The organism is Streptomyces sp. CB02261 (assembly GCF_001905665.1).
Taxonomy (GTDB): Bacteria; Actinomycetota; Actinomycetes; order Streptomycetales; family Streptomycetaceae; genus Streptomyces.
On the sequence record NZ_LIVX01000004.1, the window covers coordinates 624,213 to 738,021 of the forward strand.

A 113,809-nucleotide genomic window follows, 5' to 3' on the forward strand; every position below is an offset into this window, starting at 1 on the left:
TGACGAGGCCGTCGACGTCGTCTTCCTCGACATCCACATGCCCGGCCTCACCGGCCTCGACGTGGCCCGGCTGCTCGCCGGCTTCGCCCGGCCGCCCCTCGTCGTCTTCGTCACCGCCCACGAGGGCTTCGCGCTCCAGGCCTTCGACCTCAAGGCCGTCGACTACGTCCTCAAGCCCGTCCGCCGCGAGCGCCTCGCCGAGGCCGTCCGCCGCGTCCACGACCTGGTGCACGCCACCGCCGTCCCCGCCGCCCCCGCCGCGCCCGAGCAGATCCCGGTGGAGCTGGGCGGGGTCACCCGGTTCGTCTCCGTCGACGACATCGCCTATGTGGAGGCGCACGGCGACTACGCCCGCCTCCACACCGACCACGGTAGCCACCTGGTACGCATCCCCCTCTCCACCCTCGAGGAACGGTGGGCGGCCCGTGGCTTCGTCCGCATCCACCGCAGCCATCTCGTGGCCCTCGCCCGGATCGACGAGCTCCGGCTCGACGGCGGTGCCACCTCCGTGCGGATCGGCGACACCGACCTGGCGGTCAGCCGTCGGCACGCCCGTGACCTGCGGGACCTGCTGATGAGGCGTGCCGGCGGCTGAACCTCCGCACGTCTGTCGCGGGCGGGGAGCGCTGCGTAGACTCCACGCGTCCCGGGCCCACCGCCCGGACGAGCCGCCGCACGTCACCGAGAGAGGCCGGGGAGGACCCCGATGTCCGAGCACCACCCACCCCCGGCCCCCGGCCGTGCCGACCCCCCGCGCAGATCCCGCCGCGAGACCGTCACGTACGCCTCCGCCCACGGCGCCGGGGCCGTGTCGGGTCCCGCCCGGCGGCGGCCCGTCCACCCCCCGGCCCGATCCGAGATCGACGAGCAGACGACTCTCGGCCACACCTACGTCCGGTCCCTGATGCGCAGCCAGCTGCGGGCCGCCGTCACCGCGCTCGGGGCCCTCGCCCTGCTCGTCGGCCCGCTGCCGCTGCTGCTCGCGCTGCCCGCGCCCGAGGCCTTCGTCTGGATCGCCCTCGGCGTCGGGGTGTACCCCGTCGTCTGGGGGATCGCCCACTGGTACGTGCGCCGCGCCGAACGCAACGAGCGCGACTTCACCGGCCTCGTCGAACGGTGAAGCACCCCGCGTGAACCAGACCTACGCCGTGGCGGCCGTCACCGCCGTCGTCCTCGCCACCGTCCTCATCGGCGCCCTCGGCCTGCGCATCTCCCGCACCACCTCCGACTTCTACGTCGCCTCGCGCACGGTACGGCCGGGCCTCAACGCCGCCGCGATCAGCGGCGAGTACCTCTCCGCCGCCTCCTTCCTCGGCATCGCGGGTCTCGTCCTCGTCCAGGGCCCCGCCATGCTCTGGTACCCCGTCGGCTACACCGCCGGATACCTGGTCCTGCTCGTCCTCGTCGCCGCCCCGCTGCGCCGCTCCGGGGCGTACACCCTCTCCGACTTCGCCGAGGCCCGCCTCGAATCGCCGCAGGCCCGCCGGCTCGCCAGCCTCTTCGTCGTCGGCATCGGCTGGCTCTACCTGCTGCCGCAGCTCCAGGGCGCCGGACTCACCCTGGAGATCCTCACCGGTGCCCCCGACTGGGTCGGCGGGCTGCTCGTCGCGCTCGTCGTCACGGGGACGGTCGCCGCGGGCGGGATGCGCAGCATCACCTTCGTCCAGGCCTTCCAGTACTGGCTGAAGCTCACCGCCCTGCTCGTGCCCGTCCTCTTCCTGCTCGCCGCCTGGTACGGCGACGGGGCGCCCAGGGCACGCTTCGACGCCCCCGCCCTGCTGCGCGACCACACCGTCGTGAAGGTCGCCGACACCGTACGCGTCGACCTCGACGCCCCGCTCACCCTCACCGTCACCGGACGCGTCGACTCCGTCCCGTACGAGCACCAGACCGTGACCCTCGCCCCGGGCACCCACCACGTCCTCGGCGGCACCACGCTCGCCTTCGAGCCCGGCGCCAGCCTGCCCGAGCGAAGCCAGTTGGGGGTCCCCCCGGCCGACGACCGGGGGACGGCCGCCGGTGGCTCCGACCCCCTCGGCTGGTCCCAGCCCCTGGCCGGCGGACGCGACGGACACCAGCTGTACGCCACGTACGGACTGATCCTCGCCACCTTCCTCGGCACCATGGGGCTGCCGCACGTCGCCGTCCGCTTCTACACCAGCCCGCACGGCCGGGCCGCCCGCCGCACCACCCTCGTCGTCCTCGGTCTCGTCGGCGCCTTCTATCTGCTGCCGCCGCTGTACGGCGCTCTCGGCCGGATCTACGCCCCCGAACTCGCCCTCACGGGCTCCGCCGACGCCGCCGTCCTCGTCCTGCCCGACCGGATCCTCGGCGGTCTCCTCGGCGACCTCCTCGGGGCGCTCCTGGCGGGCGGCGCCTTCGCGGCCTTCCTCTCCACCGCCTCCGGGCTCACCATGTCCGTCGCCGGCGTCCTCACCCAGGACGTGCTGCCGTCCCGTGGTGTCCGGCACTTCCGCCTCGCGACCCTGCTCGCCACCGCCGTCCCGCTCGCCGTCGGCGTGGTCGCCTCGAAGGTGCCGGTCGCGGATGCCGTCGGCCTCGCCTTCGCCGTGTCCGCCTCCTCCTTCTGCCCCCTGCTGGTCCTCGGCATCTGGTGGCGGCGGCTCACCCCGCCCGGCGCGATGGCCGGACTGCTGCTCGGCGGCGGCTCCGCCCTCGCTGCCGTGATGGCGACCCGCGCCGGACTCGCCCCCGACGGCTGGCCGCACACCCTGATGGCCTGGCCGGCCGTCTGGTCGGTGCCCCTCGGCTTCCTCAGCATGGTCGCCGTCTCGCTCGCCACGCCCCGCCGCATCCCACCCGGCACCCCGGGCATCCTCGCGCGGCTCCACCTGCCGGAGGAGTTCACCGGCACGCTCCCCGCCCAGGAGGCCCGCCGATGAGCGGCATCGTCCTTTCCCGGGAGGCCCGCCGATGAGCGGTTTCGCCCTCGCCGCCGCGGCCACCGCCGGGGCCGTGCTGCTCGCGGCGGGTGTCGTCCTGGGGCGGATCACCGCCCGGCGCGGCGGCCCCGCCGCCGACCCCCATCTCGGCACGCCCGTCGAGCGGGCCACCTTCCACACCCTGCACACCGCCTCGCTCGCCGCCCCGCCACTGCGCGCCGGCCTCACCGAGGAGACCGCTCGCAGAGCGGCCGGCACCCTCCGCTCGCTGCTCGGTACGGAGGCCCTCTGCCTCACCGACCGGGGCGCCGTCCTCGCCTGGGACGGGCCCGGCGAGGAGCACCACCGCGCGCACGTCCCGGCGCAGGCCGCCGACACCCTGGAGACCGGACGCAGCCGGTCCGCGCACACCGGCTGCGCCGACCCGGCCTGTCCGCTGCGCTGGGCGGTGATCGCCCCGCTCACCGGGGAGGACGGGGTGCTCGGCGCACTCGTGGCCTACGGCTCGCGGGAGTCGGCCGTCCTGGTGCGGGCCGCGACCGAGGTGGCCCGATGGGCGTCCGTCCAGCTGGAGCTGGCCGAACTCGACCGCTCGCGGACCCGGATCGTGGAGGCCGAGATCCGGGCCCTGCGTGCCCAGATCTCCCCGCACTTCATCTTCAACTCCCTGGCGGCCATCGCCTCGTTCGTCCGCACCGACCCGGAACGGGCCCGGGAACTCCTGCTCGAGTTCGCCGACTTCACCCGCTACTCCTTCCGCAAGCACGGTGAGTTCGCCCAGCTCGCCGACGAACTGCGCTCCATCGAGCAGTACTTGGCGCTCGCCGGGGCGCGGTTCGGGAACCGGCTCAAGGTCACCCTGCAGATCGCCCCCGAGGTGCTGCCGGTGACCCTGCCCTTCCTCTGTCTCCAGCCGCTCGTGGAGAACGCGGTGAAGCACGGCCTCCAGGACCGGGAGCGGGGCTGCCGGGTCACCATCGCCGCCCGCGACGCGGGGGCGGAGGCGGTGGTCACCGTCGAGGACGACGGCATCGGCATGGACCCGGAGTTGCTGCGCGCGGTCCTGCGCGGAGAGCACCCGGACGGCTCCGGCATCGGTCTGTCGAACGTGGACGAGCGCCTGCGCCAGGTGTACGGGACGGAGTACGGGCTCGTCATCGAGACCGGCGTCGGCGCGGGGATGAAGGTGACGGTACGCATCCCCAAGTACCGTCCGGGAGTGCATCGTTCGGCACTCTGACGCCGTCCGGCCGCGCCGGTCAGCGCAGGTGCAGCGAGAGGTGGGCCAGGGGCAGGCCCAGCTTCCAGGCCGGCAGCCAGATCTGCTCGGCCTCGTCGACCGCGTACTCCGGGGCGTCGCCCGTGCGGCCGTCGAGGTCGGCGGCGCGCACCCAGGTGTCCCGGAGGCGCCGCCAGGCGGACTCGGCGAGCGCCAGGTCGGGGCCGTCGCCGCCGGCGGTGCGGCGCGCGGCCAGCCGCTCCTCGACCCAGGGCGGCCAGGGCCGGTCGTACGCGGTGTGGCGCAGCCAGGCGTCGGTCCGGTCGGCGTCCCACGCGCCCGCGGGCCCGTCCGGCTCCTGCGAGAGGAGGACGGTGAGGGCGAGCGCCTGGAGGCCCGCCCGGTACTCCAGTGAGCCGGGTGCCACGAGGGCGGCGGCCCGCAGCACTTCGTCGGCCAGGTACTCGGCGCACAGCCAGGCCATCGGGACGGCGAGGCCGCCGCCACTCGTGCCACCGGCGCCGTTCGTGCTCTCGGGCAGCAACGCTCCCACCTTCTCCCGGACATGGAGGACCCGGATGTGCGGGCCCGGGGGAGAGCTTCCTCCGCGAAGGGCGCCCGCGGGTCCCGCTTTGCTCAACTCGCCCGTGTGCTTTCGGATACGTTTTCCGGCCGGATAGGTACCCGTGGGATTTCTGATGTCTCCGGAGGTGTACGGGACGGGGGAGGTACCGGGGGGCGAGCGGAGCCGGGGTGGCGGTCGGCGGAGCCGGGGTGCCGACCGGGCGCCGGGGCGCTTCAGCCGAGGAGCGCGTACACCGCGGTCGCGTGGGCCGCGGTCTCGTCCGTGCCCTCGGCCGTCATGGTGATGTCGGCGAAGGCCATCCGCTTCCCCGCCTTGGTGAGCCGGGCCCGCACCAGGACGTCGGAGCCGACGACCGCCCGCTGGAAGCTGATGGACTGCTGGACGGTGGTCATCGGCACGAAGCCGCCCCGGGCCGAGGCGACGGCGATCACCGTCGCCGTGTCGGCCGCGGCCATCAGGGCCTGGCCGCAGAGACCGCCGCCCTCCCGGGCGAGCCGGTCGGACCACGGGAGCCGGAGGACGGCTCCGTCGGTCACGGATTCGACGGTGAGTCCCAGATCGAGCACCCAGGGGGCGAAGTTGTCGGCGAGGACCTTTTCGGCGGCGGCGAGTGTCAGCGTCACGGCGTCATTGTGGGGCTCCGGCGCGGGAGCGGGCAACGGCCGTGCGGCGCGGCCCGTAGTCGGGCAGGGAGCGGCCGAGCTGCCGCAGCGCGTAGTGGGAGCGCGATTTGACGGTCCCGGCGGGGATGCCGAGGTCCACGGCGGCCTCGTTGACGGTGTACCCGTGGAAGTAGATCCGGACGAGCACCGCGCGGTGCTCGGGGCTCAGTTCGCGGACGGCGGCCCGCACGTCGAGGGCGGCCTCGGCCGAGGTGGTGGGGTCGGCGGGGTCGGGCGTCACCGCGAGGACGCCGTCGCCGATCTCGGCAGGCCGGGCGAGGCGTGAGCGCCGGGCGTCGATGGCGAGGCGGCGGGCCACGGTGAAGAGCCAGGGGCGCATCGACCCGTAGGGGCCGTCGAAGGCCTCGGGGTGCTGCCATGCCCGTACCAGGGTCTCCTGGACGAGGTCCTCGGCCCGCTGGCGGTCTCCGTAGGTGAGGCCGAGCAGGAAGGAGAGCAGCGCGGGGCCGTGGTCCCGCTGCAGTTCCTCGAGGGTTCGTTCGTCGGTGGTCGCCGTCGTCATGCTGCCCGCCTCTCCGCGGCTCGTCGTCCGGCCGTATACGAGCGCATCCGGACGGCGAGGGACAGGGAACGGACACCGGCGTGCGACGAACGGTCGCACCGAGCGGCGAATGGTACGGCGAACGGTCGGACGGCGGTCCACCGGAGGCTCTACGTCCGTTTCAGCGGGGTTCCTGCCCCGATGCGGCCTTGACCCTTGACTGCGGCTTTCCCGCGAGATCAATTCGTCAGAACAGATGTTCATCACACGAATTGGGTGGAGTGCCGTCATGACCTCACGCACCAGACCCGCGGGGGTGGCGCTCGCCGCCGCCCTCCTCGCGGCCGCGACCGGTTGCGCCGACGGGAGCGGCCCGGCCGGCGGCGCCCCCACTCCCGAGGCGTCGGCCGGACGGCAGGGGAACGTGAAGCCCGCCCTTCCGTCCGCCGCGCCGGGCGGCGCCTCCGCCCCGGCCGGCTTCACCCTCGTCGCCTCCGGTGACGTCCTCCCGCACGACTCGATCATCCGCCGGGCCGCCCAGGACGCGGGCGGCGGCGGTTACGACTTCGCGCCCATGCTCTCCGGGGTGAAGTCCGTCGTCTCCAAGGCCGACCTGGCCATCTGCCACATGGAGACCGTGTACGGGAAGGACGGCGGGCCCTACACGGGCTACCCCGCCTTCAAGTCGCCGCCCGAGGTCGCCGCCGCGCTGAAGGCCACCGGGTACGACTCGTGCTCCACCGCCTCCAACCACACCCTCGACGACGGCGCGGCGGGCCTCGGCCGCACCCTCGACGTCCTGGACGCGGCGGGTGTCCGGCACGCCGGATCGGCCCGTACCGCGAAGGAGGCGGCCCGGCCCACCCTGCTGAAGGCGGGCGGCGCCACCGTCGCCCAGCTCGCCTACACCTACGACACCAACGGCTATCCCCTGCCCGAGGGACAGCCCTGGGCGGTCAACCTGCTGGACGAGGAGAAGGTGATCGCGGACGCCCGCGCCGCCCGAGCGGCCGGCGCCGACGTCGTCGTGGTCAGCGTCCACTGGGGCACCGAGTGGCAGACCGCGCCCGACGAGCGGCAGCTCTCCCTCGGTCGCGCGCTCACCGCCTCGCGGACCGGCGGCCGCCCCGACATCGACCTGATCATCGGAACACATGCCCATGTGCCCCAGGCGTACGAGAAGGTCAACGGCACCTGGATCGTCTACGGGATGGGCGACCAGGTCGCCGGGGACATGATCAACCACCAGGGGGCCTACGATCCGCGCGGCAACCAGGGGAGCATCGGCCGGTTCACCTTCGTCCCGCCCCGGACCCCGGGCGGCCGCTGGGAGGTGTCCAGGGCCGAGTTCGTCCCGCAGTGGTTCGACACCGGGCGCGGCCGGGTGGTCAACCTCGGCGCCGCCGACGGATCCGACGCGCATCGCGCCGGCATCCGCGACACCATCCGGCAGGTGGTGCTCAGCCGCGGCGCCGACAAGGACGGCCTGGTGATGGGGAGGTAGTCCCGCCGGCGCACGGCCGGGAGGTGGCCCCGCCGGCCCACGGCCGGGAGGCAGCCCCGCAGGCCCACCCCGCCCCCACCCGTCGGGCCTATCGGCTCATCGGGTGTTTTCGGGCGGGCGGCCGGTGTCGATGAGCCGCACGGAGTCTCATCCGTATGAACCATTAGTCATGAAAAAGGATCAGATGCTCCCCGGGCGTCGAGCGGTGCTGCGGCTCGCCGCCGCCCTCGGGGCCACCGCCACCCTCGGGGTTCTCGCGGCGGACCGGCTGGCCCCGCCCGAGCGGACCACCCGGGGCGCGCCCCCGCCCGGGGGCCGGGCCGGCCGGGCAGGCCCCGGAGCGGGACCCGTCGCGGGCCCGCAGGCCCAGGCCGCCCGGCTGCGCCCCAGCGCGTACCGGCTCCAGCCGATGACCTCGTACGCGCCCCCGTCCTTGCGGCGCGCGGCGCCGCCGGTACGGCAGCGGCCCTTCCTCAGCATGTCCGGGGTGGGCCGCTCGATGGTGCTGAGCTTCGACGACGGACCGGACCCCCGCTACACCCCCGGGATCCTGCGGACCCTGCGCCGGTACGACTGCCGGGCGATGTTCTTCGTGTGCGGCGAGATGGCCGTCGAGAACCAGGACCTGCTGCGGGAGATGGCCGAGGACGGACACGTCATCGGCAACCACTCCTGGTCCCATCCCCTCATCCCCACCCTGCGGCCCTCCCGTATCCGCGACGAGCTCGGCTCCACGAGCGAGGTCGTGGAGCGGACCCTCGGCACGGCCCCGCTCTGGTACCGCGCCCCCTACGGGGCATGGAACCGGCACTCCTTCGAGATCGGCGCCGAACTCGGCATGGAGCCGCTCGCCTGGACCGTCGACACCCTGGACTGGAAGGAGCCCGGCACCGACACCGTCGTCCGCCGGGTCCTCGACGGCGCCGCCCCCGGCGCGGTCGTGCTCTCCCACGACGCCGGCGGCGACCGGTCCCAGAGCGTGGCCGCGCTCCGCCGCTATCTGCCCGAACTCCTCGACGCGGGCTACCACATCACCGTCCCCCGGCGCTGACCGGCGCGGCACGCGGAAGGGCCCCGGCGCCCCCAGGCGCCGGGGCCCTTCCGTACGCGCTAGCGGGAGCTCACCATGCGGGCGTACACCACGACGTTCCCGTCGTAGCCACGCGCGCGCGTGTAGCCGCCGCCGCAGGTGATGACCCGCAGTTCGGGCGCACCGGTGTCGGCGTAGACCTGCACGCCGGGGAAGTCGTCCTTGGAGTAGACCTCGACCCCGTAGATCTCGAAGACCGCCACCCGGCCGTCGTACCGCTCGACCTCGACGTGCTGGCCCTTCTCCAGCGAGCCCAGGCCGTAGAAGACCGCCGGGCCCTGCGCGTTGTCGACGTGGCCGACGACGACCGCGGTGCCCCGCTGGCCGGGGGAGATGCCGTTCTGGTACCAGCCGGCGAGGTTGGCGTCCTCGGGCGGCGGGGCCGCGACCCAGCCGTTCGGCTCCAGGCCCACGTCCATGATCGGAGCCGCCACCCGGATCGCCGGGATCTTGATCCGGGAGGCCGGGGCGAAGGGCAGCGGCTCCAGACCCTCGATCGTCCCGGACGGCGGCACGACGGGGCGTGCCACCGGCCGGGCCGCGGCGGCGGGTTGCGGGGGTCCGAGCGCGACGTCCACGCCGTTGCGCATCATCGCGATCCCGGACAGCATGGCGAGGGCCAGGACGCCCCAGGGTTGGCGTCTCCTGCGCTCGAAGACGCGGAAGTCCTTCGGGGGCATGGTTCTCCCTTCGTGGCGTCGTCAGAACGGTAAGGGCGGTCGGGCGGGCCGTCGCGCCGGACGGTGCGAACGGGTGGCGGCCGCTGCCGGACGGGTGCCGGAGCGGCGGCGACCGTGTGCCGGGGACGCCCTCGGAGGCGGGCGTCGCGGAGCACCCTGCCGCCGGTCCGCGGAGGATCGGCTGACGACAGGCGGGTGACAGGGGACTGACCCATCCGAGTAATCGTCAGATAAGCACCCCGGCCTGCTCTGACCTGCGGTTCTGTCGACTCCACGGGGCCGATTCCCGGCGTGTCGCCTCACCGGGGTGGACCAGTGCCGAAATGCGTGGTTCGCCATGACTTGTGATGGTTCGTCATGGAAGGCGTACTCGTCGAAACTCCCGGAGCACCGCTTTGGGGCGTCTTCCACTGGAGGTTCAACCATGCGTGCTGCACGCACTCTGGCGGTGACCGCCACCGCAATCGCTGCGGTCGGGCTCGGGGCCCCCCTCGCCGTCGCCACCAACGGGCCGAGCAATGTCCAGGTCAACCCCTACGACGTCCACGCGGGGTCGACGATCACGATCACCGCCAAGGGCTGCGGGCACGGTGGCACCGTCACGTCCAACGCCTTCCCCACGACCAACCTGTCGGTGAACTCCAACGGGCTGTCCAGCGCCATCGCCCGCGTCAACAACAACGCCACTCCCGGCAACTACAACCTCGCCGTCAGGTGCAGCGACAGCACCCGTGTGGTCACGCACCCGTTCCGCGTCCTCGCGGGCCGCGGCGCGGCGGGCGGCATCGGCGGTTCGCTCGCGCCCAGCTCCACCGAGATGGCCGTCGGCGGCAGCCTGGTCGCCGCGGCCGCGCTCGGCGGCGGACTGTTCATCGCGCGCCGCCGCCGTATGACCGGCGCGGGGGTCTGACCGGCCGAACCTCCCGGTCGGCCCGCCACGCCCGTCGCCCCCGAGTCCCTGCCGGGACCCGGGGGCGACGGGCGTCCGGGGACGCCGGGCACCGCTCCGGTCCACGACGCCCGCTCAGTGGCGACGGGCCGCGGCGCGGCGACGGATCACGTAGACGCCACCCGCGGTCGCGGCCAGGACGAGCGCCGCACCCGCGGCCACCTCGATCGGTTCGAGCCCGCCGACCGAGCCGCCGACGCCGCCCTGCACCCCGCGAGGGGGAGTGAGCACGGTGGACCGGATCGTCGGAGTGGCGGAGGGGATGCCGCTGATCGTCAGATCGACGGTGTCCTGCACTCCGCCGGTGCAGTTGAACGACACCGTGTACACGGCGCCGCGCCGGGCGTCCCAGTCCACCGTGGCCGTCGCGGCCGAGTTCGGCGCGATGGTCACGGTGTCGAAGATGCCGGCCGAGGCCGTCGCCGTGCTGGCGCAGCCGGGAGCGCTCAGCGTCACCCGGCCGCCAGGGGCGACCAGCGAGGGCGACACGACGAAGTCGCCCGGCGCCTTGGCCCGCTGGGCCCGTGGGTCGCTCGCGGGGGCACCGTCCGCCGCGAGGGCGGTGGGGACGGCCAGGGCGAGGGCGGCCGCCCCCAGCAAGGCAGTGGACGCGGCACGTATCGCGCGCATGGTGAATCCTCCGGGTCCCGAGGAGCAGCCGCGGAAGGGGGTTTCCGCCGAAGTCCTTGCGTGCACCTCGATGTCCGAAACGCTAGAAGCGCACTACCACAACCGCGATCCCAGGCGGGCGAATGGGGCACGCGTGTCCCCCGTGCGGCCCATTCGGCCCCCCCGCCTCACCCTGTGAGCTGCGGGAACAGATCGGTGAACGGCGCGGCCGTGGCCGAGATGCCCCGGCCGAACGGCGCGTCGAAGTCCCAGATCAGGAACAGCAGGAAGGCGATGAGCACACTGAAGAGTCCGGCGAGCAGCACCTCCCGGCCGGTCCTGCGGATCTGCAGCGTGAAGATGAGGCCGACCGTCACCAGGGCTCCGATGATCAGGCCGAACCACACCACCCCGGGCATGGTCGCCCCCGCGCTCTGCCCCCTGGCCCCCCGGGCGTCGTCGGCCACCGCCACCTGGTCCACCAGGGGCTGGTAGGCCTGGCCCTCGAAGTCGTTGGCCGGCTGGTAGTCGGTGACGCTCCGCCGGACCCGCTCCAGGAGCTCGGTGCCCTTCTCGCTCAGCGCGCCCTCCTCGGCCATGTAGGTCCACTCCTCGTCGACCACGTAGCGGACGTACGTGTCGACGTCGGCCCGGATGCGGGCCCGGACGTCCTCCGGGTACACCTGGGCGCGGGCCGAGATCTCGTGCAGCGCCTGTGCCTCCTGGCGCACCGTCTCCTGGGCGGCCCCGCGGGCCTCCCAGACGCCGGCGATGGCCAGACCGAGCACGATCGCGTAGATCACGCCGATCATCATCGTCATGTACTCGATGACGTCCGGGGTCTCGCTGGGATCGTCGTCCTCGGGGATCCGACGGTGGTTGATGACGACGATCGTGAGCACGACGGCGCACGCGGCGGCCATCGCAAGGGTGAGAACAAGCCATTCAGACATGGATTCCTCCGGCGGGGATCAGCGGGAGCGGGGGCGCAGGATGGCGGTCGCGAGGACCGCGGGGGCGATGATCACCAGCGTCATGGTGACGACGGACGTGCTGCCCTTCGGCTGGGGCCGTGACGTGCGGCGGTAGTGGGGGAGTGCGACGGGCCCGGCCGCCGGCGGCCGTGGCCGCACGGTGGGCGGGGGCGCCGGCGCGGGGGGCGGCGGGGCGGACGCCGGAGCACGCTCGGGCTGCTCCGTGGCGGGCGGGGTGGGTGGGGTGGGGGACGCAGGCCGGGGCAGCGGTGCCGTGGTGGTGGCGGCCGGGGGAGGAGCCGGCGTCGTCGTCCGTACGGGAGGCGGGGGTGGCGCCGTGACCGGCGGGGGTGGAGGCTCGGGCGTCGGCCGGGGCGCGGGCGTGGTGGGCCGCGGCGAGGGCGGCGGTGGCGGGGTGGGCTTGGGTGAACAGGCGCCCGGCCCGACGACCGCCACCGAGGTGTTCGACCCCTCGGGGCCGGTGGTGGCGTAGGCGCAGGAGTCGGCGGCGGCGGGCACGGGTGCGGCGAGGAGCCACACGAGTGCCAGGGCCGCCAGCGGCCGCGCGAGGAGTGATCCGTACAGAGACACGCCGTCGAGCTTGATCACTGACACGGCGTGTCGGGGCGGAATCCGGCGGGATTCGCCGGATGGTGGGCATCTCCCGAGGCGCCGGTTTGACGTTTCGCCACCCGGGGGGCGGATACGGCGCGATGCTCGGCTTTCCGCGCGCGCCGTGATTCCGGAAGACGGCCGAGCCCACGTGTTCCGGCCTCCGGAGCGATATCTGTCCGGTTGTCGCCCTGTCGCGAGGGATGATGGACGAGGCATCCTGCACCGTCGGTCGGCCGCGAGGACGACAACGACCGAGGTACGGACGGGACCTGAGGGCCCACCGGAGGGAGCCACCACCGCCCGAAGAGCGGACGCACACTCAGATGCACGTGAACATGCACGGTCTGAAGGCGCGAACTCTTCGTTTCGGGAGCACGTGCCAATGGCGTGTGACCAAGAACGGACCGCGAATTTCCGTTTCTACTCGCTCTCCCGGCGGGCGATCAGTAGCCTCACCTCGAACACCGGCCGCGAACACATGGCCGCATCCCCCATGGCGACTTGTTGGAGACATTGATGGAGCGTCCCGCCTGGGCTCCGCCGGGTATCGACATTTCGGTGCCGAGCGTGTCCCGTATGTACGACTTCTATCTGGGCGGCTCGCACAATTTCGAAGTGGACCGGGAAGCGGCGCGCAAGGCCATGGAGTTCATGCCGGGCCTGCCCAAGATCATGCAGGCGAACCGTGCCTTCATGCGGCGCGCCGTCCGCCACGCCGTTGACAACGACGTCACCCAGTTCCTCGACATCGGATCCGGCATACCCACCTTCGGAAACGTCCACGAGGTCGCCAGGGCCGCCGACCCCGCCGCGCGCGTGGTCTACGTCGACCACGACCCGGTCGCCGTGGCCCACAGCCGCGCCGTCCTGGGGGACGACGAGGGCGCCGCGGTCGTCGCCGCCGACCTCCGCAAGCCGGCCGACATCCTGCACAGCCCCGAGGTGACCCGGCTCCTCGACCTGGACCGGCCGGTGGCGCTGCTCCTCGTCGCCGTCCTCCACTTCCTGGAGGACGAGGACAAGCCGCACGAGGCCGTCACCGAACTGCTCGGCGCCCTCGCGCCCGGCAGCCTCCTCGTCCTCACCCACGCCTCGTACGAGGGCATCCCGCTCTCCGAGGAGCAGGCCGGCGGCACCGTCGGGGTCTACCGGAACATCCGCAGCCCCCTGGTGATGCGCTCGCGCGACGAGGTCAGCCGCTTCTTCGAGGGCACCGAGCTGCTCGATCCCGGCCTCGTCCCGATGCCCCACTGGCGACCGGAGAGTCCGGTCGAGGAGGAGGATCCGTACGCCTTCTCCGGGTTCGCAGGGGTGGGGCGCACGGCGTGAAGGTCCCGTCGCAGCCGTCAGGCGCAGCCGAAGCCGACGGCCCGGAGGACAGACTCAGGCGGTTCGTCACCATCTGGAGCCGCGCGATCTTCCCGGTGACCGCCACCTCCCTGACCCGCGCCGAGTTCGAGGTGCATCTGCTGCCGCTGGCCCGCACCCTGTGCGACGCGCTGCACGCCCGGCCCTTCGACACGGCCCCGGCCCATCGAGCCGGCGCCGCCCTCGTCGCCGCCCACTGCACCGACCCGGACGCGCTCGGCCGCAGCCTCGGCGTGGTCGACTCGTACCTGGTGCTCTACTGCGGTGAGGAGGGAGACCTCCCGGCGGAGGAGCTCCGGGCCCGCTGCTCCCGCCTCCAGCACGCCATGGCCACCGGCTACGCGGCGGCCCTGCGCGAGCGGACCCGCTCCGAGCAGGAGGCCATCGCCCGCTCCGCGCTCGCCGCCCGCAGCGCCGCCGAGATCGCCCTGCACGCCACCGAGAGCCGCTTCCGCGCGGTCTTCGACGGGGCGGCCATAGGGATCGGCATCGCCGACCTCGACGGCAACGTCCTGGAGGTCAACGAGACCCTCACCCGCATGTTCGGCGGGATGGAGGGCCAGGTGCGCAGCCGGAACGTCAGCGAGTGGGTCCACCCCGAGGACGGCCCGCACGTCTGGAAGCTGTACGACGAGCTGGTCCGCGGCGACCGGGAGCACTACCGCGTCGAGAAGCCGTACTACCGAGGTGACGGAACGGTTCTGTGGACCAATCTCACCGTCTCCCTCCTCCGTGACGCCGAGGGCAACCCCCAGTACCAGCTGGCCCTCATGGAGGACACCACCGAGCGGCGCCTGCTCCATCTGCGCCTGCGGTACGAGGCCACCCACGACGCGCTCACGGGGCTGCCCAACCGGACCCTGTTCTTCGAACGCCTGGAGAAGGCGCTCGCGCCCGGCGAGAACGCCCGCTTCGGCCTCTGCTACCTGGACCTCGACGGCTTCAAGGTCATCAACGACAGCCTCGGCCACTCCACCGGCGACCGGCTCCTCGTCGAGGTCGCCGACCGGCTCCAGAGCTGCGTCACCGGCTCCGGCGAGATGGTGGCGCGGCTCGGCGGGGACGAGTTCGTCGCCCTCACCACCGGCGCCGTCGGCGAACAGGACGTCACCGAACTGGCCGACCGCATCCTCACCGCCCTCTCCACCCCCCTCCGCATCGACGGCCGCGAACTGACCGTCCGGGGCAGCCTCGGCGTCGTCGAGGGCCCGGCCGGCGAGCGCACCCCCGCCGAGGTGCTGCGGAGCGCCGACATCACCATGTACCGGGCCAAGTCGGCGGGCGGCAACCGCTTCGAGCTGGCCGACCCGGAGGCCGACGCCCGTGCCATCACCCGGCACGGCCTCACCACGGCCCTGCCGACCGCCCTGGAGCGCGGCGAGTTCTTCATCGAGTACCAGCCGCTCGTCCACCTCGGCGACGGCAGCGTCCACGGCGCCGAAGCGCTCGTCCGATGGTGCCACCCGCAGCACGGGGTGCTCGGCCCCGACCGCTTCATCCCGCTCGCCGAGGACACCGGCCTCATCGTGCCGCTCGGCCGCTGGGTGCTTCAGGAGGCCGTCCGGCAGGCCCGCTTCTGGCAGACCCGGCACGCCGACGGCGGCCCGCTGCGGATCAACGTCAACCTCTCTCCGACCCAGCTGCACCACCCGCGCCTGGTCGCCGACACCGTCGACGTCCTGGAACGGTCGGGGCTCGACCCGGGCGCGCTCTGCCTGGAGGTGACCGAGTCGGCGCTCATCGGCGCCGACGAGGACCTGCTCAAACCGCTGCGGCAGCTCGCCGAGATGGGCGTGGACATCGCGCTCGACGACTTCGGCACCGGCTACTCGAACCTGGCCAACCTGCGCCGGCTGCCCGTGAGCGTGCTCAAGCTCGACCGCTCCTTCACCCGGGGCATGCAGCAGCACCCGGTGGACCCGGTCGACATCAAGATCGTCGAGGGGATCGTCTCCCTGGCGCACAGCCTGGAACTCGCCGTCACCGTCGAGGGCGTGGAGACCGGGGCCCAGGCCCGCCAGCTCCGCGACCTCGGCTGCGACACGGCCCAGGGCTGGTACTACGCCCGCCCCGGCGCCCCCGACCGCATCCACTCGCTGCTCCTGGCGGACGCGGTCTGAGCCCGCACCCCGGGCCCGTACGACACCGGCCTCCCCGCCGAAGCGGGGAGGCCGGGACGAAGCGGACGGGGCGAGGGAAGCGGAGAGGCTACAGACCGTAAAAGGGTTTCGATGTAGAAGGAAGCCCCTCCATGGCCTCACCCCGCGACGACCGTAACGCTCAGGCGGGGATCAGGTCGCGCGGTTTCTCGGGGGTGACCGCGCGGGAGCCGGGAGCCAGGCCGACCGGGCGCTCCAGAGCGATGTACGTGACCGGGCCCTCCGGCACCGTACGCCCGTCCCACAGGGTGGTCCGCCCCCCCGACTCCTCCATCAGCGCCACCAGATGACCGACCGTCAGCGGAGACCGGCCGAGCAGACCGCGCAGCAGGACCGCGATCGACACCCGGTGCTCCTCCACCCGGTTCGCCGCCGGCTGCCCCCGCAGGTACACGTGCAGCCAGTGCGCGTACCAGCGGCCTTCCTCGTCCCGCCGGAAGGCGAGCGGCAGCGCGACCCGGCCGGCCCCGCGCAGGTCCGACTTCATCCGCACCGTCCGCGGCTCGAAGGGCCGGCCCCGCTGCTCCGGCTCGCGCAGCATGAAGCCGAAGAAGCACTCGGCGGCCTCGTCGAAACCCTCCCCCGCGAACGCGTGCACCTGCGGGACGACGAAGCATCCCCGCACCGCCCCGAGCCGCATGTCGATGAACTCCGACGCCCCGTCCGGCGCTTCGGTGATGTCACCGGAGTGGGTGCCCTCGACGTCGCTCAGAGCCGTGTACGACAGCCAGGTGACGGGTGCGTGATCCGCGTCCATGACGAGCGCCGGCAGAGGCTCCAGGAGCTCGCCCGAGAGCTTGAACCCCGCCGTCATCAGGGCCGCGTCGAACCGGCGCGCGGCGGCGGCCCCGTCCCCCGCCGGGCCGGTCGGGGCGGGGAGACGGCGGGTGTGGCGGAGGACCAGGTGTTCGAGAGCGTGGGCCATGCGGGCATGCTCGCAGCCGCCCCGCGCCTGCCGCCCGCGGATGTCCACCCGGCCGGATCGGTCCGGTCTGGTCGGTGGGGTGCGCTGGTCGGAGCGTGGCCCGGTCTGGTCGGTCGGGTTTCCCGGTCGTAGCGCGGCCCGGCCGGGTCGGCCGGAGTTCCCCCGTCGGAGCGGTCCGGCCCGGTCAGGCGGGTTCCCCGGCCCGGCCGCGGCGCGAGGCGAGCAGCATCCGCTGGAGTTCCCGTGCCGCCCTCGGGGGAGCCACGTCGCTGCGGTGGGCCAGGGCGATCGTCCGCCGCAGGCCGGGCCGGGCGAGGGCGGTCACCCGCAGGTCCCGGCCCGCGCGCGCCGCCACCATCGCCGGGACGACCGCGAGCCCGAGCCCGGCCCGTACGAAACCGAGGACCGCGTCCAGCTCGCCGCCCTCGACCGTGAACGTCGGCTCGAACCCCTCCGCCCGGCAGGCGCCCACGGTCAGCTCCCGCAGGTCGTAGCCGTGCCGGAACATCACGAGCGGCTGGTCCCTGAGGTCCGCGATGCGCACCGGACGGCGCGGCGCCGGCGCCGACGCGGACGAGACCACCACCAGGTCCTCCCGCAGCAGCTCGACCGTGGTCAGCGCCGGCGACGGGGTCGGCAGCGGCAGCACCACGAGCGCCAGGTCGAGAGCCCCGCGCGCCAGCTCCCGTACGAGATCGTGCGAGCCGCTCTCCTCGATCAGGAGCTCGATCCCCGGGTGCAGATCGTGGAAGGCCCGCAGGACGTCCGGCAGCAGTCCGGTGCACAGGCTCGGGGTCGCGCCGAGCCGCACCCGGCCCCGCTTGAGCTGGGCCAGCTCCTGCACCTCGATCCGCGCCGTCTCGGTGTCGGCGAGGATGCGACGGGCGAGCGGCAGCAGCGCCTCGCCCGCGTCGGTGAGCGTGATGTTCCCCCGGGCGCGGCTGAAGAGCTCGGCGCCCAGCTCCTGCTCCAGGGCCTTGATCTGCTGCGAGAGCGAGGGCTGGGAGACGTGGACCCGCTCCGCGGCCCGGGTGAAGTGCCGGGTCTCGGCCACGGCGACGAAGTAGAGGAGCTGCTGGAACTGCATGAGCCCAGCGTAGGCGATGTGCATAGGTGGTACCTATCGAGATCAGCCGGACCATGTCTTGGACCTCTCGGGTCCTTGGGCCCTAGCGTCGTAGGCATGGCTCTGGCACCCACGAGGGACAAGGCGACGGGCCGCCCGCCGTCCCCCACACCGTCACGCGGATTCCTGTCATCGACCCTCGGCAAGAAGACGGTCATGGCCGTCAGCGGGCTGCTCATGCTCGGCTACCTCGTCGCGCACGTCGCCGGCAACCTCAAGGTCTTCTTCGGCCCCGAGGAGTTCAACGCCTACGGCCACTGGCTGCGGGTCATGGGCGCTCCGGTGCTGCACCACGGGTGGGCCCTCTGGCTCGTCCGGATCGTGCTCCTCGCCGCCGTCGTGGCCCATGCCGTCTGCGCGTACCAGCTCAGCCGCCGCGACCTGAGGGCCCGCCCCACCGCGTACGTCCACCGCCGCCGGCGCGCCTCCTACGCCACCCGCACCATGCGCTGGGGCGGCGTCATCCTCGCCCTCTTCATCGTCTGGCACGTCCTCGACCTGACCACCGGCACCGTCCACCCCGGCGGCTTCGAGGAGGGCAGGCCCTACCAGAACGTCGTCGACACCTTCTCCACCTGGTACGGCAACGTCATCTACATCGTCGCCATGCTCGCCGTCGGCCTCCACGTCCGCCACGGGTTCTGGAGCGCCGCCCAGACCCTCGGCGTGGGCAGCGCCCGCCGCGAGCGGCTCCTCCGCGGCCTCGCGAACGGCCTCGCGCTCGTCCTGACCGTGGGCTTCATCTCCGTACCCGTAGCCGTCATGACCGGAGTGGTGGGCTGACATGAGCTTCCTCGACTACACGACCGGTGAGCCGGTCGTCGACCACAAGGCCCCCGCGGGACCCGTCGCCGAACGCTGGGACACCCGCCGCTTCCAGGCGAAGCTGGTCAACCCCGCCAACCGCCGCAAGCACCGGATCATCGTCGTCGGCACCGGCCTCGCCGGCGGCTCCGCCGGCGCCACCCTCGCCGAACAGGGCTACCACGTCGTCCAGTTCTGCTTCCAGGACTCCCCGCGCCGCGCCCACTCCATCGCCGCCCAGGGCGGCATCAACGCCGCCAAGAACTACCGCAACGACGGCGACTCCATCCACCGGCTCTTCTACGACACCGTCAAGGGCGGCGACTTCCGCGCCCGCGAGTCCAACGTCCACCGCCTCGCCCAGATCTCCGTCGAGATCATCGACCAGTGCGTCGCCCAGGGCGTCCCCTTCGCCCGCGAGTACGGCGGCCTCCTCGACACCCGCTCCTTCGGCGGCGTCCAGGTCTCCCGCACCTTCTACGCCCGCGGCCAGACCGGCCAGCAGCTCCTCCTCGGCGCCTACCAGGCCCTGTCCCGGCAGATCGCCGCCGGAAACGTCGAGATGCACGCCCGTACGGAGATGCTCGACCTCGTCGTCGTCGACGGGCGGGCCCGCGGCATCGTCGCCCGCGACCTGATCACGGGCGAGATCTCCACCCACTACGCGGACGCGGTGGTCCTCGCCAGCGGCGGCTACGGCAACGTCTTCTACCTGTCGACGAACGCGATGAACTCCAACGCCACCGCCGTCTGGCGGGCGCACCGGCGCGGCGCGTACTTCGCCAACCCCTGCTTCACCCAGATCCACCCCACCTGCATCCCGCGCACCGGAGACCACCAGTCCAAGCTCACCCTGATGAGCGAGTCCCTCCGCAACGACGGCCGGATCTGGGTCCCCAAGGCCAAGGGCGACACCCGCCCCGCCGCCGACATCCCCGAGGACGAACGCGACTACTACCTGGAGCGGATCTACCCCTCCTTCGGCAACCTCGTCCCCCGCGACATCGCCTCCCGCGCCGCGAAGAACGTCTGCGACGAGGGCCGCGGCGTCGGCCCCGGCGGCCAGGGCGTCTACCTCGACTTCGCCGACGCTATCCGCCGCATGGGCCGGGCGGCGGTGGAGGAGAGGTACGGCAACCTCTTCGACATGTACGAGCGGATCACCGCCGAGAACCCGTACGAGGTCCCCATGCGGATCTACCCGGCCGTCCACTACACGATGGGCGGACTCTGGGTCGACTACGACCTCCAGACCACCGTCCCCGGCCTCTTCGCGATCGGCGAGGCCAACTTCTCCGACCACGGGGCCAACCGGCTCGGCGCCTCCGCCCTCATGCAGGGCCTGGCCGACGGATACTTCGTCCTCCCCGCCACCATCAACGACTACCTCGCCCGCCACCCCCGCACGGAACCCGTCACCGACGACCACCCGGCGGTACGGGAGGTGCTCGCCGAGACGGAGGACCGGCTCCACCTCCTGCTCTCCGTGGACGGCGACCGCACCCCCGACTCCTTCCACCGCGAACTCGGCGAACTCATGTGGGAGTACTGCGGGATGGCCCGCACGGAGGCCGGACTGCGCACCGCCCTCGCCCGGATCCCCGAGATCCGCGAGGAGTTCTGGAGCCGCGTCAAGGTCCCCGGCACGGGCGCCGAGTTCAACCAGTCCCTGGAGAAGGCCAACCGCATCGTCGACTACTTGGAACTCGCCGAGCTCATGTGCCTCGACGCGCTCCACCGCGCCGAGTCCTGCGGCGGCCACTTCCGCGAGGAGTCCCAGACCCCGGACGGCGAGGCCGCCCGCCGCGACGACGCGTTCGCGTACGCCGCCGCCTGGGAGTTCCGCGGAACCGGCGACGCGCCGGTCCTCCACAAGGAGGACCTCACCTTCGAGTACGTCCACCCCACCCAGCGGAGCTACGCATGAAGCTCACCCTGCGCGTCTGGCGCCAGCGCGACGCCGACGCCCCCGGCGCCATGTCCACCTACGAGGTGGACGGCATCTCCGCCGACATGTCGTTCCTGGAGATGCTCGACACCCTCAACGAGGACCTCATCCTGCGCGGTGAGGACCCGGTGGCCTTCGACCACGACTGCCGCGAGGGCATCTGCGGCGCGTGCAGCCTCGTCATCAACGGCGACGCGCACGGGCCGGAGCGCACGACCACCTGCCAGCTCCACATGCGCTCCTTCCGCGACGGCGACACCATCGACGTCGAGCCCTGGCGCGCCTCCGCCTTCCCCGTCGTCAAGGACCTGGTCGTCGACCGGTCCGCCTTCGACCGCGTCATCCAGGCCGGCGGCTACATCACGGCACCCACCGGCGCGGCCCCCGAGGCCCACGCCACCCCCGTCCCCAAGGCGGACGCGGACTCCGCCTTCGAGCACGCGGAATGCATCGGCTGCGGGGCGTGCGTCGCGGCCTGCCCCAACGGCTCGGCGATGCTCTTCACCTCGGCCAAGATCAACCATCTCAACGTGCTGCCCCAGGGCTCCCCCGAACGCGAGTCCCGCGTCCTCGACATGGTCGGTCAGATGGACGCCGAGGGCTTCGGCGGCTGCACCCTGACGGGGGAGTGCGCGACGGCCTGCCCGAAGGGGATCCCGCTGCCGTCGATCACGGCGATGAACCGGGAGTGGCTGCGGGCGCGGCGCAAGGCCGGTCGCGGCTGAGACCGGATCCGGACAGTCTGAAGGCGTGGGCCCCGCCACACCCCGCACCCCGGGACGAAAGATCCTTCACGGAAAGATCACTTTCTCCGTAAGATCTTCGCTCCGGGGTGCTCCTGTCCTGTGCGACAGCAAGATCAACTCCGTTCAACTCTGTACATTTCATGGCATGTTGTCCACTTCGCGGCCAACCACTTCCCGGAGATTTCCGCCGCGCCGACACTCCCGGGTACTGATGGAAACGGCCGGGGGCATATGACCAAACCCCCGGTCGTACCGACCATCTGGGGGTTTCATGTCCAGCATCACCCGCCGCCGGGCCCTCGGCGTCGCGGCAGGCGCCGCGGGCGCCGCCGCCGGCCTCGCCCTGACCCACTCCGCCGTCGCCGCCGTGCCCCGGGCCGCCACCGCTCCCGCGGCAGGCCCGGCCCCGGCCGCCTTCGACGAGGTCTACCAGGGCCGCCGCATCAGGGGAGGGGCCTCGCACGGGGGCGGTCATCACGGGGGACACCACGGAGGGGGCTACTCCGTCACGATCGACGGTGAGGAACTGCACGTCATGCGGAACGCCGACGGCACCTGGATCAGCGTGATCAACCACTACGAGCCGGTCGCCACGCCGAAGGCACTGGCCCGCGCGGCCGTCCGAGAACTCCAGGGCGCCCCGCTCGTACCCCTCACCCTCACCTGACCGATCCAGGAGCGGCACCCGTCATGACCGTACGCAAGAACCAGGCCACCCTCACCGCCGACGAGAAGCGGCGCTTCGTCAACGCCCTCCTGGAGCTCAAGCGCTCCGGCCGGTACGACACCTTCGTCACCACGCACAACGCCTTCATCATGAGCGACACCGACAGCGGCGACCGCGTCGGCCACCGTTCGCCCTCGTTCCTCCCCTGGCACCGGCGCTTCCTCATCGAGTTCGAGCAGGCGCTGCAGTCCGTCGACCCGACCGTCAACCTCCCCTACTGGGACTGGACGGCCGACCGCACCTCCCGCTCCTCGCTCTGGGCGCCCGACTTCCTCGGCGGCACCGGACGCGCCCGCGACGGCCAGGTCACCGACGGCCCCTTCGCCCGCGTCGGCAACCGCTGGACGATCACCGTCCGCGTCGACGGGCGCGACTACCTCCGGCGCGACCTCGGGGCGGGCGGACGCCAGCTCCCCACCCGCGCCGAGGTGGACTCCGTCCTCGCCATGGAGACCTACGACACCGCCCCCTGGAACAGCTCGTCGGACGGCTTCCGCAACCACCTGGAGGGATGGCGCGGGGTGAACCTCCACAACCGCGTCCACGTCTGGGTGGGCGGTCAGATGGGCACCGGGGTCTCGCCCAACGACCCGGTGTTCTGGCTGCACCACGCCTTCATCGACAAGCTGTGGGCCGACTGGCAGGCCCGCCACCCCCGGTCGACGTACCTGCCGGCCGCGGGCACCGCGAACGTCGTCGACCTCGGCGACACCATGCGCCCGTGGAACGACGTGACCCCGGCGGACATGCTGGACCACACCCGCCACTACACCTTCGACACGGCGGCCTGATCCGCCGGGCGGCCTCAGGGCCGCCCGGCGAGCCCGGTGGACCGGGCCAGATACAGCGCGGTGCGGCTGCCCGCCGCCCGCGCCACCCGGTCCGGAGGCCCCGCCGCAACGATCCGGCCGCCCTCGTCGCCGCCGCCCGGCCCCAGGTCCACGACCCAGTCGGCGGTGGCGACGACGTCCATGTCGTGCTCGACGACGACCACCGAATGCCCCGCGTCCACGAGGCCGTGGAGCTGGCGCATCAGGACCTCGACGTCCGCCGGGTGCAGCCCGGTCGTCGGCTCGTCCAGCACGTACAGGGTGGGGGAGCGGTGCGGCCGCTGGAGCTCGGAGGCGAGCTTGATGCGCTGGGCCTCGCCGCCGGACAGCTCGGTGGCCGGCTGCCCGAGCCGCAGGTACCCGAGGCCCACGTCGAGCAGGGCACGCAGGCTCCGGGCGGCGGCGGGGGTGTCGTCGAAGAAGGCGGCGGCGGCCTCGACGGTCAGGTCGAGGACCTCGGCGATGGTCAGTCCCCGCAGCCGCACCTCGAGGGTCTCCGGGTTGTAGCGGGCGCCATGACAGTCGGGGCAGGGGGCGTACGTGCTCGGCAGGAAGAGCAGCTCCACCGAGACGAAGCCCTCGCCCTGGCAGGTCTCGCAGCGGCCGCCGGTCACGTTGAAGGAGAAGCGGCCCGCCTTGTAGCCGCGCGCCCGTGCCTCCTCGGTCTCCGTGAACAGCTTCCGCACGACGTCGAACAGACCGGTGTAGGTGGCCAGGTTGGAGCGCGGAGTCCGGCCGATGGGACGCTGATCGACCGTCACGAGACGTTCCACCCCGGCGACTTCCTCGGTCAGCGCGCCGACGAGCGTGGACTTCCCGGAGCCGGACACACCCGTGACCGCGGTCAGGACACCGACGGGGAAGGCCGCGTCGACCGCCCGCAGGTTGTGCCGCGTGACCGGCCCCGTCCGCAGCCACCCGGCCGGCTCCCGCACCTCCCGGCCGGGTGCGGGCGCGCGGTCGAAGAGGAAACGCCGGGTTGCGGACGCCTCGACCTCCGCGAGGCCGTCCGGCGGGCCGCTGTGCAGCACCCGCCCGCCGTGGACCCCGGCGTGCGGACCTACGTCCACCAGCCAGTCGGCGTGCCGGATGACATCGAGGTGGTGCTCGACGACGAAGACGGAGTTCCCGGCCGCCTTGAGCCGGTCCAGCACCACGAGCAGGGCCTCCGTGTCGGCCGGGTGCAGTCCCGCGGACGGCTCGTCGAGGACGTACACGACACCGAAGAGCCCCGAGCGCAGCTGGGTGGCGAGGCGCAGCCGCTGGAGCTCGCCGTTGGACAGGGTGGGGGTGGCGCGGTCCAGGCTGAGATAGCCCAGGCCGAGTTCGGTCACCGTCACGATCCGCGCGACCAGATCCGCGGTGAGGACCCGTGCCGTCTCCGTACCCTCCGCACCCGCCTCCGCGAGGAGTCCGGACAGGGTCGTCAACGGCAGCCCGGCCAGCTCGGCGATGGTCCGGCCCGCGAAGGTCACCGCGAGCGCCTCGGGCCGCAGCCGCGCGCCGCCGCAGACCGGGCAGGGGGCGCTGGTGAGGAAACGCTCCGCCTTGGTGCGCAGGGTCGGGCTCTTCGAGTCGGAGAAGGTCCGCAGGACGTACCGCCGTGCGCTCATGTACGTGCCCTGGTAGGGGCGCTGGATGCGGTCGGCGTCCCTGACCGGGTGGACGGTGACGACCGGCTGCTCCTCCGTGAAGAGGATCCACTCCCGGTCCTTCGCGTCGAGTTCGCGCCACGGCCGGTCGACGTCGTACCCGAGGGTGTCGAGAACGTCCCGCAGGTTCTTGCCCTGCCAGGCGCCGGGCCAGGCGGCGATCGCACCCTGACGGATCGACAGCTCCGGGTCCGGCACGAGCAGCTCCTCGCTCGTGTCGTGGACCCGCCCGAGGCCGTGGCACGAAGGGCAGGCGCCGACGGCCGTGTTGGGGGAGAAGGAGTCGGAGTCGAGCCGCTCGGCGCCCTCCGGATAGCGGCCCGCCCGGGAGAACAGCATGCGCAGCGAGTTGGAGAGCGTGGTCACGGTGCCGACGGAGGACCGGGCGTTCGGCGAGGACCTGCGCTGTTCGAGGGAGACCGCCGGCGGCAGCCCGGTGATCTCGCCCACCGCCGGCGCCCCCACCTGGTGGATGAGCCGCCGTGCGTACGGGGCCACCGACTCGAAGTAGCGCCGCTGCGCCTCCGCGTAGATCGTGCCGAACGCCAGGGACGACTTGCCGGAGCCGGAGACCCCGGTGAAGGCGACGAGCGCGTCGCGGGGGATGTCGACGTCCACCCCGGCGAGGTTGTGCTCACGGGCGCCGCGGACACGGACGTACGGGTCGTGGAGTCTCTCCTGCATGGGGCGATTTTATCCACTGGGCCTCGTTTGCCCTGTTCGGGGGCCGTGCGAGGGCGGGGCGCCGGCCCGTGGCCGTGGGTCCGGCGTCGGGCGGCTCGGGGCGCGCCGGCCTTCAGACCTGTGGCCACGGCTCTGGCGTCGGGGGCGCGCCGGCTCTCCCGGGCCCGGGGTCCGGTGTCGGACGACCCGGGGCGCCGGCTCACCGTCGCGGCTCCGGCGTCGGCCCCGGGGCGCCCGTCCCCTTCCGGCCCGGAGCCGGAAGGCGTCGACCCGGGAGTGCCCGTCCCCCTCCGGCCCCAGGGCCGTACGTCAGGCGGTCCGCGGCGTCAGCCCCACGGCACGGGCCAGTCTCCGGTACGACTCGCTCAGTGCCGCCCGGTCGTAGGTGCTCGTCGTGACGAGGACCTCCTGGGCCCCGGTCTCCTCGACCGCCCGCCCCAGCGCCTCCGCCACCTGGTCCTCCGTGCCGTGCACATGGCCGCTCAGCCCCGACTCGTAGAAGCCGCGCTGCTTCTCCGTCATCGCCAGCCCCTCGATCCGCTCGGGCGCTTCGAGCGGCGGGAAGACGCCCTGGGTGCGCGAGTACGCGAGGGACCAGGCCTCCGGGATCAGCAGCTGCCGGGCCTCCGCCTCCGTCGCGGCCACCGCGACCGTCCCGGCGACGACCACGTACGGCTCGTCGGCCCACGGGGACGGGCGGAAACCGGAGCGGTACGCGTCGACGGCGGCCAGCAGCCGGTCGCGCCCGCGCAGATCGCCGACGACCAGCGGCAGACCGGCGGCCGCTGCGATCGTCGCGCCCTCGCCGGTGGCCAGGACGAAGGGCGGGACCCGCAGGCCCTCCGCGGGCCTGGCGTGCACCTGCGGGTGCGCGGTCTGCCTTCCCGTGAACCAGCCGAGGAGCTCGGTGAGCTGCTCCGCGAAACGGTCGGCGTCGTCCTTGTCGCGCCCGAGGGCCCGGCGGATGCCGTCGGTGAAGCCGACCGAGCGGCCGACGCCCATGTCGACGCGGCCGGGGAAGAGGGACTCCAGGACGCCGAACTGCTCGGCCACCACGAGGGGCTGGTGGTTGGGGAGCATCACCCCTCCCGTACCGACGCGGACGCGGGAGGTGGCGGCGGCCACGGCGGCGGCGAGGACCGTCGGCGCGGAGCCGGCGACCCCGGGCACGCCGTGGTGCTCCGACACCCAGAAGCGGTGGTAGCCGAGGGCCTCGATCTCCCGCGCGAGGCGCACGGTGTCGCGCAGCGCCTGGGGGGCGTCCTCGCCCACCCGGGTGCGGGAGCGGTCGAGGACGGAGAAGCGGATGCCGTCGGGAAAGGTGCTCACAAGGGGTTCAACGCCGGGTGAGGGGAGGGATTCCCGCAGGGGCGTCCGGCACGTGGGGGACCGGCCCCCGACGCGCGGCTCCCGGGCGGACCCGTGACCCGGCGTCCGGCACGCGGGCGCCGGGCCGCGGCACATGGCTCCTAGGCTGGGCCCGTGACAGCCGACAACCGGCCCCTGGCCGTCTTCGACCTCGACAACACGCTCGCCGCGACCGCCCACCGCCAGCACTTCCTGGAGCGGCGCCCCAAGGACTGGGACGCCTTCTTCGCCGCGGCGCCCGACGACCCGCCGCTCGACGAGGGCGTCGCGCTGTGCCGCGAGGCGGCGGTGGAGTGCGACATCGTCTACCTGACCGGGCGGCCGGAGCGCTGTCGCCGGGACACCCTCGCCTGGCTGGCCGCGTACGGACTCCCGGAGGGGCCGCTGCACATGCGCCGTCAGCGCGACTTCCGGCCGGCCCGGGTGACCAAGCTGGAGATCCTGCGCCGGCTCGGAGCGGACCGCCCGGTCAGGATGCTCGTCGACGACGACCAGCTGGTCTGCGACGCGGCGAGGGCGGCCGGCTTCCGGGTCGTGCGCGCCCTGTGGGCGACCCCCTCGCAGGAACTGAGGGACGCCCAGGAGAAGGAGGGCCGCACCTGACCGGCGCGCGCGGCTTCGGGGCCCCGGGCTCAGGCGACCTCGTCCTCCAGACGGAATCCCACCTTCAGGCCGACCTGGTAGTGCTCGATGGAGCCGTCGACGATGTGGCCGCGGACCTGCGTCACCTCGAACCAGTCGAGGCCCCGCAGGGTCTGGGAGGCGCGGTTGATGCCGTTGCGGATGGCCTCGTCGACGCCCTCGGTGGACGTGCCGACGATCTCCGTGACGCGGTAGGTGTGGTTCGACATGGGGGAGGGGCTCCTCTCGGTGCGTTCCCTCCACCGTGCCCCAGGGCGCGGCGGCGCGCGACACGGCGGGGGCCGGGCGCCGGACGGGTCAGTCGACGACCGGCGGACGACTGTTCCGTACCGTCGGTAAGGGCACAGAGGGGCCGACGGGGGTGCGGAACGGGATGGTCAAGGACTTGACCATCCCGTTGGTCCAGACCAGAATCCAGGCCACATACCCGCGCGAACACCCCGTTCGGTCCCCCCATGTCGGGTCAGCCCCCCATGCCGCACGACCCTGTGCTGAACCGCAGAAGGTGACCCACGTTGAAGAACCGCTTTCTCGCCTGCCCACTGGCAGCCGCCACCGCGCTCGCCCTCGCCGGCTGCGGAATGCTGCCGGGCGGCGGCGGCCAGACGAAGACCGTCGACATCTGGCTCATGCGGGACAGCGTCAGCGAGGACTTCCTCACCCGCTTCACCGAGGCGTACGAGGAGGAGCACGACGGCGTCGACCTCAAGGTCACCATCCAGGAGTGGACCGGCATCGGGAAGAAGGTCACCGAGGCCATCCAGGGCGGCGGCGGCCCCGACGTCATCGAGGTCGGCAACACCCAGGTCGCCCAGTACGCCGACACCGAGAAGCTGTTCGACCTGACCCTGGAGTCGGTCCGCGACCTCGGCAGCGAGGACTGGCTGCCCGGCCTCGCCGAGCCCGGCAGGATCGGCGGATCCCAGTACGGCATCCCCTGGTACGCGGCGAACCGCATCGTGATCTACAACAAGAGCCTCTTCAAGGAAGCCGGGATCAGCGAGCCGCCGGCCGACCGCGCCGAGTGGCTCGCCGACACCGAGAAGCTCGACCGCGGCGCCTCCCAGGGCATCTACCTCGCCGGCCAGGACTGGTACACCCTCTCCGGCTTCATCTGGGAGGAGGGCGGCGAACTCGCCGTCGACAAGGGCGGCGAATGGGCCGGAGCCCTCGCCAGCCCCGCGGCCCGGCGCGGCATGGCCTTCTACAAGGAGCTCCAGTCCCTCGGCGAGGGCCCCAAGAACGCCGACGAACAGAACCCGCCGCAGGCCGAGGTCTTCGCCCGCGGCGACGTGGCCCAGCTCATCGCCACGCCCAGCGCCGTCGCCGCGATCCTCAAGGCCAACCCCGCGCTCGACGGCAAGCTCGGCTTCTTCCCGATCCCGGGCAAGAAGGCCGGCCGGCCCTGCGCCGTCTTCACCGGCGGCTCCGACCTCATCATCCCGGAGAACGCGCCCGAGCGCGGCGCCGCCATCGACGTCGTCAAGGCGCTCGCCGGCGAGAAGTGGCAGACCGAACTCGCCCGCAGCATGGGCTACGTGCCCAACAAGAAGGGGCTCGCCTCCGTCGTCGCGGGCCAGGAGGCCACCGCCGTCATGGCCGAGGGCGCCGCGCGCGGCCGGGCCACCCCCAACTCCCCGCAGTGGGCGAACGTCGAGGCCGACAACCCCATCAAGCCGTACATGACGGCCGTCCTCCAGGGTGAGGACCCGCTGCGGGCGGCGCAGCGGGCCTCGGTCGCCATCACGGACACCCTCGCCGAATAGCATTCAGCCCGTCCACACCCGCGATCCCCCGGACGGTCACGTCGAATCCAGCCGGTCACGGAAGAAGTAAGGAGCCGGGCCACCGCTCGCGGCCCGGCCCGCCCCTTCCCCTTCCGTACGCCGGAGGAGCCCGACATGTCCGCACCGACCCCCACGCTCGCCGTCCCCGGCCGGCCGCAGGCCGCCGCCCCGCTCCACGTCCCCACCCAGCCGCAGGTCCCCGGCCGGCCCGAGGCCGTCGCCGAGCGGTCCGCCCCCGCCGAGGAGCCCACGCCCCGCTACGTCGTCGAGATCGCCACGCGCCAGGAGGACGTGCGCGCCGCCCAGCGGCTGCGCCACCAGGTGTTCGCCGGCGAACTCGGAGCCCAGCTCGACGGCCCCGAGCCCGGCCTCGACAGCGACGCCTTCGACGCGTACTGCGACCACCTCCTCGTACGGGAGGAGAGCACCGGAGAGGTCGTCGGCACCTACCGGATCCTGCCGCCCGACCGGGCCGCCGTCGCCGGACGCCTCTACTCCGAGAGCGAGTTCGACCTCACCCGGCTCGCCCCCGTCCGCCACGACCTGGTGGAGGTCGGCCGCTCGTGCGTCCACCCCGCCCACCGCAACGGCGCCGTCATCGCCCTCATCTGGGCCGGCCTCGCCCGCTACATGACCAGCACCGGCCACAACTGGCTCGCGGGCTGCTGCTCCCTCCCGCTCGCCGACGGCGGCACCCTCGCCGCCGCCACCTGGGACACCGTCAAGGCCAAGCACCTCGCCCCCGAGGAGTACTGGGTCACCCCGCACAAGCTCTGGAACGCCGACGGCATCGCCCGCCCCGAGGGCCGCACCCAGCTCCCGCCGCTGCTGCGCGGCTACCTCCGGCTCGGCGCCTGGGTCTGCGGCGCCCCCGCCCACGACCCCGCCTTCGGCGTCGCCGACCTCTACGTCCTGCTCTCGCTGCGCCGGACCGACCCCCGGTACCTCAAGCACTTCCTCTCGCTCGCCCCGGCACGGTGAACGGGACCACGGCCCTCTCGCCGTGGCTCCCCACGGCGCCCTGCACCCCGGGCCACTGCGCCGCCCACCCGGAGACCGTGCACCGCGCCGGAGCGGCCGCGGCCGGAGCCGTCCGAGCCTCGGTGCGGCTGACCGCCGGTCTCCTCACCGTCCTCGTCGGCGTCCTGCTCGCTCCCGCCTCCGGCCTCCTCCCGGCCGCCACCCGGCTCGCCCTCGTCCGGCACTGGCTGCGGGCGGTGGTGCGCGCCTTCGGGGTACGCGTCCGGTACGAGGGAGCCCCCGACGCCACCGGCCCCCTCCTCGTCGTCGCCAACCACGTCTCCTGGCTCGACATCCCGCTGATCGCCGCCGTGCTCCCCGGCCGGATGGTCGCCAAGGCCGAGGTGCGCCGCTGGCCCGTCCTCGGCACGCTCGCAGCGCTCGGCGGCACCCTGTTCATCGACCGGGACGGCCTCAGAGCCCTTCCCGGCACCGTCCGCGCCATGACCGCGGTGCTGGCCGGCGGCGGCCGGGTGATCGTCTTCCCCGAGGGCTCCACCTGGTGCGGGCGGGCCGTCGGACGCTTCCGGCCGGCCGCGTTCCAGGCCGCCCTGGACGCCGGCTGCGCCGTGCAGCCGGTACGGATCGACTACCGGCCCACCGACGCCGCCGCGTACGTCGGGGACGACCCGCTCGCCGCCTCACTCTGGCGGGTCGTCACCACCCGGCGTCTCACCGCCGTGGTCCGGGTACCGGAGCCCCTTCCGGGGGTCCGGTACCCGGACCGCCGCGCCCTCGCGGCCGCGGCGGAGCGGGCAGTCGCTCAGCGGGCCGTGGCTCAGCGGGCCGTCGCCAGCGACAGCGCGAACCTGCCCTCGCTGTCGGTCCACCAGCGCTCCAGGTCGAGGCCCGCCTCCGCCAGCTCGTCCCGTACACCCGCCTGACGGAACTTCGCGGACACCTCCGTCCGCATCTCCTCGCCCGCCGCGAAGGGCACCACGAGGTCCAGTTCGGGGATCTTCACGGTGAGCGCGCGGCGGGCCCGCAGCCGCATCTCGATCCACTCCCGCTCGCCGTCCCAGACCGCCACGTGCTCGAACGCGTCCGGGTCGAAGTCCGCCCCCAGCTCACGGTCGATCACCGACAACACGTTCTTGTTGAAGGCGGCCGTCACCCCGGACCGGTCGTCATAGGCGGCCACGAGCGTCGCCTCGTCCTTCACCAGGTCCGTGCCGAGCAGCAGCGCGTCGCCCGGCGTGAGCATCGCCCGCACCGAGCGCAGGAACGTCCGCCGTTCACCCGGCAGCAGATTGCCGATCGTGCCGCCGAGGAAGGCCACCAGGCGCGGCCCCGGCGACCCGGGCAGCGCGAGACCGCGGGTGAAGTCCGCGACCAGCGCGTGCACCCGCAGCTCCGGCCGCTCGGCCAGCAGCGACTCGGCCGCCCCGGTCAGCGCCGACTCGCTCACGTCCACGGGCACATAGCTCTCCAGCCCCGGCAGCAGCGCGTCGATCAGGAACCGCGTCTTCTCGGAGGAGCCGGAACCCAGTTCCACCAGCGTCCTGGCCCCGGTCGCGGCGGCGATCTCCGCCGCACGCGCCTTCAGGATCTCCCGCTCGGCCCGCGTCGGGTAGTACTCGGGCAGCCGGGTGATCTCCTCGAAGAGGTCGCTGCCCCGGGCGTCGTAGAACCACTTCGGCGGCAACTCCTTGGCGGAACGGGTCAGGCCCTGGAGGACGTCGGCGCGCAGATCGGCGCCGGCGGCGTCGGGGGCGAGGGTACGGGTCAGCTGGAACGGACTCACGCGGACGGCTCCTTGAGCGGGGTGAGGGTGACATCGGCGCGGGTGGCGGTCACGAGCGTGTGCTCCGGGACCTCGCGCCAGCGTGGATCGTCGTCGTACGGTTCGGAGGCCACGACCACCCGGTCGGGACCCCGCAGGTACCAGAGGCCGTTCCCCCAGGTGGTCGCCGCGATCCGGACCCCGTCGGTGACCAGCAGGTTCAGCCGGGAACCCGGGGCCGCGGCGGCCGCCTCCCGCACCGTGTCGGCCAGGGCCGGGCCCGGCGCGTCACCGGCCCGCAGCCGGTGCAGCACGAGCGCCCACAGCAGCGCCGAGTCCGTGCGCGCCTCGACCCGGAGCAGCTCCCCGGGCGACAGCGACCCGGCGAGCGGCGCCAGGGAGTCGGGCCAGCCCTCGACTGCGCCGTTGTGGCTGAACAGCCAGGGCCCGGCGGCGAACGGCGCCGCCGCGGCCTCCCCGTCGGCCCCCGGCAGCGTGGCCCCCCTGACCGCCCCGAGCAGCGCCCCGGAGTGCACCACCCGGGCGAGGTCCGCGAACGACAGGTCGCCCCAGATCGGGGCGGCCCGCCGGTACCGGGCGGGCACCGGATCACCCTCGGCGTACCAGCCCACCCCGAAGCCGTCCGCGTTCACCACGCCGCTGCTCTGGGTGCGGGGCTCCCAGGACTGGCGCAGCAAGGCGTGCTCCGGCCGTACGAGCAGCTCACCGAGCGCCACCGGCTCGCCCACGTAGGCGATATGACGGCACATCAGTCGAGCTCCGCACTGCGCGCCGTACGGAATCCGGAGAAGATCTGGCGCCGCACCGGCAGGTCCCAGTTCCGGAAGGTGCCCCGGCAGGCGACCGCGTCCACGGCGAACGACCCACCGCGCAGCACCTTGTGCTCCGGCCCGAAGAAGACCTCCGAGTACTCCTTGTACGGGAAGGCCGTGAAGCCCGGGTACGGCTGGAAGTCGCTCGCCGTCCACTCCCACACGTCACCGATCAGCTGCCGCACACCGAGCGGCGAGGCACCCTCCGGATAGCTGCCGGCGGCCGCGGGCCGCAGATGCCGCTGCCCGAGGTTGGCGTGCTCCGGGCCCGGGTCGGCGTCCCCCCACGGATAGCGGCGCGAACGGCCGGAGACCGGGTCCCAGCGGGCGGCCTTCTCCCACTCGGCCTCCGTCGGCAGCCGCCGTCCCGCCCAGCGCGCGTAGGCGTCCGCCTCGTACCAGCTCACGTGCAGGACGGGCTCGTCCTCGGGCACCGGCTCCGTCACCCCGAACCGGCGGCGCAGCCACTGCCCGCCGTCCTGGCGCCAGAACAGCGGCGCCGTGATGCCGTGCTCCCTGATCTGCGCCCAGCCCTCGTCCCGCCACCAGCGCCGGTCCGTGTACCCGCCGTCCGCCATGAACGCCAGGTAGGCGCCGATGGTGACCGGCGTGGTGTCGATGTGGAAGGCGGCCACGGACCGGGGGTGCGCCGGACGCTCGTTGTCCAGGGCCCACGGCTCCTCCGACGTGCCCATGGTGAACGGCCCGCCAGGAACGAGGACCTCGGAGGGCAGCGGGCCCGCGGTCCGGACCGGCGGCGGGGGAGCGGACAGGACCGCGGGGCCCTTCCGCAGCTGATGGGTGATCAGCATCGTCTCGTCGTGCTGCTGTTCGTGCTGGGCGATCATGCCGAACGCGAACGCCGCGTCGAGCAGGGGCCGCCCCTCGAACGGAGTGCTCCCGAGGACGTCGAGGACACGCAGCCGCACGTCCGCCGCGTACGCGCGCGCCTCGCCCGGAGAGAGCAGCGGCAGCGACGGCCGGGTGGCGCGCGGATGCTCGAAGGCGTCGTACAGCGAGTCGATCTCGGGCCGCAGTGCCTCGCCCCCCGCCACCGCCCGCCACAGCCACTGCTCCTCCTGGTTGCCGATGTGCGCCAGGTCCCAGACCAGCGGAGACATCAGCGGGGAGTGCTGCGCGGTCAGATCGCCGTCCTCGACGCACGAGGTGAGCAGCGCCGTACGGGCCCGCGCGGCCGTCAGCACGTCCAGGGCCCGCCGCCGCAGGGCCTCCGGATCGAGCCCCGTCCCTGTGACCGTCATGACGCCACCACCTCGAAGTCGTCGGCCGGGCAGCTCCCCGGGATCACGTACCGCTCGTGGAAGGCCGCGACCGCCTGCCGCAGCTCCTCGCCCGCACCGATCCGGGGCAGCGCCTCCAGGGCGGCGGAGAACACCGCGCGGGCGGCGGCGTGCAGCTCGGGATCGGCGAGACCGTCGCGGGCCGCCGCCAGCCAGAGCGGGTTACGGGGGGCGGGACCGGCACCGGCCCGCTCCGCGAGCGGCTTCACCGCCCGGTACACCCGCTCCGCCGCCTCCGGGTCGTCGAACACCGCCGTCGTGACGGCCACCGGCACCATCCAGCCGTCCCGGCCGGGCTGCGCGTCGACCATCCGCAGCTCCAGGTGCCCGCGCGGCCGCACCGGCGGGAAGAGCGTCGTCATGTGGTAGCGCAGATCCTCGGCGTCGGCCGGCCGGGGCAGGCCCGTCCTCAGCCAGTCCCGGAAGGTCAGCCCCTCCGGCACCTCCCACGGCCCCTCGTCGGCCCGTACGCACATCACCGGGGTGTCCAGCACGTGCGCGGCCCACTCCGCGCGCGGCTCCCCGTCCGGCGACGGCGCCAGCGTCCGCAGGGGATCGAGGTTCGTCCACAGGGCCTGCCGCGTCGAGCGCCACCCGGTGCGACGGCCGCCGTGCAGCGGCGAGTTGGCGAACGCGGCCACCAGCACCGCGCCCACCAGATGGGCCAGCTGCCATCTCCGGTGGTAGCCCAGCGGCCCCGGCTCCTCGACACCGGCGTCCAGACAGATCTGCACCGACGCCGACTCGCACATCATCGCCCGCCCGGCCGGACCCGTGCGGTCGAGCGCGGCCTCCATGGCGTCGTACCGGGGCTCGTGGAGCATCCGGCCGCGCGGCGAGTGCCACGGGTCCACCCCGTACCCACTGAGGGTCAGACCGTGCGACCCGAGCACCGACCGCACCGCCCGCAGGTCCGCGGCGAGGGCGTCGAGACATTCCGTGAGCGACCCCGCAGGGAGCGAGCTGAGCTCCAGCTGCCCGCCGGGTTCGAACGTGAGCGACGACACCAGCGGCACGGACCGCACGTCGTCGAGCGCCGCCGCGAGCCTCGGCGGCGGTACGGGAACCCGGGGATCCCGCAGCTCGTGCACGAGCCACTCCAGCTCCACCCCCACCGTGCGGGGCGGGCCGGTCTTGAAGCAGATACATCGCAGCAGGTCCTCCGCCTCCCGCTCGGTGAGAGGGGGCCCGCCACGCGGTATGCCGCTCGACGACATCCGTACACCTCCTGGTCATCGGGACTGATCCCGGAGAGTCGCTGTCTCCACCTAAAGCCACTGCCGAGCGGCGTGCAAGAGCGCCCCTCGGCGCCCGGGCGCGCCCCCTGTGCCCCCACTCGTCCGGAACCGCCCGCCCCCACGTCCCGCCGCGCGGGCCCCGGGGCCGCCCGGAGGCACCCGCCGGACCCCGGAAATCCCGTTGTGCCGAACGGGACGAAACGATCAAGCTGGGCGGCATGAGTGCACGACTGCGCGCGATCGCGCGGCAGACCGAGGAGATCGTGGCCGAGGGGCACTACCGGGCTCCCGACGGCCGGACCGTCTCCCTCACCCGCGACCTGACCGCCGCCCTGGCCGGAACCCGCCTCCACGGCCCCGGCCCCGTCGAGGTCACCCCCGACACCGACCGCACGCCCGCGATCGAGGTCACCGGCGAGAGCAGCCTGGCGGCCGCTCGCAGGATGACCGGCGCCGACGCCACCCGCCCCGTCGCCGTCCTGAACTTCGCCTCCGCCCGCAACCCCGGCGGCGGCTACCTCAACGGCGCCCAGGCCCAGGAGGAGGCCCTCTGCCGCTCCTCCGCCCTCCACGCCACACTGCTGCGCGCCCCGGACTACTACGCCCACCACCGCGACGACCGGGACGTCTTCTACACCGACCGGGTCATCCACTCGCCCCGGGTGCCGGTTTTCCGCGACGACCGGGGAGCCCTCCTCGCCGAACCCTTCACCGTCGGCTTCCTCACCTCGCCCGCCCCCAACGCGGGCGTCGTCCGGCGCCGCACCCCCGAGCTCGCCGACCGTCTGCCCGCCGCCCTCGCGTCCCGCACCGAGCGCGTCCTGGAGACGGCGGCCGCGGGCGGCTACCGGCGACTCGTGCTCGGCGCCTGGGGCTGCGGAGTCTTCCGGAACGATCCGGAGCAGGTCGCGGGCGCCTTCCGCGCTCTGCTCACCGGCGACGGCCGCTTCGCCGGTCACTTCGAGGAGGTCGTCTTCGCCGTACTGGACCGGGCGCCCGGCACGCCGACGCTCGCCGCCTTCGCCCGCGTCCTGGGGCGCCCGCTCTGACATGCGGCTTTCCAGCCCGCGTGCCACGCTGAGGGGATACGGACCGCAGTCCGAAACCCGTCACGGGAGGCACGATCGTGGGCAAGAAACAGACCCGGACGAATCGGGGAGCCCGTACCGGCGGCCACGAACACCGCACCGACGCGGCCGCGAAGGAGAAGGCGACGGCGTCCCCCACGAGAGAGACGTCGATGCCGCTCGTCGAGCACGCGTCCCACCGCAAGGAACGCAAGTTCGGCCACAACTAGGGCGCCCTCCGGGCGAACGACGATACTTCCGAAACACGCCCTGGTCCGCGCGAGCGAGACGCGGAACCGACCGGAGCACGCGCAGGGCCCGGCGCACGTGGTGGCGCCGGGCCCGCTGCCGTGGCGTTGTCGGGGCCGTGGTCGCGCCGGGCCCGCCGGCGTGGCGTTGGCGGCTTGGTCGCGCCGGGCCCGTCCGCCACGCGGTTGTCGGCCGTGATCCCGCCGGGCCCGTCCGCCGTGGGGTGGTCGTCCGCAATCGCGCCTGGCCGGTCCGCCGTGGGGGCGTCGGCCGGCGGCCGCGACCGGGATACGCGCGGGGCCCGGCGCCGCACATGGCGTCGGGCCCCGGCCCTTCCCGCGGTCAGCCTCCCGTCGTCACTCCCCGTCGCCGACCGTGATCTCCACACTCTCCTCCGACGAGCGCGGCGACGGCACCGCCCCCAGCCGCTCGGGAGCCCCCGGGTTCATCGTGGAGAGCAGCTGCCGGGCCAGACCGAGACCCGTGCCGCCCATGGTCAGCGCCTTGGCGAACACGTCCGCCATCCCGTCGGCGCCGTTGAGCAGCACCATCTGGTCCACGTTCCCGAACGCCGACGCACCCGCGGAGACGATCTCCGGCCACTTCTCGGCCAACTGCTGGGCGACGACGGCCTCCTGGTTCTCCGCGAGCGCCGCCGCACGCGCCTTGATCGCCTCGGCCTCCGCCAGACCCTTCGCACGCGTGGCCTCGGCGACCGCGAGACCCTTCGCGTGCTGTGCCGCCGCCTCCGCCTCACCAGTGAGCCGGGTCGCCGTGGCCTTGGCCGCGCTCGCCAGCTCCGTCTCCTTCGCCTCCGCCTCGGCCGCCGAGATCCGGGCGTCACGCTCGGCCGCGGCCAGCGTCCGGGTCTCGTACGCCATCGCGTCGGCCGGCTTGCGGACCTCCGCCTGGAGCTGCTGCTCCTTGCGGTGCCCCTCCAGCTCGGCGACCCGCGTCTCCTGGACGACGACCTCCTGGCGCGAGGCCGCCTCCGCCAGCGGACCGGCCTGCCGGGCCCGCGCGGACGCCTGGTCCCGCTCGGCCTGGTAACCCGCCTGGAGGATCTCGCTGTCGCGGGTCGCCTCCGACATGCGTGCCGCGGCCTGCTGCTCCGCCTCGGTCGCCCGCCGGTTCGCCTCGGCCTGCGCGATCCGCGCGTCCCGCTGGACGGCGGCCGCGTGCGGGGCGGCCAGGTTCTTGATGTACCCGGTCGGGTCCTCGATCTCGTGGATCTGCAGCGAGTCGACGATCAGACCGAGTTTCTCCATCTCCGTGCCACAGGCCGAACGGGCCTGCCCGGTCAGCTTCTCCCGGTCACGGATCATGTCCTCCACGGTCAACCCGCCGACGATGGCGCGGAGATGACCGGCGAAGACGATGTGGACCCGCTCCGACATCAGCTTCTGCTGATCGAGGAAGCGGCGGGCGGCGTTGGCGATCGACACGAAGTCGTCACCGACCTTGAAGATCACCACACCGCGGACCTTGAGCGGAATGCCCTGGTGGGTGACGCATTCGACGGACAGCTGGGTCTCGTTGAGGTCGAGCGAGAGCTTGCGCACCGCCTGCACCCCGGGCAGCACGAGCGTGCCGCGCCCGGTGACGATGCGGAACCCCATACCCGCGCCGAGGCCCTCGTTCTTGTGGTTGGAACCGGAGATGATCAGCGCCTCGTTGGGTTCAGCGACGCGCCACATCATTTTGAACACACCGATGAGAACGGCGAAGGCGCCGACGACGACGCCCGCCAGAATGCCGATGCCCATGGACTGGGTCCCCCTTCACCGGAGCCGACACGGATCCGGTGAAAGGAGTGTGCGCCTGTGACGGGCGCCACTCAACGGTTCCGTCAACTGTCGTACGCGGCTGTGACATAGACGGTGCGCGGAGGGAGATGTTCCATGACCATCACGACCGTTCCGACATCGATCCGCTCCTTGGGGGCCGCCGGATGGGCGAGGAAGTGCTCGGCTCCTCCCCGGATCCGGACGATCACCTCACCGACGAGACCCGGCCCGATCGTGCCGGTCACCCGGCCGAGCAGTCCCACCATCGAGGGGTCCATCGACGCGTCGTCCATGCCTGAACGGTACGTCAGATCCAGCTGTCGAGCGCGGACATGAATCCCTCGAAGTCGTCCCGGTGGATGGTGTGGCCCGCCTTCTCCACCGTGCGGACGGTGAACCCGCGGCCCTCCAGCATCCGGGCCGAGACGGGGGAGACGAGCGTGCTCGGGTCGGCCAGCGTGACGAGCGAGGGGACCTCGGCGCGGGCGGGCCACAGGTCGGCCCCCACGGAGCCGGTCAGACCGAACGCCGACCGCTCGTCCCAGTCCCGTACCGACGCCATCTCGGTGTCGACGTCCTCGTCCGACCAGTGCGGGTTGAACCCCCGGATCTGCTCCCTGGTCAACGACTTCCCCCGGACGAAGAGTTCGGCGCGGTAGCCGGCGGGGCCCGCCCCGAGGTGCCACGCGGGGTCGGAGTAGACCGCGCGCGCCGGCGCGAGACGCCCCAGGGCGCGGGCCAGGACCAGCCCGCCGAGCGAGTGCCCGACGGCCAACTCGGCACCGGCCGGGAGGGTCTCGACGAGGTCGTCGGCGTGGTCCTCCGGGCGGTACTCCTCCGGCCCCGAGGCCCGCCCGCTCCTCCCGTGGCCCCGGAGGTCCACCGCGATCACCCGGTAGCCGCGCTCCGCGAGCGCGGGCCCGACCCGCCGCCAGGTGCGGTGGTCGGCCATCATGCCGTGGACGAGCAGGGCGATCCGGTCCCCGGAACCCCAGGAGGTCGTGTGCAGACGCACGGTGCGGCCTTTCTGACGGTGCTTCCACGCACGCCGGAGGGGTCAGCGCACGCTGCGGATGGGGCGCACGGCGAGCGCGCCGAGTACCGACAGTACGGCCGCGATCAGGAACAGCGCGGTGTACCCGCCGCTCAGCGAGACGACGAGCGAGGCCACGAAGGGGGCGACGATCTGCGGGCCCGCGTTGGCGACGTTGAGGACACCCATGTCACGGGCCGCGTCCTCGGCCTTCGGGAGCACCATGGTCACCAGGGCGGTGTCGACGGCCATGTAGCAGCCGAAGCCCAGGCCGTTGACGACGGAGAAGACCAGCATCGCCGTCCAGCTCGCCGAGACGGCCGGGACGAGCAGAGCCACGGCGGCGAGCGCGGCGGAGGCGCCCACGAAGAGCTTGCGGCGGTCGTACCGGTCCGAGAGCCAGCCGCCGAGCACGGTGGAGACCACCATGGCGGCCGCGTTGAGCGGCATGAGGACCGCCACGGCCTCCTCGGCGCTGAGCCCGGCCGGCAGGTCGACGTGGTCCTTGAGGATGTACAGCTGGAACCCGGCCACCGCGAAGTAGCCGAGGACCAGGAGGGCACGGCCGATGAAGGCCCAGCGGAAGTCGTGGTCCTTGAGGGCGCTGCCGAAGGCCGCGATCTGCTCCTTCACCGGCAGTGGGGCCCTGGCCGGCATGCGCCGCTCGCGGGCGCAGCTCGTGAAGAGCACGGCGGTGGCCGCGACGACGGCGCCGAAGACGAGGTAGCCGGTGCGGTAGTCCTCGGAGAAGGCCGCGCCGACGAGAGCGCCGATCGTCGAGCCGACGGGGAGCCCGAGGCCGACGGCCGCCGAGGCCTTGCCCCGGGCGGCCAGGGGCACCCGGTCGGGCACCACCGAGGTCAGCGCGGCCTGGTAGACGTTCATGACGGCCTGGCCGAGACACCAGGCGATGGTGACCAGCAGGATCGTGTCCACGCTGCCGAGGAGCAGCATCACCGGGAGGGCGAGCAGCCCGCCGGCGAGGATCCACGGGTTGCGGCGGCCCGAGCGGTCGGAGAGGGCGCCCGCGACCGGGTTGAAGACGGTCGCGAAGATCGCGGATATGCCGGAGACGAGCCCGAAGTTGGCCACCTTGCCGACGGGGTCGATGTCCTCGATCTGGAGCGCGAGGAGCATCCCGGGGACGCCGACGTACAGGGCGTACATCGCGGTGTTCCCGGCGAGGAGCAGGGGGAGCAGCCCGCGCGTGGGCCGGGCGGCCGGGCGAGCGCCGGCGCCGGCCGACGGCGAGCCGGTGCCGGACGGGTCGGTGCCGGGGGAGGAAAGGGCCACGGTGCCCTCCTGGGGAGATCGCCCGACGAGGGGGCGAGAGGCGGATCGAGCGGTAGGGTTACACGTGTCAGTGACGCGTGTGAGCACTGTGTAGCACCCGATTCCGGCCATCCGCCAGACCTCGTGCCGGACCGTTCTGGAAAGATGCCGTGGCGATGAGCCAGCCAACCGAACACTCCTCCGGACGCCCCACCGGGCGCGCGGTCCCGACCAGCGCCGATGTCGCCCGCCTCGCGGGCGTCTCCCGGGCCACCGTCTCGTACGTCCTGAACAACACCTCGGCCGTCCGCATCAGCGAGCCCACCCGCCGCCGGGTGCGTGAGGCGGCCGAGGAACTGGGGTACGTCCCGCATGCTGCCGCCCGCAGCCTGCGGGCCGGCCACAGCCGGATGGTGCTGCTGCCGACCTCCCACGTGCCGGTCGGACCGCTCTACAGCCAGTTCTTCAACGAGTTCCAGTGGGCGCTGCGGCGCCTCGACTACACGGTCGTCCAGTACGGCAGCGTCGGCCTGGAGGCCGAGGAGGCCGCCCGCGCCTGGGCCGAACTCCGGCCGGTGGCCGTGGTCTCCCTGGGCGAGATCCAGCTCACGGGACCGGGCGTCGAGATCCTGAAGCGGTCCGGCGCCCGGGCCGTGATCACGCTCGGCACCGGGGGTGTCGAGGGCACCCACGCCCTCGTCCTGGACCAGGGGCGCGTCGGGGAGGTGGCCACCGCCCACCTCGTGGAGACCGGCCGTCGCCGGATCGGCGTCGTCATGCCGGAGGAGCCGGGGCTCGCGATGTTCTCCGAGCCCCGCCTCGACGGCGCCCGGCGCGCCGTCGAGGGCACGGACGCCTCCGTCGTGCCGCTGCCGCTGCGGTACGAGGAGGAGTCGGCGCGGGCGCTCGCCGTGCGCTGGCGCGAGCTGGGCCTCGACGCCGTCTTCGCCTACAACGACGAGTACGCGATGCTCCTGATGCGGGCGCTCCAGGACGCGGGCGTCGACGTGCCCGGCGAGACCGCCGTCGTCGGCGCCGACGACCTGCTCCTCGGCCGTCTGCTGCGCCCCCGGCTCAGCACCGTGCGCATCGACATGGTGCTCGGCCGCGAACTCGCGGAGCTGGTCGACCGGGCCGTACGCGAACCGGAGACCCCGCCCCGCGGCCGCGACCTGCTGGCCTCGCGGGTCGTCCGGCGGGAGTCCAGCTGAACGCTTAGCGTCGGTTCATGAGCACAGTTCCGAAGCGTTTCGAGATCCTGCTGGTGCCCGCCCACGTCGAGGACCGGGGCGACGCCTCCGTCACCGACAGCGCCGTCCGCTCGGCCGTCGTCGAGGCGACCGGGCGGCGCGGCGAGTCGGGCTATCCGATCTACGAGGGACACGGGCTCCGGGCCGACATCGACCCCGAGACCCGGACCGTCGAGGCTCTGCTGGTCGACGGACGCGAACTCGACTACGGCCTGACGGCGCTCGTCCGCCCGCCCGCGACTGACCGTCCGCCCGCCCGCGACTGACCGCCCGCCCGCGCGCGACTGACCCGCCCCCTGCCGGGCGCGGGGGCGAGGACGGCGCACGTGAGGGGGGTACGGGAGCACCTCCCGTACCCCCCTCACGTGGTGGGGTGCCTCCCCCGGCCGGGGGGGCGGCGTCACTTCGCCTGGGCGGCCTCGATGGACTTGCGGACCTCGTCCATGTCCAGCTTGCGGGCCTGTCCGATGACGTCCTCGAGGGCGGTCTCCGGCAGCGCGCCCGGCTGCGCGAACACGGCCACGTTGTCGCGCACGATCATCAGCGTCGGGATCGAGCGGATCTCGAAGGCGGCGGCCAGCTCCTGCTGGGCCTCGGTGTCCACCTTGGCGAAGACCAGGTCCTGGTGGCGCTCCGAGGCAGCCTCGAAGACCGGACCGAACTGACGGCAGGGACCGCACCAGGAAGCCCAGAAGTCGATCAGGACGAATTCGTTCCCGCTCACGATCTCGTCGAAGTTGTCCTTGGTGAGCTCTACGGTGCTCATGCTTCCTACCTTTCGGTGGTCTCCTGGCGGTGTCCTCACGGTCCCCTGGGGACTCGCCCGGCACAACGGCGTATCGAGCCGCGCTATTCCGGCCCGCTGCGCCAGACTGTGATCCATGACGCGAACGGTGGAAGACGAACACGAGTACGACGTAGTGGTCCTCGGCGCGGGCCCGGTGGGGGAGAACGTCGTCGACCGGGTGCGGGCCGCGGGACTCAGCGCCGCGATCGTCGAGAGCGAGCTGATCGGCGGCGAGTGCTCGTACTGGGCCTGCATGCCGAGCAAGGCGCTGCTCCGCCCCGCCATCGCCCGCTCCGACGCCCGGAAGGTCGCCGGACTGCGGGAGTCGGCCTACGGTCCGCTGGACGCGCTGGAGGTCTTCGCCCACCGGGACGAGGTCGTCGGCGACTGGAAGGACGACGGCCAGGTGGACTGGCTGGACTCCATCGGCGTACGGGTCTTCCGGGGTCACGGCCGCTTCCTCGGCCCCCGCCGGATCGAGGTGACCGGCCCCGAGGGCGAGCGCCATGTTCTCGCCGCCCGGCACGCGGTCGCCGTCTGCACCGGCAGTCGCGCCGTCCTCCCGGAGCTGCCCGGCCTGCCCGGGGCCCGGCCCTGGACCAGCCGCGAGGCGACCAGCGCACGCCGCGTGCCCGAGCGGCTGGCCGTCGTCGGCGGGGGAGTGGTGGGCGTCGAGATGGCCACCGCCTGGCAGGCCCTCGGCGCGAAGGTCACGATGCTCGTGCGGGGCGATGGCCTGCTGCCCCGGATGGAGCCCTTCGTCGGCGAACACGTGGCCGAGGCGCTCACCTCGCGCGGAGCGGACATCCGTACCGGTGTCTCGGTCAGCGCGGTGGTACGCGACGGGGGTACGGGTCCGGTCACCGTGGTCCTGGAGGGCGGCGACCACGTCGAGGCCGACGAGGTCCTCTTCGCGACCGGCCGAGCCCCGCGCACCGAGGACATCGGTCTGGAGTCGGTCGGCCTGAAGCCGGGCTCCTGGCTCGACGTCGACGACAGCCTCAGGGTCATCGGCAGCGACTGGCTCTACGCCGTCGGGGACGTCAACCACCGGGCGCTCCTGACGCATCAGGGCAAGTACCAGGCACGTATCGCCGGGGCCGCGATCGCGGCCCGCGCCCGGGGCGACGAATCGCTGGACGACGGGAGCTGGGGCGCCCACGCCGCCACCGCCGACCACGCCGCCGTCCCGCAGGTGGTGTTCAGCGACCCCGAGGCGGCCGCCGTCGGCCTCAGCCTCGCCGAGGCCGAGCAGGCCGGCCACCGGGTCCGGGCCGTGGACCTGGACATGGGGCAGGTCGCCGGAGCCGGCCTCTACGCCCAGGGGTACCGGGGGCACGCCCGGATGGTCGTCGACCTCGACCGGGAGGTCGTCCTCGGCGCCTCCTTCGTCGGTCCCGGCATCGGTGAGCTGGTCCACTCGGCGACGGTCGCGGTCGTCGGCGAGGTCCCGATCGCCCGCCTGTGGCACGCCGTTCCCTCGTATCCCACGCTGAGCGAGGCGTGGCTGCGCCTCCTGGAGGCCTACCGGGGCTGACGGACGGTCAACCGACCTGCCCTGGAAGGCTTTCGGCGCCCTCCGGCGGGTACGGGACGACGAGCGCCCGCGCTGCCGCGCGGGCGACCTCCAGGGCGGGCCGTGGATCACGGCCGGACTCCTGGCCCAGGACGACCCGGGTGCTCAACCCGTCGAGCAGGGCCAGGAGTTCGGAGGCACGGGCGACCGCGTCGAGCGGGGCGAACCGTCGCCGCGCGACGCCCGCCGTGAGCAGCGCCTCCAGATCCTCCTGCCAGCCCCGGTCCAGCTCCTCCTGGGCCTCGCGCAGCGCGCCGTTGCCGGGGGTGCGGGCCCAGAGCTCGATCCACAGGGTCCAGCGCGGGTCGCGCGGGCCGCGCGGCAGGTAGAGCCGCAGGAACGCGTCGAGCTTGCGCTCGGCCGTGAGCCGCCGGGCGAGCAGGGCGCGGCGCTCCTCGGCGAGCACCGCCTCGCTCCACCGCAGGGCGGCGAGCAGCAGCAGGTCCTTGCTGCCGAAGTAGTACAGGATGTGGCCGCCGCTGGTGCCGAGCCGCTCCGCGAGCGCCGACATGGTGAGGGAGGCGAGGCCGTCCTCGGCGATCGCCGCCATGGCCTCCTCCAGCATCCGTTCCTGGGTGACGTGCCCGTCCCGCCGTCGTGCCGCCCGTGCCACCGCCGCTGTCCCCGTCCTGCCGCTCCGCCATCGCCCGACAGGTCGACCTTAATCGCAACCTCCGAAGGTCTTGACGTGGCCTGAACCCATCGCACATCTTGAATGCCGTTCTAACACTTAGAACGGCATTCAAGACAGGAGTGCGGTGTGCTCGGACACGAGACGACGCCCGTGACCACGGGGACCACGGGACGGGACGAGGTGTTCCAGGTCGAGGAGCACGGCATCGACCCCATCCCCGACGCCGAACGGCACGGAAGCGCCAAGGACGTCTTCTGGCTCTGGTTCGGTTCGAACCTCACCTTCACCTACGTGATCAACGGCGCCCTCGCCGTCGCCTTCGGGCTCTCCTTCTGGCAGGCCACCGCCGTCGTCGTCATCGGCGGCCTCTCCTTCCTCGCCATCGGCGCGGCGGGGCTCAGCGGGGTGCGCACCGGCACCGCCACCCTCGTCATCTCCCGCGCGGCCTTCGGCAGACGCGGCAACTGGCCCGCCGGGCTCCTCAACTGGATCGTCAGCATCGGCTACACCATCGTCAACACCGTGGTCGGCACCCTCGCCCTCGAAGCGTTCTTCGCGGACCTCGGATGGAACGGCGGCCACGCCTCGCGCGCCCTCGCCCTCGCCGTGACCCTCGTGCTGACCTTCGCCGTCGCCCTCTGGGGCCACGCGACCGTCCAGTTCGCCGAACGCTGGATGGCCTACGTCCTCGCCGCCGGCTTCGCCGCCCTGCTCGTCCTCGTCCTGCCCGGCGCCGACACGTCCGCCCCCGCCGCGGCACCCGGCGCCTCCGGCTGGAGCCTCGCCTTCGTCGTCATGCTCGCGGGCCCCTTCTCGTACCTCCCGATGCCCGCCGACTACACCCGCTACCTGCCCCGCACCACCTCCCTCAAGGCCGTGACCTGGAGCGGAGCCCTCGGCGGGTTCGTCTCCTCCGTCGCCCTCGGCGTCGCGGGCGTGGCCGCCGCCACCCAGGCCGACATGACCGACGCCGTCGCGGGCACCGAGAGCCTGCTCCCCGGCTGGTTCCAGCCCCTCTTCCTGGCCCTGGTCCTCGGCGGCTCCGTCACCAACTCGATCATCACGCTCTACTCGTCGAGCCTGAACCTCCAGGTGCTCGGCATCCCCTGGACCCGGGCCCGCGCCCTCGTCATCAGCGCCGCCGTGACCGCCGCCGGCTCCCTCGGCGCCCTCTTCCTCACCGACTTCACCACCTCACTCCTCTCCTTCCTCTCCCTCCTGATCATCGTCTTCGCCCCGTGGGGCGGGGTCTTCCTCGCCGACATGGTGCTCCGCCGCTGCACCTACGACTCCGCCGCACTGCACGCGACCACCGGCGGGGCCTACGGATACCGCTCCGGCTGGCACCCGGCGGGCCTGACGGCGCTCCTCTGCGGCCTCCTCTTCTCGGCGCTCACCTGCGACTCCGAACTGTGGACGGGCCCCCTGGTCGCACCGCTCGGCGGCGCGGACCTGACCCTGCTCGGCGCGGGGGTCTCGGCACTGGTGTACGTGCTCCTCGCGCGGGGCCGGGTCAGGCCGATACGGCCCTGAGCACGGGGCCCGTCGAATCCCCAGACCTTCACCGCACCCTGCGACCCCGTCCGTCCCCCCGGAGACGCCGAGCCTCCCACGGACACGCACCCCTCCACCCCTCCACCCCTCGTACGACACGTCACGGAGCCACTCCGCATGAACAGCCCCACCCCCGCCCCCGCGTCCCCCCTCGCTCCCGCCGAGCTGGTCCTCGTCGGAGCCCGGATCCACACCGTCGATCCCGCACTCCCCGAGGCGCAGGCGCTCGCGGTCCGTGCCGGGCGCATCGTCTGGATCGGTTCCGACGCGGGCGCCGCCGCGTGGACCGGTCCCGGCACCCGGGTCCTCGACGCGGGAGGACGGCTCGTCCTGCCCGGCTTCGTCGACGCCCACAACCACGTCCGCCTCGGCTCCGACGACGCCTGCGTCCAGCTCGCCGGCGCCCGCGGTCTCGACGAGATCCACGCCCGCATCAGCGCCTGGCACACCGCGCACCCGGACGCCGAGTGGATCGAGGCGGAGGCCTTCGACTACTCCGCAGTCCCCGGCGGGCGCATGCCCACCGCCGCGGACCTCGACCCCGCCACCGGTGACACCCCGGCCCTCGTGCTCAGCTACGACGTCCACACCGCCTGGCTCAACACCGCCGCGCTGAAGCGCCTCGGTGTCGACCGCGACCACACCGACCTCCCCTTCGGCCGGGCGGTCACCGACCCGGACACCGGAGAACCGACCGGTTTCGTCCAGGACTTCGCCATCAAGGGACTCTCCCGGGAGGGCCACCGCGCCCTGCGCGACCTGGGCGTTCCCTGGGCGTCGCCGGACCGGCAGTACGGCAGGCTGGCCAAGAGCCTCGACGACGCCATCGGCTTCGGCATCACCACCGTCGTCGAACCCCAGAACTCCCTCGACGACCTGGCCCTCTTCGACCGCGCCCGGGCCGAGGGACGCCTGCGCTCCCGCATCGTCGCCGCGCTCTTCCACCCGCGCGGCACGACCGACGCGGACCTGGACGCGTTCGAGGCGGCGGCCGGCGCGTACGCCGACGACCGGCTGCGGGTCGGCCCGCTCAAGCTGTACATCGACGACGTCGTGGAACCCCGTACCGCCGCCCTCCTGGAACCGTACGCGGGCTGCTCCCACCACCGCGGCGACACCTTCTACCCGGCCGACGAGTTCGCCGAGCTGCTCACCCGCCTCGACGCGCGCGGCTTCCAGTGCTTCGTCCACGCCACCGGCGACCGGGGCATCCGTACCGTCCTCGACGCCGTCGAGGAGGCCCGCGCCGCCAACGGACCGCGCGACGCGCGCCACCAGATCGTGCACGTCGAGTGCCTGGACCCGGCCGACACCCCGCGCTTCGCCGCCCTGGGCGTGGTCGCGTGCATGCAGCCCCGGCACGCGGCCCCGGACATCGCGGGCCCCGGCCAGGACTGGGCCGAGAACGTGGGCCCCGACCGCTGGCACAAGGCCTGGCCGCTGCGCAGCCTGCGCGCGGCCGGGGCGGTCCTCGCCCTCTCCAGCGACTGGAACGTCGCCGAGATGGACCCCATGGTCGGCATCCACGCCGCCGTGACCCGCCGCCCGCCCGGCGGCGGGGAGGCCTGGACGGCGGGCGAGACGATCGACGTCGCCGCGGCCGTCGAGGGCTACACGATGGGTTCGGCGTACGCGAACTTCCTCGAAGAGGAGCGGGGTTCGCTGACGGTCGGCAAGCTGGCGGATTTCGTCGTCCTCTCCCGCGACATCCTCCGCATCGCTCCGGACGAGATCCCGGGCACGGTGGCGGAGACGGTGGTGGTGGGCGGGGAGGTCGTGGTGGAGCGCTGAGCGGTCGTCCGCGTTCCCGTCCCGTACGCACACGGCGCCACGTACGGGACGGGAACGGCGCGGAATCAGAGTCGGTCGAGGATCTTCCGCAGTTCGGTGACCTCGGCGGACTGGGTCCGTACGACGTCGTCGGCGAGCGACTTCGCGGTGGCGTTGCGCCCGTTCCTCCGCTCGTCCTCGGCCATGGCGACGGCGCCGTCGTGATGGGCGATCATCAGCCGGGCGAACATGCGGTCGAAGTCCCTGCCCGTGACGGCGGCCAGGCCCTGCATGTCCTTGTCGGACAGCATCCCGGCCATGGCGTGACCGCCGGAGCCGTGACCGCCGGAGCCGTGACCGCCGGAGCCGTCACCGGCTGACTCGGGCCGGCCCCAGCCCTTCAGCCAGGCCTTCATCTTCTGGATCTCCGGGTCCTGGGCCTGCTCGATCGCGGTGACCAGCTGCTTGACCTCCGGGTCCTGGGCCCGGCCCTCGGCGAGCCCGGCCATCTCCAGGGCCTGCTCGTGGTGGGGGATCATCATCTGCGCGAACATGACGTCCGCGTCGTTGAAGGGCCCGGGGGCGGCGGCCGTGGCCGTGGAGGGCGCGGCGGCGGACGGACCGCTGTGGTCCGATCCGCTCGTACCGCCGCCGTCCGTGCCGCAGGCGGAGAGCAGGAGCCCGGCGGCTGCGGCGGCGCCGACGAGGGCGAGGGTGCGGGTGGTGCGGTGGGCGAAGGCATGCATGCGCGTGAGACCTCGTGTGTTCGTACGGACGGAGAGGGGCAGGCCGAAGGAGCCCACGGGCAGCGCGGGGCGCCCGTGGCGGGGGTACGGCCTAGATCCGCAGGACGGACAGGTGGGCGAGGTCGGGAGGCCGGCGGGGTGGCGCGTGCGGCCGCAGGGCCGGTGCGAGCCCGGCGAGGAGGAGGACGAGCCAGTGGGGGCGCCGTCCGAGGGCGGCCCGGACGAGCCCCACGAGCAGCCAGCCGGCCAGGACGGCCACACAGAGGGTGGTGGGGTCCGTCCCGGTGCCCGGCGCGTGCCGCGCGTCGGAGCTCTCGCCCCCGTGGGAGCCATGGGTGTCATGGGCTGAGGCGGTGGAGGCGGCGGTCGCCCCGCCGTGCCCGCCGGAACCCTCGGGGTGGCCGAGGGAGTGCATGAGGAACACCCCGAGCGCGAGCACGACGACGAGCAGAAGGTGCGCGAGGGCACCTTCCGCCCGTCTGCCGGGATCTGCTCGATGGGTACGCACAGCCAGGACCTCCTGGCCGAGGAATATACCGCGTGGGGGTATCAGAACCGCGTCAGGACGGCGGTGTCTCGTCGAACAGGGCGTCGGCGACCCGTGTCAGGACGGCGGGGTCTCGCCGGCCATCGCGGCCGCCATCCGCAGATGCGGCGCGGCCTCGCCCGTCCGTCCCAGACGTTCGAGCGTGCGGCCGAGCATCAGCCGGGCGTAGTGCTCGACCGGGTCGCGCTCCAGGACGGCCCGCAGCTCGGCCTCGGCCCGGGAGAGCCGGGCGGAGTGGTAGTAGGCGCGGGCGAGGAGGAGTCGCTGGGCCGTCTGCTCCGGGTGCTCGGCGACGAGGCCGCGGAGGATGCGTACGGCGGTTCCGTACTCCTTCGCGTCGAAGAACAGCCGCGCACGGTCCCAGCGTTCCGCGGCCGTTCCGAACTCGTAGTACGTGTCGCTCACTTGCTCTCCCCTTCCGGAGCCCTGCGTCTGCCACCCTGTGGGGTGGCCGATCAGGTCAACGCGACGGGATGGTTGAACATTCCACTATGATCGGCCTCGTCTCCCCGGGGGCTGCCTGGACTCCCGGAACCCGGACAGGAAATAGGTTGAGCGACATGAGCAATCTTGATCGTCAGGCCACGCTGACCGTGTGCGGCGGCCGTGGCTTCGTCGTCGCCGAGCCGGTGCGGGAACTCCTCAGCCCCCGGCACGTGCGGCTCGGAGAGTCGACCGAGGTCCGCCGGCTGCTCCCCAACCTGGGCCGGCGGATGGTCGGCGCCTGGGCCTTCGTCGACCACTACGGCCCCGACGACATCGCCGACGAGCCGGGGATGCAGGTCCCGCCGCACCCGCACATGGGCCTCCAGACCGTCAGCTGGCTGCACGAGGGCGAGGTCCTGCACCGCGACTCCACGGGCAGCCTCCAGACCATCCGGCCGCGCGAACTGGGCCTGATGACCTCGGGGCGGGCCATCTCCCACTCGGAGGAGAGCCCCAAGCGGCACGCCCGCCTCCTGCACGGTGCCCAGCTCTGGGTCGCCCTCCCGGACGCCCACCGCCATGTGGAGCCGCACTTCCAGCACCACGCCGACCTGCCGCAGGTCACCGCCCCGGGCCTCACGGCCACGGTGATCCTGGGTGAACTCGACGGGGCCGCCTCGCCCGGCACCACGTACACCCCCCTCGTCGGAGCCGACCTCGCCCTCGCGGCGGGCACGGAGACGAGCCTGCCCCTGCACCCCGACTTCGAGTACGCGGTCCTGGCGATGTCCGGAGAGGCGCACGTCGACGGCGTCCCGGTCCTCCCGGGCTCGATGCTCTACCTCGGCTGCGGCCGCACCGAACTTCCCTTGCGCGCGACCTCGGACGCGGGCCTGATGCTCCTCGGCGGAGAGCCGTTCGACGAGGAGATCGTCATGTGGTGGAACTTCGTCGGCCGCACGGACGAGGAGATCCGCAAGGCCCGCGAGGAGTGGATGACGTCCGACCGCTTCGGCGAGGTGAAGGGCTACGACGGCGCCCGCCTGGACGCCCCGGAGGTCCCGGCGACGCAGCTGAAGGCGCGGGGAAGGGTGCGCTGAACTGGGGTGATGACATAAGGCTGGTTGCTCTTCCCGGGCGCGTCACGTCCCATCCCGAAGCCGGCCCGGCCCGGACATCGTCCGAGCCGGGCTTCGTCGTTCCGTGGTCCCGGTCCCGGTCCCGGTGGCGGTGCCTGTGCCTGTGAGTGGCCACCTGGGTCGCGGCGCGGCGGTCGGTCGCCGGGCGTACCCGGCGGGGGTCAGAGGGCCGCCGACACGGAGCGTTCCGCCGCCTCGGGCCGGTCGCCCGCCGCGACCGCGAAGTCCCGGAGCAGTCCGGTCAGGGTCTCGGCGGCGCCGTGCCGGCCCACGAAGTAGCCGGCCGCCTCCAGTTGGGCGAGTCCGTGCATCTGGCACCAGAGCTGCCAGGCGAGCAGCGACGACGTGCCGTCGCGGAACCGGCCTGCCGCCATGCAGCGCTGGATCGCCGCGTGCGGGATCCGCAGGACGTCCAGACCCATGACCCGGTCCTCGTCGGTGAACTCGAAACCGGCCAGCCGTGATCCGCCCAGCATGACCGCGTAGACGTCGGGTTCGGCGCGCGCGAACTCCTGGTACACGGCGCACAGCCGGGCGAGCCCGGCCACCGGGTCGTCGTCCTGAGCGGACTCGACCGCCATCAGGCGTTCCGCGAACCGCGCGAAGCCCTCCCGCATCGTTTCCCGCACCAGCCCCGGCATGGAGCCGAAGTGGGTGTAGACCGCCATGGTGGAGGTCCCGGCCGCCTGGGACACGTGGCGCACGGTGAGTGCGGCGGGCCCCTCCTCGGCCAGGATCCGGGCGACTTCGTCGAGGAGTTTGCGGCGGATCTCAGTTGACACACCGGAATCATAACGCTGTTATTGGACCCATGGCCATAACGGCGTTATGGGGGAGTGCGATGCTCACTGCGATGATCAAGGAAACCGTGCGGGCGCAACGGCCCAGGCTGCCCGACGCCGCCGGCGACGCCGGCGAGACCACCGGCGACGGGCCGCCGCTGCGCCTGCTGCTGCTCGGGGACTCCACCGCCGCCGGGGTGGGCGCGGAGCAGCACCGGGACGCCCTCGCGGGGCAGGTCGCCACCGCGCTGACCGCGCTCACCGGCCGGAGCGTGAGCTGGCGGGTGGCCGCCAGGTCGGGGGCGACCGTACGCGACATGAGGGCCGTACTGCTGGGACAGCTGACGGATCCGATCCGGCAGTGGAAGCCGGACCTGATCCTCCTCTCGGCCGGCACCAACGACGCCATGCGGGCACGGCGGCCCGGAGCCTTCCGGCACGACGTCGAGGGTCTGATCGGCGACATCCGGCTGCGCCTCGGGCACGACGTGCCGATCGTCCTCGCCGGGCTGCCGGACCTCGGTGGCCACCAGGGTCTGCCGCCGCACGTCCGGGGGCCGCTCAACTCGTACGTCAGGCTCCTCGACCGGAAGTTTCGGCTGATCACCGCGCGCGGCGAAGTGCTGTTTTACGTCCCCGCCGGAGGCCCGCCCCCTTTCGCGGGGGGCTGGCTCGCCTCCGACCGCTTCCACCCGTCGGTGCCCGGTTACCGGGGCTGGGCGCGCAACCTCGCGGCAGGGATCGCGACGCTGCTGGAGACAGGCGTGTGCTCCGGACTCGGCACGGACGCCGCCCCGACGGACGAGGTGGCGGCCGTCCGCCGCTGACCGGACCTGCCTGCCGGCCGGGGACATGGCAGTGGTCGCCGCCCCGTGCCGGCGGCCGAACCGCGTGCGGTTCGGCCGCCGGGCCGGGACGCGAGAGTGATGGCGTCCCCCCGAAGGGCGGGGCCCTGTGCGAGACGGTCCGGGATCCACAGCACAGCTCACCCAGCCACAGAGACGGAGCTCCGAAGCCATGAGCCACTACCTATCGAACCTGCGCGACCTCAGGTTCAACCTCTTCGAGGTTCTGGGCCGTGATTCCGTGTACGGGACCGGCCCGTTCGCCGACATCGACCGGACGGCCGCCGAGGACATCCTCGCCGAGATCGACCGGCTCGCCACCGACGAGCTCGCCGACTCGGCGATCGAAGCCGACCGGACGCCCCCGGTGTTCGACGCCGCGACCGGCACGGCGCCGCTTCCCGCGTCGTTCAAGAAGGCGTACGAGGCCTTCATGGACGCGGAGTGGTGGCGTCTCGGCCTTCCCGCGCAGCTGGGCGGAACCGCCGCTCCGCCCTCGCTCTTCTGGTCCTTCGCCGAACTGGTCCTGGGCGCCAACCCGGCGCTCTGGCTCTACGCCGGAGGAGTCGGCTTCGCCCGGGTGATCGACGAGCTCGGCACGGAGGAACAGCGTGCCGTCGCACGGCTGATGGTGGACCGACAGTGGGGCGCGACGATGGTGCTCACCGAACCGGACGCCGGTTCCGACGTCGGCGCGGGCCGTACGAAGGCGGTGCGGGAGGCCGACGGCTCCTGGCGCATCGAGGGCGTGAAGCGCTTCATCACCAACGCCGAGCACGACCTGTCCGAGAACATCGTGCACTTCGTGCTCGCCCGCCCCGAGGGCGGGGAGCCCGGCACCAAGGGCCTGTCCCTGTTCCTGGTGCCCAAGTACGAGTTCGACTGGAGCACCGGCGAACTGGGCAGGCGCAACGGCGCCCATGTCACCGCGGTCGAGCACAAGATGGGCCTCAAGGTGTCGAACACCTGCGAGATGACGTTCGGTGCCCGGGGCGTGGCGAGGGGCTGGCTCCTCGGCGAGACGCACGACGGCATCCGGCAGATGTTCAGGATCATCGAGTTCGCCCGGATGATGGTCGGGACGAAGGCGATCTCGACGTTGTCGACCGGGTACCTGAACGCCCTCCGTTACGCCAAGGAGCGGGTGCAGGGCGCGGATCTGACGCGGGCCACCGACAGGACGGCCCCCCGTGTCACCATCACCCACCACCCCGACGTGCGGCGCTCGCTGATGATGCAGAAGGCGTGTACGGAAGGTCTGCGGACGCTGGTCCTGTACACGGCGTGTGTCCAGGACGACATCGTGGTCAAGGAGCAGGCGGGCGCCGACGCTTCCGCCGCCCGCGCGCTGAACGACCTGCTCCTGCCGGTGCTGAAGGGCTACGGCTCGGAACGCGCCTACGAGCAGCTCAACCAGTCGCTCCAGATCTTCGGCGGCTCCGGCTACCTGCAGGACTTCCCGGTCGAGCAGTACCTCAGGGACGCCAGGATCGACACCCTCTACGAGGGGACGACGGCGATCCAGGGGCAGGACTACTTCTTCCGGAAGGTCGTCCGGGACCAGGGGCGGGCGCTCCGCGCGCTCGCCGAGGAGATCAGGGGGTTCCTGGCGGGAGCCGACGGCCGGTCCCAGCTCAAGGACGCCCACGCGGAGTTGGCGGACGCCCTGGCCGAACTCGAGGCGATGGCCGCGGTCATGGTGCGGCAGCTGGCCGACTCCGCGCAGGACGTCACGTCCCTGTACCGGGTGGGCCAGAACACCACCCGGTTCCTGATGGCCAGCGGAGACGTCGTCGTCGCGTATCTGCTGCTGCGTGCGGCGGCCGTGGCCGTCGACAGGCTGCCGGAGGCCCGGGGCGCGGACAGGGACTTCTACGCCGGGAAGGTGGCTGCCGCGGCGTTCTTCGCCGCGGAGGTGCTCCCGGGGGTGGCCGTCCGGCGGAAGCAGGCGGAGCGGACGGACAACACGCTGATGCAGCTGCCGGAGGGCGCCTTCTGAGCGACCGGGAGAGGTGAGCGGCTCCGGGCCCGCGGCGGCGCGGCGGCAAGGTGGCAGCAAGCGGAAACGGCCTGCTCGACCGCGCGTCGCAGCGGTTAGGTTGGCCGGGCCCGGCACATCGCGGGCACGTCGTCAGGAGAGGCGGAGGCCGGCCATGCCGAGCAGCACGGATTCGAGGGCGCCCGCCGCGGTGGCCGTGGTGGCCGGTACGGACGAGGTGCTGGCCCACCGGGCAGCGGATGAACGGCTGCTCAGTCCCGTGGAGCGGGTGCGTGCCGCGCGGTTCCGGCGCGATTCCGCGCGGCGGGACTTCGTGGCCGCCCACCTGCTCGCCCGGATCTGCGCCGGGCTGCTGCTCGACGTGGGCCCGTCCGCGGTGGCTCTCGCCCAGCACTGCGGTGACTGCGGTCAGGACGGCCACGGCAAGCCGTACCTGCCCGGGCACCCGGCCACCGCGGTGAGCATGGCGCACACCCCCGGCGTGGTCGCGGCCGCGGCCGGCGGGGGGACGGTGGGCATCGACGTGGAGCTCGCGGCCCGGCGGCCCGCCGGCCCGGATCTGCTCGCGCGGGCGCTGAGCGGGAACGAGCTGCGTCAGATCGGCCGGCAGGACGACCCGCAGGCGATGTTCCTGCGGCAGTGGGTGCGCAAGGAGGCCATGGTGAAGGCCGGCCGGGCGGACCTGGGCGCGCTGCACGAACTCGACCTCTCCGGGATGCGGCTGGGGCCGCGGAGGCGTTCGGGCCGTGACGCCACCTGGGTGCAGCGGGGACGGTTCGAGGCTCTGCACGTCCTCGACCTGGCCGACGAGCGGCTCGGTGCGCTGGTGAGCGTGGTCAGCAGTGCTCCGGTTCACCTGTCCGCGCTTCCTTCCCCCGCGGGTGCGGCTCATTCCCTGTGAGAGCCCCGGTTGGCAAGAAGCTGCAACTTTGTTGCTGAGCAGGGGTTCTTGAACAGATAGTGCTAAGGGGTCGGCTACCCGGAATAGTGACTCGCCGGTAACTGACTCGCGAGTACTGCTTCGGGATTGAACTTTATCCTGGTCGTCGCGCGACCCGGAAATTGAGTTATTCTCTGCAGGGTGCTGGAAGGCGAACGGGAGTCCGATCGACACCCTGTCGTGCCGAACCACGCCCCGCGGAATGCGAGTTGAATTCGGGGGAGTGCGAATTGTGAGCGGGGAAGGCGAATCGCATCGGGAGAATCCCGGGCGGGGGAATGCAATTGGCCGGCAGCAAGCGAATTCCCGGTGCCGGGCCACCGATGTCTTGACCACCGGAGCCGACGGAGTGGACGGGGTGCTCCATCAGGCGCGCGCCCTCATCGAGTCGGCGGAGGCCGACCGCCTGCACGGCGCGCGCCCGGAGCGGCTCCTGTCGACGCAGGACGAGGGGGCGCTCCGGCGGGCACTGGCGCGGCTCGTCGTCGGCGACGTCCGCAGCATCGGAGTGGTGCTGCCGGACCAGGGGGCGGAGGACGAGGTCCTGCGCGTGGCGTCGGCCTGCCGCACGGCAGCCTCCGGCGAGGCGGCGGTGCGGCTGCTGTGCGCTCCGGGAGTGAGTCACCTGGAGCCGGTGCGGGAAGCCCTGTGCGCTCTCACTCCGTGTGAGATGCGCACGTCGGAAGGCGCGTTACGGGAGGCGGTCCTGCTACCCGGCCGGCTCGCGGTCATCTGGCCGGAGCTCGGGGTCGAGTCCCGGCAGGTCCTGATCATCCGGGACGCGGCCGTGGTCGGCACGCTGTCCTCCCTCTTCGCCGTGGCCTGGGCGAACGGATCCAGGCCGGCCGACCGGCCGAGCCGGTTCGGCCGGGCGCGCAGCGAAGTGGGGCGCCGGATCCTCGGATCCCTGATGGCGGGGCAGATCGACGAGGTGGCCGCGCGGGACCTCGGGATGCCGTTGCGCAGCTATCGGCGGCACATCGCCGAGATCATGCGCGAAATCGGTGCCAGTTCGCGATTTCAGGCCGGCGCCCGAGCGGTCGAATTGGGGCTGCTCCCGGCCGACGCAATGCGTTCGGCTGCCGCACCGGAGACTCCCGAGGAATCCGCGCAGGGTGACGGCGGGCTGTCCCGGCATGCATCGTGAAAACACATTCACGGGAGAAAGTGTGAACAAGGAGTGCACAGCTGTTGATCCGCTCACGGGCGGAGACGGTTCTCTTCATGACGATCCGGCCGGTGTCCCCGACGAGTTCGGCGAAGCCCTGGCGGACATCCTCCGCCTGATTGACACGGCCGTCGACAGATATCGCGCCATGTCGTTAAGGGATCAACTTATCGAGCCCGTGGAACCGGGACAGGGAGCGCTGCGAGAGGCCATCGTCGAGGTGATCGCCTCGGTGGAACGCTCCCTGGACGTGGTGATCTCGGCGGAGGCGGTGCGCACCGAGCAGCTGTGCGCGGACCTCCAGTCCTTGCTTCTGGCCATGGGGAAGAAGTGCCGGGTTCGCGTCCTGGTCAACCAGGCGATGCTCGACCGGCGCTTCGGCGAGGAGCAGCGGGGCGGGGGCTACCCGCTGGACATCAGGGTGGCCCGGATGCCGTTCCTGGAGGCGGTCATCGCGGACGGCCGGGCCGCGGTGATGTGTACGGACCGGGGCGGGCAGACGTCGCTGGTCCGCGCGAAGGTCGTCACCGAATCGCTCCTGGCCCTGTTCGGCAGCGCGTGGCGCACCGCCGCCCCGCTCGGCGCCGGGGCCGACCCCGACCGTTCGGAACGCAGCCGTTACGCGGCGCGGATACTCCGACGGCTCTACGCCGGGGTCACCGACGAGGTCGCCGCACGGGAGCTGCGCATCTCGGTCCGCACCTACCGGCGGTACGTGGCGGAGATCCTGGACTCGCTGGGGACGAAGTCGCGGTTCCAGGCGGGCGTCCTCGCCGCCGACGCGGGGCTGCTCGCGATGTGGCCGCCGGGCGACCGCGACCGGGCGAGGAGCCAGGACCTCCCCGGGCCGGCCCACCCCGCCGGCAGGTCGCAGCCCTGAGGACCGCCTGTTCGTGTCCGGCACATCCCGCGCGGCGGGCACAGACGTCATGTGTCAGCCGTGGCCCAGGGGGCAGGACGAGGAGCCGGCGGTGCCGCCCGGGCGGGCGAGGTGTGCAGGTGCCTCGTCCGCCCGGACGGCCGCGGGCCCGGGGAACCCGCGCCGCTCGACCCTCATGGGGACCCCGCCCTTGGGGCGCAGGGTGACCATCGGCTCCTTGACCGGCGCCGGCCCGGGCACGGAGTGCAGGCGGACCCGCTGGGCGAGTGTGGCGAGCACCATGTGGCCGTTGAGCAGGGCGTGGTGGTTGCCGATGCAGACCCGGTGGCCCGCGCCGAAGGGCAGATAGGCGTGGCGCGGTATCCGGGCCTCGCGCTCCGGCGAGAACCGGTCCGGGTCGAAGCGCTCGGGGTCGGGGAAGTAGTCCGCGCGACGGTGCAGCGTATACGGGCTGAACACCACGGTGGTGCCGGCCGGGAGGCGGTGGCCGAGGATGTCGACGTCCTCGGTGGCCTGCCGGGTGAACATGTAGACGGGCGGATAGAGACGCATCGTCTCCTTGAACACCTGGAGGGCGTAGGGGAGCCGGGGCAGGTCGTCCAGGGTCGGCGGCCGGCCGCCGAGCGCCCCGTCCACCTCGTCCAGCAGCCGCTCGTAGACCTCGGGGTGTTCGGCGAGCAGGTGGAGGCTCCAGGCGAGACCGGTGGCGGTGGTCTCATGGCCGGGCATGAACATGTTGAGCGCCTCGTCCCGGATCTGCTTGTCGCTGAACGGGGAGCCGTCCTCGCGCCGGGTCTCCATGAGGAGGTTGAGCCAGTCGTCCGGCCTGCGGTCCAGGGACCGGCGGTCGGCGAGGAGGGAGTAGAAGGTGCGCTCCAGCCGTTCGATCGCCCGCCGGTAGCGCAGGTTCGCCGGGGTCGGCCACGTGATGCCCAGGGGGACCAGGGCGCTCGCCATGGAGTCGAAGCCGTGGATGGCGTCGGTGAGCGCGTTGCCCAACTCGTCGGCGTCGTCGAGGATGTCGCGGCTGAACAGGTTCTGGCCGACGACGCCGAGGATCAGCCGCACCATCTCGCGGCGCACGTCGACCACCTCGCCGTCGGCCCAGCGCCCCGACACCGTCCCGGTGACGCGCGCGGCGATGTCCGCCGACGGTTTCACCGCCGCGTTGTGGAACCGCGGCTGGATGATGCGGCGGTTGTGCTTGTGTTCCTCGTCGGTCGCCGTCAGGAGGCCGTCGCCCAGCAGGGGCCGGGCGAAGGCGCGGAAGCGGTCGGTCTTCTCGAAGAGCCGGCCCTTCCTGATGAGGACCTCGTGCACCAGCTCGACCGAGTTCGCCAGGTGGAAATCGTCGCCGGCGATCCTGTAGACGCCGAGGTCTCCGCAGTCCTCGAACGTGCGGGAGAAGAGGGACAGTCGATCCTGCCTGAACTCCCAGGTGTTCCCGATCACGGGGCTCCCTTTCAGTCTGGGCACCGTCGGGTTGTTCCGGGAGAAAGCGGCTCGTGACATTCTCTCGCCTTCCGTGATCGACAAGCCGCGAGCGAACGCGACTTCCGGATTCAACACCATTGAAATGTTCCGGAGCGCGCCTCGGAACAGGTGGGCAGGTAGCTGCCAGAGCAGACATCTTGTTGACACCTCGGTGAACTTTGCGGCATGCCCCGAGGGCCCCGGACCTATGGTCGGGGCGATAGTCCCGGGTGTGCTGTGCCTTCGTCCGCAGGCCACCCGGAATTCGACCCAACCCCGGGGGAGACCGTCATGAACGCACCGCAGGCCGGCGGGTCCACGCGTACCCGTCTGGCAGAACTCCGCGACCTGCGCGAGGAGGTCATGAGGGGTCCGAGCGAGAAGGCCACGCAGGCGCAGCACGCGAAGGGCAAGCTGACCGCCCGGGAGCGGATCGACCTGCTTCTCGACGAGGGCTCCTTCCACGAGGTCGAGCCGCTGCGGCGGCACCGGGCCACGGGGTTCGGGCTGGAGAGCAGGAGGCCGCACACCGACGGGGTGATCGTCGGCTGGGGCACGGTCCACGGCCGGACGGTGTTCACCTACGCGCACGACTTCCGGATCTTCGGGGGCGCACTCGGCGAGGCGCACGCGCAGAAGATCCACAAGATCATGGACATGGCGCTCGCGGCGGGCGCGCCGCTGGTGTCACTCAACGACGGCGCGGGCGCGCGCATCCAGGAGGGCGTTACGGCGCTCGCCGGGTACGGCGGGATCTTCCGGCGCAACACCCGGGCTTCGGGGGTGATACCGCAGATCAGCGTGATGCTCGGCCCGTGCGCCGGCGGCGCCGCCTACTCGCCCGCCCTGACGGATTTCGTCTTCATGGTCCGTGAGACCTCGCAGATGTTCATCACCGGACCGGACGTGGTCCAGGCGGTGACCGGCGAGAAGATCTCCCAGAACGGGCTCGGGGGAGCGGACGTGCACTCGTCGGTGTCCGGGGTCTCCCACTTCGCATACGACGACGAGGAGACATGCCTGGAGGAGGTCCGCTACCTGCTGTCGCTGCTGCCGCTGAACAACCGCGAGCTGCCGCCGAGCCTGCCGGCCGGGGATCCGCCGGACCGCCGCTGCGACGTGCTGCGGGACCTGGTGCCGGCCGACGGCAACCGCCCGTACGACATGCGGCAGGTGATCGAGGAGATCGTCGACGACGGCGAGTTCATGGAGGTCCACGAGCGCTGGGCCACCAACGTGATCTGCGCGCTCGCCCGGATCGACGGCCATGTGGTCGGTCTCGTCGCCAACCAGCCGCAGTCCCTGGCCGGCGTCCTCGACATCCACGCCTCCGAGAAGGCCGCCCGCTTCGTCCAGCTGTGCGACGCCTTCAGTATTCCGCTGGTCACCCTGCTCGACGTGCCGGGCTTCCTGCCGGGCGTCGACCAGGAGCACGACGGGATCATCCGGCACGGCGCCAAGCTGCTCTACGCGTACTGCAACGCCACCGTGCCGCGGATCCAGCTGATCCTGCGCAAGGCGTACGGCGGCGCGTACATCGTCATGGACTCCCGTTCCATCGGCGCGGACCTGTCCTACGCCTGGCCCACCAACGAGATCGCCGTGATGGGCGCCGAGGGGGCGGCCAACGTCATCTTCCGCCGCGAGATCGCCGCCGCCGACGACCCCGAGGCGGAGCGCGCGCAGAAGATCAAGGAGTACCGGAGCGAGCTGATGCACCCCTACTACGCGGCCGAACGCGGCCTGGTCGACGACGTCATCGACCCGGCCGAGACCCGCGAGGTGCTCGCCGCCGCGCTCGGTGTGCTCCGTGCGAAGCACGCCGACCTGCCGGCGCGGAAGCACGGAAACCCGCCGATCTGACCGACCGTGCGGGCTCCCGCACGGGTCCGCGGCGCACCACGCCGTGGAGCCCGGGCCGGCGGGGCCGCACCCGCCCGGGCGCACCCCGTACGCCGGGCCGGGCCCGAGCGTTGCGCGGCCAGGGCCGCAGCAAATTGCCAGTCGAATTGCGCCAGGCAGTATCCGACCGGCGGTTGGCAGCTAGTTGCACGAACGCTTGTCCGAGCCTCTGCGGTCCGAATAGCGTGATCAACAGCGCGGGAGATTCCGCAGTTCCTTCTTCGTCGACTCTGCTGAAACAGAGAAAGTGAGGCCTTTCGTGGCTGCCACCATTGTTGAACGCCAGCAGACCATCAAGGAAATCGTGTGCGACATCCTGGAGATCGACCCGGAAGAGGTGACGCAGACGAGCCTCTTCAAGGAGGAGCACGACGCGGACTCGCTGCGCGCGATCGAGATCCTGGCCTCTCTGGAAAAGGAGTTCGGCGCGGTCATCAACCAGTCCGAGCTCGGCCGGATGGTCAATCTCGAGGGCGTCTACGACGTGGTGGCCGAGGCCGCCGGCTGGAAGCTCTGACGAGCGGCGCCGCGCCTGCGGACGAGTGACCTGAAGCGCGGCCCGGTGCCGCCAGATCTCGGGGTGAATATGTCTGATAAACCGGCAAACAGAGTGGTCATCACCGGGCTCGGCGCGGTGTCCAGCATCGGCCAGGGAGCAGTCGAGTTCCTGGCCGGGCTGCGCTCGGGGCGCAGCGCCGCGAAGCCGATCACCGCGTTCGACACCACAGGGTTCGAGCACGCCAACGGCTGCGAGATATCCGACTTCGAACCGACCGACTGGATCAGGAACTTCGACGTCGAGGAACTGGGCCGGGCGAGCCAGTTCTCGGTCGCGGCGTCCAGGATGGCGGTCGCCGACGCCGCCCTCGAGGAGGCCGACCTCAGGGCCCACCGGTGCCTGATCTCCATCGGCACCACCGACGGCGAGTCGCGCGACCTGGACCAGCTGGTCGAGACGGAGGTCGAGGCCGGGCCCGAGCGGATGGACCGGACGGTCGCCGCCCGCATCCCGGCGGGCCGCCTCTCCGCCGCGGTGGCCCGTGAGCTCCGGCTCACCCGGGTCGAGGCGGTGACCCTGCCCACCGCGTGCGCGGCGGGCAACTACGCGATCGGCTACGGGTACGACGCCATCCGGTCCGGGGAGGTCGAGTTCGCCCTCTGCGGCGGGGCCGACGCCCTGTGCCGGAAGACCTTCACCGGCTTCTACCGCCTCGGCACCATCGCGCCGGAGCGCTGCCAGCCCTTCGACGTCGACCGCAAGGGCATCCTCACCGGCGAGGGCGCCGGGGTGCTGCTCCTGGAGAGCCTGGAGTCGGCCCTCGCACGCGGTGCGCACATCTACGCCGAGATCCTCGGGTACGGGCTCAACTGCGACGCGTACCACCCGGTCGCCCCGAACCAGGACAGCGTCGCCCGCTGCATGCAGCGCGCCCTCGACAACGCGGGCGTGAAGCCGGCACAGGTGGACTTCATCTCCGCGCACGGCACCGGTACCAAGGCCAACGACGTCACCGAGGCGGGAGCCATCCGCCAGGTGTTCGGCGAGCAGCCGCCCCGGACCATCTCCATCAAGTCGATGATCGGGCACAGCATGGGGGCGGCCAGCGCCCTCGCCTCGATCGCCTGCGCACTGGCGATCGAGGAGGGGTTCATCCCGCCGACCATCAACCACGTGACGACGGACCCCGAGTGCAACGTCGACTGCGTGCCCAACGAGGCCGTCGACGCCGATCTGCGGGTCGTGCAGAACAACGGGCTCGCGTTCGGCGGCAACAACTCCGTCGTGATCTACGGCAAGTACGAGGCGAGCGAGGCGGCGCGGCTGTGACGGATCAGGGCCCGGTGGCACCGGGCGCGCTCCACCCCGAGGTGATCGGGCTCGGAGCGGTCAACAGTGTGGGCGACGGCGTCGACGATGTCTTCGACGCGCTGTGCGCGGGCCGCGACGGCCGCGCACCCCTGCGCGGCTTCGACCGCGGCCGGTTCCGGGCGCAGCAGGCGTACGAGATCGACGACCGGCCCGCCGACGGCCGGGACGTGCCGGGCCGCGCCACCCGCTGGCTCGTCCGGGCCGTCGAGGAGGCGGCGCACGACGCCGGCCTCGGCAGCGACCTCGGCGAGGTGCCGATCCTGGTCGGCACCGGCCTGCGGGAACTGCGGTCCGCGGAACTCGGCTGGCGCGACGGAGCCCCCTTCGACGTGGCGGACCTGCACTTCGGTCCCGCCCTGAAGGAGCGCTTCGGCGCGGTGCGCACGTACACCGTCTCCAACGCCTGCTCCGCGTCGCTGTACGCCCTGGCGATGGGCTGCGACCTGCTGGCCGCGGGAGAGGCGGAGCACGTCGTCGTCGCCGGTGTCGACACGCTCACCGAGAGCATGTACGGCCTCCTCGACCGGGTGCACATGGAGCCCCCGGACCGGGTCAGGCCGTTCGACCAGGACCGCCGGGGCGTCCTGATGGGCGACGGGGCCGCCGCGGTCGTGCTGCGCCGCGCCGACGCCGCCCGGGGCGCGAAGGTCCACGGACTGGTGCGCTCGGTGCACGTCAACTGCGACGCCTTCCACGTCACCGCGCCCGATCCCGGCGGGGTCGCCGAGGCGGTCCGCGGCGCCCACCGGCAGGCGGGCGTCGGGCCCGAGGACATCGACCTGGTACTGCTGCACGGCACCGGGACGCTGCTCAACGACGAGGCCGAGGCCGCCGCGATCGCCGAGGTCTTCGGGCCGCACACCGGCGGCCCGCTGATGACCGCGGTCAAGTCCATGACCGGGCACACCTCCGGCGGCTCGGGCCTGCTCGGCCTGATCGTCGCCCTGCGCTCGCTCGCGTCCGGACGGGTGCCCCCGACCGTGGGGCTGGAGAAGCCGATCGGCGAGGCGGGGGACTTCCGGTTCGCCCAGGACGACGAGGTCCGGGCCGGAATGACGCTCGCGCAGGTGAACGCGTTCGGATTCGGCGGCGTGAACGCGGTCGCCGTCGTGGAGAGGGCAGGCGAGTGAAGCCGGCGGGAATCCTGGTGACCGGTGTCGGGACGGCACTGCCCGGCGTGGCCGGCCCCGCGGACCTGTTGCGGTCCGCGCCCACCGGAACGGAGCCGCAGGTCGACCCCGCGGCGCTGCTCGGCAAGCGCGGCCTGCGGTACAAGGACCGGGCCTCCCAGCTCGCCCTGTGTGCCGCGCGGGACGGCCTGCGGGCGGCCGGACTCCTGTCCGACGACGGGTCCGGACTCACCGTGCCCGGCTCATCGGTGGGGGTGGTGGCCAGCTCCAACCTGGGGAACCTGGACACCGTCTGCTCGGTGGCGGACGGCATCAAGGAGCTCGGGGTCGACGGCATCAGCCCGATGGGGCTGCCGAACGCGTCCAGCAACGTGATCGCCTCCACCGTGGCGATCCGCTACGGACTGCGCGGGCCGAATCTGATGGTCTGCAACGGGGCGGCGTCCGGCCTGGACGCGGTCTTCTGGGGAGCGGCCACCGTCGCCGCCCGCCGGGCCGACCGTGTCCTGGTGATCGGTGTCGAGACCGACAACCGCTACGTACGGGGCCTGTTGGGTGACCCGGACGGGCAACTGCTCGACGGAGCCGTGTCCTTGGTCCTGGAGCGGCCCGAGGCCGCCGCCGAGCGCGGTGCCGCCGCCGTCGCCGTCCTCGGCAGATCCACCCGCCAGGCGGGGGTGGAGCCCTGCCTGGAGCGGCTCGTGGACGGAGAGGGCCGGGAGCCCGGTGTCTGGTTCGTCCCGGAGGGATACGGCGCGCCGGAGAACCGAGGCCCTCGGACCGCCGGCGACGGGCCGGTGTCCGGCGAGGTGCCGCGCGTCGACCTCAGCACGGTCTTCGGGCGGGCCTCCGGCGCCCTCGGTGTGCTGCAGTGTGCGGCGGCCGTCGGCTGGTTCGTCGGCGCCGGTGCGGGCTCGGACCGGCACGCCCTGGTGACCACGGGCGCCGACGGGGACGACGCGGTCGCCTCGTACCTGCTCCTGCCGCCCGGGTCCGCCGCGTGAGCGCCGTGGAACCGCCCGTGTCGGTGACCCTGCGCCGTCCGGGCCGCGGCCCCGCCCCGCTGCGGGTGCTGTTCCTGCACGGACTGGCCGGCGGCGGCAACGTCTGGGACGAATACCTGACCCGGGCCGCGGACCACGGCCACGCGCTGTGGACGGCGGAGCTGCCGTGGCGGTCCGAGGAGGTCCCGGGCTGGGCCGCGCACTCACCGGCCCACTGGACGGCCCGTGCCATGGCGCAGGTGCCCGGCGGACCCGACGTGGTGGTGGCGCACTCCTTCGGGGCCGGGGCGCTCCTCGCGCTGCTCGACGGGCAGGGCGTCGAGCCGGGCGGGCTGGCACCGGACGGGGTGGACGCGTTCACCTGGCACCGTCTGAGGGGCGTCGTCCTGGTGTCGCCGTTCTACCGGGCCCGGCCCGAGCAGTTCGACTGGGACGCGCTCTCCTACTACGTCAACGGGTTCGGCCGGATCCTGGAGGACGGGCTGCGGGTCCGGTCCGGCGGCCGCATCGTCGGCGACTTGCGCCGGGACATGGCGCTGAAGGTGCGCGAGCGCGTCGGCCCGTACGGCTGGACGAGCTTCTTCGACACCTATCTGCGCACGCCGTACCTGCGGACCGAGCGTCTCAGCGGGCCCTGCCTGGTGATCGGCGGGGAGTCGGACTTCGCCGCCTTCCCCGACGAGAGCGAAGCGCTGGGCGCGGCCCTGCCGGACGCGACCGTGAAGATCCTCGGCGAGTGCGGCCACTTCGCCATGGTCGAACAGGCCGCCGCGTTCGCCTCCCTGACCGACAGCTTTCTTGATTCCGCCGCAGCCCGGCCCCGGCCGGGTGCGACCCACGAACGTGCGAGGGAGAACATCTGATGACCGTGACCGCCGAGGCCGTCAAGGCGCTTGTGGAGACCGAGAGCACCGTACGGCTGCGGCCTCGCTACGAGGGCTCCAACATCAACACCTGGATCGGCTTCAAGCACGTCAACTACCTGGTCGAGGAAGCGGTCCTGGAGCACTTCCGGAACGCCGGCCTCGGCTCCCGGGACCTCTTCGAGCAGCACGGCCTGGGTCTCGACGTGGCCGACCTCGACACCCGCATCCTGCACGCCTTCCACCAGGACGACGAGGCCCGGGCGCACGTGGTGCCGAAGACGAAGGACGGGGACGGGCACCTGAGCTTCGCTGTCACGTTGTACGTCGAGCGCGACGGCAAGGAGCTCAAGGCCGTCACTTCCAAGGTCAAGGTGGCGCTGCGGATCGACGGTTACCTTGCGCCGGCCGAGGTGCCCGAGCCCCTGTCCCGCTTCGCCGTCGCCGAGATCGGCGGTTTCGCGGAGCGGGGCGTGCACCACGGCGCCGAGGTGACCGAGGCGGCCGGAACCGCCCTGTCCGCGGGCCGGGGCACGGCCGGCCAGGACCCGGTCCTCGACCAGCTCCTCGCCGGGGACAACGCCTTCGGCTGGAAGTGGCGGATCCCCTACCCGTACTGCCACTTCAACGAGCGCCTCGCCATGTCGGGCTACCTCCGCCAGGTCGAGGAGGTCGTGGACCTGTTCCTCGCCGACCGGGGCATCTCGATCAAGACCCTGCTCGACGACCGCAAGTGGATCCCGGTGGTGCCGCGTTCGAGCGTGCAGATGCTCGGCGAGGCGCTGATGGAGGAGGACCTCTACACGGTGTTCACGGTCGAGGAGGTCTTCAAGGACCTCACCTACACCGCCCGCACCGACTTCTACGTGGTCCGCGACGGGCGCCTGGTGCAGACCGCCACCGGTCGGATCACGCACGGCTACGCGGTGTTCGGCGACCGCAGCGACTGGAGCCTCGTCGCCTTCGACGACCGTGTGCTGGAGGCGTTCGCCGGCCGGCCCGCCGCCTGACGGCGGACCGCCGACCGAGGCGCCACGGCCCGCCGCCGACCGGCGGCGGGCCGGGCGGCCGACCCGCCCGAACCCGCACCCCCTGAGAGGGACCCGATGAACGATGTGCTGATCACCGGCCTGGGTGTGATCTCCCACCTGGGCAACGGTGTCGATGCCTTCTGGTCAGGCCTGACCGCGGCGAAGAGCGCCCCTTCGCGGGTCCCCGACCCGAACGCCCGGATGGACCTGCCGCTGATGTACGCGGTGCCCGAGTCGGCGCTGCCGTCGATGCCGGACCGGTTCGGCGACCAGTACCTGGGCGGCGCCTCGCGTCTCGCCGTCGAGGCCGCCCGGCAGGCGGTGTCCGACGCCGACCTCGGCGGGGTCGCCCCGGACCGGATCGCGGTCGTGATCGGCACCGGGATGGGCGACTCGGGGATGCACGAGGAGTGGCGGGCCACGGGCGGGCCCCAGGGCGGTCCCTGGTCACCGGTCTTCTCCGTGGCGTCGGCGGTCGGCGCCTGGTTCGGCGCCGAGGGCGCCAACGTGAGCGTCAGCAACGCGTGCGCGGCCAGCGGGTTCGGACTCTCGCTCGCCGTGGACCTGATCCGCTCGGGCGAGGCGGACGTGGTCATCGCGGGCGGTGCCGAGGCGTACTCGCGGGTGGCGCTGGCCTGCTTCAACCGGCTCGGCGCCATCGACCCGGAGCGGTGCCGTCCCTTCGACCTGCACCGCAAGGGCACCCTGTTCGGCGAGGGCGCCGGGGTCATGGTCCTCGAGTCGGCCGCGCACGCCCGGGCCCGCAACGTCCCCCAGGCGTACGCCAGGGTGGCCGGGGCCGGCTGGAGCTGCGACGCCCACCACGCGACGGCGCCCGAGCCCGCCGGGACGCAGATCGCCCGTGCGATGCGACAGGCCCTGGCGGAGGCCGGGGCCGACCGCGACGACATCGGCTGCGTCGTGCCGCACGGCACCGGAACCGAACTCAACGACACCGTGGAGAGCCGGGTTCTCGGCGAGGTCCTCGGCGCCGGACCGGACCGGGTCCCGCTCTACAGCCTGAAGGCCCTGCTGGGCCACACCGGCGGCGCAGCCGCCTCGCTCGCGACGGTGGCCGCGGCACAGATCCTGTACCGCCGGACCGTGCCGCCCAACGCCCCGCTGACCGAGCAGGACCCCGAGTGCAAGGTGTTCCTGCCCGGCCGGTCCATGACGCCGACCGGGAAGTACGCGCTGGTCAACGCCTATGCCTTCGGCGGCAACAACGTATCCCTCGTACTGCAGGAGGCCGGGGTATGACCACCGTCTCGCAAGCGCCGACGCACACCGGGCAGGACCTGATCGTCTCGGGGATCGGGGTGGTCACCCCGTGGTCGGACACACCGACGACGGCTGTGCGGGCCGCGCGGCCGGCCGTGGCCGAGGGCTGGTTCGACCACCGTGAGCGGCTCGGCCGCCGCGGCTACAAGTACCTGCCGTCCGCCACGCAGTACTTCCTGGCGGCGACCAAGCAGGCCATCGCGGACACCGGGCAGCCCCTGCAGGCCGCCGTCGCCGCGGAGGCCGGTGGAGCCGCCGGGGCCGCCCACCTCGCCGCCGAGGAGCGGCGCGGCGCGGCGGTCGGCACGAACAGCGCGGCCGCGGCCCTGCACGAGGAGATGGACCGGACGGTGCTGTCAGCGGGTGCGGACGCGCTCAGCCCGGCCACGGCCCCCTACTTCTCGATCAACCTGTTCGGCAGCCGGCTGGCCACCGAGCACGCGCTCAAGGGCTTCAACCTCACCCTGACCTCCCCGCGCGTGGCCGGACTGGAGGCGCTGGAGTCCGGAGCCCGGTCGGTGCGGCTCGGCCGGGCCTCGTGGCTGCTGGCCGGCGCCACCGAGGAAGCGCTGCCCGAGGCGCAGGCCGACGCGGCCCTGTCGGAGCGGGGGGCCGTGGCCCTGGTCCTCGAATCCAGCGACCAGGTCAGGGCGCGCAAGGGGCGGGGGTACGGGCACTGCCAGGTGCGCAGCTTCTTCCTCCCGCCGCGCACCGCGGCCGGGCCCGGGGGTGCGGACCGGGTCCGGGCCCGGATCGGCGCGGCACTGGCCTCGATGTGCGCGGGGCCCGTACCGGAGCACCACGTGATCGCGGTGGTGGACGAGTCCCCGGTGGCGACGGCGGTGGCCACCGCGCTGGGCCCGGCGGCGAGCCTGGTCAGAGCGGGCAGCGGCTCCCTCGAACCGCTCCTCCAGGTGGCCGGGGCGCTGGCCGGCCTGACCAGTCCCGTCGCGGTGGTCACGGCGGCCCGCGAGGGGAACCTCGCCGTCGCCCTGCTCACCCCGCCGGAGCACCCCCACCGCGGCTGAGCCGCCCACCCGGTCGCACCGCCGGTCCGAGACCGGCCACACCGTTCGAGTACGAGGAAAGAGAGCGATGACGACGTCACTTGAGGGCACCTGGAACCTGATCCTCGGCGCCTCCAGCGGGATCGGCCTTGCCAACGCCAAGGCACTGGCGGCGGAGGGCGCCAACATCCTGGGCGTGCACTTCGACATGGCCGAGGGCCAGGAGAAGGCCCGGGCCACCGTCGAGGAACTGCGCTCGACGGGCGTGTCCGCGCACTTCTTCAACGCCAACGCCGCCAGCGCCCGCACACGGGACGAACTCGTGCCCGCCTTCGTGGAGCTGACCGGGGGGCGCCCCCTCAGGGTGCTGCTGCACTCGCTCGCCTTCGGCACCCTGGTCCCCTACCTGCCGGCCGACGGCGGACCTGCCCTCACCCAGCGCCAGATGGACATGACGCTCAACGTGATGGCGCACTCCCTCGTCTACTGGACCCAGGACCTGCACGGAGCCGGACTCCTCGGCGAGGGCTCCAAGATCTACGCGATGACCAGCGCGGGGGACCAGAAGGTCACCGCCAACTACGGGGCCGTCTCCGCCGCCAAGTGCGCCCTGGAATCGCACGTCCGGCAGCTGGCCCTGGAGCTGGCCCCCCACGGGGTCGCGGTCAACGCGCTGCGGGCGGGCGTGACCCTCACGCCCTCGCTGGAGAAGATCCCCGAGCACGGGCCGCTGGTCGAACTCGCGGCCCGCAACAACCCCCACGGCCGGCTGACCACGGCCGAGGACGTCGCCGACGCGCTCGTCACGATGTCGCGCAGCACCTCCTCGTGGCTCACCGGGAACATCATCGGCGTCGACGGCGGAGAGGCGCTGACCACCTGATGCGTGCCACCCTCTCCGCCCTGAAGGCCGCGGCCGCCGCGGTCCCCCTGGCGGCCCGGCACGCCCACGAGCTCTACCACCCCCCGCAGGCGAAGCCCGGTCGCACACCGCTGAGCAAGGGTCTGCCGCTGCGCGAACTCCGGCTCACCACGAGCCGGGACAAGATCCCCCTGCGCGGCTGGGTGGTGCCCGGCACCGGACCGCACACCGTGGTGGTCTGCCACGGCATGGGCCGCACCATGTCCAGCACGCTCGGGCACATCGAGCTCCTGCACCGGGCCGGCTGGCACGTCGTCGCGTACGACCTGCGCAACCACGGTGACAGCGGGCGGGACCGGGCCTTCGGGAGCATGGCGGAGCGGTACACCAGCGACCTGGCGGACGTGCTCCGACGGGTCGAGGACGACCCCGAACTCGGCGGCGGGGAGATCGCGCTGTACGCGTTCTCGTTCTCCACCTGGGTGGCACTCAGCGTCCTTCGCCGGCTCGACCGGCCGCCGGCGGCGCTGGTGTGCGACAGCGGGCCGATGTTCGACATCGGGGCCGGGCTCCAGCACTTCGCCCGTGTGCGGAAGCCGACGCTTCCCGAGGCGCAGCGCGAGGGCGCCGGCCACGCCGTCTACCGGTCCTGCTTCAGTCTGCTGTGCCGGCGGATGCTCGCCGTGCGGAACTGGCCGCCGGACCTCTCCGGGACGCCGACGCGGCTGATGTTCGTCGCGGGAGGCCAGGACCCGGTCGTACCCGAGTCGCAGATCGCGCCGGTCGCGGACCGGTACCCGCGGGCGGAGCGCTGGACCGCGCCCAACGCCCTGCACATGAGCGCCCTGCGGTTCGACCGCGAGGAGTACCAGGAGCGCGTCCTCACCTTTCTGACCGGGGCGTTCGCCCACCCGACACGGCGTAGCGAGGCTGCCAAGGATGGATGAGTACCTGCTGATCGAGTCCCAGGGGCCCTGGGGCGGCCCCGGGGCCGAGCGGTTCGTCGACGACGCCGTCCGGCTGCGGGAGTCCGGGCACGACGTCGTGCTCCTCCTCATCGAGAACGGGGTCACGGCCGCGCTCGCCGGGGCCGGTCACACGGCGGGGAGCGCCGCCGGCCCCGCGGTGGCACCGGGCCGCGGCCTGCGCGATCTCCTGGACCGCGGCGGTCGCGTCTGGGCCGACGCCTTCTCGCTGACCCACCGCGCGCTCGTCCCGGAGCAGCTCCTTCCCGGCGTCGTGCCGGTGGACATGGACGAGGTGGCCGCCCGGCTGCTCGCCCCCGGCGCCCGGGGAGTGTGGCACTGACATGGTGAAGAGCCTGCCCCGCGCCGACGTGCTGCTCGCCCTCATGGGCACCCCGCACCTCAGCGACATGGTCACCAGCGCGATCCGGCTCGCCCAGGCGCTGCTGGAGCGCGGTGCCACCGTGCACATCTGGACGTGCGGCCACGCCACCGGTCTCACCAAGCAGTCCCTCGGGGAGCACAAGCCGCGCAACATCGTGAGCTGGTCCCAGGACTACCCGACGAGCGCGACGCTCGCCAAGGACCTCCTCGACGCCTTCCCCGACCGCCTCACCTGGTACTCCTGCCGCTTCTGCACTCAGGAGCGGGGATCCGAACCGCACATCCCGCAGATCACCGTCCGCCCGCCGTTCAAGTTCGACGAGCACCTGGAAGCCGCCGACAAGACCCTGTTCCTGGGGGTGTTCTGACGGTGAACGACGACCCGAGGCGCCTGTTGATCATCGAACGCGCCTACCGCGGGGCACTGGAGACCCAGTTCGCCGACGTGCTGTACCTCGCCCGAGAGCTGAACCGGCAGCAGGGCGGGTCCGACATCCTGCTGCGCGGTCTCGCCGTCACCTGCGCGGCCGCCGGCGCCCGTCCGGCGCCGTCCCTCGTCGTGGGCCGGCGCACGCTCGACACGCTGCCCGACCCGAGGGACTCGGTGCGGAGCCTGCTGGAGAACGGCGCCACGGTCTGGGCCGAGGAGTCCGACCTGGCGCTCTTCGAGACGGGCCCCGACTGGCTGCTGCCCGGGGTGCGCCGGGCCGGCGGTGCCGATCCGCTTCCGGACTGGTCCGCCTACCGGAGTGTCCACTTCCTGTGACCGGCGGTGCCGCCCCGCGCCGTTCCCCGCCATCCGAACCCGATGCGAGTGAAGGAACCCGACTCATGCCCACCTCCACCGCCGTGCGCGGCCCACTCATCTCCGCCTGGTCGGTCGTCTCCCCGTTCGGCCTGGACGCCGCCGACTTCACCGCAGGGCTCGTCGAGGGACGGGCGGCCGTCGAGACGCTCGACGGCGACGACTGGCGGGTGCCGGTCGAGAGCGCCTGCCTGGTGCCGGGATTCGACAACCGCGAGGTCCTCGGCCGCAAGGGCACCCGCTCCATGGACCGGGTGACCGGACTGGCGGTGGCCGCCGTCGGCCGACTGCTCCGGGACGCCGAGGGCGAACGCATCCCGGGGGTGGCCGACGACGCGGCCCTGGTACTCGGCACCAACACCGGCAGCGCCCAGAGCATCATGGACTTCACCCGCGACTCGCTCGTCCAGGAGAAGCCCTTCTTCGTCGACCCGATGCGCTTCCCCAACACGGTGATGAACTGCGCGGCCGGCCAGTCCGCGATCTGGCACCAGCTCAAGGGCCCCAACACGACCATCGCGGGCGGCCGCGCCACCGGCCTGCTCGCCCTCAACTACGCGCTGCGCCTGAAGAAGTCCGGTCACGCCGAGACCGTGCTGTTCGGCGCGGTGGAGGAGTTCTCCGCGGCACGGGCCTGGCTCGAATGGCACACCTGGGGCGGCGAGGCGGAGGCAGCGGACGCCGTTCTCGGCGAAGGGGCCGCCGTCCTGCTGCTGGAGTCCGCGGAGGCGTCCACGGCACACGGCCGCAGCGGCCTCGCCGAGGTGCTCGGGCTGGAGTTCGGCGTCCATCACGGGCCGGGTTCCGAAGCGGCGGTGCTCGCCGACTGCGTCCGGGAGCTCCTGGAGCGGACCGGGGTCCGGCCCGAGGACGTGCGGCACCACGCCGACTCGCACGCCGCGGGAGAGCGCGCGGCGGCCGAACGCGAGGCGCTGGAAGCGGTGTTCGGGCCCGACGGCCCGGAGCGCGTCCCGTGCGCCGAGCTGATCGGCGACACCGCCGCGGCGGCCGCCGCCTTCCAGATCGCGGCGGTGCTCGCGGTCGCCGAACAGCGCGGCGACGTCCGGGGTCAGGTCGCCCTCATCACCTCGGTGGACCGCGACGGCGTGGTCGGCTGCGCCCTGCTCCGGCTGTGCTGACCGCCGCGCCGGAAGGCCGGGACACGAGCGCACGGAGCACGGGAGGACGGAGCACGCGCCGACGGTGCACGGCTCGGCCCAGCACGAGAAGACGGAGAACGGGATGACCGAGGACGCGATGGCGGACGAGGGGACGACCACCGGGGCCGGCGCGACCGCGCTGCTCTTCCCCGGGCAGGGCACCCAGCGGCAGGGCATGGGTGAGCCGTGGCGCGACACCGGCGCCTGGGCGCTGGTGCCCGAGCTGTCCGAGCTGACCGGTGCCGATGTCGAGGAACTGCTGCTCAAGGCCGACGACGAGACGCTGCGCCGCACCGACCTGGCCCAGATCGCCGTCTTCGCCGTCTCCCTCATGGCGTACGAAGAGGCGGTACGGATCGGCCTGGCCGGACGCGACGCCGTGTGCGCCGGGCACAGCCTGGGCGAGTACACGGCACTGGTCGCCGCGGGTGCGCTGACCTACCGGGACGCGGCGAGGCTCGTCGCCGCCCGCGGCAGCGCGATGCGCGACGCGGCGGCCGCACGGCAGGGCAGCATGGCGGTCCTGGTCGGCGTCGAGGAGGAAGCCGTCGCGCACGCCGCGGAGGAGGCCAGGACCGCGGGCGACCCGGTGTGGGTCGCCAACCTCAACTGCCCGGGCCAGGTGGTGGTCGCGGGCACCGAGGCGGGCATCGAACACGCGGCCCGGCTGCTTGAGGCCCCCGGCGTGAAGCGCATCTCCATCCGGGTGGGCGGCGCCTTCCACAGCCCGCTGATGGTGCCGGCCGCGGAGCGGCTCGAACAGGCGCTGTCCGCGGTGGAGTTCGCCTCCACCACGGGCTGTGTGGTGGCCAACGTGGACGCCGCCGCCCACCGTGAAGCCGCCGACTGGCCGCGGCTGCTCGTCCGGCAGCTGGTGAGCCCGGTCCAGTGGGAGCGCAGCGTCGACACGCTGCTCGGCCCACTGGGTCGCCGCCGCCTGGTGGAGATCGGCCCGGGCAGGACCCTGACCGGCCTCGTCCGCCGGATCAGCAAGGACCCCGAGGTGGTCACGTTCGACTCGCCGGACGCCGCGGGCGACCGGCGCCGCTGACCACCGCACGACCCGCGTACGGACCGTCCGTACGCACCGCTGAAGTACACGACGACAGGAGAGAAACATGTCCGACACCACGGCTGCCGTACTCGAGAAGGAAGACCTGCGCCGGACGGTCGCCGACGTCCTCGACGTCGAGGAGGCCGAGCTGACCGACCAGGCGCACTTCGTCGACGACCTCGGCGTCGACTCCCTGATGGCCCTGGAGGTCATGGTGGTCCTGGAGAAGAAGTACGCGGTCAAGCTCGACGAGTCCGAGCTGAAGGAGGTCGTCTGCCTGCAGAAGGCCTACGACCTGCTGGCCGCCAAGCTGCAGGACGCCTGATGCCGGCTCCGGTGGTGACACCCGTCCAGAGCCTGCCCCGGGTCCTGACGGCCGGGTCCGGCCGGGTGACCACGCGAGCGGCGGTCGGGCCGGGCGAGCGGGTCTTTCCCGGCCACTACCCGGGCTTCCCGATCTTCCCGGGCGTCTGTGTGGTCGAGCACGTGCACCTGAGCGCGCTCGCGGCACCGCCCGAGCCGGAAGCGGTGCTGCGCCTGGAGGCCATCGAGTCGACACGGTTCCTGAGCCCCGTGTTCCCCGGCGACGAGCTGGAGGTCGAGCTCACCTGGGAGCAGAAGGACGGGCGGTGGCGCTGCAAGGGCGTCGCCAGTACCGGCCGCGGCCGGGCCGCGGCCGTCCGGCTGCGCTTCACCGAGAGGAGCGGCCGGTGATCGGCATCGACGAGATCAAGCGGATCCTGCCCCACCGCTACCCGATGCTGCTGGTCGACCGCGTCGACGAGCTCACGGCGGGGGAGGGGCTCGTCGCCCGCAAGGCCGTCACCGCCAACGAGCCCTGGTACCAGGACGTGTCGGCCGGCGCCGACGGCGAGCAGCACGCCTACCCGTCCGTGCTGCTCATCGAGTCCTGGTGCCAGGCGGCCGGTGTGCTCGCCGCCTGGGACAAGCCGAACCCGGACGTGCTCGCGGGCCAGGTGATGCTCTTCGGCGGCATCGCGGACGTGGAGTTCCGGCGTCCGGTGCTGCCCGGCGATGTGGTCGAGCACCGGGTCCGCCTGGTCCGGGCACTCAGCGACACGGTGATCTTCGAAGGCGAGGCACTGGTGGACGGCGAGCAGGTGATGGAGGTCGGCCGGGTGGTCATGGCCCTGCGCCCGGCCGAGGAGCTCACCGGCGCCGCGCCCGAGGCGCCCGCTGTCAACGCGACGACGTGAAGGAACGGTTCTGATGTCAGAGACAACGCGCAAGACGGCCCTCGTCACCGGGGGCTCCCGGGGGATCGGCCGGGCCACGGTGCTGCGCCTCGCGCGGGACGGCCACGACGTGGCGTTCTGCTACCGGTCACGGCCGGACGCGGCGCAGGAGCTGGAGAAGGAGGTGTCCGAACTCGGTGTCCGCGTCTACAGCAGCCGGACCGACGTCACCTCCGGCGACTCGGTGCGCGAGCTGGTCGCCACCGTGGAGGACCGGCTCGGCGGGATCGACATCGTGGTGACCTCGGCCGGCATCGTCCGCGACCAGCCTCTGCTGCTCATGGCGGACGACGACTGGCACCAGGTCCTCGACACCAACCTGGACGGCACCTACCACGTGTGCCGCTCGGTGATCTTCGAGATGATGAAGCGCAAGTCCGGCTGCATCGTGAACATCTCCTCGATCGCGGGTGTTTACGGCAACCCGACGCAGAGCAACTACTCGGCGTCGAAGGCCGGCATCATCGGCTTCACCAAGGCCCTGGCGAAGGAGGTCGGCCAGTACGGCATCCGCGCCAACGTGGTGGCCCCCGGCTTCATCGAGACCGACATGACGGCGGCTCTCTCCGACAAGGTGCGGGAGCAGGCCGTCCGCAGTGTCCCGCTCCGCCGGCTCGGGCGGCCGGAGGAGGTCGCGGACCTGGTGTCGTTCCTGGTCGGCGCGGAGTACGTGACCGGGTCCGTGTTCCAGGTGGACGGTGGGCTCGTTGTCTGAGCGGACCGTGGCGGCCGGGCGCGGCCGGAGTTCCGCGCCGCCCCGGTTCTACTTCTCCCTGCGCAGCCCGTACTCCTGGCTCGCCTACCGCGATCTGCTCGACGGGTACGCCTGGCTCGCCGACCGGCTGGAGTGGCGGCCGTTCTTCGAACCGGACGAGCGCAGCGCCAAGGCCCTGGCCGAGGAGGGCGGCGACTTCAGCTACGTGGCCATGTCACGGGCCAAGCACCTGTACATCCTCCAGGACGTCCGCCGCCTGACGCGGGAACGCGGCCTGCGGATGACCTGGCCGGTCGATCGCGACCCCGTCTGGGAGGTGCCGCACCTGGCCTACCTGGCGGCGGCCGACGAGGGCCGGGGACGGGAGTTCGTCGACCGCGCCTACCGGGCCCGCTGGCAGGAGGGCCTGGACATCTGCGACCGTGCGGTCATCGGCGACCTGGCCCGCGAACTGGATCTGGACGCCGCCCGTCTGGCCTCGGCGGCGGACGACCCCGACCTCCGTGCCAGGGGTGTGGAGGCACTGCTCGCACTGGACCGCGACGGCGTCTTCGGAGTGCCGTTCTTCGTTCACCGGTACGACAAGTTCTGGGGGACGGACCGGCTCGCCGCCTTCGCCGACGCGGTCGCGGCCCGGACCGACCCGGCGCAGCAGGGGGCCGAGCGGCCCGCGGCCGGGCCCGCCGCCCCGCTCGCGCGGGACGTCCCGCCGGGAGGTGACGGCGGCCATGCCGGAGGCTGTGGATGACCACCTGTCGCCGGAATGCGGCTATGCATAATGGGGCCCGGCGGGGCCAGGCCTTGATCGGGGAGGGAACCCACATGGACCGTACACAGCGCGACTTACCGGCCGACGACGGCGGGACGCCGTCGCCGGCGCCCGCACGGCGGCGCCGTCAGGGCCTCCTGGCCACGGCGCTCGCCACGCTGGCCGTACCGGTGGTGCCGCTGTACGCCACCGTGCTCTCGTATCTCGTCTACCACCCGCCCCGGCGTCCCCACCACCGCAGTCCCGAGCAGTTCGGTCTGCCCAGCCGCGAGGTGTGGGTACCGCTCGACGACAAGCCCGTCGGCAAGGGACGGAGCCTGCACGTCTGGCTCTGTCCCGGCAGCACCGACCGCGTGGTCGTGATCGGCCACGGCATCGGCCTGAGCAAGTCGGCGAGCCTGGCCCAGGCGAAGTTCCTGCACGAGGCCGGCTACACGGTGGCCCTCTTCGACCACCGCAACCACGGCCGCAGTGCCACGGACCGGGCCTTCTGGGGGCTGAGCGCCCGGCACACCGACGACGTGGCCGCGGTCGTCGGCCATCTGCGCCGCGAGGCCGGGTACGCCGACGCCCGCATCGCCGTCTTCGGGTTCTCTTTCTCCACGTTCCCGTCCCTGTACCTGCTGCGGCGACCGGACTGCGGGGTGGACGCGATCGTCTGCGACAGCGGACCGGCTCTCGAACTGCCGCCGCTGTTCCGCAACTTCATCCTGGTCAAGGGCATCCCGGTACCGGCTCCGCTGCGGACCGAGCCGGCGCTCGGCGTGCTGAGCCGTGTGTTCGGGACGGTCGGCACGGCGATGCTGCAGGCCCAGTGGCCACCGCCCGCCGAGGGGGCCTATCTGCGCACGCCCGTGCTGATGCTGGCCGGCGACGGCGACAGCGTGATTCCCCTGGACGGCGTACGGGCCCTCGCCGGCCTCTATCCCGCGGCGGAGGTACGGGTGCTCCCGGACACCGAGCACCTGCAGGGGATGAAGACGGCGCCGGACGAGTACCGCGCGGCCGTGCTGGACTTCCTCAAGCGGACGCTGGGGTGACGGCGCCGTGATCGAACCAAGGGTCTGGGGCGCCCGCCCCGACGAGCTGACGGCCGGCTACCCGTGCGACGCCCTGCTGCCCGGGCCGTCCGAGGAGTGGTACCGCGCCGTGTCCGTGCGGGCCGACCGGAGTACCGTCTTCCGTTGGCTGTGCCAGTTGAAGGTCGCGCCCTACAGCTACGACAGCCTCGACAACTTCGGCCGGCGCAGCCCCCGCACCCTGACCCCCGGCGCGGACGAGCTGAGGCCCGGCCAGCGGGTCATGACGATCTTCAGGCTGACGGACTTCGAGCGGGACCGTCATCTGACGATGCTCCTGGACAGACGGTGGGCCCGCCGCGCCTTCGGCGATTTCGCGCTCAGTTACACGGTGCGTGACGACGGGCCCGGCGTCACACGCCTGGTCGTCAAGATGAGGGTGGGGCGGCGCAGCGGCCTGCTCGGCTCGGTGCACATCCGCGTGATGGCCTGGGGCGATCTGCTGATGATGCGGCGCCAGCTGCACACCCTCGGCCGTCTCGCGGAACGAACTGGCAGGTAACTGCCACTGACCTGGGCTTTGTTGACTGCCGCTCGACGACCCCAGGACGATTGACCGCACGCGGTGAAGGCCGCGGCGGGCCGTGTGCCGGGAGCGAGGACACCTTCGCTCGGGACGGGTCGTGAAAGGCCGAGCGGAGAGGGTGAATGCACGTGGTCCAGCAGCTCGCCGGGCACAAACCGGATGGGGAAGCGGCATCCCCTGCCGGAACAAGCGGTCTCCGCAGGTGGCTGGCGCTGGTGGTACTCGTCCTCGCCCAGTTCGCGGTCTGGCTCGACAACACCATTCTGAACGTCGCCCTCAGCACCCTGGCCTCGCCGGACGAGGGCCTCGCGGCCAGTACCAATCAGCTGCAGTGGAGCATCAGCTCCTACACCCTGATCTTCGCGGTGATGCTGTTCACCGGCGGTGTCCTGGGCGACCGCTTCGGACACCGCAGGGTGCTCTTCACCGGGCTGCTCGTCTTCGGAGCCGCCTCCTTCTGGGCCGGTATGTCGTCCAGCGCACTGGAGCTGATCATCGCCCGCGGCGCGATGGGAATCGGCAGCGCGCTGATCATGCCGGCCACGCTCTCGCTTATCTCGGTGGCCTTCGACGCGCGCGAGCGCGCGATGGCCATCGCGATCTGGTCCGGGTGCAGCGGTCTCGCCATCGCGGCCGGTCCGCTGGTCGGCGGCGCCCTCCTGGAACGCTTCTGGTGGGGCTCGGTCTTCCTGGTGAACGTGCCGATCGTGGTCGTCGCCCTGACCGGCGCGCTGATCCTGCTGCCCGCGGCCCGCACCACGGTCAGGACGGCGCTCGACCCCCTGGGCGTGATCCTGTCGACGGTCGGCCTCGGTGCCGTCGTCTACGGCATCATCGAGGGCGGCCACCAGAACGACTGGACCGACGCGGTCGTGCTCGGCTCGCTCATCGGCGGACTGCTCGTGCTCGCGGCCTTCATCCGGGTCGAACTCCGCGTCGAAAAACCGAGTTTCGACCTCCGGCTGTTCCGCACCAGCGAGTTCACGGGGGCGAGCGTCTCGGTGATGCTCACCTTCTTCAGCCTCAGCGGCTCGATGTTCTACACCTCGTTCTACCTGCAGGGAGTACGCGGCCAGACCCCGTTCGAGGCGGGCCTGAACCTGCTCCCCGTCGCCGTCGGCGTGCTGCTCGGCGCTCCGGTGTCCGCCCGCCTGGTCCGCGGACTGGGCGTCGGGCCGGTCGTCTCGCTCGCCATGCTGACGGCCGCGGTCACCTTCCTCGCGTACGTCCGGCTCGACCTGGACACCGCGATGGTCTGGTTCTGGCTGCTCATGGTGATCCAGGGCCTCGCCATGGGCGCCGCCGTCGCGCCCACCACGGAGGCGATCATGGCGGTGCTGCCGCAGGAGCGCACCGGAGCCGGGTCGGCGGTCAACAACTCCATGCGCCAGATCGGCGGAGTGCTCGGCGTCGCCGTCCTCGGATCGCTGCTGACCAGTGCCTACGGCTCCGACGTGGAGGCCGACCTGGCCGGCCTGCCGGGACCGGTCGCCGAGACGGCACGCCACTCCGCCGAGGCGACCCGGCAGGTCGCCGCCGAGGCGCAGATGCCGCAGCTGGTGGACGCGGCGAACGAGAGCTTCCTGCACGCCATGCATCTGACCTCGGTGGTCGGTGCGGGCGTCGCGGCCCTCGGAGCGGCCGTCGTCCTGCTCACCTTCCGCCGCCGGGCCACGGGGACACAGCCCTCCCAGGCCTGACACGGCAGACCGCGCGGATGCGCGGCCCACAGGGGGCCGGGAACGGTCCCGTGACGGGTCGGCGAGCGGTTGTGGAACCCGGCGGCCTGCGCCTTGTCCTGCGCGGACTGGAGTCCCTCGCCGGCCATGCCCGGAAGGGCGGCTGGTCTCGGTCGCGGCACTCGGTCGCGAACGGGAAGGTCAGGCACGACCTCGCAACGCCGAGACGGAGGTCGTCGCGGGAGACGCCCGGGCCCGCGGTGTCCTCATCCACCGGCTTCCCCCCACCGGCAAGGGCGTGGTCCTACCGGGCATCCGCGTGCCCTTCGCCGGGGATGCGCAAGGCCCTTCGGGGACCGGAACGCGTGACTGATCCGAAGCGAGTCTCGGATCGGTCGAGGTGCGCTCCGCGCCGCCGCGATGCCGGTGTCCCGCTGTCATCGGGTGACGCATGCGTACCTCGTCGCCTGCGGTCGGCCTTCGCGGTGCGGAGCGGGTGGGACACCGACGTCGAGGGCGGGGCCCCGCATCGTGCACAGCCGGCAGGGACGCCGGGCGTCCTGTCGGGACCGATCGTCGTCTGTCCCTGAGGGTGTCGAACGTGTCGGGGTGTGGGGGAGTTGAGAGCGACGAGTCGCCTGGAGCAGGTAACACGCTTGGACACGCTTTCCGGTGGTAGGGGGCTCTCGCTGCGCGTCGGGCCGGGAGACGACTCGCAGCGAACCGATCGAGATCATCACGTGCGGGGGACCGCAGGTCAAGGCCCTTCTGACGACCGGCCGTTCCGGCGGGCGCCTCACCCTGCGGCACCCGGACCGGGGCCGCCTTCTCGCGCGCGGCCACCGTGCCCTCACCGAGACGCTCGCGGAATCTTCACAGGAACCACAACTGCGTTGCGTTATTGACGGGTTCATGGAGGGTGTGAAAATCTCAGCCCGCCTGAGGATCTCCGACACTCCGCCTCGGGCCACACGTGACTGACCACACTTTGTGCCGGGAAGGGCAGCCCCTCTCAACCAGCAGTGTCCAGAGCGCTCTGATGGAGCGTCACCCCCCCCATTTCTCCAGAAGCATCCACCGTCTGCGCCCGCCTGCCTCCACCACCCGTGGACCCGCCGGCCGAGCTCAGTCGTGCTCCGAACCACACGAGGGAATCGCATGGGCAAGATCGCCGTACTCACCAACGACCTGCAGTCCGACGTCGTCCACAAGACGCCCGAGCGGACCGCCGCCATGGCCGAGGCGCGACCCCGCTTCGTCCACTTCCTGGAGGAGATGCGCCGCCGCGGACAGGGGATCTACCACCTCCAGCTGGTGAACCTCCCCGACGACCCCAACGTGGAACGGGACTTCGACGGCACCCTGCCGCTGCAGCGCGGCAGTGAGGGCGCGGCCATCCTGGAGTATTTCCTGGACCCCTCCGACACCGTCGTCGAGAAGAACAAGGACAGCGGTTTCTACGAGACGGAGCTGCACGACCTGCTGCAGAAGGACGGTGTGGACACCGTCATCGTCACCGGCCTGCAGACGCAGATCTGCGTCCAGACGACCGCTGCCGACGCGTTCTTCCGCGGCTACAACATCTGGGTCCCCTCCGACTGCGTGGTGTCCGGCGACCCCGAGGCCCGCGACCGCTCCCTCGAGTGGCTGAGCGGCTACTGCGCCACCGTCGCGACCTCCGAGGAGATCCTCGCCACGCTGGACAGCGAGGGCGAGCTGCCCCGCAAGGTCGTCAAGATCCTTCCGTAACACCTCCCTTCCCCCGCGCGCCACAGCGCCCACCCCCTACGCCTCGAAGGGAACCCGATGACCACCCCTGCGACCGAACTCGGTGAAGTCGTCCTCGACCACGGCAGTGGCACACAGCTCAGCCACGAACTGCTCGCGCTGATCGTGGAGACTCTCGGCGATGTCTACATCGGCGAGATGGAGGACAGCGCGATGCTGCCCATCACCACCGGGCAGATAGCCATGACCACCGACTCGTTCGTCGTCGACCCGCCCTTCTTCGGCAACGGCGACATCGGCAAGATCGCGGTCTGCGGAACCGTCAACGACCTCGCCGTGGTGGGCGCCAAGCCGCTCTACCTCACCCTGGGCATGATCCTGGAGACGGGTCTGCCGATCGCCCGCCTGGTGCAGGTCCTCACCTCGATCCGGGAGACCGCGCGAGAGGCCGGCGTCCAGATCGTCTGCGGCGACACCAAGGTCGTGCGCAAGGGCGAGGCGGACCAGATCTACCTCAACACCGCCGGGGTGGGCGCGTTCGAGCGGACCCCGCTGAGGATGCGGAACGTCAGGCCGGGCGACCGGGTCATCCTCAGCGGCCCGATCGGCAACCACACCGTGCACCTGCTCTCGATCCGCGAAGGACTGGGATTCGAGCAGCGGGTGCTGAGCGACTGCGCCCCGGTCAACGGCATGCTCGACGCGCTCTTCGCCGCCGTCGACGAGGGCGACGTGCGCTCCGTGCGTGACGTCACCCGGGGAGGCCTCGCCGCGGTCCTGCACGAGTACGCGGAGGCCGTCGACCACACCATCCGCATCGAGAAGGACGCGCTCCCGATCCAGTTCGAGACCCTCATGGCCACGGACATGCTCGGTATCGATCCGATCCACTCCGCGAACGAGGGGTGTGTCTGCCTGTTCGTCGACCCTTCCGCCGAGCAGAAGGTCCTGGACGCCCTGCGCTCCCACAAGTACGGAGCCGGCGCCGTCACCATCGGCGAGGTCACCGAGCAGGACGGTGCGCTCGTCCTGATGCGGGACGCCGAGGGCCGCGACTCCGTGGTCGAGGAACTGCTGGGCGCCGAACTCCCGCGGCTCTGCTGACCCATGACCACCACCGAACAGGATGTGTGCGGGGGCCCTCGACCGGGCGACTCCGCCACGACCGCGAGCGGGACCGCCGGAGACCCCGGCGCGGCACCCGTCCGCCGCCTCGCCCGTGTCACCGGAGTGGTCCAGGGCGTCGGGTACCGGCCCTTCGTCTACAAGGCGGCACACGCGTACGGTCTGACCGGGTGGGTCCTCAACGATCCCGAAGGCGTGCTCACCGAGGTCACCGGCCCGCTCGCCGCCGTGGAGGCCTTCCTCGCGGGCCTCACCGGCCAGGCGCCGCCCCAGGCCCGGGTCACCGGGGTCCACGTCGAGGAACTGCCCGTGTCGGCCGACCCGCCGGACGGGTTCGTCATCCGGACGAGCGTGCACACGGGCAGCAAGGACACCATCGTCCCCGCCGACGGTCACGTCTGCGCGGACTGCCTCGCCGAGATGCGCGACCCGGGGGACCGCCGGTACCGCTACCCCTTCATCAACTGCACCAACTGCGGGCCGCGTTACTCGATCGTGCAGGCGCTGCCGTACGACCGGGCGCAGACCACCATGGCGCACTTCACCATGTGCGCCGCCTGCGCGGGCGAGTACGGCGATCCGCTCGACCGCCGCTACCACGCCCAGCCCAACGCCTGCCCGGACTGCGGCCCCCGGCTCCTGGCGGCCGACGCCACGGGGAACCACCTGCGGGACGAAGCGGCACTGGCGGCCGCGGTGACGGCGCTGCGCGGCGGGAAGATCGTCGCGGTCAAGAGCGTCGGAGGCTTCCACCTGGCGGTGGACGCCCGCGACGAGGCGGCCGTGCGCGGTCTGAGGGCGGGCAAGCGCCGAGACTCCAAACCCTTCGCCGTCATGGCGCGCGACCTGGAGACCGCGGCCGGCTTCGCGGAGATCGGACCGGCCGAGGCGGAACTCCTGCCCTCGTCCTCGCGGCCCATCGTCCTCGCCCGCAAGAAGCCGGCCGGGCTGCCCGAGGCGATCGCGCCCCGCAACCCGAACATCGGGGTGATGCTGCCCTCGGCACCCCAGCACCATCTGCTGCTGGCCGAGGAAGGACTGGACACGCTGGTCATGACCAGCGGGAACATCTCGGGGTACCCGATCGCGTACCGCAACGAGGACGCCCTGGAGCACCTCTTCGGCATCGCGGACCTGATCCTGTACAACGACCGCGACATCGAGACCAGGGTCGACGACTCGCTCGTCCGGTGCTCCGCCCATCCGGAGCTCGACGGCCCCCTGGTCAGCTTCCTGCGCAGGGCCCGCGGCTACGCCCCCTATCCCGTCGAGGTGGGCGTCGAGCTGGCCCCGATGGTCGCCTTCGGCGCCGAGCTGAAGACCACCGTGGCGCTCTCCCGCGGCACCCGGGTCTATCTGAGCCAGCACATCGGCGACCTGAAGAACGACGAGACCTGGGAGTCCCACCAGCAGACGGCACGCCATCTGGCCGCGCTGCACGAGCTGACGCCTCTGCACGCGGCTGTCGACCTGCACCCCCAGTTCCGGGCCACGCGGCTGGCGCTGAAGGAGGAGGGCGCCGGCTACGACCGGGTCGTCCAGGTGCAGCACCACCATGCGCACATGGCCTCCTGCATGGCCGAGAACCGGCTGACCGGCCCCACCCTGGGCGTCGTGTTCGACGGGGCCGGCTACGGGCCGGACGGCACCACCTGGGGCGGCGAGTTCCTCCTGGGCGACTACCGGGAGGCCCGCCGGGTCGCGCACCTGCGCACCGTTCCCCTGCTGGGCGGCGACCGCGCGGTGAAGGAACCGGTCAGGACCGGTTTCGCGCTGGCCCTGGACGCCCTGGGCGGACCGGAGGAGGCGGTGGGCGCCTTCCCGGTGCTCGGACGGTGGGACGAGCAGCAGCTGCACGTCTTCGCCACCATGGCCCGGCGGGGCGTCAACGCGCCGCTCGCCTCCAGCATGGGCCGGCTGTTCGACGGCGTCGCCGCACTGCTCGACGTCACGACCCACGCCGAGTACGAGGCGCAGGGGCCGATCGAACTGGAGGGCCTCCTCGCCAGGGACCTCTCCATGTCCGCCCCGGACCAGCGCTACCGCTTCGCGCTCGACGCCACCGCGGAGACCGTCGAGATCGACCCCAGGCCCGTGGTGCGGGCCCTGGCCCGCGACCTCGCCGACGGCGTGGACCGAGCGGAGATCAGCAGGCGCTTCCACTCGGCTGTCGTCGACATGGTCGTCGAGCGCTGCGGAGCCGTCCGCGAGGCCCTGGGCGCGGACGCCTTCGAACAGGTCGTGCTCTCCGGCGGGGTCTTCCTCAACGAGTTCCTGCTCGTGAACTGCCTGGTGGAGCTGCGGCGCGCCGGGTTCCGCGCGTACTGCCAACAGCAGGTACCCACCAACGACGGGGGCATCGCGCTGGGGCAGATCATGGTGGCCCACGCCCGGCTCACGACGTCCGACGAGGAGCCGCGCGGATGAACGGAGGCGAGGGCACGGGCTCGGAGCACGTGGTGATCCTGCACCGTTGGCGGGACAGGCACGCCCGGTACGTCGCCTACCTCGACCACCGGGCCCACCGGGTCACCTACGTCACGACGGAGCTCGGCCGCTCCTCGGTCCCCGAGGACGCGGCGGCGGTACGGACCGTCCGCGCCACCGACGACCCCGTGGAGACGCGGACCGCGGTCGCCGAACTGATCGAGCGGTTCGGCCCGGCGAGCCGCCTGGTGGCGCTCAACGAGGGGGACCTCGACAACGCCGCCGTGCTCCGGGCCGACTTCGGGCTGCCCGGGCAGACCCCGGCGGAACTGGAGCGCTTCCGCGACAAGCTGACCATGGTCCGCCTGGTCGACGCCGCCGGTGTACGGGTGCCGGAGTACGCCGACGCCGACACGGCCGAGGACGTCCGCGCCTTCGCCGGACTCCACGGCTGGCCCGTGGTGGTCAAGCCGCGGCGCGGCACGGCCAGCAGGGGGGTGCTCCTGCTGCACACGGAGGACGACCTCGACGCCCACGCCGGGATCTTCCTCCCCGACCGGCACGAGCCGCGCATCGTGCAGTCCTTCGTCGCCGACCCCGTCCTGCACGTCGACGGGCTCTGGACCGGCGGCGCGCTCGGCCCCTGGCGCGTCTCGCGGTACGTCAACAACTGCGAGGAGTTCACCAAGGGCAGCTTCCTGGGATCGGTCGAGGTCGACGATCCGGAAGTCCTCGGTCCACTGGCCGACTTCACCACCGCGGCGGCCGAGGCACTCGGCGACGGCCGGCCCTGGGTGTTCCACATGGAGGTGTTCCTGGGCAGGGCGCCCGACGGCTCGCCCCTGCCGGTCTTCCTGGAAGCGGGAGCCCGGGTCGGGGGAGGAGAGATCCCGTTCGTGTGGCGGGAGGTGCACGGCCTCGACCTGATGTCCGCGGCCGCGGACATCCAGCTGGGGCGCCCTCCGGCCGTACCCGCGGTCGACCCGGAGCCCACTGCCGGAACGGCCGGCCCGCCCGTGCGGGACACGACGCCCACGGACGGGCACACGACCGCCGGCTGGCTCCTGCTGCCGCTCCCCGTTCCGCCCCCGTGCGAGGTCACGGCGGTCAGCTGGGCCGAGGAAGCCGGCGAGGACGGCCCGTACGCGCAGGTGGTCCCCCGCCCCGGCGACGTGATGCCCGCGGTGGGCGGCTACGAACACGTCGCCGCGCGGTTCCGCTTCCGCGGGGCGTCCAGTCGTTCCGTGGAGGCCGCGATCCGCAAGACCGCCGAGTCCTTCGCCATGAGCTGCCGGCCCCGGCCCTTCTGAATCCCCCCGACCACAGAAAGTGTGAAACCCGGATGCAAGAGCGCCGACCCCGACTCGTCGTCGTGGGCAGCCGACTGAAGGCCTACCGCGAGTACGCGATGGCCTCCCTGGCCCGTGAGTACGAGATCTCCCTGGTGACCTCTCAGGAACTCACCTGGGAGAAGCCCTACATCGCCTCCTTCCGGATAGCCGACACCACCCGGGCGGAGACGCTGCGCCAGGCGGTCGAGGAGCTGCACGCGGAAGCGGCGGAGGCCGACGAGGCCGGCCCCCGGGCCGGTCTGTTCACCTGGGACGAGCTCTCGCTGATCGCCACGGCCCGGGTCGCCGAGCAGCTTGGCATGCCCCACCTCTCCGCCGCGGCCGCCGAGGCCTGCCGGGACAAGTACACCACCCGGACCCTGCTGGACCGGGCCGGTCTGCCCGGCGTCAGGCACCGTCTCGTGCACAGCGCGGAGGAGGCGTCCGCCGCGGCGGACGAGATCGGCTACCCGGTCGTGCTCAAGCCCCGCTCCCTCGCCGGCAGCATGGGGGTGACGCTGGTGCGCGCCGCGTCCGAACTGGCGCACTCCTACGCCCTGGTGGCCGGCACCACGTTCCCCGGCATCCGGACGGAACGGGGCGTGCTGGTCGAGGAATACCTGACCGGGCCGGAGATCAGCGTGGACAGCTGCGTCGTCGACGGCGAGGCGGAGCCGGTGTTCGTCGCCCGCAAGCGCCTCGGCTTCGACCCCGCCTTCGAGGAGGTCGGCCACCTGGTCGGCCCCTGGCGGCACGAGCCGTGGGCCGAAGAGGTCGACACCCTCGTCAGGGCGGCCCACCGGGCCCTCGGCATCGACCGGGGGATCACCCACACCGAGATCCGCCTGACTCCCTCCGGCTGCCGTCTCATCGAGCTCAACGGCCGTCTCGGAGGCGACCTGATCCCGTACGTCGGCACCCTGGCCCGCGGCATCGATCTGACGGTCGCCGGAGCGGCGCTGGCATCCGGCCGTACCCCCGACCTGACCCCCCGGCACGAGCGGTACGCCGAGGTGAGGTTCCTCTACCCGTCGTACGACGGCGTCCTGGAACGACTGGAGCTCGGGCGGGCGGACGAGGTCCCCGGCGTGACGGACGTGGTGCCGCTGGCCGCCCCGGGAGACGAACTCCTGCTGCCGCCGAAGGCGCTCACCCCCCGGACCGCCGCCGTCATCGCGACCGGCGACGACGAGACGACCTGCACCGTCGCGCTCGACCGGGCGGAGGCCGAGATCCGGCCGGTCCTCGGCGGATCCCCCCACGACGGCCTCGGGGCGCTCCTGGAGAACCCGGTCACCCGGCGCTACCTGGCGGCGGAGCGGGAAGCGGCGCACATGGTCGTCCCGGAGCTGCGCAATGACTGGAACAGCTATGGAGCGGGTGGCGGCAAGGCGCTGAACAGGCCGGTCTTCCTCGACTCCTCGGACCGCGTCCGGCTCGAAGCCGACCTCAACGGCCTGTTCGAACTGCTGACCACCATTCCCGACCGCCTCTTCGACGGCGACCGCCGTGCCTTCGCCCGCGCCGTCGGCATGACGGACACCCAGGTCGATCTGGTGATGCGGGGGGCGGGGCGCCGGATGCCCGCCATGTCCCGGGCGGACATGTACCGCGAGCCGGGCGGCTTCAAGCTGATGGAACTCAACACCGGAAGCTCCCTCGGTGGTTGGCAGATGGGCGAGTTCTCACGCCCGGCGGACCGCAACAGGGCGTTCCAGGACTTCGCCCACGAGGAGCGCCTGACCCATCCGGACCCCATCGGGAGGATCGCCGGCGTGCTGCGCGCCGAGGCCGCCGACGCGGGGTTCGAGCTGCCCGCGCGTCCGGTCCTCGCCCTCACCGAATGGCCCGACGGCTACACCTACACCAAGCCGTGGCTGGACTTCGTCGTCCCCGACTGGCTCCGTCACGGCTTCGACGCCGTGGTGTGCAGCCTCGCCGAGTTCGACTACCGCGACGGCGTCCCCCATGTCCACGGACGCAAGGTGGACGTGGTGTACCGGATCTTCCTGCCCGGCGAGATGGCCGACGAGCAGCGCAGCCGCGATCTGGTCGACCCCCTGCTCGACGCGGTCCACGCCGGGGACACCTTCCTGTTCGCCGGACTGGACTGCGAGCTGTACGGCAACAAGGGCAGCCTCGCCATGCTCAGCGACGAGCGCAACCGCGACGCCTTCACCGCCGACGAACTCGCCCTGGTGGAACGGATCCTGCCCTGGACCCGCTTCCTGCGCGACGAGACCGTGCACCGCGACGGCGACACCGTCGACCTGCTCCCGTACGTCCTGGCGCACAAGGACTCCCTGGCGCTCAAGCCCACGCTGCTGTACGGCGGGGTCGGCGTCATACCGGGCTGGTCGGTCGACCAGGAGGAATGGGAGAAGCACATCAGGGGCGCGGTCGGCGGACCGTTCGTCGTCCAGGAGCGCGTGCTGCCCGTCGCCGAACGCTTCCTTGCCGAGGACGGCCTCGGCTTCGAGCGCATGGTCGTCGCCTACGGCGTGCTCATGGTCGGCGGCACCTACTCCGGGATGCTGGTGCGCGGTACGCCCGACCCGCGGGTCGGCATCGTCAGCATGTCCAACGGGGCCCAGATCGGCTGCTGCTACCACGTCACCGACGAGCCGGCGGACGAGGCGTGAACGCCCCACGCCCCGCCGGGCTGTGGCGGGACCGCGAGTTCCTCAAACTCTGGGGCGGCGAATCGGTCTCGCTGATGGGAGCGCAGATCACCCAGCTGGCGCTCCCGCTCGCGGCGGTCTACCAGTTCCAGGCGTCGTCCACCCAGCTGGGACTGCTCAACGCGGCCGGCTTCGCCCCCTTCCTCGGGGCGACCCTGTTCATCGGGGTCTGGGTCGACCGGCGCCGCCGCAGGCCCCTCATGATCTGGAGCAACATCGGGCGGGGCCTGCTGGTGGGGAGCGTCCCGCTCTGCGCCTACCTGGACCTGCTGACGATCGAGTACCTCTACGTGACGGCGTTGCTCGTCGGCGTGCTGACCGTGCTGTTCGACGTCTCCTACCAGTCCTACCTGCCCTCGTTCATCAAGCGGGAGCACCTGGTGGAGGGCAACAGCAAGCTCCAGGCCAGCAGTTCCCTGGCGCAGATCGGCGGACCCGGCTTCGCCGGCCTGCTCGTCGGCCTGCTGACGGCACCGGTCGCCCTGCTCGCCAACGCCTTCTCGTACGTCGTCTCCGTGGCGAGCCTGCTCGCCATCCGGCGGCCGGAGCCCGCCCCGGACGTCCCCGACGAGAAGACCTCCACCGCCCGGAGCATCGCCGAGGGGCTGCGCGTGGTGCTCCGCAACGGCTCCATCCGGGCCATCGCCCTGGAGGCCGGCACCTACAACTTCTGCTGGATGTCCCTGCAGACCGTCTTCGTGCTGTACGCGGCCCGGGAACTGGGGATGAACCCCGGCACCATCGGCCTCGTCCTGGGCGTGGGCGCCGTCGGCTCGCTGGTGGGAGCGGTCGCCGCGACCTGGCTGAAGAACCGGCTGGGCCTCGGCCGGGCCGTGGTCGCCGAACTGGTGCTGTGCTGCGCGGCCCCGCTCCTCGTCCCGCTGGCACCCGGGACGGGACCGCTGTCGTACGCGATGTACGTGACGGCCTTCGCCTGCTGCGGCATCGGCTCGACGATGTCGACCATCCACGTCGTGAGCCTGCGCCAGGCGATCACCCCGGACCGCCTGCTGGGCCGGGTGAACGCGGGCTGCCGGTTCATCGCGTGGGGGCCGCTGCCGCTCGGCGCCCTGGCCGGCGGACTCCTCGGCGACGCGATCGGCCTGCGCGACACCCTGTACGTGACGGCCTTCGGCTTCCTGACCGCGATGCTCTGGATCGTGTTCTCGCCCGTGCCCCAGCTGAAGGACTTTCCCGCCCAGCCGACCGCGGAGCCGGTCGACGAGAGGGCGTGACCCGCCCGCTCCTCATCACCGCGCGGTGGCGCCCGGTCCGCTCCCCGGACGCCACCGCCCCGCGCGGGAGCCCGTCCCCTGCTCTCCCGTCATCGCCGTACGCCGTCCTCGTCCCGAGCACGGCACACCCCCATCGCAAGGAGATCCCCGTGTCCACGTCCGCATCCGGACCTCTGTTCCGGACCGCAGGAACCGCCACCGGTCTGGAGAGCGTCCGGACCCTGATGAACGCGGCCCTCGACATCCTCCAGGAAGTGTCGGCACAGCGCACCGGACCGGTGGCCGCCGGCGGCCCCGAGGGAGCCAGGGCCGCCGCCCGGGAGGCACTGGCCGGCCCCCTGCTGCCGGAGGACGGCAGCGCCCCCGAGACGGCCCTGGCCGAGCTCGTACGCCCGTACGCGCAGTGGTCGGCGGACCTCACCCACCCGGCCGCCCTCGCCCGCATGCAGCCGCCGCCGATCGACGCGGCCGCCGTCGCCGAGCTGGTCGCCGCGGTGCTCAACCAGTCCCTCCACGCGTGGGAGAGCGGCCCCTTCGCCCTGGAGCTCGACCGCTGGGTCGTCGCCCGGCTGGCCGAGCTCGCCGGCTACGACCCCGACGAGGCAGGAGGCACCCTCACGCCCGGCGGCAGCGTGTCCAACCTCATGGCGATGACCATGGCCAGGGACACCGTCCTGGCGGACAAGACCGGCGAGTACCCCTTCCGCGGCGGACTGCGGGCGTGCGCCGGACAGCCCGTGGTCCTCTGCCCCGCCGGTGTCCACTTCTCCATCGAGCGGGCGGTGCGGCTCCTCGGCATAGGCGAGGACAACATCGTCACCGTCCCGGTGGACAAGGCCGGCCGGATGATCCCCGAGGAAGCCGACCGGATCCTCCGCGAGCTCCCCGAGGACGGGATCCCCGTCGCCATGGTCGCGGTGGCCGGCTCCACCGACCTCGGCATCGTCGACCCCCTGCCGGAGCTGGCGGCCGTCGCCCGCCGCCACGGCGTCTGGCTGCACGCCGACGCGGCGTACGGCGCCGGTGCTCTCTTCTCGCCCCGCCTGCGCGGTCTCCTCGACGGCCTGGCCGAGGCCGACTCGATCACCGTGGACCTGCACAAGTTCGGCTGGTCCCCGGCCTCCTCGGCCGTGCTCCTGGTCCGCAGGGCCGAGACGCTGCTGTCCTTCGGCCTGCAGCCCACCACCTGCCTCAGCGCGGACGACGACACCTGCGCCGGCTTCATCGGTCTGCAGGGCAGCTCCCTGCAGACCACCCGCCGGTCCGACGCACTGAAGATCGCGGTCACGATGCGCACCCTCGGCGCCCGGACCATGGCCGCCATGGTGGACACCTGCCACGACCTGGCACGGTACGCGGCGGAGCGGATCGACCGCGAGGCACGCCTCGAACTCTTCGCGGAGCCGCCGCTCACCTCGGTGCTCTTCCGCTGCCTCCCGTCGCAGGGCGGTGACGCCGAGGCCGACGCGTTCAACGGACGTCTGCGCCGCCGGCTGATGGAGGAAGGCCGTTCCCTCATCGCTCGCACGCACATCACGGGCGAGGACGGCGTGAGCCGCGTCTACCTGAAGCTGATGCTGCTCAACCCCGAGACCACCCCGGAACAGCTCGACCGCGTCCTGGACGACCTGCTCGCCGCCGCGGAGGAGCAGGAGACCGGAGAGCAGGCGTGACGCGTCACGTCACGCACCGGGAGAGTCCAGTGGAGAGAGAACGGAAATGCCCGAGGTGAACGCCCCGCGTACGGCGCCCCCGGCCGGCCCTGGCGAGCCGGACCCCGTACGCGAATCCATGCAGGTGCTGCCGCGTGTGTTCGCCGCGCCGCTCACCCTGCTGACCGGTCGGCCGTACGCGGGACAGCCGGCCGTCCACCACACGGCCACCCGGCACCTGGTGAACGCCCTCGTCTCGTGCGCGTTCGGCCTGGCCCTCAGCACGACCGGGCTCGCGGTCGGCGGTCCGCTGCTCGTGCTGCTGGTGCCCGGCTGGGCCGCCGTCCTGCACGGCGCCCGGAACCTGCGGATGATGATCTACCACCAGTGCGCCCACCAGAACATGTGGCGCAGGCGGAAGCGGGACGGACTGGTGGGCCGGCTCATCGCCGCCGCGCTCATGATCCAGGACTTCGACCGCTACAGCGCCGAACACGTCGGCGATCACCACGCCCTGCACCACATGACGACGCGTGACCCCACGGTCCAGGCCTTCCTGGTGACCCTGAAGCTGCGGCCCGGCATGAGCCGCGGCCGAATGTGGCGCAGAGTGCTGGGCGTGTGCGTCTCGCCCTGGTTCCACGCCCGCTTCCTGGTCGCCCGGGTCCGTTCGTACTACACCTACGCCCCGCCCGCCTGGCGGGCCGGCACCACCCTGGCGTACGCGCTCCTCGCGGCGGCCGTCACGGTGCTCGGCGTGTGGGTGCCGTTCCTCGTCGCCTGGGTCCTGCCGATGACCCTGTTCTTCCAGATCAGCAACGTCTTCCGGCTCTGCGTGAAGCACAGCTTCCCGCAGCCGCACCAGACGCCCCGCCGCGGCCGGGAGTACTTCGCGAGCCTCACCAACGCGATCTTCGTCGGGGAGCGGGCGCCCTCGCCGCGGCTTCCGGCGCCGCGCCGCCACGCGGCCTGGGCACGCTGGTGGTTCCGCATGCTGTTCGTCCACTTCCCGTCCCGCTACCTCGTCCTCACCGGGGACACGGTCGTGCACGACTACCACCACCGCTACCCCATGAGCCGGGAATGGGCCTCGTACCTCTTCGCGAGGGAGGAGGACCACCGCCGCGGAGCACCCGGCTGGCCTTCGTACCACGAGGTGTGGGGGCTGGTCCCGGCCATCGACCACGTCTTCGACTCGCTGCGGACGGCCGACCCCGAGGAGTTCGACCCCGACCGGCTCGTCGAGGTCAACCACCGTGCCCTGTTCATGGCATTCGAAGACTGACGACCACACCCGGGTCCGCAGGACACCGGAATCCGAGAGGAAGCTGCCGATGCACGCGCTGCCAGGCGAGGGTGAACGCCTCGTCGTCCTCGGCGTCGCCGAGAGCGACGCCCACGCCGTCGCCAACCAGCTCATCGCCCTGCAACTGCGGGACTACGGCTTCACCGTGGTCAACCTCGGCGTCTGCACCCCGCTCGGCGAGTTCGCCGACGCGGTGGACGCGCACCCGCAGGCCGAGGCCGTGCTGATCGGCAGCCTCAACGGACACGCCCACCACGACTTCCGTGACCTGCCGAGGCTGCGTGCCGCCGGCCGGCTCGGCCTCCCGGTGATCGTCGGCGGCAACCTGTCCGTGGGCAGCCGTACGACCGAGGCGGACCTGCGGCGCCTGCGGGACCTGGGGGTCGACCACATCCTGAGCGACGGCAACGAGATCGTGCTGCTGCTCGACCGGCTGCGGAGCACGGGCAAGGCGGCCGAACTCCAGCATGGCTGATCTGGACGCACTCGAGCTGGACCCCGACGTCGCCGCCTCGCTTCCCGACTGGCCCGACGTCGTGGCCCACCTCGCCTCGCCCACCCTGCCGAGGGTGGTCGACGTGCTGCGCGCCGCCGAGGCCCGGGACCGCCCCGCCCTCCAGCCACGCTGCGGGGTGGGCGGCCACGAGCCGATGCGGGAACTGCTGCGCGAACTGGAGGGTGCGGGCCCGGACATCCTCTCCGTCACGGTCGACTCGCACACGAGGCTGAGGAAGTTCCGCGCGGCGCATGACGTCCTGCTCCGCGACCCGACCGAGCTGAACGGCTACCCGCTGGTCAGCCACGGGTGGCGACGGGGCCGGGAGCTCGTCGAGACGGTGGGCGTGCCCCTGGAGGTACGCCACGGCTCACCGGATCCGCGCGAACTGTTCGCCGTCTCCCTTGCCTCGGGCATCACCTCCTTCGAGGGCGGCGGCATCGGCTACAACCTGCCCTACTCCAAGGACGTTCCGCTCTCCCGCTCCCTGCGGGCGTGGCAGCGGGTCGATGCCGTGTGCGGGGCACTCGCGCGCTCTGGAGTCGTCGTCGACCGGGAGCTCTTCGGCACGCTCACCGCCGTGCTCATCCCGCCGTCGGTGAGCCTCGCCATGACGCTCCTGGAAGGGATCGCCGCCGTCACGGAAGGCGTCCGCTGTCTGTCGATCTCCTACCCCCAGGGCGGGGAGGTCCACCAGGACATCGCGGCCCTGCGCGCCGTGCGCAGGCTGGCTCGCCGCTACCTGGGCGCGGACGTGGAGGTGTATCCCGTCCTCCACGAGTTCATGGGAGTCTTCCCCACCACCCCCGAGTTCGCCGGTGGCCTCATCCTGCTCGGCGGGCTGACCGCCCGGCTCGGCGGGGCCACCAGAGTGATCACGAAGACGGTGCAGGAGGCGCACGGGATCCCCGACGCGGCCGCGAACGCCTCCGGACTGCGTACGACGGCACTCGGGGCATCGGATCTGCTGGACTTCGTCCGCGTGGACGAGGACCGCGTCGCCGAGGAACAGCACTGGATCGAGCGCGAGGTGTCCGAGCTCGTCGAACCGGTCCTCCAGGCCGGCGGTCTCTTCGAGGGGATCGAACGGGCCTTCCGGGAGGGAAGGCTCGACATCCCGTTCAGCGCCAGCGTCCACGCCCGTTCCGAGATCGTGCCGCGTCGCGACGCCCAAGGCGCCGTCCGGTACGGAAGCAGCGGGAACCTCCCCTTCTCCGGTGCGGTGCTGCGCCACCAGGCCGCGCAGCTGCGCGCGGCCGAGAAGACCCCGCCGCGCAGCCGGATGGCGGCGGTCCACGCCGACATCCACTACTTCCTCGCCAAGGAGAAGTCGCTGTTCCTGCCCGGCCCCCGGCCCTCCGGCGGACACCGGTCCCCGCCCCCCGACCCCTCTCGCACATCGTTCTCCCTACCACCGATCGAGGTACCCATGACGACCACCGCATCCGGCCCGGCCGCCCCTCTCCCCGCCGGTCTGCCCGACCCGGAGGCCGGCGCCCGCGTCGTCGCCGACGACCGGGCCCACCTGTTCCACTCCTGGGCCGCGCAGGGTGCCGTGAACCCGATGCCGGTCGCCGGGGGAGAGGGCCGTCACTTCTGGGACTACGAGGGCAGGCGCTACCTCGACTTCTCCTCGCAGTTCATCAACCTGAACATCGGTCACGCGCACCCCAAGGTCGTCGCCGCCATCAAGGAACAGGCCGACCGGATCTGCATGATCGCCTCGACCTTCGCCAACGACAAGCGCGGCGAGGCCGCCCGGCTGATAGCCGAGATCGCACCGGGCGACCTCAACCGGGTGTTCTTCACCAACGGCGGGGCCGAGGCCAACGAACACGCCGTGCGCATGGCCCGCATCCACACCGGGCGCCCCAAGGTCCTCTCCGCGTACCGCTCCTACCACGGGGGGACGGCGACCGCGATCAGCCTCACCGGCGATCCACGCCGCTGGGCCAACGAGAACTCCGGCAGCGCGTCCGGGAACGTCGCCCACTTCTTCGGCCCCTACCTGTACCGCTCGCACTTCCACGCCACCACGGAGGCCGAGGAGTGCGCGCGCGCCCTGGCCCACCTCGAGCAGGTCATCATGTTCGAGGGGCCGTCCACGATCGCGGCGATCGTGATGGAGACGGTCGTCGGCACCGCCGGGATCCTGGTCCCCCCGCCCGGTTACCTCGCCGGGGTCCGGGAGCTCTGCGACCGGTACGGCATCCTCTACATCGCGGACGAGGTCATGTCCGGCTTCGGCCGTACGGGCGCCTGGTTCGCCGTCGACCACTGGAACGTCACCCCGGACCTGATCACCTTCGCCAAGGGGGTCAACTCGGGTTACGTGCCGCTCGGCGGGGTCATCCTTTCCGACGCGGTGCACGAGACCTTCCGCGACGTGGCCTACCCCGGCGGTCTCACCTACTCCGGCCACCCCCTGGCGTGCGCCGCCGCGGTGGCCACCATCACCGCGATGCGAGAGGAGGGCGTCAACGAGAACGCCGCGCGCGTGGGAGCGGAGGTCATCGGCCCGGGACTGCGCGAGATCGCCGACAGGCACCCGTCGGTCGGAGAGGTGCGCGGGCTCGGCGTGTTCTGGGCCGTGGAACTCGTCCGCGACCGGGACAGCCGCGAGATGCTCGTCCCGTACGCCGCCGGCGGTGATCTGGCCCGCCCTGTGGACGAGGTGGTCTCGGCGTGCAAGGAGGGCGGTATGTGGCCGGTGTACAACTACAACCGCATCCACGTCGTTCCCCCGTGCACCATCACCGACGAGGAGGCCCGTGAGGGGCTGGCCATTCTCGACCAGGCCCTGTACGCCGCCGACAAGTACGTGGGCTGACCCCCCGAACGCAGCCGAGGGCGCGAGGTGTGGGCCGTACCGAACTGTCCCGGTCCGGCCCCGGCCCCGGCCCCGCTCCGTCTCCCGCCCGGTCCCCGGGCGGGGGCCGGTGCGCTTGGCAGGGGACAACGCTCCTGCACCAGGTCAGGGAGCGTTGCCCCTCCGGGGAGGCGTCGTGGAGGCGGGTGCAGCGGATCCCCTCCGCGCGTCTTCGCGGCCGGGGTGGCGAGTGCCGAGCTCCCAGGAGGCGGAAGCCGCGCGAGAGCGGTTCGTGAGCGCCCTGAGACGGTGGCCGGCGTCCCGCGATGAATCCCGGCGGTCGGCTCCGGATCACGGCCCGACGCCTCGGTAGCGCTCCGGCTGCCCGCCCCTTCGGCAACCCGCTGGTCAGCGTACTCGGCGCATTCAGCGTCGCACGAAGTCCGTCACCGTGCCGTGGTTGTCGGGAGCGGTCAGACCCCAGAGCATCAGCGCCACGACGATTGCCAGCAGGATCAGCCCCGGCACGTTCTCGGCCCCCCAACTGACGGGCTCCCGGACCGGTGGGCCGGGTGTGGCGTCGTCGCGTGCGGCGGCGGAGTCCGCGCGCTGCCAGGGCTCGACCTCGGCCTCACCCCGGGCGATCCGCGCGGCCACCTGGCGCACGTCGGCCGCGTGGTACGTCGGCTCGCTGGTCAGGTCCGGGTAGGGCGCGGCCGAGGTACGTACGCTGTTGGCCCGCGCCACGGCCCTGATGCTGCTCGGCCTGATCTGCGGCCAGATCTCCCGGACTTCTGCCTTCGTCAGCCAGCCTTCACCGTCCTCATGATCCTGCTCGTCCGCTGCCCCCATTCGACGTCCTCCCCCTCGCTCGCCGATCACCCTTGGCCCGATATCCAGGGCTTGATACCCAGGCAGCCGAAAGATCACCCGGCCGGGCAGTCACACTCGAACTCGCGCCCACCGCGATCGGTAGCGAAAAGACTTCTCCCGCCTTACAAGAACAGCCCAGGGGTCCTCGGCCCTGTGCTGGCGGTCGGCGTTGTCACTATGATCAAACGCCCCGTGCGGCCGGCCGTCTCGGGATGCCCCGCGACCGCTCGGCGGCGAACGATACGGCCAGTGGCGATTCCCGGCGCGGCTCGTCAGGGCCGGCTGTCGTCACCGGGCCGGAGGGTGCTTGCGGTGGGGGTCCAGGCGAAAGTCGGGGCAGTCGCGGTTTTGACACGCACTCGGGCCCCACAGGGGGACGAATACGCCGAGGGTTTTGTGGCGATGAACCGCGGCCGGCACCGCTTGCATGCATGTAGGGCACACGTACGTTTTGGGCTTGCGCTTTATTTTGACCATCTTTTTACAATAAGCCCGTCCCGGTGTGTCCGGAAGTGCTCTGCCGAATCCTTGGTGAAGCGCCGGATGGATCAAGCATCCTGACCTGATGAGCCGTCCGAGGGATCAGGATTGTCTTCCGCATCCGGCGAGCTGGGCTGCCCGATCTCGGAGGCGCCCGTCTCTTCCCCCGTCCGTTCCACGGCGCCTGCCGGGGCGGGTCGTCTGAGGCTGAGGATCACAGATCCTGCCAGGACGACGATGATCACTGCGAGGCTGATCGGTGAGGGGATTTCGGGGATGCTGGGACTGATCATTTTGTGGGATGCCTGTAGGACGAGCTTGACACCGATGAAGGCGAGAATGATCGCCAGCCCTTTGCTCAGATAGTGGAAGCGGTCCAGGAGCCCGACGAGCATGAAATAGAGGGCTCGCAGGCCGAGGATGGCGAATGCGTTGCTGGTATAGACGATGAAGGCGTCATCGCTGACGGCTAGGACGGCCGGGACGCTGTCGACGGCGAAGATCAGGTCGGCGGCCTCGATCGCGGCGACCACCGCGAGCAGGGGGGTCGCCACCCGTTTGCCGGCTTCCTTGACGAAGAACTTCGCCCCGGCGTACTCGTCCCGCACCGGGATGAACTTGCGGAGCAGCCGCACGGCGAAGCTCTTGCCCGGGTCGAAACTCTCCTCCTCATCCTTGAGGAGCTTGTAGGTGCTGTAGAAGAGGACCGCCGCGAAGGCGAACAGCACGGCGGTGAAGCGGCTGACCACGGCCACGCCGAGGGAGAGGAAGATCCCGCGAAAGAGGAGCGCGCCGATGACGCCGAAGAACAGCACGCGGTGCTGGTAAGCACGTGGCACCTTGAAGTAGGCGAAGATCACGGCGAAGACGAAGAGGTTATCGACCGACAGGCTCTTCTCCAGCAACCAGGCCGTCGTGTACTCGGTGCCGGCAGTGGCGCCGAGGACGAGAAAGACGACCGCGCCGAAGACGACGGCGAGGCCCACCCAAAGGCCGCTCCAGGCGGCAGCTTCCTTGAAACGAATGACGTGCGCGGTGCGGTGGGACAGCAGATCCACCGCCAGCGACACGATCACTGTCGCGGCGAACGCCCCCCACAACCAGAACGGGACATCGAGCACGCCGAACATCCTCACTCGGGCCACGCCAAAAAGAGTCAGCCCTTATACAGGAGTGTCCGGCATTACTCGCCCGAAAGCACGTGGCACGAACGCGGCTGGGACGTGCCCGGCGACGTCAGTGAGACCGGTCGGGACATGCCGGGGTCGGTCGGCTCATGCTTCCGTCCCTGCCCACCGTGGACATCGACCTCGAACGACTCGGCAACAGAGCCATGACGGCCCTGATCACAGGCCTGAAGCACACGGCTCCCGAGACGGACGAGGGCTCCCTGTTCCGGATGATCTGGAGTCGCAGCTCTGGTACATCGTGCCGCTCGATCGCCAACCGCGGCAGCGCAGCAAGACGACTGCCGAGGTTCTGATCGGCTCCGTCATGCTGCCGTTCCCCCTCAGCAACGACCCGGTCCTCAAGCGGCAGCGCCAGGCTCAGGAGAACCCGTACGACGTCCTCAAGCACTACGGCTACCGGCGCAACGTCTCCTGGCAGGAGACTCCGACGCCTCCAGCGCCGGTGCCGGGGCCGCCGAGGCCGCAGTCCGGCAAGGGGGAGAGGGGGTGGCCGGGGCGGTAGGACTATTGCGGCCGTTAGAGGGGTCGTGCGCTCCGGTACCGATCCCCAGCTGGCGGGGCGTCGAAGGACCTGCGGACTCGCCTCACAGAAGATGCGGGCCACTGGATCGATCGGAGTTCTCTCGTGCGTGCTCGACTCGGTATCACCACTGTGGCCGCTGCCGCGGTGGCCGCTTCCCTGCTGTCTCCCGCGCTGGCCTCGGCGATGGCTGGGGGCACCGACCCGTTCGTCCCCGGAGAGCGTGCTGCTGGACACGGTCTGGTCAGCGTGGGCCTGACCTCGGACCAGCGCCTCGTCGGCTTCCACGTCTCCAACCCGGGCGACACCTGGGCGCTCGGCAAGGTCTCCGGCCTCACCGGTGACACCACGCTGGTCGGGATCGACTTCCGCGTCCAGAACGGCAAGCTGTACGGCGTCGGCGAAAAGGGCGGCATCTACACCATCAGCAGCGCTGCGAAGGCCGTCAAGGTCTCGCGGCTGACCGTCGCGCTGCAGGGGAAGCACTTCGGGGTCGACTTCAACCCCGCCGCCAACCGCCTGCGCGTCATCAGCGACACCGGCCAGAACCTGCGCCACAACATCGACGACCCGGCCGCCCCGAAGACCACCACCGTCGACGGCACCCTCACCAACCCGACCATGCCGCCCTCGACGGCTCTCGGCGTCACCGGCGCCGCGTACACGAACAACGACCTCAACGCTGCCACGGCCACCACGCTGTTCGACATCGACACCACCAATGACCGCGTCTCGCTGCAGTCACCGGCCAACGCCGGCACCCTCGCCCCCACCGGCGGCCTCGGCGTCAACGCCGGTCCCTCGGCCGGATTCGACATCTACTACAAGGCCTCCAACGGCTCCAACCAGGGCTTCGCCGCCCTGACCGCCGACGGAAAGCAGCGCTTCTACAAGGTCGACGTCCTCAACGGCCGCGCCGACCTCGTCGGCGCCTTCCCCACCGCGCGCCAGGTCGTCGACGTCGCCCTCCCGCTCGACCAGCACTGACCGGAGCGGACGCCGGGGACGGGCTGCCCGAGCCCGCCCCCGGCCCACCCCGTACGCATGCGTCCGACGACGGCTGGCAGGGGACCTCTGTGCCCGGCATCGAGGTACGCCGCGAACCGGGAAGACCCGAGATCCGGATCCTGGGCTGGCAGAACGTACTCCTGCCTTCGCTCGTCTGCTGCTTCCAGGACGCGGTGCCCGCGCCCGCGCAACGGACATGGTGAAAGTGCGCGGACTGGAGGTCGCGCAGTAGGGAAGAGGTCTGGAAGCGACCGGTGCTGGCGGCAGCAACCGAACCAGCAAGCAACGAACTTGGTCGAAGACCGACCCCGACGGCCCCACGCGCGATGTGTCGCGCCGCTCACCGTGGGCTCCCCTGAGTTCGGGCCGGGGGCGTGGCGCCGCGCGGCACACCGTTGGTCGGCACGTACGGTGCCTTCATGACGACAGAACCGGAAGGGGACCCGGTTGAGCCGGCCGAGGTTCGCGCGGCTCGCTCCGCCATCGAGGCCTACCTGAGCGGTACGGGTGCGGAAGGGAACCGCCTTCCGCGAAGCGCCGGCGGCCCTCCTGGTTCCTCGGAACCTGCGACAGATGGTGCTCCGGCTGGGGGCGACCGTCGCATCGACGACGCCACGGCGGAGCGCATCGCCCGCGAAGCCTGGGATGCCGTGAGCGCGGTCACCCCGCCCCCTCCTGACCCTGGATCCGATGCGGGTCCCGCTCGGACCGCCAAGGAGCAGGAGCCGGCAGAAATCATCGAGCGCCGTCGACAGGCCGTCGCCGTCGTTCGTGGCCTGCAGCTTCTCGGCTATCACCTCGATGAGACGCTCCTGCCCGGACCCGACATGGCTGCCGGATAACCCGGTGTTCCTGTTCCCGGTCGGCGACGGCTGACACGGGAGCCCCTGCACCGCGCCTTCGTTCCGCCGGCGCAGAAGCGGCCTACGAAGCGGATCGACCGCGTCGCCTTCCGTACGGAGCTCCGGCTGGGGGGCGAGCTGGTGTGCTGTCTCGTGCGCTTGGTGCCGCTACGCGGGATCGGTGGTACCGGTCGGTAGGGCCTGCTGGTAGAGCGTCACCAACACGCCGTGCAGGGGCTGGTCCTCCTCTTCCTCGGCCTCGTCGACCAGTCGGGTGAGGGTCTCGCCGAGTTCTCTTGCCTTCGCGGGGCTGAGAGGCAGGTGGCGCAGTGTCAGGTGGGTCTCGGCGGGGGAGCGGTCCAGCTCCTGGGCGACCGCGGCGAGCATCGCGGCGGTGCCCGCCGCCTGGGGTTCGGCGACGACCATGTGACGGGCTGTGCGCTGGTAGTACCGCTCGGTGCCGCCACGGACCTGACGGGTCTCGGTGACATGGACCAGCCCGGCTTCACGGAGCACTTTGAGGTGGTGGGCCACGTTGCCCTTCTTCGCGTCGAGCTGCGCCGTGAGCTGGCTGGTGGTGGCAGGCCGGTGGCCCAGGGCGAAGAGCAGCCGCTGCCGCAGCGGGTGGGCGAGCGCCGCGAACTGCTCAGGCGCACCGATCTCCAGGACGTCCTCAGGAGGCGGCGGAAAGGAAGGCTGATCACGCATATCCAAAGTGTCTAAACTCTTTGACGCTTTCGCAAGAGGGGTGCTCTACTCCGTGCCATGACAACGCCTACGAAGCTTGCGCCCGCCCCTGTCATCGACGAGACCGCCCGGCTGCTGACCGAGCACTACGTTTTTCCCGAGATAGGCGAGCAGCTCGCCGGCCTGCTGCAACGCCGCCTCACCGAGGGCGCCTACGACGTCGAGGACGCCGAGGAGCTCGCCCGCCTGGTCACCGCGGACCTGCAGTCCGTCAACGGCGACCGACACCTGAGGCTGAAGCACCACGCCGACCCGGTGTCCCCGGAGCAGGGGGCGGCCACCCGGGACGCCATGCGCCGGGACTTCGACACCTCGCTGGGCGGTGCGCCCCGGGTGCAGTTGCTCGACGGAGGGGTCGCCGTGGTGGAGCTGGCGCCGATGCTCTTCCCGCTGGAGTGGGCCGCCGAACCGCTGAGCGCCGCGCTCACCCTGGTCTCCCGCGCCCAGGCCCTGATCCTGGACGTTCGCGCCAACCGGGGCGGCGACCCGGACACGGTCGCCTTCGTCTGCAGCCACCTCCTGGACAAGCGCACCCACCTCAACACCATGTACTGGCGCGGCGGCGAGCGCCGAGAGCAATCCTGGAGCCAGCCGCAGGTTCCCGGCGCGCGCTTCGGCGGCAGCAAGCCGCTGTACGTGCTGTCCAGCGGCAGCACCTTCTCCGCCGCCGAAGAGCTGGCGTACGACCTCCAGCAGCTCGGCCGCGCCGTGATCGTCGGCGAGCGCACCCGCGGCGGCGCGCACCCGTGCAAGGGCTGGACGGTGCACCCCCACCTGGAAGCCACCATCCCCTTCGGTCGCGCCGTCAACCCCGTCTCCCGCACGAACTGGGAGGGCACCGGTGTGCAGCCGGACATCCCTTGCGCGGCTGCTGATTCCCTCGATCACGCGCACGCGCTGGCCCTCGCCCGACTGGCAGGCTGACCCGGCCCGGCTCACCTCCGACAGCATGGTGCTCAGCCCCCAGGACGCCGAGGTCGGCGATGGGGGCCGGAGCGGTCGCCTTCGTCTGCGGGCCGAGATCAGCCGCGGCCCCCGGCAGGACCTGTCGGCAGAGAGCGGGGTGGCCTCTTCGCGATGAGGGTGGGTACGACGGGGACGAATCGGGAGAGGAAGACGGCCTACGCCTGGTGCAGGCGCTGCACGCGCAGGTCGAGCACCTGAGGATCGAGCGGGAACTGCGCGAGCAGGCGGCACGCGGCGCCGAACGGTCAGCGATCGCCGCCGAGATGCACGACGTGCTCGCCCACCGGCTCAGCCTGATCGCCCTGCACACCGGCGTCCTGGCCACGAGAAGGGACACCCTGCCCGCTCCCGTCGTCGAGCGCCTGACCCTGCTGCGTACGGCGTCCACGGACGCCCTCACCGACCTGCGCGACGTGCTGGCGCACCACCGACGAGCGGCTCGTGACCGACCGGCCCGCTCCGGTCCTGCGCGATGTCGAGGAGATGATCGAGGAGGCACGGGCGGGCGGCAGGTCATCGACACGGCCGTGGAGGGCAGGCCCGAGCAGGCCCCCGCCGCCCATCGGCTGGCCGTCCTCCGCCTGGCCCAGGAAGCACTGACCAACGCCCGCAAGCACGCCCCCGACGCCCCCGTCCGCGTCGACTACGGACCGCCCGCCACGCTCATCGAGGTCACGAACCCCCCTGCCACCGGTGCCCGTGCGGTGCCCTCGGGGTTCGGTCTGGTCGGTCTGCGCGAGCGGGTCGAAGCACTCGGCGGGCATCTGACCGCCGGACCCGGTGGCGCCGGGGCCTGGCGGCTGGCCGCCCGTATCCCTCACCCCGTCGCCGAACAGAACGGTCCCCGCACGTGATCCGCGCCATGGTCGTCGACGACGACGCTCTCGTACGCCTCGGTCTGACCGACCTCCTCGACGGCGACGACGACATCGAAGTCGTCGCCCAGGCCACCGACGGCCTGCACGCCGTCGAACTGGCCACCGCCCACCACGTCGACGTGGCCCTCGTCGACGTCCGTATGCCCCGCATGGACGGCATCACCGCCACCGCGCGACTGCGCGCCCTTCCCCACCCGCCGAGGGTCATCACCCTGACCACCTTCGACCTCGACGCCTATGTCTACGACGCGCTGGCCGCGGGCGCCGACGGCTTCCTCCTCAAGGACACCGAACCCGCCGAGATCCTGCGCGCCGTCCACCTCGTCGCTGCCGGGTCCGCCGTGCTCCATCCCGCCGCCGCCCGCCGCCTCATCGACCGCTTCCACCGCACCGACCGCCCTCGGACCGCGCAGGCCCGGACCCGGATCGACCGGCTCACCCCTCGCGAGACGGACGTCCTGGCGCTGCTCGCCGAGGGGGCCACCAACGCCGACATCGCGAACGCGCTCGGCATGCGGGAGAGCACCGCGAAATCCCATGTGAGCCGCATCCTGGCCACCCTGGCCGTCACCAACCGGGTCCAGGCCGCGCTTCTGGCCCGCGACGCCGGCCTCACTCCCTGAGCCCCGCCACTCGGTGACGGGTGGGTACGGCGGCACCCCGTAACACAGGATTCAGAAACGCCATTGAAATGTCGATGTGTAATGCCTGATACTGACACGGGTGCCGTGGTGGCGTCCTCCCACGGGACTTCAGCAAAGGGGCGAATGTGGATTCGGTACGCGTGGAGCACGACCTGATCGGGGAGAGAGGCGTGCCGGCGCACGTCCACTACGGCATACACACCCTGCGGGCGGTCGAGAACTTCCCGCTCACGGGCATCGCGCTGTCCGCCCATCCGGAGCTCGTGATCGCCCTCGCCGAGGTGAAGGAGGCCGCCGCTCTCGCCCACGGCGACCTCGGAACCCTGCCGCGGGACCGGGTCGAAGCGATCGTCGCGGCATGCCGAGAGGTCCGCGACGGACGTCTGCACGACCAGTTCGTGGTGGACGTGTTCCAGGGCGGTGCGGGCACCTCGTCGAACATGAACGTCAACGAGGTGATCGCGAACCGCGCCCTGGAGCTGCTCGGTCACGAGCGCGGCGCCTACGCCCATCTGCACCCCAACGACGACGTCAACCGCTCCCAGAGCACCAACGACGTGTACCCGACGGCGGCCAAGCTCGCGCTGTACGCCGCCGCGGGGCGCCTGTTGGACGCGATGAGCGTCCTGGCGAACGCCTTCACCGAGCGCGGCGGCGCGTTCGCCAAGGTCGTGAAGCTCGGCAGGACGCAGCTCCAGGACGCCGTGCCGATGACCCTCGGGCAGGAGTTCGACGCGTTCGCCCTCACGGTGCGCGACGACGCGTCGCTCGTCACGCGGGCCACCTCCGCGCTGCTCGAAGTCAATCTCGGGGGAACCGCGATCGGGACCGGCCTCAATGCCGACGCCGGATTCGCGCAACTCGCCGTGGGGCATCTGGCGACGATCACGTCGGCCCCCGTCCGTCCGGCCCGCCACCCCGTCGAGAGCACGCAGGGAGTGGGCGGATTCCTGCAGCTCTCCGGCTCCTTGAAGCAGTTCGCCCTACGCCTGGCGAAGATCTGCAACGATCTCAGACTGCTGGCCTCCGGACCGAGGGCCGGCCTGGCGGAACTCCGGCTGCCCGCGCTGCAGGCGGGGTCGAGCATCATGCCGGGCAAGGTGAACCCCGTCGTCCCCGAGGCGGTCGACCAGGTGTGCTTCGACGTCGTCGGAGCCGATGCCTCGGTGTCCATGGCGGCCCAGGCGGGGCAGCTCCAGCTGAACGCCTTCGAGCCCTTGATGGTCCACCACCTCCTGAACTCGACGAACCGTCTGGAGGCGGCCTGCCGCGTCCTGGCGGAGCGGTGCGTGAGCGGGATCGAGGCGAACGAGGAGCGGCTTCGCGCGTCGGTGGAGGGGTCGGCCGGTCTCGCCACGGCGCTGAATCCGGTCGTCGGCTATCAGCGGGCGACCGAACTGGCGCGCCGGTGCGTGGACACAGGGCTGTCCGTGCGCGCCCTGGCCGCCGGGAGCGGACTGCTCACCGAGGAGGAGCTGGACGTGCGGCTCGACCCCTGGAAGCTCGCCCATCCGCAGTAGGCCGCGCGGACCCCGGCCCGGGAGTGCCGGGCCGGGATCCGCGAGCCGGGTGGCCGGGTCCGCGCGCCGGATGCGGGGCGCGGACCCGGCGCTGTCGTCAGCTCTTGGTCAGCGTGCAGGTGTACGGGGCGGTTCCGCTGCCGCTGTAGGCCTCCACGTCGACGTAGTAGGTGCCGCTGCCGGAGGCGGTTCTGGTGAAGGTGAGGGACTCGTCGGTGCCGGCGCCGTCGTCGACGGAGCGTGCGAGGGTGCTGCCCGCCGAGTCCAGCCAGTACAGGTCGGCGTCGTACGCGGCGGGGACGGCGCAGTTCACGGTGGCGGTCTGGCCGGATGCCAGGCCGACCTTGAAGTAGTCGCGGTCGCTGGTGGACTTCATGCTCCCGGTCAGGGTGCCGGGGGAGGGCAGGGCGGTGGCGTCGTCGGCCGTGTCACGGGTGTCGTTCGGCTCGCTCTCGGCGAGCGTGGTGCCGCCGCTCTGGCCTCCGCAGTCGGTCACCGGCGTGCCGTTGTAGAGGTTGGCGTCGGCCACTCCGCCGGTGACGCTGCGCAGGTAGTACCCGCAGGTGGGCCGGTTCCTGAAGTCGAACGTGGCGCCCGGCGTCAGGCGCCAGATCTTGAAGCCGGAGTACGTCAGGGGCTTGCGGTCGACGGCCTGTTCGGGCTGGTGGTCGGCGAGGACCACATAGGCGTCCTTGCCGTACTGGGTGGCCAGGCCGTTGCGGTCGATGAACAGCGAGCCGCCGCCCTCCTCGACTCCGACGCCCCATGCGGCGCCCCCTGTCGTGAGACCGTCCTTCACCGCGCGGGCGAGGAAGGACATGGTACGGCCCATGCGGTCGCGGGTCACGAAGTGGGAGTCGTTGACGACGCCGCCGTAGTCGGCCCACTGGAACATGCCGGTGGTGAAGCTGATGGCGCGGTCGTAGGGGTTGGCGAGGGCTTCGGCGCTGGTGACGCTGCCGTTGCACGCGTCGTAGACGACGGGGCTGTTGATGTGGTGGCCGGCGCTCCCGCCGCCGGACCCGCCGCCCTTGGCCACCACGGACTCGACGGAGGCCTCGAGCGCGGTTCCCTTCCACGCGGCGTACCGGCACTGGTCGCCGCCGGCGAAGTAGACGAACTCGGCGTTGCGGACGTCGGTGTTGACCTGGCTGTTGTTCCCGTCGCCGGCCGTGGTGAGCGTCCACGTCGTACACGAGTTCACGCCGGTCAGGCCCATGACGGCGTCGCACTCGGGGGTCCTGCTGCCCGAGGTGGGGGCCGACCCGGAGAGGACGACGACATCCATGCTGCCGGTGCCCCCGCGGATGGCGTCGACCGCCCGGGCCATGGAGGCCGCGACGACGCCGCCGGCGCCGTTCATCGTGAACGCGGGGCCGTTCCACGACGTGCGACTCACGTCGGACGTGCTGCCCAGCCGGATCCTGTCCGCGGCGGCGTGGGCGGGCTGCTGGATCGTCACGGCCGCGGTGACCGCGAGCAGGGCGACGGCGAGCGGCGCGCTCGCCCGTGAGAGACGTGAGGTCATCTGTGCTCCAGGGAGGTGGGGGTGGGTCGCGTGCAGCACCGCGGAACGGACGCCGTCGGGACGACGGGTTCCGGCGCGGGCTCATCGGGTTGGTAGCGGAACATACAAGCCATTCGCTGGAACGGGAAGATGTAAGTCCGTCTGGACTCCTCTCCTCCTGACGGAGCGCCAGAATCTCGTACCAAACCGGTGTGAAATGCCGTGCTGGAGGCCTGGAAGACCGCGTTACGTGAACGTAACGCGAGTTACATCTAGCCAGAGCGGGGATTGATCTGTAATTTTTCCGCTGTGGCCGGCGGCCAGAACCCGCCGGCGAAGAATCCTCGAGAGGATCACCCCGATGACCACGCGTCCTGCCCACCGCGCGGCGGCTGCCGCCATAGCGGCCACAGCGCTTCTCTCCCTCTCCGGCTGCGGGGGTGACGGGCCCGCCCCCGCCGCGGCCGGCACGGTCTCCGTCGCCGGTGTGGAGGTCGAGAAGGACCAGACCCTGCACGACATGCTGCCCGAGGCGATCAGGAAGGCCGGCAAGGTCAGAGTGGCCACCGACGTTCCCTACCCGCCCTTCGAGATGTTCGTGAAGGAGGGCGAGAGCGACCTCACCGGTCTGGACTACGACCTGGGCCAGGCGCTGGGCGGCAAGCTCGGTGTGACGTTCGCCTTCACCCCGCAGAAGTTCGACGGCATCGTCCCGGCCATCCAGGCCGGCAAGTTCGACGTCGCGATGTCGGCCATCACCGACAACAAGGACCGCCAGCAGGTCGTGGACTTCGTCGACTACTCGCAGTCGGGCTCCGGCATCCTCGTCGCCGAGGGCAACCCGTCCAAGATCAGCACCCTGGACACCCTGTGCGGGCAGAAGGTCGCGGTGCAGACCGCGACCAACCAGCTCGACCTGCTCAAGAGCCACCAGGCGGCCTGCGCCAAGGCGGGCAAGGGGAAGATCGACATCCAGACCTTCCCCAAGGACTCCGACGCCCAGCTCGCCCTGCGCTCGGGCAAGGTCGTCGCCCAGGTCCTCACCAAGCCCGCCGCCGGCTGGGTCGCCAAGACCGCTGACGACGGCGCGGCCTTCGACCTCGTCGAGGACCCGGCGGCCCCCGGAGGCTACAACGCCTCGCCCAACGGCATCGCGGTCAGCAAGGACCTGCCCGAGCTGACGGACGCGATCCTCAAGGCCCTGCAGGCCCTCATCGACGACGGCACCGTCGCCGCGATCTACAACCAGTACGGCGTCGCGTCGATCGCCGTCCCCAAGGCCACCAAGAACGCGGCGGTGGACTAGAGATGACCAGCACCGAAGCACCCGCGGAAGCCACCCTGAAAGGTGAGCCGCACGCCCAGGACCTCGAAGTCGTCCCCGTACGCAACTACGGCCGCTGGATCGCCGCGATCACCTCGCTGCTGGCCCTCGTCGGGCTGATCGGCTCCCTCGCCAAGAACGACAACCTCCACTGGGACGTCGTCGGCACGTATCTCTTCGCCGACCTCATCTTCGACGGACTGGCCACCACGCTCTGGCTGACCGCCGCCGCCATGCTCCTCGGCCTGGGTCTGGGCACCCTGATCGCCGTCATGAGGCTGTCCTCCAGTCCCGTCCTGTACGGACTGGCCACGGCCTTCGTCTGGATCTTCCGAGGCACCCCCCTGCTCGTGCAGATCATCTTCTGGGGCTACGCGGCGGCCCTCTACAAGTACGTGAAGATCGGCGTCCCCTTCACCGACATCACGTTCTTCCAGGCCGAGACGAACGCGCTGCTGACGCCCGCGATCGCGGCCCTGCTCGCCCTCGGCCTCAACGAAGCGGCCTACGCCTCGGAGATCGTGCGCGCCGGCATCCAGTCCGTCGATCCCGGCCAGGCCGAAGCCGCGCACTCGCTCGGCATGCGGCCCGCGCTCACCATGCGCAGGATCGTCCTCCCGCAGGCCATGCGCGTGATCATCCCTCCCATGGGCAACGAGACCATCAACATGCTCAAGATGACCGCCTTGGTCTCGGTCATCTCCGCCCACGACCTGATGTCCAACATCCAGGACGTCTACGCCCAGAACTACCAGGTCATCCCCATGCTGGTCGTCGCCAGCCTCTGGTACCTCGCCCTCGTGACCCTGCTCAGCGTTCCCCAGGCATGGCTGGAGCGGCGGTACGGACGAGGCACCACCAGAGCGGGCCACGTCTCCCCGCTGCGGCGCATGCTCGGCGGAGCCACGGGGTGGATCGGCAAGAACAGCAAGGAGGAGAGCCGATGAGCACTCCCATGGTGCGCGCCGAAGGCGTGCGCAAGCATTTCGGCAGGCTCGAGGTGCTCAAGGGCATCGACCTCACCGTCGAACGCGGTCAGGTCTGCTGCCTTCTGGGACCTTCCGGTTCCGGCAAGTCCACCTTCCTGCGCTGCATCAACCACCTGGAGAAGATCGACGGAGGCAGGCTCACCGTCGACGGCGAACTCGTCGGCTACCGCCAGCACGGCGACAAGCTCCACGAACTGCGCGAGCGGGAAGTCGCGGAACGCCGCCGGGACATCGGCATGGTCTTCCAGCGGTTCAACCTGTTCCCGCACATGACGGCCGTCGAGAACGTCATGGAAGCACCCGTCAAGGTCGGCGCCGTCGCCAGGAACACCGCCCGGGAGCAGGCCCACGACCTGCTCGCACAGGTCGGCCTGGGCGACAGGGCCGGACACTACCCCGCTCAGCTGTCCGGCGGACAGCAGCAGCGGGTCGCCATCGCCCGGGCGCTCGCCATGAAGCCCAAGCTGATGCTCTTCGACGAGCCGACCTCCGCGCTGGACCCCGAGCTCGTGGGCGACGTCCTGGACGTCATGCGGCAGCTCGCCGCCGACGGCATGACCATGGTCGTCGTCACCCATGAGATCGGATTCGCCCGCGAGGTCGGCGACACCGCCGTCTTCATGGACGAGGGCGTCGTCGTCGAAGCCGGCGACCCCCGCCGGGTGCTCGTCGACCCGGAACAGGACCGCACCCGCGCCTTCCTGTCCAAGGTCCTGTGAGCGCCCCCGTCCGCCGGCAGCAGCCGGTCACGGAACTCCTCGGCCTGGCCCGCGCCCACCGGGCCCGGTACCTGCGCGATCTCGAGGAGCTCGTCTCCATCGACTCCGGCTCCTACAACGCCGCCGGGGTCGACAGGGTCGCCGACTGGGTCGAGCACCGCCTGCACCGCCTCGGCTTCGAGGTCGAACGCGTCCGCTTCCCGCCCGAGGCCGGACAGCGCTCCGGTGACGCGCTGATCGGCCGCAGGCGCGGAAGCCTCCCCGAGTCCGAAGGCGGCCGCAGGATCATCCTCGCGGGCCACATGGACACCGTCTTCGAGGACGGCACCGCCGCCGCCCGCCCCTTCGCCGTGAACGGCTCCCTCGCCACCGGCCCCGGAGTGAGCGACGACAAGGGGGGCCTGCTGGCAGGCCTCACCGCCCTGGAGATCCTCGCCGAGCACGGCACCGACGCGTACGCCGAGCTGGTCCTCCTCGCCACCCCGGACGAGGAGATCGGTTCACCGGCCAGCCGCGACCTCATCGAGCGCACCGCCGCCGGCATGCACTACGGGCTCGGGCTCGAATGCGCCCGGGAGAACGGCGACCTCGTCATCGCCCGCAAGGGCGTCGCCGACTTCCGCCTCACCGTCACCGGCAAGGCGGCGCACGCCGGCATCGAACCCGAGCGCGGCGCCAACGCCGCCCTCGCGGCCGCGCACCTGGTCGTCTCGCTCCAGGCGCTCAACGGCCACTGGGACGACGTCACCCTCAACGTGGGCGTGGTCCGGGCAGGCACCCGCGCCAACATCGTCTGCCCGGAGGCCGAGCTCCGCGTCGAGGTCCGGGCAGCCACCACGGCCGATGTGCGGCGTGCGAGGCGGGCCATCCAGGAAGCCGCGGACCACCCGGCGGTGCCCGGCACCAGCGTCGTCGTCGAACAGCTCGACCTGTGCCCGCCGATGGAGGACACCCCCGCCTCGCGCCGCATGCTCGACAAGGCCCGGCAGGTGGCACACGCGGTCGGCGTGGAACTCGGCGCCACCGCCACGGGCGGGGTCGGCGACGCCAACCTCATCGCCGGAGCAGGTGTCCCGACCCTCGACGGCCTCGGCCCCATCGGAGGCGCCGACCACACCCCGCAGGAGTGGCTCGACATCTCCAGCGTCCCTCAGCGCGTCGCCGTACTCGCCGCGCTCGTCGCCTCCCTCGGCGACGCCCGGAACCCCTGAACCACTCCCCGGCCGGGCGCGGCCCGAACGCGTCTCGTACGCCTCGCCCCCGCCCAAGCCCGAAAGCGTCTCGAACGCCTCGCCCCGCCCCCTGCCCGACCACCCCGCAGGACCCGTGCCCACCTGCCCGCGCGGAACCGGCACCGGCATGCGGGCGAGGGGGCCGGTCCATCCGTCATCCGATCCACGGAGGCACCCATGCGCGCATCCTCACGTCCCGCCCGCCGCACCGTCCTCACCTGCGGCATCGCTCTCACCCTCCTGACCACGGCCCCCGTCGCCCAGGCGGGGCCCGAACGCCCCGACCGCACGGCAGGCTCGCTCGTCCTGATCGGCGGAGGGCTGAAGGACGACAACACAGCGGTCTACGGCGAGATCATCCGGCGGGCCGGCGGCCCCGCGGCCCGTATCGGAGTCATCACCGCGGCCTCCGTACCCGAAAGCCAGGACCCGAACGCCGGCGACCCGGCACGGTGCAGCAACTCCGCGTGCAACGGGGCCTACTACGCCGGCCTCTTCAAGAGACACGGCGCGGCCCACGCCGAGTGGGTGCCGCTCGACATCGACCACGTCGCGAACGCCGACTCCGACGCCGTCGTCGCCCAGGTCAACTCCATGAGCGGCTTCTTCTTCGGCGGCGGCGACCAGTACCGCTACCTCACCACCCTCCTCCACGGCGACGCGCACACCGACTCCAAGGTCCTCGCCGCCATCCGCGCCAAGCTCGCCCGAGGAGCCGTCGTCTCCGGCTCCTCCGCCGGCGCCCAGATCGTCTCCGGCCCCGACATGGTCAGCGGCGGCGAATCCTACGAAGCCCTGCGGGACGGCAGCGCCCCCGGCTACTTCGACGATGCCACCCGGCTCGGCTACATCCCCCGGGGCGGTTTCGGATTCCTCAGCTCCGGGCTCATCGACACCCACACCGGAGCGTACGGACGGGAAGGCAGGGCCTACCGCCTGGCCGCCGACACCGGACACGACCGCGTCTACGCGCTCGAGGAGAACACCGCCCTGGTCGTCGACGCCCCGGGCAGCCGGCGCGAGCGGATGACGGTCCTCGGCCCCAACGGCGTCGCCGTTCTGGACCTGCGGAGCGCCCACGTCCGGACCGACGCCGGCTGGAGCATGCGCAACGCCCGCTACACCTACCTCACCCAGTCG

Annotated in this window: 107 protein-coding genes and 2 pseudogenes (2 of these 109 only partly in view); 78 read left to right on the top strand and 31 right to left on the bottom strand. The window is 72.2% G+C overall.

Annotated elements, in window-relative coordinates; all coding sequences use genetic code 11:
- The 4 genes from AMK29_RS16170 to AMK29_RS16185 form a co-directional block, all read left to right on the top strand.
- Positions 1-595 carry the 3' portion of a LytR/AlgR family response regulator transcription factor gene (locus AMK29_RS16170; RefSeq protein ID WP_073813356.1) on the top strand. It extends 158 nt beyond the left edge of the window, so only the last 595 of its 753 coding nucleotides appear in the window; its start codon lies off the left edge, out of view; it ends in the stop codon at positions 593-595.
- Between the two features lie 111 nt (positions 596-706).
- Positions 707-1,120, top strand: a complete 414-nt coding sequence (locus AMK29_RS16175; protein ID WP_241845397.1) for a DUF485 domain-containing protein — start codon at positions 707-709, stop codon at positions 1,118-1,120.
- Between the two features lie 10 nt (positions 1,121-1,130).
- Positions 1,131-2,903, top strand: coding sequence for a sodium/solute symporter (locus tag AMK29_RS16180; RefSeq protein ID WP_073813357.1), 1,773 nt, complete (start codon positions 1,131-1,133; stop codon positions 2,901-2,903).
- Positions 2,904-2,934: 31 nt separating this feature from the next.
- Positions 2,935-4,143, top strand: a complete 1,209-nt coding sequence (locus AMK29_RS16185; protein ID WP_073813358.1) for a sensor histidine kinase — start codon at positions 2,935-2,937, stop codon at positions 4,141-4,143.
- 19 nt (positions 4,144-4,162) lie between these two features.
- Here the strand turns inward: AMK29_RS16185 and AMK29_RS16190 are convergent, their stop codons facing one another.
- The 3 genes from AMK29_RS16190 to AMK29_RS16200 form a co-directional block, all read right to left on the bottom strand.
- The gene (locus AMK29_RS16190) at positions 4,163-4,666 is read right to left on the bottom strand and encodes a hypothetical protein (protein ID WP_079196903.1); all 504 of its coding nucleotides are present in this window, start codon (positions 4,664-4,666) and stop codon (positions 4,163-4,165) included.
- A 254-nt stretch (positions 4,667-4,920) separates the two neighbouring features.
- Complete coding sequence (locus AMK29_RS16195; protein WP_073813359.1) at positions 4,921-5,331, bottom strand: PaaI family thioesterase; 411 nt, start codon at positions 5,329-5,331, stop codon at positions 4,921-4,923.
- 4 nt (positions 5,332-5,335) lie between these two features.
- Positions 5,336-5,893 (bottom strand): sigma-70 family RNA polymerase sigma factor, encoded by a 558-nt coding sequence (locus AMK29_RS16200; protein ID WP_073813360.1) that lies wholly within the window; start codon positions 5,891-5,893, stop codon positions 5,336-5,338.
- Between the two features lie 268 nt (positions 5,894-6,161).
- Between AMK29_RS16200 and AMK29_RS16205 the strand changes: the two genes are divergently transcribed.
- Together AMK29_RS16205 and AMK29_RS16210 are read left to right on the top strand one after the other, a co-directional pair.
- Positions 6,162-7,376, top strand: a complete 1,215-nt coding sequence (locus AMK29_RS16205; RefSeq protein WP_073813361.1) for a CapA family protein — start codon at positions 6,162-6,164, stop codon at positions 7,374-7,376.
- A 169-nt stretch (positions 7,377-7,545) separates the two neighbouring features.
- A complete protein-coding gene (locus AMK29_RS16210; protein ID WP_073813362.1) occupies positions 7,546-8,427 on the top strand; it encodes a polysaccharide deacetylase family protein in 882 nt (293 codons plus the stop codon).
- 59 nt (positions 8,428-8,486) lie between these two features.
- On the opposite strand, the gene AMK29_RS16215 is transcribed toward AMK29_RS16210, so the two are convergent.
- Positions 8,487-9,146, bottom strand: coding sequence for a class F sortase (locus AMK29_RS16215; protein WP_073813363.1), 660 nt, complete (start codon positions 9,144-9,146; stop codon positions 8,487-8,489).
- A gap of 424 nt (positions 9,147-9,570) precedes the next feature.
- On the opposite strand from AMK29_RS16215, the gene AMK29_RS16220 reads away from it, so the two are divergent.
- A complete protein-coding gene (locus AMK29_RS16220) occupies positions 9,571-10,056 on the top strand; it encodes a hypothetical protein (protein ID WP_073813364.1) in 486 nt (161 codons plus the stop codon).
- A 114-nt stretch (positions 10,057-10,170) separates the two neighbouring features.
- Here AMK29_RS16220 and AMK29_RS16225 read toward each other — a convergent pair whose 3' ends face one another.
- From AMK29_RS16225 to AMK29_RS36165, 3 genes are all read right to left on the bottom strand, one after another.
- Positions 10,171-10,725: a hypothetical protein gene (locus AMK29_RS16225; protein ID WP_073813365.1), complete on the bottom strand. Its 555-nt coding sequence runs from the start codon at positions 10,723-10,725 to the stop codon at positions 10,171-10,173.
- A gap of 167 nt (positions 10,726-10,892) precedes the next feature.
- On the bottom strand, positions 10,893-11,657 hold the full coding sequence (locus AMK29_RS16230; RefSeq protein ID WP_073813366.1) for a bestrophin-like domain: 765 nt from the start codon (positions 11,655-11,657) through the stop codon (positions 10,893-10,895).
- A gap of 18 nt (positions 11,658-11,675) precedes the next feature.
- On the bottom strand, positions 11,676-12,269 hold the full coding sequence (locus AMK29_RS36165) for a hypothetical protein (RefSeq protein ID WP_198942269.1): 594 nt from the start codon (positions 12,267-12,269) through the stop codon (positions 11,676-11,678).
- Positions 12,270-12,809: 540 nt separating this feature from the next.
- Between AMK29_RS36165 and AMK29_RS16240 the strand changes: the two genes are divergently transcribed.
- Both AMK29_RS16240 and AMK29_RS16245 read left to right on the top strand, forming a co-directional pair.
- Positions 12,810-13,622, top strand: a complete 813-nt coding sequence (locus tag AMK29_RS16240) for an SAM-dependent methyltransferase (protein ID WP_073813368.1) — start codon at positions 12,810-12,812, stop codon at positions 13,620-13,622.
- The gene (locus AMK29_RS16245) at positions 13,619-15,781 is read left to right on the top strand and encodes a putative bifunctional diguanylate cyclase/phosphodiesterase (protein ID WP_073813370.1); all 2,163 of its coding nucleotides are present in this window, start codon (positions 13,619-13,621) and stop codon (positions 15,779-15,781) included. The genes AMK29_RS16240 and AMK29_RS16245 overlap by 4 nt, the downstream gene beginning before the upstream one ends.
- Positions 15,782-15,941: 160 nt before the next feature.
- On the opposite strand, the pseudogene AMK29_RS16250 reads toward AMK29_RS16245, so the two are convergent.
- Both AMK29_RS16250 and AMK29_RS16255 read right to left on the bottom strand, forming a co-directional pair.
- A pseudogene (locus AMK29_RS16250) lies at positions 15,942-16,592 on the bottom strand (hypothetical protein); the annotation flags it as partial.
- Positions 16,593-16,929: 337 nt separating this feature from the next.
- Positions 16,930-17,832 (bottom strand): LysR family transcriptional regulator, encoded by a 903-nt coding sequence (locus tag AMK29_RS16255; RefSeq protein WP_073813858.1) that lies wholly within the window; start codon positions 17,830-17,832, stop codon positions 16,930-16,932.
- A gap of 96 nt (positions 17,833-17,928) precedes the next feature.
- Here AMK29_RS16255 and AMK29_RS16260 point away from each other — a divergent pair, with 96 nt between their 5' ends.
- The 5 genes from AMK29_RS16260 to melC2 all read left to right on the top strand — a co-directional run bounded on the left by AMK29_RS16260 (position 17,929) and on the right by melC2 (position 22,887).
- Positions 17,929-18,654 carry a succinate dehydrogenase gene (locus AMK29_RS16260; RefSeq protein ID WP_073813372.1) on the top strand — a complete coding sequence of 242 codons (726 nt, stop codon included), beginning with the start codon at positions 17,929-17,931 and terminating at the stop codon, positions 18,652-18,654.
- A 1-nt stretch (position 18,655) separates the two neighbouring features.
- Entirely contained in the window at positions 18,656-20,602 is a 1,947-nt protein-coding gene (locus AMK29_RS16265; protein ID WP_073813374.1) for a fumarate reductase/succinate dehydrogenase flavoprotein subunit, read from the top strand.
- Entirely contained in the window at positions 20,599-21,348 is a 750-nt protein-coding gene (locus tag AMK29_RS16270) for a succinate dehydrogenase/fumarate reductase iron-sulfur subunit (protein ID WP_073813376.1), read from the top strand. Before AMK29_RS16265 ends, AMK29_RS16270 begins: the two co-directional genes overlap by 4 nt.
- A 292-nt stretch (positions 21,349-21,640) precedes the next feature.
- Positions 21,641-22,036, top strand: coding sequence for an apotyrosinase chaperone MelC1 (gene melC1, locus AMK29_RS16275; RefSeq protein ID WP_073813378.1), 396 nt, complete (start codon positions 21,641-21,643; stop codon positions 22,034-22,036).
- 23 nt (positions 22,037-22,059) lie between these two features.
- Positions 22,060-22,887 carry a tyrosinase MelC2 gene (gene melC2, locus AMK29_RS16280; RefSeq protein ID WP_073813380.1) on the top strand — a complete coding sequence of 276 codons (828 nt, stop codon included), beginning with the start codon at positions 22,060-22,062 and terminating at the stop codon, positions 22,885-22,887.
- 14 nt (positions 22,888-22,901) lie between these two features.
- On the opposite strand, the gene AMK29_RS16285 is transcribed toward melC2, so the two are convergent.
- Together AMK29_RS16285 and AMK29_RS16290 are read right to left on the bottom strand one after the other, a co-directional pair.
- Complete coding sequence (locus tag AMK29_RS16285) at positions 22,902-25,262, bottom strand: ATP-binding cassette domain-containing protein (protein WP_073813382.1); 2,361 nt, start codon at positions 25,260-25,262, stop codon at positions 22,902-22,904.
- Positions 25,263-25,571: 309 nt separating this feature from the next.
- Positions 25,572-26,591: an MsnO8 family LLM class oxidoreductase gene (locus tag AMK29_RS16290; protein ID WP_073813384.1), complete on the bottom strand. Its 1,020-nt coding sequence runs from the start codon at positions 26,589-26,591 to the stop codon at positions 25,572-25,574.
- 153 nt (positions 26,592-26,744) lie between these two features.
- Between AMK29_RS16290 and AMK29_RS16295 the strand changes: the two genes are divergently transcribed.
- Positions 26,745-27,233, top strand: coding sequence for a phosphatase domain-containing protein (locus tag AMK29_RS16295; RefSeq protein ID WP_073813386.1), 489 nt, complete (start codon positions 26,745-26,747; stop codon positions 27,231-27,233).
- Between the two features lie 29 nt (positions 27,234-27,262).
- Here AMK29_RS16295 and AMK29_RS16300 read toward each other — a convergent pair whose 3' ends face one another.
- Positions 27,263-27,481, bottom strand: coding sequence for a dodecin (locus AMK29_RS16300; protein ID WP_073813388.1), 219 nt, complete (start codon positions 27,479-27,481; stop codon positions 27,263-27,265).
- Positions 27,482-27,787: 306 nt separating this feature from the next.
- Here AMK29_RS16300 and AMK29_RS16305 point away from each other — a divergent pair, with 306 nt between their 5' ends.
- The 3 genes from AMK29_RS16305 (at position 27,788) to AMK29_RS16315 (ending at position 30,963) form a co-directional block, all read left to right on the top strand.
- On the top strand, positions 27,788-29,038 hold the full coding sequence (locus AMK29_RS16305; RefSeq protein WP_073813390.1) for an extracellular solute-binding protein: 1,251 nt from the start codon (positions 27,788-27,790) through the stop codon (positions 29,036-29,038).
- Between the two features lie 135 nt (positions 29,039-29,173).
- Positions 29,174-30,040, top strand: coding sequence for a GNAT family N-acetyltransferase (locus AMK29_RS16310; protein WP_073813392.1), 867 nt, complete (start codon positions 29,174-29,176; stop codon positions 30,038-30,040).
- Positions 30,037-30,963: a lysophospholipid acyltransferase family protein gene (locus tag AMK29_RS16315; RefSeq protein WP_073813394.1), complete on the top strand. Its 927-nt coding sequence runs from the start codon at positions 30,037-30,039 to the stop codon at positions 30,961-30,963. Before AMK29_RS16310 ends, AMK29_RS16315 begins: the two co-directional genes overlap by 4 nt.
- Here AMK29_RS16315 and egtD read toward each other — a convergent pair.
- From egtD to egtA, 4 genes are read right to left on the bottom strand one after another with little or no spacing between them, the layout of a single operon-like run.
- Positions 30,858-31,823, bottom strand: coding sequence for an L-histidine N(alpha)-methyltransferase (egtD, locus tag AMK29_RS16320; protein ID WP_073813396.1), 966 nt, complete (start codon positions 31,821-31,823; stop codon positions 30,858-30,860). The two genes, AMK29_RS16315 and egtD, sit on opposite strands and share 106 nt — an antisense overlap.
- On the bottom strand, positions 31,820-32,572 hold the full coding sequence (gene egtC / locus AMK29_RS16325) for an ergothioneine biosynthesis protein EgtC (protein ID WP_073813398.1): 753 nt from the start codon (positions 32,570-32,572) through the stop codon (positions 31,820-31,822). Before egtC ends, egtD begins: the two co-directional genes overlap by 4 nt.
- Positions 32,572-33,897, bottom strand: coding sequence for an ergothioneine biosynthesis protein EgtB (gene egtB / locus AMK29_RS16330; protein ID WP_073813400.1), 1,326 nt, complete (start codon positions 33,895-33,897; stop codon positions 32,572-32,574). Before egtB ends, egtC begins: the two co-directional genes overlap by 1 nt.
- Complete coding sequence (egtA, locus tag AMK29_RS16335; protein ID WP_073813402.1) at positions 33,894-35,153, bottom strand: ergothioneine biosynthesis glutamate--cysteine ligase EgtA; 1,260 nt, start codon at positions 35,151-35,153, stop codon at positions 33,894-33,896. The genes egtB and egtA overlap by 4 nt, the downstream gene beginning before the upstream one ends.
- Before the next feature lie 239 nt (positions 35,154-35,392).
- Here egtA and AMK29_RS16340 point away from each other — a divergent pair, with 239 nt between their 5' ends.
- Positions 35,393-36,223 carry a TIGR02452 family protein gene (locus AMK29_RS16340; protein WP_073813404.1) on the top strand — a complete coding sequence of 277 codons (831 nt, stop codon included), beginning with the start codon at positions 35,393-35,395 and terminating at the stop codon, positions 36,221-36,223.
- A 77-nt stretch (positions 36,224-36,300) separates the two neighbouring features.
- Positions 36,301-36,471: a hypothetical protein gene (locus AMK29_RS36720; protein ID WP_198942252.1), complete on the top strand. Its 171-nt coding sequence runs from the start codon at positions 36,301-36,303 to the stop codon at positions 36,469-36,471.
- A 375-nt stretch (positions 36,472-36,846) separates the two neighbouring features.
- Here the strand turns inward: AMK29_RS36720 and AMK29_RS16345 are convergent, their stop codons facing one another.
- The 4 genes from AMK29_RS16345 to AMK29_RS16360 all read right to left on the bottom strand — a co-directional run bounded on the left by AMK29_RS16345 (position 36,847) and on the right by AMK29_RS16360 (position 40,603).
- Positions 36,847-38,256, bottom strand: a complete 1,410-nt coding sequence (locus AMK29_RS16345; protein WP_073813405.1) for a flotillin family protein — start codon at positions 38,254-38,256, stop codon at positions 36,847-36,849.
- Between the two features lie 83 nt (positions 38,257-38,339).
- The gene (locus AMK29_RS16350; protein WP_073813407.1) at positions 38,340-38,570 is read right to left on the bottom strand and encodes a hypothetical protein; all 231 of its coding nucleotides are present in this window, start codon (positions 38,568-38,570) and stop codon (positions 38,340-38,342) included.
- Between the two features lie 14 nt (positions 38,571-38,584).
- Positions 38,585-39,292, bottom strand: a complete 708-nt coding sequence (locus AMK29_RS16355; protein WP_073813408.1) for an alpha/beta fold hydrolase — start codon at positions 39,290-39,292, stop codon at positions 38,585-38,587.
- Positions 39,293-39,334: 42 nt separating this feature from the next.
- Entirely contained in the window at positions 39,335-40,603 is a 1,269-nt protein-coding gene (locus tag AMK29_RS16360) for an MFS transporter (protein WP_073813410.1), read from the bottom strand.
- Between the two features lie 155 nt (positions 40,604-40,758).
- On the opposite strand from AMK29_RS16360, the gene AMK29_RS16365 reads away from it, so the two are divergent.
- Both AMK29_RS16365 and AMK29_RS16370 read left to right on the top strand, forming a co-directional pair.
- Positions 40,759-41,793, top strand: a complete 1,035-nt coding sequence (locus tag AMK29_RS16365; protein ID WP_073813859.1) for a LacI family DNA-binding transcriptional regulator — start codon at positions 40,759-40,761, stop codon at positions 41,791-41,793.
- Positions 41,794-41,810: 17 nt separating this feature from the next.
- Positions 41,811-42,098, top strand: coding sequence for a hypothetical protein (locus AMK29_RS16370; protein WP_073813411.1), 288 nt, complete (start codon positions 41,811-41,813; stop codon positions 42,096-42,098).
- A 134-nt stretch (positions 42,099-42,232) separates the two neighbouring features.
- Here the strand turns inward: AMK29_RS16370 and trxA are convergent, their stop codons facing one another.
- On the bottom strand, positions 42,233-42,598 hold the full coding sequence (trxA, locus tag AMK29_RS16375) for a thioredoxin (RefSeq protein ID WP_073813413.1): 366 nt from the start codon (positions 42,596-42,598) through the stop codon (positions 42,233-42,235).
- 115 nt (positions 42,599-42,713) lie between these two features.
- Here trxA and AMK29_RS16380 point away from each other — a divergent pair, with 115 nt between their 5' ends.
- The gene (locus AMK29_RS16380) at positions 42,714-44,156 is read left to right on the top strand and encodes a dihydrolipoyl dehydrogenase family protein (protein ID WP_073813414.1); all 1,443 of its coding nucleotides are present in this window, start codon (positions 42,714-42,716) and stop codon (positions 44,154-44,156) included.
- 7 nt (positions 44,157-44,163) lie between these two features.
- Here AMK29_RS16380 and AMK29_RS16385 read toward each other — a convergent pair whose 3' ends face one another.
- Positions 44,164-44,808: a TetR/AcrR family transcriptional regulator gene (locus AMK29_RS16385; protein WP_073813416.1), complete on the bottom strand. Its 645-nt coding sequence runs from the start codon at positions 44,806-44,808 to the stop codon at positions 44,164-44,166.
- A gap of 147 nt (positions 44,809-44,955) precedes the next feature.
- On the opposite strand from AMK29_RS16385, the gene AMK29_RS16390 reads away from it, so the two are divergent.
- Both AMK29_RS16390 and AMK29_RS16395 read left to right on the top strand, forming a co-directional pair.
- Positions 44,956-46,362, top strand: a complete 1,407-nt coding sequence (locus AMK29_RS16390) for a purine-cytosine permease family protein (RefSeq protein ID WP_073813417.1) — start codon at positions 44,956-44,958, stop codon at positions 46,360-46,362.
- Positions 46,363-46,500: 138 nt separating this feature from the next.
- Complete coding sequence (locus AMK29_RS16395; protein WP_073813419.1) at positions 46,501-48,174, top strand: amidohydrolase; 1,674 nt, start codon at positions 46,501-46,503, stop codon at positions 48,172-48,174.
- A gap of 65 nt (positions 48,175-48,239) precedes the next feature.
- Here the strand turns inward: AMK29_RS16395 and AMK29_RS16400 are convergent, their stop codons facing one another.
- The 3 genes from AMK29_RS16400 to AMK29_RS16410 form a co-directional block, all read right to left on the bottom strand.
- On the bottom strand, positions 48,240-48,899 hold the full coding sequence (locus AMK29_RS16400) for a DUF305 domain-containing protein (protein ID WP_073813420.1): 660 nt from the start codon (positions 48,897-48,899) through the stop codon (positions 48,240-48,242).
- Between the two features lie 91 nt (positions 48,900-48,990).
- Positions 48,991-49,407 carry a DUF6153 family protein gene (locus AMK29_RS16405; protein WP_073813421.1) on the bottom strand — a complete coding sequence of 139 codons (417 nt, stop codon included), beginning with the start codon at positions 49,405-49,407 and terminating at the stop codon, positions 48,991-48,993.
- Positions 49,408-49,503: 96 nt separating this feature from the next.
- Entirely contained in the window at positions 49,504-49,851 is a 348-nt protein-coding gene (locus AMK29_RS16410; RefSeq protein WP_073813423.1) for a tetratricopeptide repeat protein, read from the bottom strand.
- 155 nt (positions 49,852-50,006) lie between these two features.
- On the opposite strand from AMK29_RS16410, the gene AMK29_RS16415 reads away from it, so the two are divergent.
- Positions 50,007-50,972, top strand: coding sequence for a pirin family protein (locus AMK29_RS16415; RefSeq protein ID WP_073813424.1), 966 nt, complete (start codon positions 50,007-50,009; stop codon positions 50,970-50,972).
- 200 nt (positions 50,973-51,172) lie between these two features.
- On the opposite strand, the gene AMK29_RS16420 is transcribed toward AMK29_RS16415, so the two are convergent.
- Entirely contained in the window at positions 51,173-51,793 is a 621-nt protein-coding gene (locus tag AMK29_RS16420; protein ID WP_073813425.1) for a TetR/AcrR family transcriptional regulator, read from the bottom strand.
- 71 nt (positions 51,794-51,864) lie between these two features.
- Here AMK29_RS16420 and AMK29_RS16425 point away from each other — a divergent pair, with 71 nt between their 5' ends.
- The 5 genes from AMK29_RS16425 to AMK29_RS16445 all read left to right on the top strand — a co-directional run bounded on the left by AMK29_RS16425 (position 51,865) and on the right by AMK29_RS16445 (position 57,625).
- A complete protein-coding gene (locus AMK29_RS16425) occupies positions 51,865-52,620 on the top strand; it encodes an SGNH/GDSL hydrolase family protein (protein WP_158071319.1) in 756 nt (251 codons plus the stop codon).
- Positions 52,621-52,810: 190 nt separating this feature from the next.
- Positions 52,811-54,637 (top strand): acyl-CoA dehydrogenase, encoded by a 1,827-nt coding sequence (locus AMK29_RS16430; RefSeq protein ID WP_073813428.1) that lies wholly within the window; start codon positions 52,811-52,813, stop codon positions 54,635-54,637.
- Positions 54,638-54,791: 154 nt separating this feature from the next.
- The gene (locus tag AMK29_RS16435) at positions 54,792-55,538 is read left to right on the top strand and encodes a 4'-phosphopantetheinyl transferase superfamily protein (RefSeq protein WP_073813429.1); all 747 of its coding nucleotides are present in this window, start codon (positions 54,792-54,794) and stop codon (positions 55,536-55,538) included.
- A 388-nt stretch (positions 55,539-55,926) separates the two neighbouring features.
- Positions 55,927-56,724 carry a hypothetical protein gene (locus AMK29_RS16440; protein WP_073813431.1) on the top strand — a complete coding sequence of 266 codons (798 nt, stop codon included), beginning with the start codon at positions 55,927-55,929 and terminating at the stop codon, positions 56,722-56,724.
- Positions 56,725-56,923: 199 nt separating this feature from the next.
- Complete coding sequence (locus AMK29_RS16445; RefSeq protein ID WP_073813432.1) at positions 56,924-57,625, top strand: hypothetical protein; 702 nt, start codon at positions 56,924-56,926, stop codon at positions 57,623-57,625.
- A gap of 54 nt (positions 57,626-57,679) precedes the next feature.
- Here the strand turns inward: AMK29_RS16445 and AMK29_RS16450 are convergent, their stop codons facing one another.
- Positions 57,680-59,077, bottom strand: a complete 1,398-nt coding sequence (locus AMK29_RS16450) for a cytochrome P450 (protein ID WP_073813433.1) — start codon at positions 59,075-59,077, stop codon at positions 57,680-57,682.
- 312 nt (positions 59,078-59,389) lie between these two features.
- Here AMK29_RS16450 and AMK29_RS16455 point away from each other — a divergent pair, with 312 nt between their 5' ends.
- The 35 genes and pseudogenes from AMK29_RS16455 to AMK29_RS37135 all read left to right on the top strand — a co-directional run bounded on the left by AMK29_RS16455 (position 59,390) and on the right by AMK29_RS37135 (position 97,251).
- Positions 59,390-60,961 carry an acyl-CoA carboxylase subunit beta gene (locus tag AMK29_RS16455; protein WP_073813435.1) on the top strand — a complete coding sequence of 524 codons (1,572 nt, stop codon included), beginning with the start codon at positions 59,390-59,392 and terminating at the stop codon, positions 60,959-60,961.
- A 298-nt stretch (positions 60,962-61,259) separates the two neighbouring features.
- Complete coding sequence (locus AMK29_RS16460) at positions 61,260-61,517, top strand: acyl carrier protein (protein ID WP_073813436.1); 258 nt, start codon at positions 61,260-61,262, stop codon at positions 61,515-61,517.
- Between the two features lie 69 nt (positions 61,518-61,586).
- Positions 61,587-62,828, top strand: coding sequence for a beta-ketoacyl-[acyl-carrier-protein] synthase family protein (locus AMK29_RS16465; protein WP_073813438.1), 1,242 nt, complete (start codon positions 61,587-61,589; stop codon positions 62,826-62,828).
- Positions 62,825-64,000 (top strand): beta-ketoacyl synthase N-terminal-like domain-containing protein, encoded by a 1,176-nt coding sequence (locus AMK29_RS16470; protein WP_241845400.1) that lies wholly within the window; start codon positions 62,825-62,827, stop codon positions 63,998-64,000. The genes AMK29_RS16465 and AMK29_RS16470 overlap by 4 nt, the downstream gene beginning before the upstream one ends.
- Positions 63,997-65,004 (top strand): beta-ketoacyl synthase N-terminal-like domain-containing protein, encoded by a 1,008-nt coding sequence (locus AMK29_RS16475; RefSeq protein WP_107422598.1) that lies wholly within the window; start codon positions 63,997-63,999, stop codon positions 65,002-65,004. The genes AMK29_RS16470 and AMK29_RS16475 overlap by 4 nt, the downstream gene beginning before the upstream one ends.
- Positions 65,001-65,867: an alpha/beta fold hydrolase gene (locus AMK29_RS16480; RefSeq protein WP_158071320.1), complete on the top strand. Its 867-nt coding sequence runs from the start codon at positions 65,001-65,003 to the stop codon at positions 65,865-65,867. The genes AMK29_RS16475 and AMK29_RS16480 overlap by 4 nt, the downstream gene beginning before the upstream one ends.
- The gene (locus AMK29_RS16485) at positions 65,867-66,877 is read left to right on the top strand and encodes a hypothetical protein (RefSeq protein ID WP_073813442.1); all 1,011 of its coding nucleotides are present in this window, start codon (positions 65,867-65,869) and stop codon (positions 66,875-66,877) included. The genes AMK29_RS16480 and AMK29_RS16485 overlap by 1 nt, the downstream gene beginning before the upstream one ends.
- 96 nt (positions 66,878-66,973) lie before the next feature.
- Complete coding sequence (locus AMK29_RS16490) at positions 66,974-68,158, top strand: beta-ketoacyl-[acyl-carrier-protein] synthase family protein (protein ID WP_073813443.1); 1,185 nt, start codon at positions 66,974-66,976, stop codon at positions 68,156-68,158.
- A complete protein-coding gene (locus tag AMK29_RS37645; protein ID WP_107422600.1) occupies positions 68,155-69,207 on the top strand; it encodes a beta-ketoacyl synthase N-terminal-like domain-containing protein in 1,053 nt (350 codons plus the stop codon). The genes AMK29_RS16490 and AMK29_RS37645 overlap by 4 nt, the downstream gene beginning before the upstream one ends.
- 67 nt (positions 69,208-69,274) lie before the next feature.
- The gene (locus AMK29_RS16500) at positions 69,275-70,069 is read left to right on the top strand and encodes an SDR family oxidoreductase (protein WP_073813444.1); all 795 of its coding nucleotides are present in this window, start codon (positions 69,275-69,277) and stop codon (positions 70,067-70,069) included.
- Positions 70,069-70,995 carry an alpha/beta hydrolase gene (locus tag AMK29_RS16505; RefSeq protein WP_073813445.1) on the top strand — a complete coding sequence of 309 codons (927 nt, stop codon included), beginning with the start codon at positions 70,069-70,071 and terminating at the stop codon, positions 70,993-70,995. The genes AMK29_RS16500 and AMK29_RS16505 overlap by 1 nt, the downstream gene beginning before the upstream one ends.
- The gene (locus tag AMK29_RS16510; protein WP_073813446.1) at positions 70,988-71,356 is read left to right on the top strand and encodes a DsrE family protein; all 369 of its coding nucleotides are present in this window, start codon (positions 70,988-70,990) and stop codon (positions 71,354-71,356) included. Before AMK29_RS16505 ends, AMK29_RS16510 begins: the two co-directional genes overlap by 8 nt.
- Position 71,357: 1 nt before the next feature.
- Positions 71,358-71,765 carry a hypothetical protein gene (locus AMK29_RS16515; protein ID WP_073813447.1) on the top strand — a complete coding sequence of 136 codons (408 nt, stop codon included), beginning with the start codon at positions 71,358-71,360 and terminating at the stop codon, positions 71,763-71,765.
- 2 nt (positions 71,766-71,767) lie between these two features.
- On the top strand, positions 71,768-72,163 hold the full coding sequence (locus AMK29_RS16520; protein ID WP_073813448.1) for a hypothetical protein: 396 nt from the start codon (positions 71,768-71,770) through the stop codon (positions 72,161-72,163).
- Positions 72,164-72,228: 65 nt separating this feature from the next.
- Positions 72,229-73,341 (top strand): beta-ketoacyl synthase N-terminal-like domain-containing protein, encoded by a 1,113-nt coding sequence (locus tag AMK29_RS16525; RefSeq protein WP_073813450.1) that lies wholly within the window; start codon positions 72,229-72,231, stop codon positions 73,339-73,341.
- A 103-nt stretch (positions 73,342-73,444) separates the two neighbouring features.
- The gene (locus tag AMK29_RS16530) at positions 73,445-74,413 is read left to right on the top strand and encodes an ACP S-malonyltransferase (protein ID WP_241845402.1); all 969 of its coding nucleotides are present in this window, start codon (positions 73,445-73,447) and stop codon (positions 74,411-74,413) included.
- A 67-nt stretch (positions 74,414-74,480) separates the two neighbouring features.
- Positions 74,481-74,741: an acyl carrier protein gene (locus AMK29_RS16535; RefSeq protein WP_073813451.1), complete on the top strand. Its 261-nt coding sequence runs from the start codon at positions 74,481-74,483 to the stop codon at positions 74,739-74,741.
- Positions 74,741-75,130 carry a 3-hydroxyacyl-ACP dehydratase FabZ family protein gene (locus AMK29_RS16540; RefSeq protein ID WP_073813452.1) on the top strand — a complete coding sequence of 130 codons (390 nt, stop codon included), beginning with the start codon at positions 74,741-74,743 and terminating at the stop codon, positions 75,128-75,130. Before AMK29_RS16535 ends, AMK29_RS16540 begins: the two co-directional genes overlap by 1 nt.
- Positions 75,127-75,633 (top strand): 3-hydroxyacyl-ACP dehydratase FabZ family protein, encoded by a 507-nt coding sequence (locus tag AMK29_RS16545; RefSeq protein ID WP_073813453.1) that lies wholly within the window; start codon positions 75,127-75,129, stop codon positions 75,631-75,633. The genes AMK29_RS16540 and AMK29_RS16545 overlap by 4 nt, the downstream gene beginning before the upstream one ends.
- A 13-nt stretch (positions 75,634-75,646) precedes the next feature.
- Positions 75,647-76,387: a 3-oxoacyl-[acyl-carrier-protein] reductase gene (fabG, locus tag AMK29_RS16550; RefSeq protein WP_073813455.1), complete on the top strand. Its 741-nt coding sequence runs from the start codon at positions 75,647-75,649 to the stop codon at positions 76,385-76,387.
- Positions 76,380-77,135, top strand: a complete 756-nt coding sequence (locus tag AMK29_RS16555) for a 2-hydroxychromene-2-carboxylate isomerase (protein ID WP_241845404.1) — start codon at positions 76,380-76,382, stop codon at positions 77,133-77,135. Before fabG ends, AMK29_RS16555 begins: the two co-directional genes overlap by 8 nt.
- A gap of 74 nt (positions 77,136-77,209) precedes the next feature.
- Positions 77,210-78,196: an alpha/beta hydrolase gene (locus tag AMK29_RS16560; protein WP_079196907.1), complete on the top strand. Its 987-nt coding sequence runs from the start codon at positions 77,210-77,212 to the stop codon at positions 78,194-78,196.
- Positions 78,197-78,203: 7 nt separating this feature from the next.
- The gene (locus AMK29_RS16565) at positions 78,204-78,737 is read left to right on the top strand and encodes a hypothetical protein (RefSeq protein ID WP_073813458.1); all 534 of its coding nucleotides are present in this window, start codon (positions 78,204-78,206) and stop codon (positions 78,735-78,737) included.
- A 239-nt stretch (positions 78,738-78,976) separates the two neighbouring features.
- A complete protein-coding gene (locus tag AMK29_RS16570; RefSeq protein ID WP_241845406.1) occupies positions 78,977-80,461 on the top strand; it encodes a DHA2 family efflux MFS transporter permease subunit in 1,485 nt (494 codons plus the stop codon).
- Between the two features lie 1,137 nt (positions 80,462-81,598).
- Positions 81,599-82,189: a cysteine hydrolase gene (locus tag AMK29_RS16575; RefSeq protein WP_073813462.1), complete on the top strand. Its 591-nt coding sequence runs from the start codon at positions 81,599-81,601 to the stop codon at positions 82,187-82,189.
- Between the two features lie 57 nt (positions 82,190-82,246).
- The gene (gene hypE / locus AMK29_RS16580; RefSeq protein ID WP_073813464.1) at positions 82,247-83,272 is read left to right on the top strand and encodes a hydrogenase expression/formation protein HypE; all 1,026 of its coding nucleotides are present in this window, start codon (positions 82,247-82,249) and stop codon (positions 83,270-83,272) included.
- 3 nt (positions 83,273-83,275) lie between these two features.
- Positions 83,276-85,720 (top strand): carbamoyltransferase HypF, encoded by a 2,445-nt coding sequence (gene hypF / locus AMK29_RS16585; protein ID WP_079196908.1) that lies wholly within the window; start codon positions 83,276-83,278, stop codon positions 85,718-85,720.
- Positions 85,717-87,030: an ATP-grasp domain-containing protein gene (locus AMK29_RS16590; protein ID WP_073813466.1), complete on the top strand. Its 1,314-nt coding sequence runs from the start codon at positions 85,717-85,719 to the stop codon at positions 87,028-87,030. Before hypF ends, AMK29_RS16590 begins: the two co-directional genes overlap by 4 nt.
- A 32-nt stretch (positions 87,031-87,062) precedes the next feature.
- Positions 87,063-89,693 (top strand): ATP-grasp domain-containing protein, encoded by a 2,631-nt coding sequence (locus AMK29_RS35055; protein WP_079196909.1) that lies wholly within the window; start codon positions 87,063-87,065, stop codon positions 89,691-89,693.
- Entirely contained in the window at positions 89,690-90,967 is a 1,278-nt protein-coding gene (locus tag AMK29_RS36390; RefSeq protein WP_158071321.1) for an MFS transporter, read from the top strand. Before AMK29_RS35055 ends, AMK29_RS36390 begins: the two co-directional genes overlap by 4 nt.
- 149 nt (positions 90,968-91,116) lie before the next feature.
- Complete coding sequence (locus tag AMK29_RS16610; RefSeq protein ID WP_198942253.1) at positions 91,117-92,640, top strand: pyridoxal phosphate-dependent decarboxylase family protein; 1,524 nt, start codon at positions 91,117-91,119, stop codon at positions 92,638-92,640.
- Between the two features lie 46 nt (positions 92,641-92,686).
- Positions 92,687-93,904, top strand: a complete 1,218-nt coding sequence (locus AMK29_RS16615; protein ID WP_073813468.1) for a fatty acid desaturase — start codon at positions 92,687-92,689, stop codon at positions 93,902-93,904.
- A 49-nt stretch (positions 93,905-93,953) separates the two neighbouring features.
- On the top strand, positions 93,954-94,400 hold the full coding sequence (locus tag AMK29_RS16620) for a cobalamin-dependent protein (protein WP_073813470.1): 447 nt from the start codon (positions 93,954-93,956) through the stop codon (positions 94,398-94,400).
- A pseudogene (locus tag AMK29_RS37130) lies at positions 94,393-95,691 on the top strand (methylaspartate mutase); the annotation flags it as partial. The gene AMK29_RS16620 and the pseudogene AMK29_RS37130, both read left to right, overlap by 8 nt.
- 159 nt (positions 95,692-95,850) lie before the next feature.
- Positions 95,851-97,251: an aspartate aminotransferase family protein gene (locus AMK29_RS37135; protein WP_073813876.1), complete on the top strand. Its 1,401-nt coding sequence runs from the start codon at positions 95,851-95,853 to the stop codon at positions 97,249-97,251.
- 405 nt (positions 97,252-97,656) lie between these two features.
- Here AMK29_RS37135 and AMK29_RS36395 read toward each other — a convergent pair whose 3' ends face one another.
- Positions 97,657-98,082: a hypothetical protein gene (locus tag AMK29_RS36395; RefSeq protein ID WP_073813472.1), complete on the bottom strand. Its 426-nt coding sequence runs from the start codon at positions 98,080-98,082 to the stop codon at positions 97,657-97,659.
- 569 nt (positions 98,083-98,651) lie between these two features.
- Complete coding sequence (locus AMK29_RS16645; RefSeq protein ID WP_073813878.1) at positions 98,652-99,704, bottom strand: TerC family protein; 1,053 nt, start codon at positions 99,702-99,704, stop codon at positions 98,652-98,654.
- A gap of 373 nt (positions 99,705-100,077) precedes the next feature.
- Between AMK29_RS16645 and AMK29_RS36400 the strand changes: the two genes are divergently transcribed.
- The 3 genes from AMK29_RS36400 to AMK29_RS36170 all read left to right on the top strand — a co-directional run bounded on the left by AMK29_RS36400 (position 100,078) and on the right by AMK29_RS36170 (position 102,143).
- The gene (locus AMK29_RS36400) at positions 100,078-100,275 is read left to right on the top strand and encodes a hypothetical protein (RefSeq protein ID WP_158071322.1); all 198 of its coding nucleotides are present in this window, start codon (positions 100,078-100,080) and stop codon (positions 100,273-100,275) included.
- Between the two features lie 123 nt (positions 100,276-100,398).
- Entirely contained in the window at positions 100,399-101,280 is an 882-nt protein-coding gene (locus AMK29_RS16655; protein ID WP_073813478.1) for a DUF4394 domain-containing protein, read from the top strand.
- A gap of 440 nt (positions 101,281-101,720) precedes the next feature.
- Complete coding sequence (locus tag AMK29_RS36170) at positions 101,721-102,143, top strand: hypothetical protein (protein ID WP_143202899.1); 423 nt, start codon at positions 101,721-101,723, stop codon at positions 102,141-102,143.
- Positions 102,144-102,311: 168 nt separating this feature from the next.
- Here the strand turns inward: AMK29_RS36170 and AMK29_RS16660 are convergent, their stop codons facing one another.
- Entirely contained in the window at positions 102,312-102,851 is a 540-nt protein-coding gene (locus AMK29_RS16660; protein ID WP_073813480.1) for an ArsR/SmtB family transcription factor, read from the bottom strand.
- Positions 102,852-102,908: 57 nt separating this feature from the next.
- On the opposite strand from AMK29_RS16660, the gene AMK29_RS16665 reads away from it, so the two are divergent.
- From AMK29_RS16665 to AMK29_RS16680, 4 genes are all read left to right on the top strand, one after another.
- Entirely contained in the window at positions 102,909-103,814 is a 906-nt protein-coding gene (locus tag AMK29_RS16665) for a S41 family peptidase (RefSeq protein ID WP_073813482.1), read from the top strand.
- Positions 103,815-104,020: 206 nt separating this feature from the next.
- Positions 104,021-104,710 (top strand): sensor histidine kinase, encoded by a 690-nt coding sequence (locus AMK29_RS16670; RefSeq protein WP_241845407.1) that lies wholly within the window; start codon positions 104,021-104,023, stop codon positions 104,708-104,710.
- Positions 104,707-105,357 carry a response regulator gene (locus AMK29_RS16675; protein WP_073813484.1) on the top strand — a complete coding sequence of 217 codons (651 nt, stop codon included), beginning with the start codon at positions 104,707-104,709 and terminating at the stop codon, positions 105,355-105,357. The genes AMK29_RS16670 and AMK29_RS16675 overlap by 4 nt, the downstream gene beginning before the upstream one ends.
- A 146-nt stretch (positions 105,358-105,503) precedes the next feature.
- Entirely contained in the window at positions 105,504-106,898 is a 1,395-nt protein-coding gene (locus tag AMK29_RS16680) for an aspartate ammonia-lyase (protein WP_073813486.1), read from the top strand.
- A 97-nt stretch (positions 106,899-106,995) separates the two neighbouring features.
- Here AMK29_RS16680 and AMK29_RS16685 read toward each other — a convergent pair whose 3' ends face one another.
- Positions 106,996-108,426 (bottom strand): pre-peptidase C-terminal domain-containing protein, encoded by a 1,431-nt coding sequence (locus AMK29_RS16685; RefSeq protein WP_241845409.1) that lies wholly within the window; start codon positions 108,424-108,426, stop codon positions 106,996-106,998.
- Positions 108,427-108,766: 340 nt separating this feature from the next.
- Between AMK29_RS16685 and AMK29_RS16690 the strand changes: the two genes are divergently transcribed.
- The 5 genes from AMK29_RS16690 to AMK29_RS16710 form a co-directional block, all read left to right on the top strand.
- Positions 108,767-109,711: an ABC transporter substrate-binding protein gene (locus AMK29_RS16690; protein WP_073813488.1), complete on the top strand. Its 945-nt coding sequence runs from the start codon at positions 108,767-108,769 to the stop codon at positions 109,709-109,711.
- 2 nt (positions 109,712-109,713) lie between these two features.
- Positions 109,714-110,676 carry an amino acid ABC transporter permease gene (locus tag AMK29_RS16695; RefSeq protein WP_073813490.1) on the top strand — a complete coding sequence of 321 codons (963 nt, stop codon included), beginning with the start codon at positions 109,714-109,716 and terminating at the stop codon, positions 110,674-110,676.
- Positions 110,673-111,437: an amino acid ABC transporter ATP-binding protein gene (locus AMK29_RS16700; RefSeq protein WP_382616349.1), complete on the top strand. Its 765-nt coding sequence runs from the start codon at positions 110,673-110,675 to the stop codon at positions 111,435-111,437. The genes AMK29_RS16695 and AMK29_RS16700 overlap by 4 nt, the downstream gene beginning before the upstream one ends.
- Positions 111,434-112,648: a M20 family metallopeptidase gene (locus AMK29_RS16705; protein WP_073813494.1), complete on the top strand. Its 1,215-nt coding sequence runs from the start codon at positions 111,434-111,436 to the stop codon at positions 112,646-112,648. Before AMK29_RS16700 ends, AMK29_RS16705 begins: the two co-directional genes overlap by 4 nt.
- A gap of 198 nt (positions 112,649-112,846) precedes the next feature.
- Positions 112,847-113,809, top strand: partial view of a cyanophycinase gene (locus AMK29_RS16710; protein WP_073813496.1) — the 5' portion only. 324 nt of this gene lie beyond the right edge of the window; only the first 963 of its 1,287 coding nucleotides appear in the window; the start codon lies at positions 112,847-112,849; its stop codon lies beyond the right edge, outside the window.

Excerpts from the sequence above, each read along its gene's own strand:
- AMK29_RS16175 (WP_241845397.1), top strand. The coding sequence starts at position 707 with ATGTCCGAGCACCACCCACCCCCGGCCCCCGGCCGTGCCGACCCCCCG.
- AMK29_RS16185 (WP_073813358.1), top strand. The coding sequence starts at position 2,935 with ATGAGCGGTTTCGCCCTCGCCGCCGCGGCCACCGCCGGGGCCGTGCTG.
- AMK29_RS16200 (WP_073813360.1), bottom strand. The coding sequence starts at position 5,893 with ATGACGACGGCGACCACCGACGAACGAACCCTCGAGGAACTGCAGCGG.
- AMK29_RS16205 (WP_073813361.1), top strand. The coding sequence starts at position 6,162 with ATGACCTCACGCACCAGACCCGCGGGGGTGGCGCTCGCCGCCGCCCTC.
- AMK29_RS16210 (WP_073813362.1), top strand. The coding sequence starts at position 7,546 with ATGAAAAAGGATCAGATGCTCCCCGGGCGTCGAGCGGTGCTGCGGCTC.
- AMK29_RS16215 (WP_073813363.1), bottom strand. The coding sequence starts at position 9,146 with ATGCCCCCGAAGGACTTCCGCGTCTTCGAGCGCAGGAGACGCCAACCC.
- AMK29_RS16220 (WP_073813364.1), top strand. The coding sequence starts at position 9,571 with ATGCGTGCTGCACGCACTCTGGCGGTGACCGCCACCGCAATCGCTGCG.
- AMK29_RS16225 (WP_073813365.1), bottom strand. The coding sequence starts at position 10,725 with ATGCGCGCGATACGTGCCGCGTCCACTGCCTTGCTGGGGGCGGCCGCC.
- AMK29_RS16230 (WP_073813366.1), bottom strand. The coding sequence starts at position 11,657 with ATGTCTGAATGGCTTGTTCTCACCCTTGCGATGGCCGCCGCGTGCGCC.
- AMK29_RS16240 (WP_073813368.1), top strand. The coding sequence starts at position 12,810 with ATGGAGCGTCCCGCCTGGGCTCCGCCGGGTATCGACATTTCGGTGCCG.
- AMK29_RS16255 (WP_073813858.1), bottom strand. The coding sequence starts at position 17,832 with ATGCAGTTCCAGCAGCTCCTCTACTTCGTCGCCGTGGCCGAGACCCGG.
- AMK29_RS16260 (WP_073813372.1), top strand. The coding sequence starts at position 17,929 with ATGGCTCTGGCACCCACGAGGGACAAGGCGACGGGCCGCCCGCCGTCC.
- AMK29_RS16265 (WP_073813374.1), top strand. The coding sequence starts at position 18,656 with ATGAGCTTCCTCGACTACACGACCGGTGAGCCGGTCGTCGACCACAAG.
- AMK29_RS16270 (WP_073813376.1), top strand. The coding sequence starts at position 20,599 with ATGAAGCTCACCCTGCGCGTCTGGCGCCAGCGCGACGCCGACGCCCCC.
- melC1 (WP_073813378.1), top strand. The coding sequence starts at position 21,641 with ATGTCCAGCATCACCCGCCGCCGGGCCCTCGGCGTCGCGGCAGGCGCC.
- melC2 (WP_073813380.1), top strand. The coding sequence starts at position 22,060 with ATGACCGTACGCAAGAACCAGGCCACCCTCACCGCCGACGAGAAGCGG.
- AMK29_RS16285 (WP_073813382.1), bottom strand. The coding sequence starts at position 25,262 with ATGCAGGAGAGACTCCACGACCCGTACGTCCGTGTCCGCGGCGCCCGT.
- AMK29_RS16300 (WP_073813388.1), bottom strand. The coding sequence starts at position 27,481 with ATGTCGAACCACACCTACCGCGTCACGGAGATCGTCGGCACGTCCACC.
- AMK29_RS16310 (WP_073813392.1), top strand. The coding sequence starts at position 29,174 with ATGTCCGCACCGACCCCCACGCTCGCCGTCCCCGGCCGGCCGCAGGCC.
- egtC (WP_073813398.1), bottom strand. The coding sequence starts at position 32,572 with ATGTGCCGTCATATCGCCTACGTGGGCGAGCCGGTGGCGCTCGGTGAG.
- egtB (WP_073813400.1), bottom strand. The coding sequence starts at position 33,897 with ATGACGGTCACAGGGACGGGGCTCGATCCGGAGGCCCTGCGGCGGCGG.
- egtA (WP_073813402.1), bottom strand. The coding sequence starts at position 35,153 with ATGTCGTCGAGCGGCATACCGCGTGGCGGGCCCCCTCTCACCGAGCGG.
- AMK29_RS16340 (WP_073813404.1), top strand. The coding sequence starts at position 35,393 with ATGAGTGCACGACTGCGCGCGATCGCGCGGCAGACCGAGGAGATCGTG.
- AMK29_RS16345 (WP_073813405.1), bottom strand. The coding sequence starts at position 38,256 with ATGGGCATCGGCATTCTGGCGGGCGTCGTCGTCGGCGCCTTCGCCGTT.
- AMK29_RS16350 (WP_073813407.1), bottom strand. The coding sequence starts at position 38,570 with ATGGACGACGCGTCGATGGACCCCTCGATGGTGGGACTGCTCGGCCGG.
- AMK29_RS16365 (WP_073813859.1), top strand. The coding sequence starts at position 40,759 with ATGAGCCAGCCAACCGAACACTCCTCCGGACGCCCCACCGGGCGCGCG.
- AMK29_RS16370 (WP_073813411.1), top strand. The coding sequence starts at position 41,811 with ATGAGCACAGTTCCGAAGCGTTTCGAGATCCTGCTGGTGCCCGCCCAC.
- trxA (WP_073813413.1), bottom strand. The coding sequence starts at position 42,598 with ATGAGCACCGTAGAGCTCACCAAGGACAACTTCGACGAGATCGTGAGC.
- AMK29_RS16380 (WP_073813414.1), top strand. The coding sequence starts at position 42,714 with ATGACGCGAACGGTGGAAGACGAACACGAGTACGACGTAGTGGTCCTC.
- AMK29_RS16395 (WP_073813419.1), top strand. The coding sequence starts at position 46,501 with ATGAACAGCCCCACCCCCGCCCCCGCGTCCCCCCTCGCTCCCGCCGAG.
- AMK29_RS16400 (WP_073813420.1), bottom strand. The coding sequence starts at position 48,899 with ATGCATGCCTTCGCCCACCGCACCACCCGCACCCTCGCCCTCGTCGGC.
- AMK29_RS16415 (WP_073813424.1), top strand. The coding sequence starts at position 50,007 with ATGAGCAATCTTGATCGTCAGGCCACGCTGACCGTGTGCGGCGGCCGT.
- AMK29_RS16425 (WP_158071319.1), top strand. The coding sequence starts at position 51,865 with ATGATCAAGGAAACCGTGCGGGCGCAACGGCCCAGGCTGCCCGACGCC.
- AMK29_RS16430 (WP_073813428.1), top strand. The coding sequence starts at position 52,811 with ATGAGCCACTACCTATCGAACCTGCGCGACCTCAGGTTCAACCTCTTC.
- AMK29_RS16435 (WP_073813429.1), top strand. The coding sequence starts at position 54,792 with ATGCCGAGCAGCACGGATTCGAGGGCGCCCGCCGCGGTGGCCGTGGTG.
- AMK29_RS16455 (WP_073813435.1), top strand. The coding sequence starts at position 59,390 with ATGAACGCACCGCAGGCCGGCGGGTCCACGCGTACCCGTCTGGCAGAA.
- AMK29_RS16465 (WP_073813438.1), top strand. The coding sequence starts at position 61,587 with ATGTCTGATAAACCGGCAAACAGAGTGGTCATCACCGGGCTCGGCGCG.
- AMK29_RS16485 (WP_073813442.1), top strand. The coding sequence starts at position 65,867 with ATGACCGTGACCGCCGAGGCCGTCAAGGCGCTTGTGGAGACCGAGAGC.
- AMK29_RS16490 (WP_073813443.1), top strand. The coding sequence starts at position 66,974 with ATGAACGATGTGCTGATCACCGGCCTGGGTGTGATCTCCCACCTGGGC.
- AMK29_RS37645 (WP_107422600.1), top strand. The coding sequence starts at position 68,155 with ATGACCACCGTCTCGCAAGCGCCGACGCACACCGGGCAGGACCTGATC.
- AMK29_RS16500 (WP_073813444.1), top strand. The coding sequence starts at position 69,275 with ATGACGACGTCACTTGAGGGCACCTGGAACCTGATCCTCGGCGCCTCC.
- AMK29_RS16505 (WP_073813445.1), top strand. The coding sequence starts at position 70,069 with ATGCGTGCCACCCTCTCCGCCCTGAAGGCCGCGGCCGCCGCGGTCCCC.
- AMK29_RS16510 (WP_073813446.1), top strand. The coding sequence starts at position 70,988 with ATGGATGAGTACCTGCTGATCGAGTCCCAGGGGCCCTGGGGCGGCCCC.
- AMK29_RS16515 (WP_073813447.1), top strand. The coding sequence starts at position 71,358 with ATGGTGAAGAGCCTGCCCCGCGCCGACGTGCTGCTCGCCCTCATGGGC.
- AMK29_RS16525 (WP_073813450.1), top strand. The coding sequence starts at position 72,229 with ATGCCCACCTCCACCGCCGTGCGCGGCCCACTCATCTCCGCCTGGTCG.
- AMK29_RS16530 (WP_241845402.1), top strand. The coding sequence starts at position 73,445 with ATGACCGAGGACGCGATGGCGGACGAGGGGACGACCACCGGGGCCGGC.
- AMK29_RS16535 (WP_073813451.1), top strand. The coding sequence starts at position 74,481 with ATGTCCGACACCACGGCTGCCGTACTCGAGAAGGAAGACCTGCGCCGG.
- AMK29_RS16540 (WP_073813452.1), top strand. The coding sequence starts at position 74,741 with ATGCCGGCTCCGGTGGTGACACCCGTCCAGAGCCTGCCCCGGGTCCTG.
- fabG (WP_073813455.1), top strand. The coding sequence starts at position 75,647 with ATGTCAGAGACAACGCGCAAGACGGCCCTCGTCACCGGGGGCTCCCGG.
- AMK29_RS16560 (WP_079196907.1), top strand. The coding sequence starts at position 77,210 with ATGGACCGTACACAGCGCGACTTACCGGCCGACGACGGCGGGACGCCG.
- AMK29_RS16575 (WP_073813462.1), top strand. The coding sequence starts at position 81,599 with ATGGGCAAGATCGCCGTACTCACCAACGACCTGCAGTCCGACGTCGTC.
- hypE (WP_073813464.1), top strand. The coding sequence starts at position 82,247 with ATGACCACCCCTGCGACCGAACTCGGTGAAGTCGTCCTCGACCACGGC.
- hypF (WP_079196908.1), top strand. The coding sequence starts at position 83,276 with ATGACCACCACCGAACAGGATGTGTGCGGGGGCCCTCGACCGGGCGAC.
- AMK29_RS16590 (WP_073813466.1), top strand. The coding sequence starts at position 85,717 with ATGAACGGAGGCGAGGGCACGGGCTCGGAGCACGTGGTGATCCTGCAC.
- AMK29_RS35055 (WP_079196909.1), top strand. The coding sequence starts at position 87,063 with ATGCAAGAGCGCCGACCCCGACTCGTCGTCGTGGGCAGCCGACTGAAG.
- AMK29_RS16615 (WP_073813468.1), top strand. The coding sequence starts at position 92,687 with ATGCCCGAGGTGAACGCCCCGCGTACGGCGCCCCCGGCCGGCCCTGGC.
- AMK29_RS16620 (WP_073813470.1), top strand. The coding sequence starts at position 93,954 with ATGCACGCGCTGCCAGGCGAGGGTGAACGCCTCGTCGTCCTCGGCGTC.
- AMK29_RS37135 (WP_073813876.1), top strand. The coding sequence starts at position 95,851 with ATGACGACCACCGCATCCGGCCCGGCCGCCCCTCTCCCCGCCGGTCTG.
- AMK29_RS36395 (WP_073813472.1), bottom strand. The coding sequence starts at position 98,082 with ATGGGGGCAGCGGACGAGCAGGATCATGAGGACGGTGAAGGCTGGCTG.
- AMK29_RS36400 (WP_158071322.1), top strand. The coding sequence starts at position 100,078 with ATGCTGCCGTTCCCCCTCAGCAACGACCCGGTCCTCAAGCGGCAGCGC.
- AMK29_RS36170 (WP_143202899.1), top strand. The coding sequence starts at position 101,721 with ATGACGACAGAACCGGAAGGGGACCCGGTTGAGCCGGCCGAGGTTCGC.
- AMK29_RS16660 (WP_073813480.1), bottom strand. The coding sequence starts at position 102,851 with ATGCGTGATCAGCCTTCCTTTCCGCCGCCTCCTGAGGACGTCCTGGAG.
- AMK29_RS16665 (WP_073813482.1), top strand. The coding sequence starts at position 102,909 with ATGACAACGCCTACGAAGCTTGCGCCCGCCCCTGTCATCGACGAGACC.
- AMK29_RS16685 (WP_241845409.1), bottom strand. The coding sequence starts at position 108,426 with ATGACCTCACGTCTCTCACGGGCGAGCGCGCCGCTCGCCGTCGCCCTG.
- AMK29_RS16690 (WP_073813488.1), top strand. The coding sequence starts at position 108,767 with ATGACCACGCGTCCTGCCCACCGCGCGGCGGCTGCCGCCATAGCGGCC.
- AMK29_RS16695 (WP_073813490.1), top strand. The coding sequence starts at position 109,714 with ATGACCAGCACCGAAGCACCCGCGGAAGCCACCCTGAAAGGTGAGCCG.
- AMK29_RS16700 (WP_382616349.1), top strand. The coding sequence starts at position 110,673 with ATGAGCACTCCCATGGTGCGCGCCGAAGGCGTGCGCAAGCATTTCGGC.